Annotated in this window: 113 protein-coding genes, 1 pseudogene, 1 riboswitch and 2 other annotated features (2 of these 117 only partly in view); of the genes and pseudogenes, 101 read left to right on the top strand and 13 right to left on the bottom strand. The window is 38.8% G+C overall.

The features are described from left to right. Together QKW49_RS02780 and QKW49_RS02775 are read right to left on the bottom strand one after the other, a co-directional pair. A protein-coding gene (locus tag QKW49_RS02780) for a hypothetical protein (RefSeq protein WP_282866071.1) crosses the window boundary here: on the bottom strand, positions 1-292 show its 5' portion. The gene continues 107 nt to the left of window position 1, outside the view; the window shows 292 of its 399 coding nt (coding positions 1-292); the start codon lies at positions 290-292; the stop codon falls past the left edge of the window. After that, a complete protein-coding gene (locus QKW49_RS02775) occupies positions 289-1,050 on the bottom strand; it encodes a hypothetical protein (protein ID WP_282863844.1) in 762 nt (253 codons plus the stop codon). Before QKW49_RS02775 ends, QKW49_RS02780 begins: the two co-directional genes overlap by 4 nt. Before the next feature lie 383 nt (positions 1,051-1,433). Between QKW49_RS02775 and radC the strand changes: the two genes are divergently transcribed. From radC to QKW49_RS02730, 9 genes and pseudogenes are all read left to right on the top strand, one after another. Then, entirely contained in the window at positions 1,434-2,117 is a 684-nt protein-coding gene (gene radC / locus QKW49_RS02770; RefSeq protein ID WP_282866070.1) for a DNA repair protein RadC, read from the top strand. A gap of 50 nt (positions 2,118-2,167) precedes the next feature. Then, positions 2,168-2,398, top strand: a complete 231-nt coding sequence (locus tag QKW49_RS02765; protein WP_282866069.1) for a hypothetical protein — start codon at positions 2,168-2,170, stop codon at positions 2,396-2,398. Between the two features lie 2 nt (positions 2,399-2,400). Continuing rightward, a complete protein-coding gene (locus QKW49_RS02760) occupies positions 2,401-2,724 on the top strand; it encodes a nucleoside triphosphate pyrophosphohydrolase (protein ID WP_282866068.1) in 324 nt (107 codons plus the stop codon). Positions 2,725-3,414: 690 nt separating this feature from the next. Then, the gene (locus QKW49_RS02755; protein WP_282866067.1) at positions 3,415-3,708 is read left to right on the top strand and encodes an aspartyl-phosphate phosphatase Spo0E family protein; all 294 of its coding nucleotides are present in this window, start codon (positions 3,415-3,417) and stop codon (positions 3,706-3,708) included. Between the two features lie 52 nt (positions 3,709-3,760). Beyond that, positions 3,761-3,949, top strand: coding sequence for a hypothetical protein (locus tag QKW49_RS02750; protein WP_282866065.1), 189 nt, complete (start codon positions 3,761-3,763; stop codon positions 3,947-3,949). 361 nt (positions 3,950-4,310) lie between these two features. Beyond that, positions 4,311-5,237 (top strand): annotated as a pseudogene (locus tag QKW49_RS02745) (terminase TerL endonuclease subunit); the annotation flags it as partial. A 117-nt stretch (positions 5,238-5,354) separates the two neighbouring features. Next, positions 5,355-5,672, top strand: coding sequence for a hypothetical protein (locus QKW49_RS02740; RefSeq protein WP_282866064.1), 318 nt, complete (start codon positions 5,355-5,357; stop codon positions 5,670-5,672). Between the two features lie 233 nt (positions 5,673-5,905). Beyond that, positions 5,906-6,166 carry a type II toxin-antitoxin system prevent-host-death family antitoxin gene (locus QKW49_RS02735; protein ID WP_282866063.1) on the top strand — a complete coding sequence of 87 codons (261 nt, stop codon included), beginning with the start codon at positions 5,906-5,908 and terminating at the stop codon, positions 6,164-6,166. Further along, positions 6,159-6,449, top strand: coding sequence for a type II toxin-antitoxin system RelE/ParE family toxin (locus QKW49_RS02730; RefSeq protein WP_282866062.1), 291 nt, complete (start codon positions 6,159-6,161; stop codon positions 6,447-6,449). Before QKW49_RS02735 ends, QKW49_RS02730 begins: the two co-directional genes overlap by 8 nt. Here the strand turns inward: QKW49_RS02730 and QKW49_RS02725 are convergent. Genes QKW49_RS02725 through QKW49_RS02715 form a run of 3 tightly spaced genes read right to left on the bottom strand, consistent with a single transcriptional unit; the run spans position 6,433 to position 7,405 of the window. After that, complete coding sequence (locus QKW49_RS02725) at positions 6,433-6,723, bottom strand: hypothetical protein (protein WP_282866061.1); 291 nt, start codon at positions 6,721-6,723, stop codon at positions 6,433-6,435. The two genes, QKW49_RS02730 and QKW49_RS02725, sit on opposite strands and share 17 nt — an antisense overlap. After that, positions 6,708-6,959, bottom strand: coding sequence for a hypothetical protein (locus tag QKW49_RS02720; RefSeq protein ID WP_282866060.1), 252 nt, complete (start codon positions 6,957-6,959; stop codon positions 6,708-6,710). The genes QKW49_RS02725 and QKW49_RS02720 overlap by 16 nt, the downstream gene beginning before the upstream one ends. Positions 6,960-6,964: 5 nt before the next feature. Continuing rightward, a complete protein-coding gene (locus QKW49_RS02715) occupies positions 6,965-7,405 on the bottom strand; it encodes a helix-turn-helix transcriptional regulator (protein WP_282868045.1) in 441 nt (146 codons plus the stop codon). A gap of 295 nt (positions 7,406-7,700) precedes the next feature. On the opposite strand from QKW49_RS02715, the gene QKW49_RS02710 reads away from it, so the two are divergent. From QKW49_RS02710 to QKW49_RS02655, 12 genes are all read left to right on the top strand, one after another. Beyond that, positions 7,701-7,892, top strand: a complete 192-nt coding sequence (locus tag QKW49_RS02710) for a hypothetical protein (protein ID WP_282866059.1) — start codon at positions 7,701-7,703, stop codon at positions 7,890-7,892. A 316-nt stretch (positions 7,893-8,208) separates the two neighbouring features. Further along, positions 8,209-8,586: a Nif11-like leader peptide family RiPP precursor gene (locus tag QKW49_RS02705; protein WP_282866058.1), complete on the top strand. Its 378-nt coding sequence runs from the start codon at positions 8,209-8,211 to the stop codon at positions 8,584-8,586. Positions 8,587-8,820: 234 nt separating this feature from the next. Continuing rightward, positions 8,821-9,078, top strand: coding sequence for a transposase (locus QKW49_RS02700; protein WP_282866057.1), 258 nt, complete (start codon positions 8,821-8,823; stop codon positions 9,076-9,078). A 43-nt stretch (positions 9,079-9,121) separates the two neighbouring features. Continuing rightward, positions 9,122-9,265 (top strand): transposase domain-containing protein, encoded by a 144-nt coding sequence (locus QKW49_RS02695; protein WP_282866056.1) that lies wholly within the window; start codon positions 9,122-9,124, stop codon positions 9,263-9,265. 154 nt (positions 9,266-9,419) lie between these two features. Beyond that, complete coding sequence (locus tag QKW49_RS02690; RefSeq protein ID WP_282866055.1) at positions 9,420-9,584, top strand: hypothetical protein; 165 nt, start codon at positions 9,420-9,422, stop codon at positions 9,582-9,584. Between the two features lie 55 nt (positions 9,585-9,639). Next, complete coding sequence (locus tag QKW49_RS02685; RefSeq protein ID WP_282868044.1) at positions 9,640-10,605, top strand: response regulator transcription factor; 966 nt, start codon at positions 9,640-9,642, stop codon at positions 10,603-10,605. A gap of 480 nt (positions 10,606-11,085) precedes the next feature. After that, positions 11,086-12,123, top strand: coding sequence for a hypothetical protein (locus QKW49_RS02680; RefSeq protein WP_282866054.1), 1,038 nt, complete (start codon positions 11,086-11,088; stop codon positions 12,121-12,123). 142 nt (positions 12,124-12,265) lie between these two features. After that, a complete protein-coding gene (gene glf, locus QKW49_RS02675; protein ID WP_282866053.1) occupies positions 12,266-13,366 on the top strand; it encodes a UDP-galactopyranose mutase in 1,101 nt (366 codons plus the stop codon). 326 nt (positions 13,367-13,692) lie between these two features. After that, complete coding sequence (locus tag QKW49_RS02670; RefSeq protein ID WP_282866052.1) at positions 13,693-14,055, top strand: sulfite exporter TauE/SafE family protein; 363 nt, start codon at positions 13,693-13,695, stop codon at positions 14,053-14,055. A gap of 1 nt (position 14,056) precedes the next feature. After that, the gene (locus QKW49_RS02665; protein ID WP_282866051.1) at positions 14,057-14,428 is read left to right on the top strand and encodes a sulfite exporter TauE/SafE family protein; all 372 of its coding nucleotides are present in this window, start codon (positions 14,057-14,059) and stop codon (positions 14,426-14,428) included. 101 nt (positions 14,429-14,529) lie between these two features. Further along, positions 14,530-15,612 carry a 3-phosphoserine/phosphohydroxythreonine transaminase gene (serC, locus tag QKW49_RS02660; RefSeq protein ID WP_282866050.1) on the top strand — a complete coding sequence of 361 codons (1,083 nt, stop codon included), beginning with the start codon at positions 14,530-14,532 and terminating at the stop codon, positions 15,610-15,612. Between the two features lie 15 nt (positions 15,613-15,627). After that, on the top strand, positions 15,628-16,785 hold the full coding sequence (locus QKW49_RS02655) for a phosphoglycerate dehydrogenase (RefSeq protein ID WP_282866049.1): 1,158 nt from the start codon (positions 15,628-15,630) through the stop codon (positions 16,783-16,785). A gap of 37 nt (positions 16,786-16,822) precedes the next feature. Here QKW49_RS02655 and QKW49_RS02650 read toward each other — a convergent pair whose 3' ends face one another. Then, a complete protein-coding gene (locus QKW49_RS02650; RefSeq protein WP_282866048.1) occupies positions 16,823-18,145 on the bottom strand; it encodes a DUF1015 domain-containing protein in 1,323 nt (440 codons plus the stop codon). Positions 18,146-18,314: 169 nt separating this feature from the next. On the opposite strand from QKW49_RS02650, the gene QKW49_RS02645 reads away from it, so the two are divergent. The 5 genes from QKW49_RS02645 (at position 18,315) to QKW49_RS02625 (ending at position 24,041) form a co-directional block, all read left to right on the top strand. After that, positions 18,315-18,878, top strand: a complete 564-nt coding sequence (locus QKW49_RS02645) for a PRC-barrel domain-containing protein (RefSeq protein ID WP_282866047.1) — start codon at positions 18,315-18,317, stop codon at positions 18,876-18,878. Beyond that, complete coding sequence (locus QKW49_RS02640) at positions 18,862-19,053, top strand: YtxH domain-containing protein (RefSeq protein ID WP_282866046.1); 192 nt, start codon at positions 18,862-18,864, stop codon at positions 19,051-19,053. Before QKW49_RS02645 ends, QKW49_RS02640 begins: the two co-directional genes overlap by 17 nt. A 205-nt stretch (positions 19,054-19,258) precedes the next feature. Beyond that, positions 19,259-20,302, top strand: coding sequence for an AI-2E family transporter (locus QKW49_RS02635; protein WP_282866045.1), 1,044 nt, complete (start codon positions 19,259-19,261; stop codon positions 20,300-20,302). A gap of 94 nt (positions 20,303-20,396) precedes the next feature. Further along, positions 20,397-20,617 (top strand) — a binding site (T-box leader). 74 nt (positions 20,618-20,691) lie between these two features. Continuing rightward, complete coding sequence (gene alaS / locus QKW49_RS02630; protein WP_282866044.1) at positions 20,692-23,334, top strand: alanine--tRNA ligase; 2,643 nt, start codon at positions 20,692-20,694, stop codon at positions 23,332-23,334. 362 nt (positions 23,335-23,696) lie between these two features. Beyond that, a complete protein-coding gene (locus tag QKW49_RS02625) occupies positions 23,697-24,041 on the top strand; it encodes a histidine triad nucleotide-binding protein (RefSeq protein WP_282868043.1) in 345 nt (114 codons plus the stop codon). A gap of 310 nt (positions 24,042-24,351) precedes the next feature. On the opposite strand, the gene QKW49_RS02620 is transcribed toward QKW49_RS02625, so the two are convergent. Further along, a complete protein-coding gene (locus QKW49_RS02620; RefSeq protein ID WP_282866043.1) occupies positions 24,352-24,603 on the bottom strand; it encodes a hypothetical protein in 252 nt (83 codons plus the stop codon). Between the two features lie 232 nt (positions 24,604-24,835). Here QKW49_RS02620 and QKW49_RS02615 point away from each other — a divergent pair, with 232 nt between their 5' ends. The 3 genes from QKW49_RS02615 to QKW49_RS02605 all read left to right on the top strand — a co-directional run bounded on the left by QKW49_RS02615 (position 24,836) and on the right by QKW49_RS02605 (position 35,017). Next, positions 24,836-34,156 (top strand): Calx-beta domain-containing protein, encoded by a 9,321-nt coding sequence (locus tag QKW49_RS02615; protein WP_282866042.1) that lies wholly within the window; start codon positions 24,836-24,838, stop codon positions 34,154-34,156. Between the two features lie 197 nt (positions 34,157-34,353). Beyond that, on the top strand, positions 34,354-34,530 hold the full coding sequence (gene rpsU / locus QKW49_RS02610) for a 30S ribosomal protein S21 (RefSeq protein WP_282866041.1): 177 nt from the start codon (positions 34,354-34,356) through the stop codon (positions 34,528-34,530). Between the two features lie 43 nt (positions 34,531-34,573). Then, entirely contained in the window at positions 34,574-35,017 is a 444-nt protein-coding gene (locus QKW49_RS02605) for a GatB/YqeY domain-containing protein (protein ID WP_282866040.1), read from the top strand. A gap of 37 nt (positions 35,018-35,054) precedes the next feature. On the opposite strand, the gene QKW49_RS02600 is transcribed toward QKW49_RS02605, so the two are convergent. Continuing rightward, complete coding sequence (locus QKW49_RS02600; RefSeq protein ID WP_282866039.1) at positions 35,055-36,341, bottom strand: LysM peptidoglycan-binding domain-containing protein; 1,287 nt, start codon at positions 36,339-36,341, stop codon at positions 35,055-35,057. A gap of 228 nt (positions 36,342-36,569) precedes the next feature. Between QKW49_RS02600 and QKW49_RS02595 the strand changes: the two genes are divergently transcribed. The 15 genes from QKW49_RS02595 to QKW49_RS02525 all read left to right on the top strand — a co-directional run bounded on the left by QKW49_RS02595 (position 36,570) and on the right by QKW49_RS02525 (position 55,743). Continuing rightward, a complete protein-coding gene (locus tag QKW49_RS02595; protein ID WP_282866038.1) occupies positions 36,570-37,076 on the top strand; it encodes a YqeG family HAD IIIA-type phosphatase in 507 nt (168 codons plus the stop codon). A gap of 316 nt (positions 37,077-37,392) precedes the next feature. Beyond that, a riboswitch (cyclic di-GMP riboswitch) is annotated at positions 37,393-37,475 on the top strand. An 84-nt stretch (positions 37,476-37,559) separates the two neighbouring features. After that, a complete protein-coding gene (gene aroE, locus QKW49_RS02590) occupies positions 37,560-38,423 on the top strand; it encodes a shikimate dehydrogenase (protein WP_282866037.1) in 864 nt (287 codons plus the stop codon). Between the two features lie 166 nt (positions 38,424-38,589). Further along, entirely contained in the window at positions 38,590-40,281 is a 1,692-nt protein-coding gene (locus QKW49_RS02585; RefSeq protein WP_282866036.1) for an ATPase, T2SS/T4P/T4SS family, read from the top strand. A 48-nt stretch (positions 40,282-40,329) separates the two neighbouring features. Then, positions 40,330-41,382, top strand: a complete 1,053-nt coding sequence (locus tag QKW49_RS02580) for a type IV pilus twitching motility protein PilT (protein ID WP_282866035.1) — start codon at positions 40,330-40,332, stop codon at positions 41,380-41,382. A 210-nt stretch (positions 41,383-41,592) separates the two neighbouring features. After that, on the top strand, positions 41,593-42,804 hold the full coding sequence (locus QKW49_RS02575; protein WP_282866034.1) for a type II secretion system F family protein: 1,212 nt from the start codon (positions 41,593-41,595) through the stop codon (positions 42,802-42,804). An 86-nt stretch (positions 42,805-42,890) separates the two neighbouring features. Next, the gene (locus tag QKW49_RS02570) at positions 42,891-43,358 is read left to right on the top strand and encodes a type II secretion system protein (RefSeq protein ID WP_282866033.1); all 468 of its coding nucleotides are present in this window, start codon (positions 42,891-42,893) and stop codon (positions 43,356-43,358) included. A 104-nt stretch (positions 43,359-43,462) separates the two neighbouring features. Next, complete coding sequence (locus tag QKW49_RS02565; protein WP_282866032.1) at positions 43,463-44,209, top strand: A24 family peptidase; 747 nt, start codon at positions 43,463-43,465, stop codon at positions 44,207-44,209. Positions 44,210-44,395: 186 nt separating this feature from the next. Continuing rightward, positions 44,396-44,845, top strand: a complete 450-nt coding sequence (locus tag QKW49_RS02560) for a prepilin-type N-terminal cleavage/methylation domain-containing protein (RefSeq protein WP_282866031.1) — start codon at positions 44,396-44,398, stop codon at positions 44,843-44,845. Next, on the top strand, positions 44,845-45,354 hold the full coding sequence (locus QKW49_RS02555; protein WP_282866030.1) for a type II secretion system protein: 510 nt from the start codon (positions 44,845-44,847) through the stop codon (positions 45,352-45,354). Before QKW49_RS02560 ends, QKW49_RS02555 begins: the two co-directional genes overlap by 1 nt. A gap of 14 nt (positions 45,355-45,368) precedes the next feature. Further along, a complete protein-coding gene (gene pilM, locus QKW49_RS02550) occupies positions 45,369-46,445 on the top strand; it encodes a type IV pilus assembly protein PilM (protein ID WP_282866029.1) in 1,077 nt (358 codons plus the stop codon). Positions 46,446-46,459: 14 nt separating this feature from the next. Next, positions 46,460-47,038, top strand: coding sequence for a PilN domain-containing protein (locus tag QKW49_RS02545; RefSeq protein ID WP_282866028.1), 579 nt, complete (start codon positions 46,460-46,462; stop codon positions 47,036-47,038). Positions 47,039-47,041: 3 nt separating this feature from the next. Further along, positions 47,042-48,274 (top strand): hypothetical protein, encoded by a 1,233-nt coding sequence (locus QKW49_RS02540; RefSeq protein WP_282866027.1) that lies wholly within the window; start codon positions 47,042-47,044, stop codon positions 48,272-48,274. Beyond that, positions 48,267-49,076 (top strand): hypothetical protein, encoded by an 810-nt coding sequence (locus tag QKW49_RS02535; RefSeq protein WP_282866026.1) that lies wholly within the window; start codon positions 48,267-48,269, stop codon positions 49,074-49,076. Before QKW49_RS02540 ends, QKW49_RS02535 begins: the two co-directional genes overlap by 8 nt. Before the next feature lie 9 nt (positions 49,077-49,085). After that, a complete protein-coding gene (locus tag QKW49_RS02530; protein WP_282866025.1) occupies positions 49,086-51,440 on the top strand; it encodes a hypothetical protein in 2,355 nt (784 codons plus the stop codon). Positions 51,441-51,516: 76 nt separating this feature from the next. Further along, positions 51,517-55,743 carry a hypothetical protein gene (locus QKW49_RS02525; RefSeq protein ID WP_282866023.1) on the top strand — a complete coding sequence of 1,409 codons (4,227 nt, stop codon included), beginning with the start codon at positions 51,517-51,519 and terminating at the stop codon, positions 55,741-55,743. Between the two features lie 226 nt (positions 55,744-55,969). Here the strand turns inward: QKW49_RS02525 and QKW49_RS02520 are convergent, their stop codons facing one another. Beyond that, positions 55,970-56,512, bottom strand: coding sequence for a hypothetical protein (locus QKW49_RS02520; protein ID WP_282866022.1), 543 nt, complete (start codon positions 56,510-56,512; stop codon positions 55,970-55,972). A 32-nt stretch (positions 56,513-56,544) separates the two neighbouring features. Continuing rightward, on the bottom strand, positions 56,545-57,303 hold the full coding sequence (locus QKW49_RS02515; RefSeq protein ID WP_282866021.1) for a hypothetical protein: 759 nt from the start codon (positions 57,301-57,303) through the stop codon (positions 56,545-56,547). Positions 57,304-57,766: 463 nt separating this feature from the next. Here QKW49_RS02515 and QKW49_RS02510 point away from each other — a divergent pair, with 463 nt between their 5' ends. From QKW49_RS02510 to QKW49_RS02285, 46 genes are all read left to right on the top strand, one after another. Beyond that, positions 57,767-58,030, top strand: a complete 264-nt coding sequence (locus QKW49_RS02510) for a late competence development ComFB family protein (protein ID WP_282866020.1) — start codon at positions 57,767-57,769, stop codon at positions 58,028-58,030. Between the two features lie 117 nt (positions 58,031-58,147). Then, on the top strand, positions 58,148-58,666 hold the full coding sequence (locus tag QKW49_RS02505) for a shikimate kinase (protein WP_282866019.1): 519 nt from the start codon (positions 58,148-58,150) through the stop codon (positions 58,664-58,666). Positions 58,667-58,702: 36 nt separating this feature from the next. Further along, the gene (locus QKW49_RS02500; protein WP_282866018.1) at positions 58,703-59,557 is read left to right on the top strand and encodes a TIM barrel protein; all 855 of its coding nucleotides are present in this window, start codon (positions 58,703-58,705) and stop codon (positions 59,555-59,557) included. 2 nt (positions 59,558-59,559) lie between these two features. After that, entirely contained in the window at positions 59,560-60,012 is a 453-nt protein-coding gene (gene aroQ, locus QKW49_RS02495; protein WP_282866017.1) for a type II 3-dehydroquinate dehydratase, read from the top strand. Between the two features lie 236 nt (positions 60,013-60,248). Next, positions 60,249-61,322 (top strand): Xaa-Pro peptidase family protein, encoded by a 1,074-nt coding sequence (locus QKW49_RS02490; protein ID WP_282866016.1) that lies wholly within the window; start codon positions 60,249-60,251, stop codon positions 61,320-61,322. Positions 61,323-61,490: 168 nt separating this feature from the next. Beyond that, positions 61,491-62,048: an elongation factor P gene (gene efp / locus QKW49_RS02485; RefSeq protein ID WP_282866015.1), complete on the top strand. Its 558-nt coding sequence runs from the start codon at positions 61,491-61,493 to the stop codon at positions 62,046-62,048. Positions 62,049-62,111: 63 nt separating this feature from the next. After that, positions 62,112-62,543: a CD1247 N-terminal domain-containing protein gene (locus tag QKW49_RS02480; protein WP_282866014.1), complete on the top strand. Its 432-nt coding sequence runs from the start codon at positions 62,112-62,114 to the stop codon at positions 62,541-62,543. 192 nt (positions 62,544-62,735) lie between these two features. Beyond that, positions 62,736-63,761: a stage III sporulation protein AA gene (spoIIIAA, locus tag QKW49_RS02475; RefSeq protein ID WP_282866013.1), complete on the top strand. Its 1,026-nt coding sequence runs from the start codon at positions 62,736-62,738 to the stop codon at positions 63,759-63,761. Next, complete coding sequence (gene spoIIIAB / locus QKW49_RS02470; RefSeq protein ID WP_282866012.1) at positions 63,758-64,279, top strand: stage III sporulation protein SpoIIIAB; 522 nt, start codon at positions 63,758-63,760, stop codon at positions 64,277-64,279. Before spoIIIAA ends, spoIIIAB begins: the two co-directional genes overlap by 4 nt. 167 nt (positions 64,280-64,446) lie before the next feature. Continuing rightward, positions 64,447-64,641, top strand: a complete 195-nt coding sequence (gene spoIIIAC, locus QKW49_RS02465) for a stage III sporulation protein AC (protein WP_282868042.1) — start codon at positions 64,447-64,449, stop codon at positions 64,639-64,641. Between the two features lie 16 nt (positions 64,642-64,657). Further along, entirely contained in the window at positions 64,658-65,044 is a 387-nt protein-coding gene (spoIIIAD, locus tag QKW49_RS02460) for a stage III sporulation protein AD (RefSeq protein ID WP_282866011.1), read from the top strand. Positions 65,045-65,054: 10 nt separating this feature from the next. Further along, entirely contained in the window at positions 65,055-66,221 is a 1,167-nt protein-coding gene (gene spoIIIAE, locus QKW49_RS02455; RefSeq protein ID WP_282866009.1) for a stage III sporulation protein AE, read from the top strand. Between the two features lie 9 nt (positions 66,222-66,230). Then, positions 66,231-66,890, top strand: a complete 660-nt coding sequence (gene spoIIIAF, locus QKW49_RS02450; RefSeq protein ID WP_282866007.1) for a stage III sporulation protein AF — start codon at positions 66,231-66,233, stop codon at positions 66,888-66,890. Positions 66,891-66,901: 11 nt separating this feature from the next. Then, positions 66,902-67,501 (top strand): stage III sporulation protein AG, encoded by a 600-nt coding sequence (spoIIIAG, locus tag QKW49_RS02445; RefSeq protein WP_282866006.1) that lies wholly within the window; start codon positions 66,902-66,904, stop codon positions 67,499-67,501. Positions 67,502-67,571: 70 nt separating this feature from the next. Then, a complete protein-coding gene (locus QKW49_RS02440) occupies positions 67,572-68,174 on the top strand; it encodes a SpoIIIAH-like family protein (protein ID WP_282866005.1) in 603 nt (200 codons plus the stop codon). 154 nt (positions 68,175-68,328) lie between these two features. Further along, complete coding sequence (locus QKW49_RS02435) at positions 68,329-68,754, top strand: Asp23/Gls24 family envelope stress response protein (protein WP_282866004.1); 426 nt, start codon at positions 68,329-68,331, stop codon at positions 68,752-68,754. Between the two features lie 295 nt (positions 68,755-69,049). Further along, positions 69,050-69,460 carry a transcription antitermination factor NusB gene (gene nusB, locus QKW49_RS02430; protein ID WP_282866003.1) on the top strand — a complete coding sequence of 137 codons (411 nt, stop codon included), beginning with the start codon at positions 69,050-69,052 and terminating at the stop codon, positions 69,458-69,460. Between the two features lie 28 nt (positions 69,461-69,488). After that, a complete protein-coding gene (gene xseA, locus QKW49_RS02425; RefSeq protein ID WP_282868041.1) occupies positions 69,489-70,697 on the top strand; it encodes an exodeoxyribonuclease VII large subunit in 1,209 nt (402 codons plus the stop codon). A gap of 374 nt (positions 70,698-71,071) precedes the next feature. Further along, the gene (locus QKW49_RS02420) at positions 71,072-71,299 is read left to right on the top strand and encodes an exodeoxyribonuclease VII small subunit (RefSeq protein ID WP_282866002.1); all 228 of its coding nucleotides are present in this window, start codon (positions 71,072-71,074) and stop codon (positions 71,297-71,299) included. A 10-nt stretch (positions 71,300-71,309) separates the two neighbouring features. Further along, positions 71,310-72,200, top strand: coding sequence for a polyprenyl synthetase family protein (locus tag QKW49_RS02415; RefSeq protein ID WP_282866001.1), 891 nt, complete (start codon positions 71,310-71,312; stop codon positions 72,198-72,200). Positions 72,201-72,240: 40 nt separating this feature from the next. Continuing rightward, entirely contained in the window at positions 72,241-72,687 is a 447-nt protein-coding gene (locus tag QKW49_RS02410) for a divergent PAP2 family protein (RefSeq protein WP_282866000.1), read from the top strand. Positions 72,688-73,658: 971 nt separating this feature from the next. Continuing rightward, positions 73,659-74,285, top strand: coding sequence for an Mg2+ and Co2+ transporter CorB (locus tag QKW49_RS02405; protein WP_282865999.1), 627 nt, complete (start codon positions 73,659-73,661; stop codon positions 74,283-74,285). Between the two features lie 15 nt (positions 74,286-74,300). After that, positions 74,301-76,187, top strand: a complete 1,887-nt coding sequence (gene dxs, locus QKW49_RS02400) for a 1-deoxy-D-xylulose-5-phosphate synthase (protein WP_282865998.1) — start codon at positions 74,301-74,303, stop codon at positions 76,185-76,187. A 481-nt stretch (positions 76,188-76,668) separates the two neighbouring features. After that, positions 76,669-77,496 (top strand): TlyA family RNA methyltransferase, encoded by an 828-nt coding sequence (locus QKW49_RS02395; RefSeq protein ID WP_282865997.1) that lies wholly within the window; start codon positions 76,669-76,671, stop codon positions 77,494-77,496. Between the two features lie 404 nt (positions 77,497-77,900). Continuing rightward, the gene (locus QKW49_RS02390; RefSeq protein WP_282865996.1) at positions 77,901-78,767 is read left to right on the top strand and encodes an NAD(+)/NADH kinase; all 867 of its coding nucleotides are present in this window, start codon (positions 77,901-77,903) and stop codon (positions 78,765-78,767) included. Position 78,768: 1 nt separating this feature from the next. Further along, positions 78,769-79,218, top strand: coding sequence for an arginine repressor (locus tag QKW49_RS02385; protein ID WP_282865995.1), 450 nt, complete (start codon positions 78,769-78,771; stop codon positions 79,216-79,218). Positions 79,219-79,229: 11 nt separating this feature from the next. Next, on the top strand, positions 79,230-80,966 hold the full coding sequence (gene recN, locus QKW49_RS02380; RefSeq protein WP_282865994.1) for a DNA repair protein RecN: 1,737 nt from the start codon (positions 79,230-79,232) through the stop codon (positions 80,964-80,966). A gap of 444 nt (positions 80,967-81,410) precedes the next feature. After that, a complete protein-coding gene (locus QKW49_RS02375) occupies positions 81,411-81,815 on the top strand; it encodes a SoxR reducing system RseC family protein (RefSeq protein WP_282865993.1) in 405 nt (134 codons plus the stop codon). Positions 81,816-81,860: 45 nt separating this feature from the next. After that, a complete protein-coding gene (locus QKW49_RS02370) occupies positions 81,861-82,766 on the top strand; it encodes a phosphate butyryltransferase (protein WP_282865992.1) in 906 nt (301 codons plus the stop codon). Positions 82,767-82,789: 23 nt separating this feature from the next. Continuing rightward, positions 82,790-83,863: a butyrate kinase gene (gene buk / locus QKW49_RS02365; protein WP_282865991.1), complete on the top strand. Its 1,074-nt coding sequence runs from the start codon at positions 82,790-82,792 to the stop codon at positions 83,861-83,863. Then, entirely contained in the window at positions 83,856-84,527 is a 672-nt protein-coding gene (locus QKW49_RS02360; protein WP_282865990.1) for an ATP-binding protein, read from the top strand. Before buk ends, QKW49_RS02360 begins: the two co-directional genes overlap by 8 nt. 468 nt (positions 84,528-84,995) lie before the next feature. Next, positions 84,996-85,202 (top strand): 4Fe-4S dicluster domain-containing protein, encoded by a 207-nt coding sequence (locus QKW49_RS02355; RefSeq protein WP_282865989.1) that lies wholly within the window; start codon positions 84,996-84,998, stop codon positions 85,200-85,202. Between the two features lie 12 nt (positions 85,203-85,214). Next, complete coding sequence (locus tag QKW49_RS02350) at positions 85,215-86,279, top strand: 3-methyl-2-oxobutanoate dehydrogenase subunit VorB (RefSeq protein ID WP_282865988.1); 1,065 nt, start codon at positions 85,215-85,217, stop codon at positions 86,277-86,279. Continuing rightward, positions 86,279-87,013, top strand: coding sequence for a thiamine pyrophosphate-dependent enzyme (locus QKW49_RS02345; protein WP_282865987.1), 735 nt, complete (start codon positions 86,279-86,281; stop codon positions 87,011-87,013). The genes QKW49_RS02350 and QKW49_RS02345 overlap by 1 nt, the downstream gene beginning before the upstream one ends. Before the next feature lie 16 nt (positions 87,014-87,029). Then, on the top strand, positions 87,030-87,566 hold the full coding sequence (locus QKW49_RS02340) for a 2-oxoacid:acceptor oxidoreductase family protein (protein WP_282865986.1): 537 nt from the start codon (positions 87,030-87,032) through the stop codon (positions 87,564-87,566). 199 nt (positions 87,567-87,765) lie between these two features. After that, positions 87,766-88,155 carry an ABC-ATPase domain-containing protein gene (locus QKW49_RS02335; protein WP_282865985.1) on the top strand — a complete coding sequence of 130 codons (390 nt, stop codon included), beginning with the start codon at positions 87,766-87,768 and terminating at the stop codon, positions 88,153-88,155. Further along, the gene (locus QKW49_RS02330) at positions 88,101-89,780 is read left to right on the top strand and encodes an ABC-ATPase domain-containing protein (protein ID WP_349239118.1); all 1,680 of its coding nucleotides are present in this window, start codon (positions 88,101-88,103) and stop codon (positions 89,778-89,780) included. Before QKW49_RS02335 ends, QKW49_RS02330 begins: the two co-directional genes overlap by 55 nt. A gap of 96 nt (positions 89,781-89,876) precedes the next feature. After that, a complete protein-coding gene (locus QKW49_RS02325; protein ID WP_282863409.1) occupies positions 89,877-91,232 on the top strand; it encodes an IS4 family transposase in 1,356 nt (451 codons plus the stop codon). Positions 91,233-91,360: 128 nt separating this feature from the next. After that, positions 91,361-91,642 carry a YkuS family protein gene (locus tag QKW49_RS02320; protein ID WP_282865984.1) on the top strand — a complete coding sequence of 94 codons (282 nt, stop codon included), beginning with the start codon at positions 91,361-91,363 and terminating at the stop codon, positions 91,640-91,642. Between the two features lie 110 nt (positions 91,643-91,752). After that, positions 91,753-92,202 carry an Rrf2 family transcriptional regulator gene (locus QKW49_RS02315; protein ID WP_282865983.1) on the top strand — a complete coding sequence of 150 codons (450 nt, stop codon included), beginning with the start codon at positions 91,753-91,755 and terminating at the stop codon, positions 92,200-92,202. A 73-nt stretch (positions 92,203-92,275) separates the two neighbouring features. Beyond that, on the top strand, positions 92,276-93,469 hold the full coding sequence (gene nifS / locus QKW49_RS02310; protein ID WP_282865982.1) for a cysteine desulfurase NifS: 1,194 nt from the start codon (positions 92,276-92,278) through the stop codon (positions 93,467-93,469). Next, positions 93,462-93,902 carry a Fe-S cluster assembly scaffold protein NifU gene (gene nifU, locus QKW49_RS02305; protein WP_282865981.1) on the top strand — a complete coding sequence of 147 codons (441 nt, stop codon included), beginning with the start codon at positions 93,462-93,464 and terminating at the stop codon, positions 93,900-93,902. Before nifS ends, nifU begins: the two co-directional genes overlap by 8 nt. 40 nt (positions 93,903-93,942) lie before the next feature. Further along, complete coding sequence (gene mnmA, locus QKW49_RS02300; RefSeq protein ID WP_282865980.1) at positions 93,943-95,031, top strand: tRNA 2-thiouridine(34) synthase MnmA; 1,089 nt, start codon at positions 93,943-93,945, stop codon at positions 95,029-95,031. Between the two features lie 544 nt (positions 95,032-95,575). After that, entirely contained in the window at positions 95,576-96,451 is an 876-nt protein-coding gene (locus QKW49_RS02295) for a DUF58 domain-containing protein (protein ID WP_282865979.1), read from the top strand. Next, positions 96,448-98,259 (top strand): BatA and WFA domain-containing protein, encoded by a 1,812-nt coding sequence (locus QKW49_RS02290; RefSeq protein WP_282865978.1) that lies wholly within the window; start codon positions 96,448-96,450, stop codon positions 98,257-98,259. The genes QKW49_RS02295 and QKW49_RS02290 overlap by 4 nt, the downstream gene beginning before the upstream one ends. Then, the gene (locus tag QKW49_RS02285; RefSeq protein ID WP_282865977.1) at positions 98,249-101,032 is read left to right on the top strand and encodes a VWA domain-containing protein; all 2,784 of its coding nucleotides are present in this window, start codon (positions 98,249-98,251) and stop codon (positions 101,030-101,032) included. The genes QKW49_RS02290 and QKW49_RS02285 overlap by 11 nt, the downstream gene beginning before the upstream one ends. Positions 101,033-101,211: 179 nt before the next feature. Here QKW49_RS02285 and QKW49_RS02280 read toward each other — a convergent pair whose 3' ends face one another. After that, a complete protein-coding gene (locus tag QKW49_RS02280) occupies positions 101,212-101,451 on the bottom strand; it encodes a hypothetical protein (RefSeq protein ID WP_282865976.1) in 240 nt (79 codons plus the stop codon). Between the two features lie 217 nt (positions 101,452-101,668). Here QKW49_RS02280 and QKW49_RS02275 point away from each other — a divergent pair, with 217 nt between their 5' ends. The 3 genes from QKW49_RS02275 to ald all read left to right on the top strand — a co-directional run bounded on the left by QKW49_RS02275 (position 101,669) and on the right by ald (position 104,501). Further along, a complete protein-coding gene (locus QKW49_RS02275; protein ID WP_282865975.1) occupies positions 101,669-102,406 on the top strand; it encodes a hypothetical protein in 738 nt (245 codons plus the stop codon). A 100-nt stretch (positions 102,407-102,506) separates the two neighbouring features. Then, entirely contained in the window at positions 102,507-102,959 is a 453-nt protein-coding gene (locus QKW49_RS02270) for an Lrp/AsnC family transcriptional regulator (protein ID WP_282865974.1), read from the top strand. A gap of 417 nt (positions 102,960-103,376) precedes the next feature. Next, positions 103,377-104,501, top strand: a complete 1,125-nt coding sequence (ald, locus tag QKW49_RS02265) for an alanine dehydrogenase (RefSeq protein WP_282865973.1) — start codon at positions 103,377-103,379, stop codon at positions 104,499-104,501. Between the two features lie 195 nt (positions 104,502-104,696). On the opposite strand, the gene aroF is transcribed toward ald, so the two are convergent. Beyond that, entirely contained in the window at positions 104,697-105,710 is a 1,014-nt protein-coding gene (gene aroF / locus QKW49_RS02260; protein WP_282865972.1) for a 3-deoxy-7-phosphoheptulonate synthase, read from the bottom strand. 55 nt (positions 105,711-105,765) lie between these two features. Then, positions 105,766-106,044 (bottom strand) — a binding site (T-box leader). 63 nt (positions 106,045-106,107) lie between these two features. Continuing rightward, entirely contained in the window at positions 106,108-107,205 is a 1,098-nt protein-coding gene (gene ychF / locus QKW49_RS02255; protein WP_282865971.1) for a redox-regulated ATPase YchF, read from the bottom strand. Positions 107,206-107,533: 328 nt separating this feature from the next. Between ychF and QKW49_RS02250 the strand changes: the two genes are divergently transcribed. The 8 genes from QKW49_RS02250 to trpB all read left to right on the top strand — a co-directional run. Continuing rightward, positions 107,534-108,421 (top strand): CsxC family protein, encoded by an 888-nt coding sequence (locus tag QKW49_RS02250; protein WP_282865970.1) that lies wholly within the window; start codon positions 107,534-107,536, stop codon positions 108,419-108,421. Between the two features lie 256 nt (positions 108,422-108,677). Beyond that, entirely contained in the window at positions 108,678-109,502 is an 825-nt protein-coding gene (locus tag QKW49_RS02245; RefSeq protein WP_282865969.1) for a CsxC family protein, read from the top strand. Positions 109,503-109,905: 403 nt separating this feature from the next. Further along, entirely contained in the window at positions 109,906-111,375 is a 1,470-nt protein-coding gene (gene trpE, locus QKW49_RS02240) for an anthranilate synthase component I (RefSeq protein ID WP_282865968.1), read from the top strand. Next, entirely contained in the window at positions 111,372-111,935 is a 564-nt protein-coding gene (locus tag QKW49_RS02235) for an aminodeoxychorismate/anthranilate synthase component II (RefSeq protein WP_282865966.1), read from the top strand. Before trpE ends, QKW49_RS02235 begins: the two co-directional genes overlap by 4 nt. 32 nt (positions 111,936-111,967) lie before the next feature. Beyond that, positions 111,968-112,999 carry an anthranilate phosphoribosyltransferase gene (trpD, locus tag QKW49_RS02230; protein ID WP_282865965.1) on the top strand — a complete coding sequence of 344 codons (1,032 nt, stop codon included), beginning with the start codon at positions 111,968-111,970 and terminating at the stop codon, positions 112,997-112,999. A 27-nt stretch (positions 113,000-113,026) separates the two neighbouring features. Further along, on the top strand, positions 113,027-113,818 hold the full coding sequence (trpC, locus tag QKW49_RS02225; protein ID WP_282865964.1) for an indole-3-glycerol phosphate synthase TrpC: 792 nt from the start codon (positions 113,027-113,029) through the stop codon (positions 113,816-113,818). Positions 113,819-113,822: 4 nt separating this feature from the next. After that, positions 113,823-114,443 (top strand): phosphoribosylanthranilate isomerase, encoded by a 621-nt coding sequence (locus QKW49_RS02220; RefSeq protein ID WP_282865963.1) that lies wholly within the window; start codon positions 113,823-113,825, stop codon positions 114,441-114,443. Further along, on the top strand, positions 114,436-115,343 hold the 5' portion of the coding sequence (gene trpB, locus QKW49_RS02215; protein WP_282865962.1) for a tryptophan synthase subunit beta. It continues 289 nt past the right edge of the window; only the first 908 of its 1,197 coding nucleotides appear in the window; it begins with the start codon at positions 114,436-114,438; the stop codon falls past the right edge of the window. Before QKW49_RS02220 ends, trpB begins: the two co-directional genes overlap by 8 nt.

The raw sequence follows: 115,343 nt of genomic DNA, 5'->3' as shown, positions 1-115,343 counted from the left end.
CATCCAAGCGGTTTAGTATTTCAGAATCGGTGGTTTCATCGATGTTGACGTATTTTGATTGACCATTGTCTTTATAGCTGAAGCAGGTTCTTTGACCACATTCATCCTTGAATTGAGCCATCAGGCTATTCGCTTTTCGTCTTAATGCCTGTTCTCTGGCATTGGTAACGTCGAATTGAAAATATGGTTCTATAAGGTCAACAACAGCATCTGTTGTAATTTCATTTAGCCCTGCCATTTGCTTCAGGATTTCGTTCCTTGCTTGTTTCTCCAATGTAATGGTTTTGCTCATATACTCAGTCCTTTCAGAAAATTATTTATTTTCATTATCTTTGCTACCGCTTCATTGGATTTTCTTTGTTCATTTTTGAGATTAAGAGGATCATTAAGATGATCAGCCCAAGCCTTAAGGTGTTTGTCATCCACCTCTAGCTTTCGAATCTCCGATAATATATTACTGAATTTTTTTGCGGCTGCTGTGCAAAATGTGTGATAATCATGGCTAGCCGCGACATTAAGTCTTCTTTCCTGTTCGTTTTTCTTTCTCTCCTGCGCTAAGTCTAATACTTTGGATCTGGTTGGAAGCTTATTGTTTTCTCTGGCTTCTGCTTTTACCTGCTCAACCAAGTCCTTATTATCTGCCAAAATTTCAAAGCGTTTTTGTTGATCTGTAGTAAAGTTAAGGTTTTTCACAATCTGTGATTTGGTTTTCTGAGGTGGGGATAGATTTTCACAGGTATGATTCGAGGCATTTCCAACTTCGGTGCACCGGTGCACTGAAGTTAAATCGTTTCTGGTTCCTTGGGCAGTGGGGATGTTTTTTAATAATTCACCAATCTTAACTTCAGCATCCAATAATGCTTCGGCTAGCATCCTGCATTCTTCTTTTTTTTGATCCCTTACCGCCTGAGCCAATTTCAATTTTTCTATAGCTCTTATTTCTGCCCGGACGGAGGCCAGTTTCTCTCTTCCAACCAAAATGAATTTGCTCAAATCCTCTAATGTTACAGGCAGGTCAGATTTGCATTTTTCTATTTTAGAATTATCCATCTGTTTTTTCTCCCATTTAACAATAGCCTATCTAAATAAGTTTATAATGAGTGAGTGAATTATTACACTACAAAGCAAAATGCAATCAATAACTTCCATATAATACGAATGATATATGAATGTGAAAATGATGTAAGTGTATGCACATATTTACATAATATGAATAAGAGTATTATATTGTTACCGTAAATAGTGGCTCTTTGTCTTTTAGTACGGGATGAAAAAGGAGGATCAAAATTCAGTAACGGTTCAAAATTTCCGAATATCACAAATATGTTCCAAATTATGCAGGATTTTTAATGATTTTGTAGAATAGTTTTTCATAACAATATTAATTAAAAGGTTATTGAAATTACTATATAGACATTGCTAGAGGGATATTTATGGACAAAAAGCTGCATCAGGGTCATCGACAACGAGTGAAAAATAGATATTTAACTGAGGGGTTGGACGCATTTGAAGACCATCAGGTTCTGGAAATGCTCCTCTTCTATTCTATACCTATGAAAGATACAAATGAACTTGCACACAAGATGATAAAAGAATTTGGATCACTAGCAGGCCTCTTTGAGGCTGACCCTAAAGATATCTGCAGACGCTGTGAAGTCAGTGAGAATGTAGCGATATTAGTGTCTTTAATACCGTCATTGGCACGCAGGTATTTTAAAGGAAAATGGGGAGATAAGCCTGTCTTAAGCAGTTCCTCTATTGCAGGAGAATATGCGGTATCTCTTTTTACAGGGCATACCTATGAAGTTTTTTATTTAATTTGCCTGGATGCGCAAAACCGGGTAAATTATGCTGCACCGGTACATGAAGGAACTATTAATGAAGCACCTGTATACCCCAGGCTAATTGTAGAGACTTCCTTACGCCATCAAGCGAATAGCGTAATACTGGCGCACAATCATCCCGGAGGAAGTTTGCGGCCTTCATCCGATGATATAGAAGTTACAAAGAAAATCAGAACAGCGTTAGAGGCAATATCGATTAAAGTATCCGACCATATTATTGTTGCGGGTGACAGGTATCTTAGTTTTGCAGAAGAAGGACTTCTTGCGAGATAGATAGAACAATATCAGTAGTTTTGGAGGGGAATTCATGTCTTGCATGGGGTATGAAGGAATACGTAAGTTTGGCACGTAGAAATCCAATAAAGTTTATTTCAAAGTCATCACCTAAGTTTTTCTATGGAAATGAGGAACTATTTTGCCTTACACCTGAGCTAGGGGAGGATATACACAATCCTGCATTTATTGCACATTTTAAGGATATTATAGACTATAGAACCAGAAAATTTTATCGGGAGAGGCTTGAAAAAAGATTAAAAGAGATAGAGGGTGTATAGCATTGAAAAGAAATACTATAAAATACGAAAAACTTGTGAGGGATAAAATTCCGGAGATTATCGAGTCCAGCGGTAAAAAAGCTATTGTGGAAGTTTTGAATGCACAAAAATATCAAAAATATCTTAATATTAAACTTAAAGAGGAAATGCAGGAATATCAGGAGAGTGACAGCGTTGAGGAATTGGCTGATCTAGTTGAAGTAATTTATGCATTATTGGATTATAAAGGTGTTACCCTTGAGCAATTTGAAAAGATACGTTATGATAAATTTGTTCAAAGAGGCGGCTTTAGAAAAAGACTATTGCTAAAGGAAGTAGAAGAATGAGTAAAGAAGTAACAACTATATTTGGATTATATGAGCAAGAGGAAGTATAGGGAGATCCTATTGCTTCCGAGACAACAGATGAGGAGACGGTTAGTGAGAAAACTTTTTCATGAGAGTGGCTGTGAACGGTGGCCATGATGGTTCTTTCGTCTTGGTTCCATTGTCTTGCAGGACATACAGTACACAAAATCTTTATGCAGTCAAATGGATGAATTATTCCTGCATTTCATTGCGGGATACTGGTAAAGTTGTTAGCAGTATATATAAATCAAAGATGCAAAAGATTCATGTGCTTAAGTTTTTCACCAATAAAATTACTGATAAGGACAGCATATCATTAGATAAAATCTTACATAATAGTACAAAATTAATCTAAATAACTTGCATTATTTCCCTTAAATAGTATATAATTATTGCGAGGAAAATTAAAAAAGTCGCCATGGTTTTTGAGTGTTGGCGCACTCAAAAACTAATGCAGGCACGAGACTGCCTACACCAACAGTAGACGTATCGCCAGATACAAGTGTATCCGATGATACGCGGCTGTCATGCGATCTTATGTTATTATACAGCATTTGACTTTTATTTTCAATAACATAAAAGCACACGTGTAGGAGAGTAGTATATTTTCTGCACGTGCGCTTTTTTAATTTTCCTCTCAGATATTTTTATTTGAGAGGAAAATATATAATGAAGAATAGCGTGAAAAAACCAATGGAATCAGTGGAGGAGCTATCTGATTTTGCTTATCGTTCGGAAAGTAATCATCGATTTAGCAGCTCTTCCACAGGAAGCGGGCAATGCATTGATAGTAATGAATTGGAAATGAAGAAAGAATCCATTAACCGACTGAGGCAGCGGTTGCATTTATTAATGATTGAACCTGAATGTAACCTAGTCAGTGAAGAAGTTTTGAGCATTAGCCGGGCGTTGGATGAACTCATTTGTGATTATCAAAAAGCATTTGGGTATTTTAAAGAATGAGAACAGCAACAGGAGCAGATGCTGAATCAAAATCAGAATAGGAGATGCTGCTATGGGAGAGAGTAGAATGGAGCATCGCAAACTATTGTTAAATGTACAAAAGCTTGATTCTTTTCTGCAGGAGTTTTCAAGATATAGTGAAGAGCAAAAGATTTATTGCGTCCGGTGCGTTGAGGATAAGTGTATGGAGAAATTGGTTCATTTTGTAAGTTTCATGATTGCGTTTGAGCGGAAACAATGATGTTGAGATGGTGTTTTATGAGAAAACGGAACTTAAAATGAATTGTACGATCATAAAGAACTTTCCAAGAAAGGCTTTGAAGAGAAGAGAAAAAGAATCCAATAAGCAACTTAAGGTAAAGGATAAGCGGATTAAGGAGCAGTAAGAGGAGCCGAGGAGGAAATGATTGCTATGAGTGCATACGATAGCATTATGAAAGGGCTAAATGAAGCTGTCCAATATGAAAAAAGAGAATTAAAGGACGTCAAGGTTAACCGCGTTAATATTGCTTCATTGCCGCATTTTTGATGAATAAAGATGTAAATTTATTGGAAAAGTATGCTACTATAAGACAGCAATAAGTTGGTAATTAGGAGAGAGCGCTGAAGTTTATAGCTGTGTTTCTGATAGGCAGTAGGCATCAATCGTATTTGATGTGGCCGTAGATATGATTGACCAGAGTCCTGCACTTAAGAGAAGAATAAAACCGATTATCTCAGTGAAAAGGTTAGTATATAAACCAACTAACAGTTTTTATCAGGTATTATCAGCTGAAGCATACACCAAACATGGCTTGAATGTTCATGCGGTAGTCTTTGATGAGCTTCACGCTCAGCCTAATAGAGACTTATTTGATGTTATGACTAAAGGTAGCGGTGATGCCAGACTTCAACCGCTATTTTTTTCTAATTACAACAGCAGGTACAGATAGAAACTCTATTTGTGGGAAGTGCATCAGAAAGCAATGGATATTATGGATGGCAGGAAAATTGATCCTACCTTTTATCCAATTATTTATGGAATTAATGACGACGATGACTGGGGCGATGAGCAGAACTGGTATAAGGCTAATCCCTCACTTGGACATACCATTGATATTGAAAAAGTTAGAAATGCATATCTTAGTGCAAAGGAAAATCCGGCTGAAGAGAATCACTTCCGGCAGTTAAGGCTTAACCAATGGGTGAAACAATCAACCCGTTGGATGCCGATGGAAAAATGGCTCGAGGGAATGGGTTTTACAGTTGTTCCGTTTGGCCAAGGTTATAAAGATATGTCACCATCTTCAAAGGAGCTAATGAAATTAACGTTGGAGAAGAGAATAGTCCATGGTGGGAATCCGGTGCTGCGTTGGATGATGGATAATATCTACATAAAAACTGACCCCGCCGGTAACATAAAGCCAGATAAAGAGAAATCTACTGAGCGCATTGATGGTGCAGTAGCCCTTATTATGGCTTTAGATAGGGCCATTAGGAATGAAAATAAGGCCAGTATTTATGATGAGAGAGGGATTCTAATAATATAAACCGAGAATTGGATTTGCAATCACTTTTAGTTATGTAAGATTATACATGGTTGTTAGTAATTCACTTTTTATACAAAGCTACTGGAATATTTGGTATAATATTCATGGGTTGATAGAATGGACATTTTAAAAGAATTTGAAAATTGGTTAATTACAACTAAGAAAAAGAAGAACGGTAATACAATGAGTAAAAGTTCAGCATATAAATATGCTCGTGCAGTGCACACGATTTCGGAAGAAATACTAAAAATACGAGCTATTGATGATAGCCTTTTTAACATTTCTTCAATATCTGAATTAGAAAGAGAGATTAAGTGTATAAAAGAAAACAATGACTTTAATATAAAAAATGATACTGGTCGTAACATGTATAGTGTGGCGCTTGAGTATTATCTTGACTTTATGAGAAATAGATTATTACAGTATTTAAACTAAAACTATATTATAAGATGTTTTGTTTTACTATATAGTAAAACAAACTAGATAAAGAAAAGTTCATAGAGAGAATCTATAGTATAGCAATTGATGGGGCAATCAGGAGCAAGAAAAAGACTTGTGTATATGATAAAAGAGGAATATTAGTATTGTAGATTTTATAAAATGAATAGAATGATTGACGATGTGGTATAATTATGGCACGATAAAACCATAGAAAGGAGCTGGTTAATATGCCTCAGATCATTCCTATTCGAGATTTAAAAAACACAAGCCAGATCTCACAAATGTGCCATGCATGTGATGAACCGATTTTTATAACGAAAAACGGTTATGGAGATATGGTTATCATGAGCATGGAAATGTATGAAGAGAAGATGTTTATGCTTGATGTGTATAGCAAGCTTATTGCAGCCGAGGAGCAATTGAAAGAAGGCAAAGTGCTCGATGGAGACGCTTCTTTAAAAAGCATAAGAGAGAAATACAATGTATAAATTGATTATTTCAGAGTTTGCGCACCAAGATTTAGACAAAATCGTTTCATACATTGCCGTGCAGTTAGCCAATCCAATAGCAGCAGGTGATTTCCTTGATGAAGTTGATAAATGTTATGGACATCTAAAAAGTAATCCGATGACATATGCCAAATGTCAAGATAAGCGGTTGGAAAAGGAAGGTTACCGAAAGGCGTTGATTAAGAATTATGTACTTGTATATAAAATCAATGAAAATATTCAAATCAAATGTATCTGCCTCACATTTATTTTATCAGTTTAAGCTTTGCAATATCGTTCATATTTTTGCTGGATATATATTCTACAGCTACAATATCTTCATGCATAGTCTTTATATCACTAATAACGGTGTCAAGTTTTTCATTGGTTTCAGTGCGGAATTCTGTTAAATCAGCAGTTTGGTTAAAAATAGCTTTGGTCATTTGCTTTAAATCTTTGACATCACCTTTTATTTCTTCCTGTCCTCCTTCTAATTTTGTTACCTTTGCTTTAACCTCTCTCAACTCACTTAGAATTTCCTTTAACATTTTCTCCATTTCAATTCTTCCTTTGGTTTTATCTTATATTTTACCTTGTTTTCTAACACTGCAACAGGAGTACTACTATAAAAGTCATTACCTTCAATGTGAATAATTTCGCGCTGCGGCGTTTTAAGTTGCATTTCATAGCTTAAGTCTCTATTGATGTATATATTGTAATTCCCATCACTATCTGGAACAGTTGTTCCTCTAACTGTTAGCGGTAGTTTAATGAGCCTCACAATTTTATCCATGGTGTTTAGTCCCCCTTTAGTGCCTCTATTATTTTTACGGCTTTTTCTATATCTTCTTTAGTAGCGTTTTTTGATACGCTGAATAACATTTTCATTTCTGGGCGTTTGTGGAGTTGTTCCAGGATTTCGGTTATTTCCGGATCTGTTGTAATGCTCAAATTATTATCTTTTTTATCAATAGAGCTCATTAAATCTCTATAACTTTCCACAAACTCTTTACCATATTGTTCTTCCATAACATTTACAACTACATACTTTTTATCTTCTATTTGTTTTTCCAATAACACATCTAGAGGCACGTCTAAAGCTTGTGATAGTAATGCCAATTTTTCTGCTGAAGGTTCTCGTTGCCCATTCTCAATATAATCTATATATGATTTAGATACTCCAGCTATTTCTGAGAACTTTTTAGAAGATAGCTTTAAACCTTTTCTTTTTTTCCTTATATATTCTCCTAGTTTTTTACCCTTTTTTCCACCTCGTTTTTACTACTAACAGTAATAATTATAATTTAATTACTACAAAAAGCAAAGGAATTTCAAGAAATTTATCACTATAAGAACAGAAGCAAAACGTGCTGGTATTTCTCCGCGTGATTATCTTATCGCATCTCAAAAATTTGCTGCACAGTTTGGGATTATTATTTATCCCAAGTCTTTCACCATATCAGTATACTTTGTTTCCTAATGAGAAGTCATAATAGGGTTTCTTTAGATAAGTATTAAAAAGATGGGTGAATAGATGAGGCAATTAAGTCTTGGAGAAATAGCAAGGATTATGAACAAATGGCTTAGATTCGCAAAACGTATGAATATTGAGCCTGGACTTGCCGTGAAAGTATTAGCAATGCATCTAGAATCATTAGGAGAAAAGCTTCCAGATAGTCTTGTGTATTATAACGGAGAGCAAAAAGAAAACAAAACAGAAAGTTAACAGCAAAAGAAAGTGAGGTTATCAGTAATGACTCTTGAACAACTCGAAAAAGAAAAGCCATTAACAGTATCTGTTCCTGTTGCAGCTAAGATTATGGGTGTAACACCATTATTTTTACGACATGCCTTGAAGCACTTACCGATTTACAAACATAATATTTGCTCCTGAAAAAGTCTTTGATTACCAAGCCCTTCCAATGTATCTCTAGTAAATCTACAATGTCCTTTATTAAATCTGCTTTAACATGACTTTGGTGAGCTATTTTTCAAGTTAATACGTATAAATAGTAAAATCATAAAAACTGAGAGGTGAAAATATGTTGAAAGAAGATATTGAAAAATTAAAAAAAGAGCCTCAGTTTGTGGCAAAGATTAAAGAAGCTAAAACAGAATCTGAACTATTTTCTATTATAAAAGAAACTGGTTGTGAGATCAATCAAAAAGAGTGGAAAGAATTTGTATCATCTACTCAAAATACTGGTGAATTATCAGACGAAGAGCTTGGCCAAGTAGTTGGTGGAAGTTTATTTGGTGATTTAAGGGCATACTTCCTTTGTAGCAGAAATCCTACATACATATGTTACGAGTGTTCAAAATATGAAACCTACCGCGACGGAGAGTGGTGGTACTATAAGTGCAATTGCGGACATTACTTTTATAAAAAAAAATCTGAGTATGTATGGCTGGGTGATTGAGTAATCTATCCTTTATACTGGTTATTATCTGAATAGTAAAAACCTTTTTGTCATTTGGAGATAAGTTTTTTTTGCGTGAGCCTTATTCGAGAAGTAAGATAAGGCTCATTTTCGTCGCTATTTCATAGAAAGCATTCCGCTGAACAATAAAGGAAAGGAGATCCCGGGTTCCAAAGGAGCTGAAGGAAGGGAATTTATCAATCTTCTCTTCAAATTAGAAGATGAGATAAAGGAATGTCATATGATGAAAAGAAAGAGAAGCGTCAGGAGGCATCACGTACCATCCTAGATGTCTTTTGGTCGTGGGTTGAAGAAACATCTGCTCTTTCTACTACAAATGAGAACCTGACAAAAGCTCTGAATTATGCCAAGAACCAGAAGAAATATCTTGAGACATTTCTAGAAGACGGAAGACTTCCCATCTCCAACAATTCTATACGAGGCAAATATCAAACCCTATGCCACGGCAAGAAGAGCTTGGCTTTTTGCTGACACTTCCAGGGGAGCAACTGCCAATGCGATCCTCTACACCTTGGTGGAATCTGCCAAAGCAAACGCTTTAGATGTGTATGAGTATCTAAAATATATCCTTGAAGCAATACCTGATACAGATTTTAAAAACCATCCAGAACTTCTGGACAAGTACCTGCCCTGGTCAAAGGAATTGCCAGAAGAATGAAGGCTGAATCAAAAACATAAAAAGTGCTTCCAAAAATGATAGTATTAGCTTACCACAATAAATATAACGCCACTATACGTCATCTTTTGAAGCACTTACGATTTTTGTTCCCCCTGCGGTTTCTTATACTCACAATATTATTGGTGTTTTGACTGTGAATGGAAAATGGATCTTACATATCATAGCATGGAGAATGGCAACGGTGCAGAAAAAAATTTCTTTGATAGAGGTATTAAAAACCTCATATTGTAGGCCAGACGCAAAGATGCAGAACTTAAAAGAGAAAAATGAAATAACAGCAAGTAAAATCAAGCAGTAATCGCTCTATTTCTTTATAATAAATGTAGGGTGGTTGAAACGAGGTGAACGGACGAATGTACGAATGGCAGAAGCAAATTCAAATAATCGTTGATGAAATTGACAAATGTATTAAAAATTATAATGATGAAGCCTTGACACTACGCTTTCTTTCTCGCAGGCTGGGTTATTCTGAATTTTATACAACGAGAAAATTCAAAGAAATATCGGGTATGCAATTTAGGGATTATCTGCGGCATAGAAAATTAGCCTTTGCACTAAAAGAGGTTCGGGATAGTGAAAAAAGCCTTTTAGATATTGCTTTTGATTATGGTTTTTCATCACATGAAGCTTTTACCAGAGCTTTTAAGGGAACATATGGTGTAACTCCAAGTGAATACCGAAAAAAGCCTAAGCCTGTCGTTCTTCGTACAAAAATAAACCCTTTCGACCGCTACTTTTTAGGATTGGGAGAGATTGGGATGATGAAATCTACAGATAATGTTAAAATTTATTTTGTAACAATTCCCGCACACAAATTTTTGCACATTAAAAACTATGAGAGTAATGGGTATTGGGATTTTTGGCAAAAGCAAAGTCTTATTTCGGGACAGGACTGCGAAACAATTTGCGGATTACTCGATAGTATCAAGGGCAAATTGGATGACGATGGTGGGAGCGAATCTAACGGCGGCAGCGGTCAGATTATGGCGTACATTAATGACCCGGACGGCAGACTTTGCGATTGGGGTATGCCACGTACAGAGTGTTATGGTGTACGACTTCCTTTTGATTATAAAGGCGAAGTACCACCACAGATGCTTATGATTGATGTTCCTCAAGCCGAATATATTGTTTTTGAGCATGGGCCCTTCGATTATGAGCAGGAAAACCGTAGTGTGGAGGAAAAGATTGAAAAGGCAATGGCAACTTTTGATTTTTCAGGCACTGGTTACTGCTTTGATACTTCCCCCGGTAGAATAATTTACTTTTATTTTAATCCGGAACGGTATTTTAAGTATATCAGACCAGTGCGGAAGTAAATAAAATCGACTGCCTATCCACTATTGTTTCTAACGAGAAAACCAAACAGGAAATAACAAATTCCAAGTTATAGGACAGATTAACTTCTCACTTATGTTTATTAGTAGAAAAGTTTATAATTCTTCTATAAAACTATCATCTACTTTAATAAAATTTCCTGATAAATCTAAAAAATCTTGATCTATACTTCTTACAATTACTCTCCCTTTTTTACTTTTAGTGCATTTTTCCTTATAGTGTCTTTGCGTATACTTTGCAATGATCGGTCTTATGCAGTTAGCACGGTTCCATACCATTCTGAATACAATATAAGTAAGACGATTTTCAAGTTAGGTATCAGGGTCAAGTTTGCCGCATTTGTCTGTTATACAAAATTTGAATGTGTTGGGAGATGAATTGTAGAAATGCTGTTAACAAATAAAAACGAAGTAATATACACAACGGTCACAACCACTAGCTATTTACCTCGAGCTATGATCATGGCTAAATCAGTCAAAGAGCATATGTCTAATTGTAAAGTTATAGCCTGTATTGTTGAAGATAAAATGCCTGATAAAACAAAGAGTTTAGACACTTACTTCGATGATGTTATTCTCGCAAAAAATCTAGGATTTCCGAATTTTGAACAATTTGTTTTTCAATATAATCAAGCCCAGGCTTCTTGTGCTTGCAAGGCTCAGCTTCTGCTGTATTTATTAGAAAGATATAAAGATCATAACTACTTTGTTTTCCTCGATGCGGACACCAAAGTGTTTGGACCATTCAATGAATTATTGGATTATTTAGAAAGGAAGGATATAATGCTTTCCCCGCACTTTGTTCACTTAAACAAGGATAGACCCTTAAGTCATTTACATGTAATTCATTTATCCGGCATATTTAATACAGGGCTCTTTGCAATAAAAAGGGGCAATGAATCTTATAAGTTTCTTCATTGGTGGGCAGATATTCTCTTGAAATTTTGTTATACAGATAAGGAAAAGGGCCTGTTTAATGAACAAAAATGGTTAGATCTTGCTCCAGGACAGTTTGAGTTTTGTATCCAAAATGACCCTGGATATAATGTTGGTCTATGGAACTTCCATGAAAGGCTTTTCACACTAAACGACAACCAAGAATATATGGTAAATGAGAAGCCGTTGCGTCTGTTTCACTTTTCGGGGATATATAATAGTCTTTTTGATAAAAAAATGAAGAAGACAGATCATAATCAGATGCAGCTAATTGATAACTTAAAAACTGAATATATGCAAGAATTGGTAAAAGTAGATAAGAACTTATTAAGAGAAACACCTTGGAGTTATGATTACTTTGTTACTGGCCATCCAATTCATAAGGAATCCAGGAAAATCTTCAGAGAAAAACCAGAGCTTTTTAATCATATTGGCAACCCATTTTTAAAAGACAACAAATTTTTCTTATCATCGTTAGAGCCTGAACAAAAAGCAAAGAATTCGAAAAAAGCCAATGAACAAAACAAGAAAAAAGACAGTAAAAAGATGAAGCAGAAAAAATAGAAATAAGCAGCAGGTCTCTATCAGACCTGCTATTAATATTACCTAGCAAACATAAGTAAGAAAAAGGATATTTCTTAAGTATATCATCAATGATTAGCTTAATAACGATGACATTAAACTCTTCATAAGGAGGATCTAAGCGATGTATGATTATTTAATAGTGGGTGCAGGACCCGCTGGGTGTGTAATAGCTGAACGTATTGCTGCTATTTTAGATAAAAGTGTATTAATCGTAGAAATCCGTAATCACATTGGTGGTAATGCCTATGACTATTATGATCAACATGGAATCTTGATTCATAAATATGGACCTCATATATTTCATACAAACAGTAAAGTTGTTTTTGATTATTTATCGCAATTTACAGCATGGCATTTATTTGAATTAAGAGTTGCCGCTAATGTGGACGGTCAAAAGGTACCTATTCCAATTAATTTAGATACAATCAACGAGCTCTATGGCTTAAATTTTAGTGAAACAGATTTGATAAAATTCTTTGAGTTGGCAGCTGAACCGGTAGATTCTGTCACCAACTCGGAAGATGTTGTAATTAGTAAGATTGGCAAAGATTTATATAGCAAGTTTTTTAAAAACTATACAAAGAAGCAATGGGATTTGTGGCCGGATGAACTAGATCCTTCTGTTTGTGCGAGAATCCCTACTAGGACGAATAGGGATTCTCGTTATTTTACAGATAAATATCAAGTTATGCCAAAAGAAGGTTATACAGAGTTGTTTAGAAAAATGATTAATCATCCAAACATACATTTAATGCTTCAAACAGATTATAGAGCGATTGAACAAGTAATTCCGTATAAAAGATTAATATATACCGGTTGCATTGATGCTTACTTTAACTACAAATTTGGCAAACTCCCATATCGATCTTTAACCTTTTCGTTTGAAACTTTTGACCTTGAGTACTATCAAAATACAGCCATTGTTAATTATCCTAATGAGTATGATTTTACCCGAATAACTGAGTTTAAGCATATGACTAGACAAATGCATCCAAAAACAACATTGTCATATGAGTACCCTGCGGCTGTTGGTCAACCTTATTATCCTATTCCAAGAGATGAAAATACAAAAATCTATAATAAATATAAGGCTGAAGCAGATAAATTAAAGAATGTTTGGTTTGTTGGAAGGTTAGGAACTTATAAGTATTACAACATGGATCAGGTTGTAACTCAAGCATTAAACCTTTTTGAAAGTCTAAAATCACTTGAAAATATTTGAGCACGCTTATGTCGTTTGATTATATTGTGGCGGATATATTAAAGGGACAGGTGCATTTGCATCATAGAATCCGGTTGCCACATCTCCGACTGTCCATATAGCGTGGCCTACAAAATAAGTAATTGGAGTAACTACAAAATTAACGATGCTTTCGTTTCTATCGACTACAGTTATTAGCTTATAGCAACCAGCCGTTTGTCCGTTTCCTGTCAAAAAATCACTTTTTCATATGCCGCGCGGCTTATTTTTTGTGGAAAAAAGAATATAATAGTTAGTTTACTGAAATTATAAAAGAGAATCTAATTATATATTTGGAGAGTGTTATTTTGAAAAAGTTAAAGAAATATGTAAAATATACGATTATCGGAATGGTTACCGGACTATGCAACGGTTTATTTGGTTCGGGCGGAGGCACCATAGCTGTTCCCGCCATGGAAATCGTTCTGGATGTAGAAGAACATAGAGCGCATGCCACTGCGCTGGCCATCATTCTTCCTTTAACACTGGTGAGTGTGTTTTTTTACATCCGTAATGATTATGTAAATTGGGATTTAACATGGCAAGTGGCAATTGGCGGTGTGATCGGCGGATATGTCGGGGCCAGGATCCTAAAAAATATTCCCTCTAATGTTTTGCGTAAGATTTTTGGTATATTTATGATTGTTGCCGCCATAAGGATGGTGATATAATATGCTTATCGCAGTGCTTGCCGGTTTTGCCTCAGGCATTATCAGCGGAATGGGGATAGGCGGTGGAACCATACTCATTCCTGTGTTGGTGTTTGTCTTACATATTGACCAGCATATCGCGCAAAGTATTAATCTTTTGTATTTTATACCGACAGCGATAATCGCTCTGATTGTGCATATAAAGAATAAGAGAATAGACTTTAAACTTGCGATGACTATCGTAGTGTTCGGAATATTGGGTGCGGTACTTGGTTCGCATTTTGCTGTATCATTGCCTTCAGGATTATTAAAAAAAATGTTTGGTATTTTTTTATTTTCAATGGGTATTTACGAAACATTTAGAAAACCTCCAGCAGTTAAAAAAGCTGAATGAGAGATGTTTTGTGAAAAGATTGACGGAATATTCTATTTGATATATAATCTGTTATAAATGTTTCCAAATCGGAGATGATATTATTATTCAGGAGGGGTAATATGGAGAGAGTATATAATTTTTCGGCAGGTCCATCGATGCTTCCGGAGTCGGTTCTGGTAAAGGCTCAGAAAGAATTGGTGCAATACGGCAATTCAGGAATGTCTGTAATGGAGATGAGTCACCGTTCCAGCCATTTTGAAGAAATAATAGATGCTACAGAAAAACTGCTCCGTGAAGTAATGAAGATTCCGGACAATTACAAAGTGTTATTTTTACAAGGCGGCGCTTCCAGTCAATTTTCAATGATTCCGATGAATTTATTGACAAAAAGCAAGAAAGCAGATTACGTAGTTACAGGAGAGTTTGCGAAGAAAGCATATAAGGAAGCTTTACGTTACGGTACCATTAATAAAGTTGCCTCTTCGGAAGATGCAGGGTTTAATTATATACCTGAATTGGATCCGGCGAAGTTTGACAAGGATGCGGATTACTTTTACATTACAACAAACAATACCATCTATGGTACACGGTTTACTGAACTGCCGGATACGGGCAATGTTCCTCTTGTGGCAGATATGTCGTCCAATATCCTTGCAGAGGCATACGATATATCAAAATTCGGATTGATTTATGCCGGTGCGCAAAAAAATATGGGACCCGCAGGGCTTACGGTCGTTATTATACGTGAGGATCTGATCAGTGATACCTTGGAAATGACACCCACCATGTTCAGTTATAAGACGCATGCAGATGCCGGTTCAATGTATAATACACCGCCAACTTACAGTATCTATATCTGCAAACTTGTGTTAGAGTGGCTGAAAGATTTAGGCGGAATATCTGAGATGGAGAAAATCAATATTGAAAAAGCCCAAATACTATATGACTATTTGGATGCTTCAGCGATGTTTAAAGGAACTACAGTGCAAAAAGACCGCTCTATTATGAATATTCCTTTTGTATGTCCATCAGAAGAATTAAATGCAAAATTTATTAAAGAAGCAGCCGCAAATGGTTTCGTGAATTTGAAAGGACACCGCTCGGTAGGTGGTATGCGCGCCAGTATTTATAACGCGATGCCTACGGAAGGACTTAGTAAGTTGGTTGAGTTTATGAAGAAATTTGAGATTGAGAATAGATAAGAAGAGGTGGGATTGGTGTATAATATCAGAACATTAAATAAGATATCGGAAACAGGGGTATCGCTTCTGGATAAGAATACATACAGTGTTGCGGATGAAGTGAATAATCCTGACGGTATACTGGTAAGAAGCGCTTCCATGCATGATATGGAGCTGGCGAAGGATTTAAAAGCAATAGGAAGAGCAGGGGCCGGTGTGAATAATATTCCTATTCAAAAATGCTCCGAAAACGGAATCGTTGTTTTTAATACTCCCGGTGCTAATGCAAATGCCGTAAAAGAACTTACAATAGCTGCTTTGCTGCTTTCTTCACGTAAGATCGTTGATGGTATTCAGTGGGCAAAATCATTGATCGGAAAAGGGAAGGACATCCCTAAAATCGTTGAAAAGGGGAAGTCCGATTTTGCAGGACCGGAGATTGAAGGAAAAAGGCTTGGGGTGATTGGTTTGGGAGCCATTGGGGTGATGGTTGCCAATGCTGCAAAATCATTAGGGATGGAAGTAGAAGGCTTTGACCCGTATATCTCAGTTGATGCAGCTTGGGGACTTTCCAGAAGTGTGAAAAAAGCTTCGGATTTCAAGTCGCTTCTTGAGAATGCCGATTATATTACACTGCATGTCCCATTAACCGATGAAACAAAAGGATTGCTAAATGCAGACAAATTTGCGCTGATGAAAAAGGGAGCCCGCTTATTGAATTTTTCAAGAGGGGAACTGGTAAATAATAAAGACCTAAAAGAAGCTATTGAAAGTGGAACAGTAAGTACTTATATCGCTGATTTTCCTGATGAGGACTTGCTTCAAATGGAAAATGTTATCGCTATCCCGCACTTAGGCGCATCTACTCCTGAGTCAGAGGAGAATTGCGCGGTCATGGCGGTAAGTCAATTGAAAGAATTCCTGGAAAACGGCAATATAACGAATTCAGTGAATTTTCCAACTTGTGAGATGGTAAGGGCAACAGACTATCGTATTACGGTTGCTCACAAGAACGTACCTAATATGGTAGCACAGATATCCACAGTCCTATCTAAAATAAATATTGCGAATATGTTAAACAAGAGCAAGGGGAATTTTGCCTATACGATGCTGGATGTTGAAAGCGATGTCCCTGAGGAAATGATTGCTCAACTGGAGCAAATAGAAGGTGTGCTTAGGGTAAGAGTAATATAGAAGATAAAAAAATCGGCCGGTAATCCGGCCGATTTTTTTATCTGAATTTATTCATAACAAGCCCTGTGACAAGCTTAGGATAGAAGTAGGTCGATTTTTGCGGCATTTTTTCATTTGCCAGTGAAACATCTTTTATCTCAAATACTTTTGTCGCATTTAGCAGAAAAGAACATTGGAAGCTTCCGTTTTTTATCCACTCAATCGCCTCAAGGGGATTCCTTGTATAAGTCAAATTCTTTTGGTTTGCCATGTTTTCTTTATCAATACCTAGTATCTTTTCCAATATGACGGTATGCAGCACGCTCACGTCAAGATTTCTATAAGCTAATGATTGATCAGGCAGCATTTTTGACATGATATCGGAATTTTTGAGTGTTAATAGATAATAATAATTCTCTCCGGTATATAATGCGAAAACCTTGTCCTTATTTCTCTTAGTCAATTCTTGCTCAATGACTTCACTCAGATGATTCTGAGACGGTTCAGCCATGATTTTTTCAACATGGAAGTCTTCTTGCAGTTTTTCGGCAAGACTGTTTTCGTCAAATCCGGCAATATCCTTTATCAATCTGTGTGTAGGGAAGACAACAAGGCCCGGGTCATCCATATCCACTAACATCATCATCACATAATTGAACAAGTCATCTTGAGAATAATCAGGGTTTTCTTCCCTTAATTTATTTCTGAAATTAAGGGCTGTTTCATACCTGTGATGACCGTCAGCAATAAAAAGCTGCTTATCTTTCAAAATACCGCGAACTTCATTAATCACTGATGATTCGGTTATAATCCACAGATTCTGAATGATATTCTCGGTGGATGTGAATGTAATGTCCGGTGCTGCTTTAGAGATATCATCAATAATCGCACCAATTTTTCTTTCAGGGTCAAGGTATAAAGAGAAAATTTGGCTGAAATTGCTGTAAGTGGTTGACATCAGGTTAAAACGGTCGGTTTTCGCTTTAGATAGAGTTTCTTCATGAGGCAGCACAATGCCCTTTGAGAACTCTTCTAATTCGACTAAACCTATGAATCCTTTGAATGATTTAGTCACTCCGTTTTTAAGCGTAAATATTTGTTCATAAAGATATAAAGCAGGCTCCGATTCAAAAACTAAAGTCTGGTCTTTTAGCCAACTTTCCAATGTAGAAGCGGCTCTTGTATATTTGTTATTTGTTTCGTTATCTCCTTCAAGCTCCTTAGATAACTCAAGACGAATTACGTTATTTGGGTGCGTATTATAATATTCTTCTTGTGCAGAAGGGGATATTATATCATAAGGAGGAGTAGTTACATTACTTAAATCGCTTATTTTTTCGTTATTGTAACGCAGTCCTTTAAAAGGAATGAAGTTTGCCATATTAATCACCTCTCAGAAAATCTCCATGCAATTTTATATCATAATTTCTTTATAGTCAAGTAGATTGCTCTAATCAAAGATTATATGAATCTAAGCATATGAATTTAAATAAACATTCATTCACATAATAATATTATTAATAAAAATCAACTGGAAATGGAGCAGGTATATGCTGAGGTTTAGTACAATGATCGGGCTGCCGGTAATAAGCGTACAATCCGGTGAAAAAATAGCCATTGTAAAAGATATTATTTTTGATACGCAAATAAAAAAAATTCTTGCCCTAGCAGTCCATTGTAAAAAGGTGATATTCAATCATAGAATCATTTTAATGGAGAATATCATCAATATAGGTACAAGTGCGGTACTGATCAAAAACAGTGATGGATTAATATCATATGATGTGTTGTCGCAATCACGATTTAAAAATGCAAAAAAATATATGGAGGAATTTATTGGGACACCTGTCTATAGCAATAATGGAATGAACATCGGCGATATTCAAGACATATCTTTTGACTGGGAGATTGGTTCCTTAGAAGAATTGCAAGTATCCGACGGCATCGTGCAGGATATCATAGAGGGTCTAAAAATTATACCTGTTGCTGAATCAATACAATTGGAACAGGGAATAGTAATGATAGATCAACAAAATATCAATGACTTAAAATATAGCGGCAAAGGAATAAAAAGATTATTAGCGAAAGGAAGTAAAGATGATGAGAGGAAATAATTTTACTAGAGGATTGATTACAGGGACGATCGTGGGAGCGACAGTAGCTATGATGATGAATCCTATGGAAGAGAGAGATAGAAAAAGGTTAAAAAGAAAAAGCGGACACCTTATGAGATCGATGGGAGAGGTAATTGGCGAGGTTCTTGAAGAGGTTATGGATATGAGACGTTAATTTTGCTACTGTTAGAAATAACTGAGAAAGTCCGATTTAGCACATAGAAGGAGTGAAGCGTGGGGACGGACCTACTGCTGCGCTTGTTTTTTAGGGAAGCAGTAGGTCCGTCCCCACGCTTTGCGACTGACAAATCAAGCACTTTATCAGCGGTTTCACGCTGTGCTTATGTCGATAAAACAAATAAATACATAGGGTGTAAAAAATGAAATCTGTTTTACAAAAAAAATATTTACTGTATGCTGTTGTAATCATTGCCGCTGTGTTGCTGGTTTTTTTCATCTATACGATACGTAAGCCATTGATGGAGTTGCTAAGCCCTGTTTTTTTTGCACTGTTAATTACCTATCTATTGAATCCTTTGGTGAATCTCCTTGAAGATAGAAAAATACCCAGAGGGATAGGAATCGCTTTTGTATATTTGTTTGTAGCGGTAGTCATGGGTGCCGTACTGGTATTTATCATCCCTCAATTGGTTAGAAGTATAAAGGATTTAACGCAAACAATACCCATATATTTTGAAAGATATAATATCTTATTCTATGAGTTTGTAATTAGATACCAGCACAGTGATCTGCCTATACGTATTAAAGAAATACTGGATCAGAACATATATCATATGCAGGAATCTCTTGTTGAAACACTACAAACCGTCGTAGAGCTTATTACCGGGGCCTTTTCTTTTTTGTTCGATTTTATTTTAGGGGTTGTTATCGCATTTTATATGACCAAGGATATCGTTAGATTCAAAAAAGTTTTGCAATCATTGGTTCCTAGAAAGGTAAGAGCATGGGTTCTGTTCTTGGTCAAAGACATTGATGTTGTATTATCAGGCTTTATACGCGGGCAGCTGTTGGTTGCAGCAATGCTAAGTATGATTACGGCCGTCGGATTGTGGATATTGGGAATCAAATACTCTTTAATATTAGGGATTATTGCAGGATTGCTGGATATCATCCCTTACTTTGGTCCGATTTTAGGTGTAGTCCCTGCTGTGATTATTGCGTTTATAGATCATCCCGTTAGCGTGATATGGGTTGTGTTGTTGTATGTAATCATACAACAAATAGAAGGTGCCGTGTTATCGCCCAGGATTGTCGGAAGTAGAGTAGGGCTGCATCCTGTAGTTATTATTATAGCGGTACTTGCGGGTGGGAAATTTTTCGGATTCATTGGCCTGTTGCTTGCTGTTCCTGTAACGGGGATCATTAAAGTAATAGGAAGCAGAATCATAAAAAGTATAGTATAATAAAATTGTTCTGATGCACTTGCATAATATTTGTGATTGTGAATTGACAACTAACACATGATTATATATAATATCGCATAGGAATAATGACAGTAAAAATATGATGACGGAGAGTAGTACATTAATGAACGCATTCAGAGAGAGAATCCTGGGCTGAAAGATTCTTTGCCGGGGTTAATGGAAGCAGCTCCCGAGTATCGATATCGAAATGGAGTAGATATTGACGTATGGCTGCGTTAAAGCGTATAGAGTGGTTGAGGACAAGCATGCCTCAATAACTAGGGTGGTACCGCGTGAATAACTCTCGTCCCTATTGTTTTAATAGAGACGGGGGTTTTTATTTTTTTAGAAATATTGTATATAAATGTTATAGTGAGAGGATGGAAAAGATGCAGAAGTTAGGGTTAAATGAAATAAGAGAAAGATATTTAAGTTTTTTTGAAAGCAAGGATCATTTGAGAATGCCTAGTTTTCCATTGGTACCTCAGAATGACCCGAGTATTCTGTTGATCAATGCAGGGATGACACCGTTAAAACCATATTTTACAGGCAAAGAAGTGCCACCCAGAAAGAGGGTTACTACCTGTCAAAAATGCATACGTACGCCGGATATTGAGCGCGTAGGAAAAACGGCTCGTCACGGTACGTTTTTCGAAATGTTAGGAAATTTTTCTTTCGGAGATTACTTTAAAAAAGAAGCAACAGCATGGGCATGGGAATTTATAACCCAAGATTTAAAACTTCCGATAGACAAGCTGTGGGTAAGTATATATCTGGAAGATGATGAAGCCTTTGAAATATGGACAAAAGAAGTAGGCGTACCCGAGGATAGAATTGTGCGGATGGGTAAAGAAGATAATTTCTGGGAACACGGTACCGGTCCGTGCGGCCCATGTTCGGAGATATACTTCGATAGAGGTCCGGAAGCCGGGTGTGATGATCCGAACTGTAAAGTAGGATGCGATTGCGACCGTTTCGTAGAGTTCTGGAATCTTGTATTTACTCAGTTTGACAAAGATGACCAAGGAAACTATCATCCTCTGCCTAGACCAAACATAGACACCGGAATGGGATTGGAAAGACTGGCGGCTATTATGCAGGGAGTAGGGTCTTTATTTGAAGTAGACACGGTAAAGAATATCATGGAGCATGTCAGTAAAGTTGCCGGAGTGAGATATAAGGATAGCGCCAAAACCGATGTGTCTCTTCGTGTTATCACCGATCATATCCGCAGCACTACTTTCATGGTTTCGGATGGAATCCTGCCTTCCAACGAAGGAAGAGGATATGTGTTGAGAAGGCTGCTTAGAAGAGCGGCACGTCACGGTAAGTTGCTTGGTGTTGAGAAACCGTTTTTGCATGACGTAGCTGAGACAGTTATCACAGAATCAAAAGAAGCATATCCTGAGCTGGAAGAGAAACGTGAATATATTAAAAAAGTGATCAAGGTAGAAGAAGAAAGATTTGACGAAACCATCGATCAAGGTTTGAATATTCTGAATCAATATATAGGTGAACTGAAAGAAAATAATCAAAAGGTCCTCAGTGGCGAAAAAGCCTTTAAATTGTATGACACCTATGGATTCCCGGTGGATTTGACAATAGAAATATTAGCCGAGCAGAATATGGAAATTGATGAAGACGGTTTTAATAAAGAGATGAATGAACAAAGAGAAAGAGCCAGAGCGGCTCGTCAAGACTCGGATACGGCTGCTTGGGGAGGAGACGCTTTCTCGACCCTGGATCAAAATGTAAGTACCCAATTTATTGGATACTTTGAATTTGCATCTATATCTGCCGTATTAGCTATTGTAAAAGATGATAAAGAAGTTGATAAGGCATCCGAGGGAGAACAGGTAAAAATCATTCTGGACAAAACACCGTTTTATGGTGAAAGCGGCGGACAGCTTGGTGATATCGGAACCTTAGAAAGTGATACTGTCAAAATCAAAGTGTTGGATTGCAAAAAACAAGGGGAAGGAAAATACATCCACATTTGCGAGATAGAATCGGGTGAAGTAAAAAAAGGTGCAGAATTGAAAGCGGTGATAGATCTAGAGAGAAGACAATCCATTTCTAGAAATCACTCAGCTACCCATTTGCTGCAAAAAGCTTTGCGTAACGTTTTAGGTGAGCATGTAGCTCAGGCCGGTTCCCTTGTTACACCTGAAAGATTGAGATTTGACTTCTCTCATTATTCCGGCATGACCAAAGAAGAACTTGAAAAGGTAGAAAATGAAGTGAATAAAGTAATACTCGATAGTATTCCTGTGGAAGCTAAAGAAATGTCCATTGAAGAAGCAAAAAAAATGGGTGCTACCGCATTGTTTGGCGAAAAATACGGAAATATCGTAAGACTTGTCAAAATGGGCGACTACAGCCTTGAACTATGTGGAGGCTGCCATATAAATGCTACCAGCCAAGTAGGTACATTTAAAATATTAAGTGAAGGCGGAGTAGCCGCCGGCGTAAGAAGAATCGAAGCTGTTACCGGATTGGAAGCACTTAAGGTTTACAAAGAAAATGAGCAGGCATTGAATGAAGTGGCGGCTGTTCTTAAGAGCGGTGCTGCAGATGTAGTGAAAAAAGCGGAAACGGTGGTCAGTGATTTAAAAGCTGCGCAAAAGGAAATAGAAAGTCTAAGAAGCAAGCTGGCTAGCGGAGCGGCAGATGATATTCTTTCTAAAACGGTTGAAGTGAAAGGTGTTAAAGTAATCACCGCCAGAATGGACGATCTGGATATGGATGGCCTGAGAAATATGGGAGATACGCTGAAAGATAAGCTGGGTTCCGGTGTGGTAGTACTTGCGACCGGGAAAGATGGAAAAGTAAACTTCATTACAACAGCTACAAAAGATGTGGTCGGTAAAGGAATACATGCCGGCAATATCATCAGGGAAGTTGCTAAGACCGCAGGCGGCGGTGGTGGCGGACGCCCGGATATGGCACAGGCCGGCGGAAAAGATGTAAGCAAGATTGACCAGGCATTGAGTATTGTTGTAGAACTTGTAGAAAAGCAGGTAAATGATTAGTTCACGGTTCACAGAAATGTTGTACGAGAATATGTGAGATTTCCGAACTGTAGCGGAGTATTGAAGCATAAACGATGGAACCGTCCGAGACTACTGAAAAGTCTGATTTAGCACCCAGAAGGAGTGAAGCATGGGGACGGACCTACTGCTGCGCTTGCTTTTTAGGGAAGCTGTAGGTCCGTCCCCATGCTTTGCGACTGACCAATCAAGCACTTTTTCAACATTCTCGAACCGTCCCCACAATTTGATCTATTTTAGTTAACAATGGGCAGTATAAACAGTGGATTCTGTGAACTGTGAACCGTAAATCGTAAACTATTTAATACCTGTGAACTAGTATACGAAAGGAGACGATTGTAATGATATCAGATTGTATTTTTTGTAAAATTGCAGCGAAAGAGATTCCGGCTTCTGTGGTATATGAGGATGAAAAGGTATTGGCCTTCAAAGATATTAACCCTGCGGCGCCCGTTCATGTCCTTGTGATCCCCAAACAGCATTTTTCATCGGCAATGGATATTGGGGAAAAGGATGCGGATATTATTGCGCATATATTCAAAGTATGCCAAAAGCTTGCTGTTGATTTAGGGATTGCCGACCGAGGTTTTAGAATCGTTAATAACTGTGGTCAGGACGGCGGACAGACAGTAGGTCATATCCATTTTCACCTGCTGGGAGGAAGAAATCTTGGCTGGCCGCCGGGATGAGAAAGGATGTGTAGTGAATAGTAAGGCGTGGATGGTTCGTTTCTTACTATTCACTATTGTTTTTAAATAGATATGGCAATATATATCTTTTGCAAAATCACGTGGAGGAATAATGTTTATATAACTCCTGACCTTGCAGCGTTATTTTTTACAATGAAAGATATCGCTATTATATGTGATTATCAAGGAAATATCATAGAGACCAATCGCAAATAGCACGAAAGCATACTGTTTGATAAAAACTGCACACATGTGTACCAGATCATGCAATCTGTTTTAAGCATTACACCTTTGGCGAAACACGAAACCATCAAAGCAGCCGGTGTACTTGAGATACAGGTATTGTATTGCTTGTGTAGGAAGAAAAAGCAGCCCATTTGAGAATTTTCGAAAACATCCATAAACAGATCATCGCGGCTACGGCTATAAAGCTGTACAGCAGCGGTGTTTTTTTTGCTTTTAAGATGATATATGTAGTAAAGCCGGTTATAAATAAAATGGCCGCAATATGAAATATTACGATTGTATGGATTTCTGATGCAAGCTTTTCGGATACTAGCATACAAGCACCACCCATAAGCTATTTTATCAGATAGCGATGGCTTATTCCATCCTATTTTATAATTTTAATAAGATATAGTCATGATGAGTGACTATTGATAGTCATGATAATACCAATATCAGAACCGGATCAGTGACCATTTTTTGGCCGATCGGTACTGGAAAAATAGAAGGATTATCTTTATGATAAGTATGGGAAATAATGTTAAAATTATAAAAATGGGGGGCTAAAAATGTTTTTAACAAAGAGCAGATACAAGAACATATGCATTATACTGGTTTTTACTTTGCTGGTGCAGTTTGCGGTACCTGGCATTGCATATGCCCAGCAGGAAACAGCTTCTTTCAATGATATAAAGGGGCATTGGGCGGAGCAAAACATTTCAGAGTTTATAAGCCGGGGGTTTATACATGGCTACCCGGATAACGTTTTTAAACCGGATAAGAGCATCACAAGAGCAGAATTTGTAAGTATACTGAATAGAACTTTTGATGTTTCTTCGGATATGGGACAAGGCTCATTTAACGATGTCCATCAGGGCGACTGGTACTACAAAGACGTGGAGACTGCCAAAAGGTTAGCGTATATAGGAGGATTCCCCGATGGAAGTTTCAAACCGGCCGAGGCATTGTCACGGGAACAAGCCGCTGCCATCATATACAGATTTCTAAATATTACACAAGCGATAGATGAATCTTTATCAAACATTTTTGGTGATGGGGATAATATTTCGGAATGGGCAAAAAACGGTGTATATGCGCTAAAAGAATACGGATTGATCAGCGGAATGCCCGATGGCTCGTTCCTTCCGCAAAAGTCCATTTCCAGAGCGGAAGCGGTCACCATTCTTTTGGGTGCGCTGCGGAAGGTGGAAGGAAAAACCGGGATAGAAGGAAGGCTATATGCCGACGATCTGCCGTTAGCAGGGGTGAGTGTCCGGGTATTCGTACCGGGAGAGGACCAGCCGGTTTGTGAGGTAATCACTGATGGGGACGGACTTTTCTATTGTGATGTGCAGCAAGGAGAATACGATATTACTGCTGTTTCAGATCAGAAAGTCGGTTATGATGCCGGTATCAACGTAAGAAAAGGATATTTGAGTCTTTTCAAAATGAATATTGTAAAGGGATGCAGGATCACTGGTTATGCATTGGACGGGAATAGTAAAGCCTTATCGAATACTACGCTGTATTTTAGAACCAATCCCGTATATACGACGGTAACCGATGAGGATGGATACTTTTCGTTAGTGGTTCCCAAAAGCAGAAAGTACGCCCTTTATTATAAAGAAGATGGAGAAAAGAAAGAAATAGCCGACTTTGAAGCCGGTTCGGAAGATGGGGAAATAAATCTCGGCAAAGTTCAAAAAGGAAAACAGGTGACAGCAGGTGCAGGTGGCAGCAGTACTGCTTCATCGGGTAATGATGATTCTAATGACTCATCGCAGCCGTCGGCAGGAGGACCTGTAATTTCATCTATTGAGCCGGGCAGCGGCATTTTTGGTTCAACAGTCAAGATTAAAGGGACTAAATTTGGAGGCAACCGTGAAGATGTTGAGGTCACTTTTAAGGGCAGCAAGCAAGGCGAGATGCAGGCCGGGATCGTATCGGTTTCAGAAAATGAATTGGAAGTGATGGTTCCGGGGATTATTCAAGAATCAGCGAAAGTGACGGTACGTGTGGGGAATCTTCAGAGCAACAGCAAAGATTTTGAACTGATGGGTCTACCGGAAGCAAAAGAGCAGGAGGATATGGCACAGGATACGCTTAATAGTATCAAACGTTTAATCACAGCGACAAAGCATGAGACCGAAATAGGACTGGCGCCATTCCTGGATCAGGATTTGTCAAATAGTATGAAGCAGGAATTGGATACTATGCTGAATGATATCCAATCATCCATGGATCGTTTGACGGCAGGAAAATCGGAAGAAGAACTAAAGATCATCAATGACTTACTGGCAAATCCTGCAGTGAAATCACAATTAGATGAAATCAACCAGGCAGCAGAAGTACTTAGCCATTCTACCATCACAGAAGCATTAGGAAATATCGCAGAAGCTAAGGAAATGCTTCGGGAAGTAAAGAATATGCTGGATAATCTGGCGTATGTGCTGACGGTAGCAAGAAATACCGCGGTAGCATTGGCGGCAGCGTCCATACTTTATGGAGATATGGCCACTGCCGCTACATTGACCAGTATCGCGGGGGAAATCAATAATATCCTGAGTTTGGCAATCAATCCTGCTAGGGAAATCGTGGCAGGGATTCTTTCCATTCTGGATATGGCGCCTACAAAGGCAGTTTCCGATTCTCTGGTGTTATATGCGTACCAGAACGATTTGGGAATCGATCAATACTTTGAAAATCTTGAACAAAACTATAACAGCCGTGAACCGGGTCCGTTCTATGAAGAAAAGGTCAATAAGCTGAGTTCCGTTGTATCGGTCATACAAGGGGATATCAGCAATATCTCGGATCCGGAGAAGGTGGGTACAAAAGCCGCTGACCTAGCGGCAGACATCTTACAGCAGTATGATGTTAAATCGAAATTACAGCAGGCCATGCAGAAAATGAACACATTACAGCAGGCCGGTGCTGCAGCAGGGTATACAAACAAAGAAAATACCCTTAGCGCATTAAAAGATTATGCAGGCTGGATGACGGATGTGGCGGATGCAGTCACAGCTCTTCGAGAGAAGGCAAAAGACAAAGCGGACGATTATGCGAATGCTGCATTAATAGAATCCGGGGAGAATCCTCTGCTGGTTCCGGCATTATCACTCAATAAAAAGCTGTATCTCATCAATCAACAGGAAGAGACGGCCGATTCGGAAAATGGTATCCAGGCGAATGCTTATTACCAGGTTTATTTATCCACTGCGCTGCTGTTAAGCAGGACACTGGCGGAGATGGATTTCAACTATTTTGAAGAAGTACCGATGGAAGATCTCATATCAGGCAGCTGGTACGATATTAACGACAACCAACCCGGAAGCCTGTCGGAGCATATCTTTGTATTTGTAAAGAAAATCGGGAAGATTACACCGGAGCAAGTGGCGCAGATAGAAGAGGATGGGGTCGGACAGGTAGAGGATCTCGGATGTATTTATGTCACGCAGCCCTATTTCTTTAAGGGGCATGTGGATTTTACCAGCCGGGACAATGACTTTCTAAATATTGAAAATGTATTGAATCAGACCGGAAATTCGGTGGATAGCCTCACGGGCGGCGGCAATATGATCACACGCATGATTACTAAGATGATGATGAAGCTGGCCGATGACAAGCTTGATGACCTGCTGAGGGTGAATTTAACCGATGTGGATGTTGCATTGAAAGTATCCTTTTTCGATGATGACGGTACCGAAAGAAAGACCAGTGATATTATAGACTGGCAGTGGGTCAGCGGTAAGCAAACGGTGGAAGGTGTGGAAGTAGAAAATAAATTGATGCTCAAAGCGAAAAAAACCGGAGAAGAAAATATCATGATTACTGCGGTTTTGGTTGAAGGCGAAGATTATCTGGAAGAAGATAAAGAAGCTTTTTCTATCAAACGCCGTATTAAGGCAGTATCGGGATATCAGACGGGCGATCCCTATGAAAAGGGGCCGGAGGTCGAGAACATTACAAATTTGGATATGGTGGCCGAAGGTACGGATGGTTCGTCGAACCAAGGATATATCGGAGATATCCTAGCGGTAGACGGCTTTGGGTTCTCAAAAATGACAAACGAATACCAAAATGTATTTTTTGGAGAAGCACCGGGCTATAATGAAACCGGTGCAGCGAAAAAATGGATGCAGTCGGATAATGATTTCCGGAATTTTAAAGTGGAAATCCCCGATGCGCTGACAGGCAGCTTTATTGTGTCGGTTGGTCCTGATGGCGGCACTAAAGAAAAATGGCCGAGTAATCCCCTCGATTTTACCATTTTAAATCCCCGAGTGGATTATATGAACCCCACTGCCATTAAAGGAGAGGCATGGCCGGTGTGGGGAAGAGGATTCTCTCATACGGCTTCCCATAATAAGGGGATGTGGCCGGGCAGTGCCGTATCCAATGTCATCAAACCTCCGGCGGCCTCACAGCCGATGGACAGTTTCAGCCAATACGATGAACCGGTGAATTTGGAAAATCATTATGTACTGCACCCACTGCATAGGAGGCTCGATTTCGTTGTGCCGTCCTCTGCTGCGACCGGGGCATTTCATATCAATACCATCGGTGCGCTCAATACCGAGGATCATGATGTCATCGTGCGGAGTTTTTCAAATAAAGCGGTTTTATCCGATGAACAAAGAAGAGGACTCCGGCCGTCCATCGCAAGGGACAACACCACCGGCAAACGGATCGCGGTGTGGATTGATCAAACCGAAACCTTTGGCAATAAACTGGCGGCAGCCAGTATTGGGCAGAGCGGCAAAGCAAATAATCCGGTGGTTGTTTCAGATAATATAGGAGGCATTCCATCGGCACCGGAACGTCCGAGCGTATCGGCCGGCCAAGGCATCTATCAGGTGGTGTGGACAGGGGCGGTCAACGGCAATGATGAGATATTGTTCAGTATTTCCGATGATGGTATCCGGTGGAGTGAGCCGATAAATATTTCTAATTCGTCCAATGCCGCTTCTATTCAGCCTGTGGTTCGTGCCGAGGATATCGACAGTGACGGGGATGCCGATGCGGTCATTGCGTGGACGGAAGATAACGGAAGTATTTCTCGTGTATATACGGCAGTGTTAAAAAATAACGGCAATACATTTACGATTGAAAAAAATAAAGTGTTGTCCGGCGGCAGTATTGCCGGTGATCCGGAAATTGCGGTAAAAGGAGCGCATATCGCATTCCTGTGGAGCGAAGGCGCGAATAGGAATGTCTATTTACAGCAATATGATGATGGGAGCAATCAATGGAGCGGCGTGATCAATATCAGCAATAATGCCGACGCATCCCGGTATCCGTCTGCCGTATTCAATACCAACCCGGCTACCGGAGAAGAAGGAATTGCCGTCGTATGGGAGAATATCAATCCGGTGAGCGAAGACGGGCGGTTGACCGATTACAAGGAGGATATATTCTTTGCAAGGGTACAGGATGGTACGGTAAGCACTCCTGTCAATCTGACCAAGTCCAGGGTACATTCCCAAAGGCCGGTTATCGCAAACGATGCGGATCAAAACCTCGCATTGACCTGGATTGAACAGGGATATGAAGACCAGGATCAGGATCGTGCCGATTTCTATGCTTCTGCGGTGATGTTTGCAAGATCCTTTAACGGAGGAGATGAATTCCACCGTCCGTACATGGTGCTTCAATCGCATCACAACAGCACCCGGCTGGGACATCCGGCTGTCACGGCGGATGAACAAGGATATGTCAGTGTCATGTGGCAGGAGGCTTCGGGGGATAACTCGAAAATATTGTTTACCACAACAGAAGGAAGTGCATCCAAGCCCGATGGCAATATTGAAAATGAGATGCAAGGAAAAGCGATGGATTACAATGTCTTTGGCAGTATTTTAGCGCAGTCTGACGGAACACCGCTTCGAACCCTTGGAGGTATCAAAGAAAAGCCGGACTATTCACCATCCGGAAGATATCTGGCCTATGCGGACGAGGGATGGGTCATGGAAGCGGAGGCGGATGGTGCGCATCCGATAGGGATATTCAGCGGTTTTAATGATATGCCTGTGGAAGTATATTGGTCTCCGAATGAGGAGATCCTGTCCGCTAATTTCGTAGAATACGGATTTTTAGTTTTTGACCGGCAGGGAAAAAGAAAGGATGTAGTAGAAGAAGGCGTTTATAATACCGGAAAGGTTGTTTTTGATAATCCGTGGTTTGAAGATACTGCATTGACCAATATTATTATTACTGACATGGTAGAGAGAGAAGATGCAAACGGTCAAAAACAGGATGTGTGGACGGTGGCCGATGCCTATACCAATGTTTTAGATAACTATGGGCAAAGCACCGGCCGCTTCGGCGAAAATGGGGATACCTATGCGGTATATGCGCCGGATGGTACAAAAATTGCTTTGCTAAAGCACAAGGATAATGATGAAATTTATAAGCAAAGTGTACAACCGGACTTTTTATTCAAAGGCAGACTGTATATCGCCGGAACCCATGGGGGGTACCAGCCGCCTTTGACAGAAGGATATACGGTGAGTGCGCCCGCGTGGTCTCCCGATTCTACAAAAATTGTTTTTGTAAATGAGGAGGATTCGGGAAAATACGTATATATTGTTGCACCTTACAAAAAAAATAACAGCCCTATAAAGCTCACCGACACGGTAAATGATGCAGTGCGGGTGAGGTTCAGCATAGACGGGCAGAAGGTATATGTGCTGAGGGAAAATGGATACGCGTCTATTGATGTTGGGTCTGGCACTGTGCAGAATGTATCCGGGTTCCCGTGGGCATACCTAAAGTTGAATGCGCCTGGAGGTAGTCTGGTGCTTTCAACAGAAAGTATCGATTTGAATGAAGGAAGCAGCGGGCAGGTGTCCGTAAAGCTCTTGAGACAGCCTGCCGGCCAAGTCATTGTAAATGTGACGGATGACGAGCAGAGCGGAATCAAGGCATCACCTGAACAGCTGATATTTGATGCGGGAAATTGGGATGCACCGCAGGAAATCACTATTGAAGCGGAGGATGACCAATTATATGAGGGGAACCGGAACAGAGTGGTCGGATTTACGCTGGAGAGCGAGGATGAAAGCTTTAATCATTATATAAATAGAAATATCTATATAACGGTCCTTGAAGATGAACCGGCAGCAGGGGATGTTACGCCGCCGCAGTGGGAAAATGCCTCCATCACCGTGACTAAAAAAGGATCAACTAGGGTAGCAATATCATGGGCCGGGGCATCGGATGAGGATGGCATCAAAGGATTTAAAATCTATTTGGACGGTGCATTGTACGGCGAGGTATCGGATGAAAAGGCCGTGATTAACGGATTGCAAAAAGGTACTACCCATACAGTGAAAATTGAAGCTGTGGATTTAAATGGCAATGAAAGTACGACAGGTCCGCAAACCACTTTTGAAACCGAAAGTCAGGATTACTTTTATCCCGGGGATTACTATAGTGCTGAAGGACTGGAGGTGGGTCAAGGGCAGCCTATTGAAGAAGGATGGACGCGGCAGTCTATTTATTCCGGCCTCCAAGGTCAAGGGATGGACTGGTGCTACCGGCCGTCTGAAAATCTGTGGTCCGTTTCCGCACCGGTCATTGGAAATGACGGTACGCTGTATTATACCGGCAAGTCGTCCCTGGGGGATGAAGGATATCTGTACGCGGTCAATGCCGATGGCAGCTTAAAATGGAAAAAAACATTCTCTAAGGCCCTTGAAGGCAGTCAGGCAGCGCCTACCCTTACCAAGGACGGCCATTTAATCTATATCGGCAAGGAACAGGTGTTCTGCGTAAATCAGAGCGGAAATACGCTATGGACTTTTACGCCTGATGCTGCATATGTGCATTCGTCAGGAACGCCTATTGCCGGAGATCAATTGATTGCAGTGGGAGCAGCGGCAGCGCAGGATGGAACCGTCTATATTGCCGCCACCAATCCGTCATTTAAGAGACTGATGCTTTATGCGGTGAAAGACGGAATAAAGGCCTGGAAGTACGAGTCCAGCATGTATTCAGACAGTGCGGCGGGATGGAACGGGAACATGGTTACTGCGCCCGCTGTCATGCAAGACGGCAATATTCTTTTCGGAAAGGATATCGTGCGCAGTACCGGGACCAAGGACCGCAGCGTGGAGGATGCAAGCAATCTGGGCATTCGAACTTCTTCGGTGATCAGCAATCAGAATAGGATTTATATCGCCGCAGGACAATATATCGGCAGTGCGAAAGGCGACCTATATATTGCCGATGGCAATAGCATGGAAGTGCTCGGGAGTGTGGAAACGGATCATCCGGAAAATGCAGGTATCGCAGTGGCAGCGGACGGTACGGCATATATCGGTTCCAAGAACGGGGTGCTGTATGCGGTATCGCCGGACGGTGCGGTGGAATGGCAGTCCGATGCCGATGGCGCTGTTATAGGAGCCCCTATCGTCGATGGTGAAGGAAATATCTATTTTGCCGCCGATCAACGTAAGATCTATGCATTAGATGGGTCAGGCCGGCAAAAGTGGGTCTTTGACACACTTCCGGCCGGGTCGGGCCCAGGTGTGATTTCATCCCCGTCCCTCGGCTATGGCGGAAGATTGTATTTTACAACCGTAAAAGGTTTGTATTGCATTGGAAGTGCAGCCAGCGACAGCGTTGCATTTGAGAAGGACAGCAGTACGTTTAACGAAGATGCCGGAACGGTGGATATCGTTTTATCAAGAAACGGTGACGCATCGGGACAACGTATCGTGTATGTTGACATTGATAGTGCAAGCACGGCAGACAGCAGTCAATATGGATTGCCGCAAACGGAAATCATTTTTGAAGATGGTGAAACAACAAAGAATATTACGCTGACGCTCCAGGATGACAATCAGATGGATGGTTATAAGACCATTATATTAAAAATCATAAAGGTCATTGGGGGTGCGTCCATAGGAAATACCGACAGAACGGTTGTAACGATAACAGATAATGAGCAGGGAGATGTGCTGTCATTGGAGAAAGATGCATACACGGTTTCCGAAAGCGAAGGCAAGATAGATGTGAAAGTGGTGAGAACTTTTGGAGGAACCAATCCTCCCGATGCAAGTGTAGATTACCGGACCAATAACGGTACGGCTGCTGCGGGTACCCATTATGAAGAAGTTTCCGGGACTCTCACATTTACAGGAAATGAGCGTGAGAAGACCATCAGTATTCCTATCATTGATAATGCCTCCTATGATGGCGATAAGGATTTTACAATTACATTAAAAAATGAAGTGGGAGGAGCTGCGCTGGATAAAGTTTCTGCCAATATCCAAATCACCGATGATGATGCTCAGCCTTCCATTGAATTTGCATTTGACAGTATGGAAATCGGGGAAGATGCGCAAACAGTGACACTGTATGTATATAGAACAGGAGGCTTGAATACGGTAGCGGGGATTTTTGCAGAATGGAATTCGGTACTCAGCACCGCTGAAACAGGCAGTGATTTAGACAAATTCAGCGGCACATACCTGCAATTCGAACAAGGAGAAAGCCAAAAAAGCTTTACATTGAATATAATTGATGATTCCGAGGAAGAGTGGGGCGAGTATATCGTACTGGATTTAATGAATCCTCAAAATGCGTCAGCAGGGTCAAAATGGCGTATGACCATCAGTATTAAGGATAACGATAAATGCGTGCAGGCCCCTTCTGCAACAGCCGGATGGGAAGGCGGTTATGCATATATCATGTTGGGAAATCTCATACCGGGTGCAAAAGTACGGTTGTACAAGAGCGACGGTACACTACAGCGGGACCCTTTTAATGTGGGATCGGATACGTATAGAATTAATTCCGTTCCTGAAGGGATCGGCTATTATGTTACTCAGGAAGTAGGAGGTATTGAGAGTCCGTCATCCAATGTAGTGGATATAAAGCAGTAATTTGACAAATAGCAATTAACTTTTAAACCGATTGGTTAAAATATTTTATGAATGTAAGAAATCACTGTATTGACATATTTCTAGGCTTTAATGTATAATGAATCTGTGTTGTATTTTTATTTGTTTACCATTTATTAGTGAAATGAAATTACAACTCGTACCGCGCACAATTGATAGTAGCGGAGGGAGGGAAATATATGTCAGAAATCAGAGTGAAAGAAAACGAGTCATTGGACAGCGCACTTCGCCGATTCAAACGTCAATGTGCTAAATCAGGTGTTTTATCCGAAGTTAGGAAGAGAGAACACTATGAAAAGCCTAGTGTAAAGCGTAAAAAGAAATCCGAAGCTGCAAGAAAAAGAAAGTTTAAGTAATTTTATTGACGTATGACTCTATGAAAAAGGAGGGGTGAAAACAATGTCCCTCAAAGACAGATTATTGGAAGATATGAAATCAGCTATGAAGGAAAAGGATTTAATCAAAAAAAATACTGTTCAGATGACAAGAGCAGCAATCCTTCAGGTTGAAAAAGATAATAAGGTAACTCTTGATGATGAAGGCGTTATAGAGATACTTGCAAAGGAAGTTAAAAAGAGAAAAGATGTCCTTCCTGAATATGAAAAGAGTGGCCGACAGGATTTAATCGATGATTTAAATAGAGAAGTTGAAGTTTTAATGGGCTATCTGCCTGAACAATTATCTGAAGAGGAACTGGAGCAGATGATTAAAACAGTCATTGAAGAAGTTGGTGCTTCTGCCATGAAAGACATGGGGAAGGTAATGGCAGCAATCATGCCCAAGACAAAAGGACGCGCGGATGGAAAAATGATTAATCTCATTGCAAAGAAATACTTAACATAAAAAATAGACCGGGATTTTAACCGGTCTATTTTTTATGTTATATGATTTTTTTAATTTCAAATAAATCCTCCAGTACCATCCAATTTTGCGGGAATTGCCTTCCCAGAACCCAATAGCTTACCCCACGCAGTCCGAGCTGATGTACAAGCTCATATTTGGCCAATATACTTCCGGCATCTTCAAACCACACAATATGCTCTTTTCCCGATGTATCAAAATAATTAAAATAAGGTGACTGCGAGATAATATCGTAGTGAATAACGGTTCTTACTTGCTGTGCCAGCTCTATAGCAGATTTGGGACTTAGTGTCTTTGCATACGGGCCGCCTTTTGCATAAGGCAAGGTCCAATCATAACCGTATAAGGGCATACCCATCATGATTTTATTTGCCGGAATCGCAGAAAGCGCATAATCAACTACTCTTTTTACCTGATTCAAAGGTGCAACAGGCATAGGAGGACCTCCTGACCATCCCCATTCATAGGTCATTAATACTGCAAAGTCCGCAGTGCTTCCATGGGCCGGATAATCGTGCGCCGTATACCAGGGTCCTGTCAGTTCGGCAGAGGTTTTAGGTGCTAAGGCTGTAGTAAGAACATGGCCTGTATCATTCAGTCGTGTCTCAAGTTTTATTAGGAAGTGATTATATAAATCTTTGTCATCAGGATATATATGCTCGAAGTCTACATTAATGCCATGATAGTTTTTGTTTTTTAAGACCTGAATGATATGATTGATCAGGCTGTCCTGAATACTGTCATTTGCAAGAACAGCATGAGCCAAGTCGGCGCTGAAAGTACCTTCTGCAAAATTTGTAATTACCATGAGTGGGGCAATGTTTTTTTCGCGTGCCAAATTGATCAACTCGACATCATCCGAGGGGGTTAGTGTGCCCGAAGTATTTACACGATAGCTGAAAATGCTTAAATAGGTAAGATATGGAGCGCACTGACGGATGATATCGAGTTCGTTGCCCCTTCCCACAGGTTCTATATACCCGTTGACTTCTAAAGGTCCAAAGCGATGAGCAGCCACCGGAATCGCCAATCGTTGTCCGGGATATATCAAAGAAGGATTTTGCAAATGATTGGCCTGAGAGATAACATTAACTGAAGAATTATATTGTCGGGCTATGAGCCATAAGTTTTCACCGGGTTTTACGATATGGCTCATGGGGACGTCGGGGATCACAATGCTTTGTCCCGGCATCATCAAAGAAGGATTTGTGATTTGATTGCTGTTTATGATTTTTTCAAGCGGGATGTTATAGGCTTTGGAAATACCCCATAACGTCTCACCGGGTCGAATAATATGAATAACCATTGTTTCGCCTCCCAATAATCATTACATATTATATATATATTAGAACAGGACGACACATGAGTGTTTTTTAGAATTCGCAGTTATTTTTTGAAAAGCAGTTCTAAACAATGTAAAAAACCCTTATAAATCGTTGAAAAATATTCAATAATCGCTTAGAATACAAGTATGAAAGTATAAGCTTTTTATAATAAGAGCAACATAAATAAAACGGACATTTAGAGGTGACGTATGTTAGAGATTTTATTTCCCAGTTTAATTGTTGACACAATAGAAGATATCGATTTGAAGACGCTTCAGAAAAACAACATAAAAGGACTCGTAATAGATATTGATAACACTTTGGTAGCTTGGGATATTAAAGAGGCTGACCAAAAAGCGATGCGTTGGATAGAATACTTAAAAAGCCAAGGGATTAAAGTTTGTTTGGTTTCAAACAATACAGAGGATAGAGTGGTCAAGTTTAATGAAAATCTGAATCTATTTGCTGTACATCGTGCCAACAAACCAAGAAAAGAGCCTTTTCTAAAAGCTTTAAAACATCTGGAACTTCGGCCCGAAGAAACAGCAGTGGTGGGCGACCAGGTTTTTACCGATGTTTTAGGAGGTAACCGATTAAAGATGTTTACCATATTAGTCACCCCGATCAGTCAGAAAGAATTTCCCCTTATCAAACTAAAAAGATTTTTTGAGAAAATGGTACTGAGAAGTTATGAGAAAAAGTTAAGCAGAAGATGAGGCGGCGGTATCAATCATTTATCAATGAAAATCCATTGACAAATGAAAAACTGTATTTGGTTTAGCGCTGATGCTGTTGTATAATAAACTTAGGAACAGCAAAATAATAACTTCCGATTTTTCAACGGTTATTTTTGTGTCATGCGTCGTTGTCAACCTTTACCATACGTCAGTATTGCCAAAGGTCTCCGCCTAGCCTGACGCAAAAATCCCACGTTGAAAATTTCGGAATTTATTATTTCACTGTTCCTTGATAAAAAAACAATTGATAAAACAGTAAAAATATTGTAATATAAAGATATTAAACAGTATTAAGTAAATAAGAGAAGCAATGAAATGCATATCTAAAATGGGCGCCTGATATGCATGGAGTGAGTGGTGCAACCGACCTGGTATTCAATAGCTGACATGTTGCTGTGAATATCTTTTTTATTTATAATATAATAAATGCTGCTTAATTATTATCATAAGGGGTTAATCATAATGTACAATACGATCAATGGTCATACGAAAATTCTTGGAATCATAGGTGATCCTGTTGAACACAGTCTGTCGCCTCAGATACATAATACGATTTGCAAAGAACTGGAATTAAATTACGTATATGTTCCTTTTAAAGTCGCTTCCGAAGGTTTGGAAAAAACGGTGGAGGGTTTTAAAGCTATTGGAATAACCGGCTTTAATGTTACTATACCCCATAAGAATCACATCATAAAATATCTTGATGAGGTATCAGACGAGGCCGTGTTAATGGGTGCTGTCAATACAGTAAAAAACGTAAATGGCAGACTGTTTGGATACAATACTGACGGTAACGGTTTTATCAAGTCTTTAAAAAGCCGTGATGTGTCTGTAAAAGATAAGAACATTGTTATTATGGGCGCAGGAGGTTCTGTACGTGGTATTTCCGTAAAAATGGCTATGGAAGATGCAAAAAGTATTACGATTTTAAATAGAACACTTGAAAAAGCACAAGAGATATGCGATATTATCAATGATAATATCGGAAATGTATGCAGAAGTGCATCATTGGATATGTTTACTCTTGAACAACATAGCAAATCATGCGACATTCTTATCAATACAACGCCTGTGGGAATGGCTCCTTATATACATGAGTGTCCCGTGGAACATTTGGATTTTCTCACATCCGATACGGTGGTATGCGATTTGATTTACAACCCTGAAGAAACGGTGTTTTTGTCCAAAGCAAAAGAAAGAGGATGCAAAATCATCAACGGATGGGGAATGCTATTGTTTCAGGCCGTGGCTTCCTTCCAGATTTGGACAGATAAAAAAGTTAATTCCCAATTAATCGAAATTTTACAAAAAGTTAATAAAAAGTAGAAGGATTTTGAAAAGATCTATCGAATATATAATAGCAGTGACGAATAGGGCTACGGACCTATATGTCGTGGGACTATAGCCTGGAATTGAAATGATGAATATGACGTATTAGATATGGAGCAGGTATTTTTGGTCAATATTTGTAGAAAAATTGGTGGGATATTCAATGTTTAAGGAAAAGCGTAAGAGGTTGGGCGACCTTCTGGTGGAAGCCGGAATGATTACCCCGGATCATTTGAATGAAGCACTTATGGTTCAAAAGCAAACCGGAAAAAAGCTTGGAGAAGTTTTAATTGATAGAAAATACGTAACCCAGGAACATATTATTCAAGTATTGGAATTCCAATTGGGCATTCCCCATGTTTCACTTGATAAATATGATATTGACCCTGAGGCGACCAAAAAAATCAGTGAAAACCTTGCGAAACGACATGAGTTGATCCCGATAAAAATCGATAAGAACAAACTTATCGTTGCAATGAGCGATCCGCTGAATATTTTTGCGATTGATGATGTAAGGATTTTTTCCGGTATGGAAGTTCAGCCTGTCATAGCAACTTCCCAGGATGTAACCCATGCCATTGATGTTTATTATGGGAAGCAAGAGGCCATCAAGGCTGCTGAGGAATATAAGAAAGAATATGGCATCGTTTCTCAGGTTGAAAAGATTGACGGAAATATTGAGGATGTTGTTAATAGCGCACCTATCGTTAAATTGGTGAATTCTATTATTGAACAAGCCATCAGGCTAAAGGCAAGCGATATTCATATTGAACCTTTTGACACTTATATACGCATCCGATACAGAATTGACGGGCAGTTAGAAGAAAATATGCGGCATGAAATACAGCTGCTTCCTGCGATTGTTACAAGGATTAAGATCACCGGAGAGATGAATATTGCCGAAAAAAGAAAACCGCAGGATGGCAGGATATCCATGATGGTTGACGGTAATGAGTTTGATCTCAGGGTATCTATTCTGCCTACCGTACATGGTGAAAAAGTGGTGATCAGAATCACCGATAAACGGGGGTTGATGAGAACCAAGGAACAGTTGGGCTTTTTTGCCGATGATATGGACAAGTATAACAATATCTTAAAAAGTCCCCATGGGATGATTTTGGTTACGGGACCAACGGGAAGCGGGAAATCCACTACCTTATATACAACGGTCAGAGAATTGAATAAGGATAGTTTGAATATCATCACTGTTGAAGATCCTGTAGAAGCAACCATTGAGGGGATTAACCAGGTTCAGGTAAATCCTAAAGCAGGGCTGGATTTTGCCGGTGTCTTACGGTCCATACTGCGACAGGACCCTGATATCATCATGATCGGGGAAATCCGTGATAAAGAGACCGCGGAAATTGCGGTAAGAGCTGCCGTAACCGGTCACCTTGTTGTCAGTACCCTGCATACCAATGATGCGTCGAGTACCATCTCACGTCTAATGGATATGAACATAGATCCGTTTTTGATCAGTACTTCATTGGTGGGGATCATATCACAAAGATTGGTAAGAAAGATATGCACTAGATGCAAAGAAGAGTATGTACCGCTGGAAAGCGAGCTGAATGTATTGGGTTTGTCCGCAAAGGAAGAGAACAGCTATTATAGAGGAAAAGGGTGTTATTCTTGCAATAACACAGGGTATCAAGGGAGAATAGGTGTTTATGAAATCATGCCGGTATCCCATATGATCAGGCAAAAGATCAATCATGAAGAGTCATCGGATACTATACGCGAACAGGCAATTGCCGAAGGCATGAGCACATTAAAGACAAGCTGCATCCGATTGGTACGGCAGGGAGTCACTACCATTGACGAATTAATAAGAGTCGCTTATTCTATTGATTAATTTTGACAAGCAACGCAGTACAAGCTTAATAAGTACCGAGGTGAGAGAATGAACATAGATGAGCTTTTAAAATATACGGTATCCCAAGGCGCTTCCGACCTGCATATCACAGTAGGGATTCCTCCTACCATGAGGGTCAACGGTGAACTTGTACATATCGGAGAAAACAGGTTGATGCCCGATGATACCGAAATCATCGTTAAACAAATACTTTCAGATGCCCAGTTTGAATTTTTTAAGCAAAAAGGAGAGATTGACCTTTCTTTTTCATTGGCTGGGATAGGAAGGTTCAGGGTCAATGTATTCAGACAAAGAGGAACCGCAGCCGCGGCGATACGTTTGGTAGCATCAAGAATCCCGGATCCGGAAGAGTTGGGGCTTCCCATCTCAGTGACCGAACTTGCAAAAAAGAACCGCGGACTGATCTTGGTTACCGGTCCTACCGGCAGCGGTAAATCCACCACATTGGCATCCTTAATCAATATGATCAACCAGCAAAGAGGAGACCATATTCTTACGTTGGAAGACCCCATTGAATATTTGCACAGACACAACAAAAGCATCGTCAACCAGCGTGAAATCGGTCATGATTCGCAAAGTTACGCCAATGCGCTGCGGGCAGCTTTAAGACAGGATCCCGATGTTATTCTGGTAGGTGAGATGCGTGACCTAGAGACTATTTCCATCGCTATCACAGCCGCGGAAACAGGACATTTGGTATTATCAACCTTACATACCATCGGCGCCGCAAAAACCATCGACAGGGTCATTGACATCTTTCCGCCTTTTCAGCAGCAGCAAATCAGGGTACAGATGTCAACCGTGCTTCAAGCCGTAATATCGCAGCAACTGATTCCTAAAAAGGACAAGCAGGGACGGGTTGCTGCGATAGAAGTCATGATTGCCAACCCGGCCATCAGGAACCTCATACGCGAAGGAAAATCGCACCAGATCACATCCATCATTCAAACCGGCATGAAGTATGGTATGCAGACCATGGACCATTCGCTGGCGGATTTGTATAAGAAAGGGGTGATTTCGAGGGAAGAAGCGGTGATGTATGCGGTGGATCAGGATGTTTTGAGTAGAATGCTCATGTGATTAGTGAATAGTTAATAAGGAATAGTGAATAATGTCCAATGGACAACGTTATAAATGGACAATGGACAATGGACAATGGACAATGGACAATATAAAAGCTTTTTTACAGCTTATAGTTTCATTGCGTAATGCGGGCCTGTGAACCGTGAACTGTGAACCAAAGCAACTGTGAACTAATACAACCGTGAAATAGAAAGGAAGCTGCAGGGAATGCCTGTTTATAGTTATAAAGCGAAAACAATGGATGGACAAACTGTCAAGGGCACATTGGAAGCTGCGGACAGAACTGTTGTCATTTCCATGTTAAAGGAAAGAAAATATTATCCGGTTCAAATTAACGAACAGGGATTACTGCAAAAGGAAATAACCTTTGAATTCTTGGAAAGCGTTAAGCTGAAGGATATAGCTGTATTTTGCCGGCAGTTTTCCACCATTATCAATGCGGGTGTATCGGTGTTGGGATGCTTGGATATCCTGCGGCAGCAAACAGAGAACAAAAAGCTTAAAGGCATTGTTGACAAAATATACGAATCGGTGCAAAAAGGGAATACACTGTCCAGCGCCATGCGGGAACACAAGGTTTTTCCGCAAATCCTGCTGAACATGGTGGAAGCCGGAGAGGTCAGCGGAAGTCTGGATACATCCCTTGAGAGGATGGCAGTGCACTTTGAAAAGGAGAATAAGCTTAACCAAAAGGTAAAAGGGGCGCTTACTTATCCGACCATTATATCCATCATATCGGTGATTGTAATTACTATTTTGCTGACATTTGTAGTGCCTACCTTTGTAAGTATGTTTGCGGGGATCGGTATAGAACTGCCGGTAACCACTAGAATGCTTCTGGGGATCAGTGACTTTATCAGGAACCGATGGTATATTGCCGTAACAATCATTATCGTGATTTCCTTAGCTTTCAAATACTTTACAAGTACCGATTTCGGGAAGAACGCCATAGATATGTTAAAGCTGAAGATACCCATATTCGGCCCGTTGAACCGAAAAGTGGTATCCTCCCGTTTTACCAGGACACTGAGTACGCTGCTGGTATCGGGATTACCAATATTAACCGCGTTAGAAGTAGCTTCCAGGGTGGTAGATAACTATGTAGTACATAAAGGATTAGAAAGAGCCCGGCAGGAAGTAAGCCGAGGCGTAAGCCTGGCACAGCCCATCGAGCAGATAGGAGTCTTTCCGCCGATGGTGACACATATGTTAAAAATCGGGGAAGATACAGGAGCGATGGAAAGTATATTGGAGAAGACAGCGGATTTTTATGACAATGAAGTAGAAACCGCGGTAACACAGATGACAACGCTGCTGGAGCCATTGATATTATGTGTGATGGCGGTTGTAGTAGGGTTTATAGTAATGGCCATCGTACAGCCGATGTTCGGAATGTATAGTGGTTTAGAGGGAATGTAAGATATATTTTAAAAGGTAATCCTACCACATGAGGTGGTATGTATTATATAAAAACATTATTAATTAATAGTTAAGGGGGAGATCGTATGTCGATCAAAAAGTTTAGAAAAATATTAAAAAATAACAAAGGTTTTTCACTAATTGAGCTTATCGTTGTAATTGCTATTTTAGGTGTTCTAGCAGGAGTAGCAGCGCCAAATGTAATTAGGTATGTAAACAATGCTAGAGTAAACGCTGATATAGCTAATGGAGCACTTATAGCAAATGCACTGCAAGGAGCTATAGCAGAAGGCTTTACCTTAGCTCCAGCCGCAGATGATACAGATGGTACTAAAGCTGTGTCCACCGACTCAGCCGTTCTTACTGGTACTATTTTAACTGCTCCAGATGCTACAGCAACAGAACTTGTACCAACATTCCTTCAGACTATGCCAACTCCACAGGAAGATGGTTTCGATGCTTTTAGATATACTTATACTAGCACTGGAACACTTACTGTTTATAAAGCAAACACAGCAAACGATAATGGAGTGCAATTGTATCCTCGTCCATAGAATCAACAGGAACGGTTCTCGCTGTCACCCATTACACAAGGTGGCAAGAATGATTATCGTACCCTGTTAACATAACAAACCATGAATTGGAATGGTAGAGTATAATGTTTGAGATATTTATATTAATATTTGGCCTTGTAATAGGCAGTTTCCTCAATGTTTGCATATATCGTATTCCATTAAAGCAAACCATTGTAACCGATCCATCTCACTGTGTTGCATGTGGGAAGCGTATCAAATGGTATGATTTGATACCGGTGATCAGTTACATAATTCTTGGTGGGAAATGCCGGGTTTGCAAACAGAAGATTTCAATGAAATATCCGCTGGTAGAGCTGTTCAATGGAGCAGTCTACCTGTGGATTTATTCCTTTTACGGATTATCGGTACAATTCTATGCATTTGGATTTTTGGCTTCGTGCTTGATTGTGATATCCTTTATTGATTTTGAGCATCAGATTATTCCGAATGGTATTATTATATTTATGATGATTTTTGGTATTATATTTCCTTATTTTAATAAAAGCTTAGGTTATTCTGATGCAGTGATAGGTTTTTTTGCAGCAAGCATACCGCTTCTTATTATCGCTATCCTATCAAGGGGTGGTATGGGTGGTGGTGATATCAAGCTAATGGCCGTTGCAGGATTATTTTTAGGCTGGAAACTGATACTGCTTGCACTGATTCTAGGGTGTATAGTAGGCTCAGTAATTGGTTTGGCATTGATACTGCTGAAAAAAATACAGCGTAGAGATAAGATCCCTTTCGGACCGTTTTTGGCAACAGGTATATTTATTGCAATGTTATACGGGAATCAAATACTTCAATGGTATATTGGAATGTATTTCTGATTTAATTTGGAATATGAAATTATTTATCAAAACAAATCAAATGATGAATAAGAGGTAGGGGTAGGCCTTGTGTCTACCCGGAGGTAAGATCATCTTTGCGGGTAACCACAAGGGTTACCCCTACATAATAAACAAACTTTTAATTTTGACATCATAAGGAATTGACAGCGGAAGGAACGACTGCTAATGAGTAGAGTTACCGACAACAGCGGATATACACTAACGGAACTCATTATAGTCATAGCAATAATTGGAATTTTAACTTCAGTTTGTATCGTAAAAATTCAATGTGACCAAGATGTACTGCTGGAAAAATGCGCAAACAGGTTGATGTACGATATTCGCTACATACAGATGAAAACCATCTATGAGAAAAATACGAATTACAGAATTTACGCAGATTACGGTACTAACCGGTTTCAATATCAGATTCAGCAGCCGGGACGGCCGGACGAGATTGTAAAGCTGGATGAGGGTATTAGTTTCGTTAGCACTATTACCGGAAATTATGTTGAGTTTAATACTACTGGTGTGCCAAATCCACCAGGCAGTTTTATTTTAAAGAATAATAAAAGTAAGCAGATAAAAATTACCATTGAGTTTTCTACAGGTAGAGTGAGGAAGAAAAAACCATAATGATGAAAATAAAGAAATACTATCTTTTAAATATAAAAGGCTATACGCTGGTTGAGTTATTGGTGGTTGTTGCAATTATAGGTATTATTTCCATACCTATGTCATCATTTTTTATCGCAAATTATACCAGCTTTTTTAGAGAAAGCAACCGTATAGATGTACAGCAGGTAGCAAGAGCAGGTATGGATGTCATTATTACCAATCTGCGTAAAGCTGATCAGGGTACAATTTCAATTAATCCTGATGAACCAGAGCGTATTCAAATGACTTTTGATAAAGATGATCCGACGAAGGAAAAAACATGTGAATATTACTTGTATGGTACTAATGTACTTCAACAAGAAACAAAAGCTGATGGAGATACAGCATCTAATCAATTAATGTATAATGTAACAGATTTTCAAGTGAAACTGGAAAATGATATGGTCACTGTTTCAGTGACAGTAACAATAGACGGAACCAACGGACACACCTTAACTTTAACCAAAAATCATAAAATAAGAAACTAACGGAGTGGATCAATTTGATTTTTCCTCAATTTTTAGCACTGGATATAGGTGCATTTAATACAAAGATTATACAAGTAGCACCAATGGGCAGTAAAATGAATATAAAAGCATATACCATGGTTCCAACACCTCCCAATGTGATAGAGGATGGAAAGCTTTCGAATATAGATGTTCTTGCACAGTCTATTAATCTGGCGCTGCAGGAAAAAAAGATTAAGGAGAAAAATGTAGTATTCACCATTTCAGGGACGTCTATCATTACCAGAGAAGTGGTACTTCCCAAGGCCGGATCCAAGGAATTGAAAAGTATTATTGAAATGGAATCGGCCCAGTATTTTCCGGTCAATATCGATAGTTATGTATTGGACTATAAAATACTCGAAGAAATAAAGATAGATAAGGGTGCGCAATATAGGATACTGCTGGTTGCGGTTCCTGTTGCAATTATAGAAGGTTATATGGAATTGGCTTCGTTATGCGGGTTAAACATTTTTTCAATCGATTTCGTGGGCAACAGCATTGTGAAATTTGTTACCGCAGAAATGAAGGAAGTAGGCAAAAAGGATAAAGAAATTCTTGATAAAACAGTAGCTATCTTGGATATGGGGTATAAGACAACCACTGTATCTATCATTTCGAAGGGCAGCTTTCAATTTAACAGGATTTTATTCTATGGCAGCCAGGATTTTACCAATATGATTGCCAACAATCTGGGGTTAACATTTGAAGAAGCAGAAAAGCTGAAAATCAACAAGGCTGCCATTATATCTTCCGATGATGAGCCGGACAGCCAAGAGGCAGCCGTTATCAGCGAAAGTATCCGGGCGACACTGCTTACTTTTATTGATGATGTGAGTCGGTTTTTTGATTTTTATAATTCCCGAAGCACGGGCAACCATATCGATCAAATTTATTTGATGGGGGGAGGATGTCAGGTGCAGGGACTTGAATCCTATTTACAGTTCGCTTTTAATACTCCTGTGGAAAGGATACCGGAATTTAAAACGACGCACTATTCGAAAAAAATGGAAGATTTCAAACATTCACAAATATATTTTGCAAATTGTTTAGGCGCTGTACTTACAAAGTAGTGGAGTTGATATGATTGGTTGTAAAAGATTTGAACTTATTGCCGCAAAGAGTTATAAAACAAAGGAAAAGCCGTGAAAGGACAAACCTTATAATATTAATAGCCATTTTTGTGGCTGTTTCGGCCTTTTCTTTACTGCTGATTCCGTTTAATGAAATGCTTCAGCTCAAAAGTAAGAAAGAATTCCTGCAACAAAGTATGCCGGAATTGCAGAAGGTTTTGGAAAGTGAAAAGCAGTTAGCTTTGGAGCAAGAGAAATTGAAACTGCGAATGAATGTGTTGAACACCATTCAGACCCAAGAACTTAATATACTTGAAATCATTGAGAGTACCGAAAAAGTTATCCCCGATGATTTATTTTTGATGTCACTGGCGGTATCCGGAGATAGTGTAAATATCACCGGTGTTGCGAAAAGCGATGTGGTGGTTGCCGATTTTATACGTAGTATGAGACAGATCGGGCTGTTTGACAAGGTATTTGTTTCTAACGTGAAAGGGAATCAAGCTGCCAAACAAGGGAATGCCGACCAGGGTACTGATGAAACCTACCAGTTCAATATGAGTTGTACTTTAAAAACGGTGAAGGGAAACTAGTGTATGAGTTTATCTGATAAAGACAAAAAGCTGCTGGTACTCCTTGGGTTAATAGGTGTACTGGCGATCACATATTTTTATGTTTATACTCCTTTTGTAAAAAAATTGAATACATTAAAAGATGAAGTCCTAAAACTTGAAACAAATTACAATACACTACAAGGAAAATCTGCCCAAAAAAGCAAAGTGGAGGCCCAGATGAAAATCCTTCGTTATGAGATGGATAAGTTGAGCAGCCTGCTGCCGCCGGATATCTATCAGGATAAGGCGATCATCATTATAAAAGAGTTGGGTGATATTACCGGGGTGAAGCTAAAAGATTTGTCTTTTTCAGAGGTTGCGTCGATGACTTCCGAAAGTACTCAAAAGAAAACTGAGCCAACGCTGCAGCAAAAAATACTGGAAGAGGTGCTTCCGAGTGATGATGCTCAGAAGGATGAAAAGAAAACTGAGGAAGAGGGGAAAATTCCTAATAACACTGGGATCACGATGGAAGTAAAGACTAATTATACGGCTAGCTATGACCAAATGAAAGATTTTCTGGCCAAGGTAATGGATTTCGAACAGAAAGTGATTGTTTCGGATATCACTTTTTCTAAAGATCTGCAAGATACATTATCGGGCAGTTTAAAACTGACTTTTTACGGTTTTAAAGACAGTACCCGGAAAGTACCCGGTTGGGAGTCAGATGTTAAGCAAGGGAAGGACAATATATTTGAGCCTTTTGAAGGATATATAGAATTACGCCAAAATACCGGTGTAGTACTTGCCGGTCAAGATGATCAAGAAGAATCTGAGAAAGAAAGTAAAAGTATTGAAACTGTCCATGATTTTTATATTTCATTGGGGCCCAGCAATCATGATGTACCTACCGTAATCATGTATAAAAGCGGAAAAATAAATTCTACCGTTTACGGTGACGGGAACGGCGTGGAAAAGGTTGAGTTTCATATAGATTATAAGGATGGAAAGTATCTGTACAGATATAAGACAACTTATGGCGCTTATCCGAAAGACGAGAGCAAATATCAAGAGTTTGTACCTCAGAATGAAGACTATATGATATTAAAAATATCTTCCAAAGATAGATTGGATGACAAGGACTTGGCGGGGGCGAATATTGATATATATAATAATGCTCCCATTAAGCTTATTGTTCAACAGAAAGATGACAGTCAGAGGCCGAGAGCCAAAATATCGGTAAAAAACGGTGATGTAGGGATTGTCAATGAATAATGAAAAAAGCAAACAGATCAAGAATGTGTTAGTTGAAGACTGGGGAATGTCACTGGTAGAAGTGCTTGTTTCTATCGCAATTTTAGGTGTCATTGTGACACCGTTAGCAAGCATGTTTATATCTTCCATTAGAACAGACCATGAAGCGGAAATAAGGCTTCAGGCGCTTACAATTGCCCAGCGCTATATGGAATTGTATAAAAATATAAATTCATTAACGGCAACAACAGGGGAAAGCCTTGTTGGAACGGTTGACGGCAGGTTCGAAGTGTACGAGGTCGTGAATGAATCGTCAACCGGTATTGAAGTTAGGGATCCCCGTATAGATGGATTAACGGATGAAACGACGTTAACAATACGGATAGGCAACACCGTTGAAGTTATCGATGATGACGGATCAAATGTCGATAGTGAATTCGACTTATTGGGACAGAACGAAAGAGACCTGATTATTTCTGATAGTTTAGGATATGAATATAAGGATGGAACAGGAAGTGTTAATATAGAAAATACTGGAGTTACTGTTTCTGATGTTCAAATTATTCTTGAGCAAGATCTTAATGATGTGTTTAATTTTACAATAAACAATCAAACCAACAATAATATCAATGTTAACATTTATAATGATGACGGCAATATCGATGTATCCAGTTTAAACGGAAATATAACGATATATGGGGCTTTAAGCAGTGACACCAGCGAGTATGACGAACTTTCGGTATATGATATTACAATTATTGTAAGAGATACGTTGACACAGTATGAAGTGCAGCTTGAAACACAAAGGATGCTCTATAAATAGGTTGGTGAAATGATGGGATTTGTCAAAAAATATTCTAACCGTCAAGGTTCTGTTTTTGTACTTGTATTGATGATTATGACTGTCCTCATGATACTTGGTTCTGCTCTGTTGTTTGCAGTTACTGCAAATTATGCGATGAACGCTTCATATATCAGGGGAAACGGCTCATTTTATAAAGCTGACGGATGGATAGAGAGAGTTAATAACTTATTGGAAGAACAAACTGTTCTTGTCCAGAAAAAAGCAAAGGGATATATAGAAAGCCATAAAGATGAGATCGTTGAAGCGGTATATCTTCTTTATACCAACCGGATTACTGGCGAACTTACCATTGACGAACAAGAGCTTGCAAAAAAGATAGAAGAACAACTGCTGAAAGAGTACAAGGATGCGTTCAATAAATATGTGACCGGCGAGACTGGATATGAATTGAAAGATAGTAATAGTTTAAGGAATATATTAGAAGCTGAATTTAACAGTTGGATGGCTGACCCAATGGGAGATCTAGAAGAAATAGTGATACAATCTTTTCCTGTTTATCCGGGAAGTGATCACGTAGATGGATCGCTTAAAATGAAAGTTCAGGTAGTATCGGATCCGCATGACATTGAGAAAAAAATACAGGCAGAGTTTGAGTTTCTAAAAAAACAAGAGCAAATACCAATAAAAAAATCATTAGTTAGAAGAAAGAATCCCATTTGGATGAGGGCTATTACTACTGAATCAAGTTTGGTAGCACTTCAAGGTGAAGTAACAGTTCAAGGTGACGGCGGCGCGGATACAACTGTTTATGCCTATGGAAACCTAGCTGACGATAATAGTTCAGGTTATAAATACGGAGGAGTGGTTGCAGGGATTGAACCTACTATTACAGGAAGTGAAGGAGTATTGTACGGGATCACCGATGAAATACCTGTCCCTGCCGACGGAAAACTTAGTGGAAAACTTACCGTTACAGGAGATGTGAAGACCCGTGCCAATATACATACCGCCTACGGGAGTGATGCAGAAGGCTCCAATATTAATATCACAGGAAACGCTTATTGCCAGTCGGTACAGATAGATACTGCCGGGGATAACAGCACTATTGATATTGATGGTGATGTATACGCATTTAATGATCTATCGGTATATGGCTCTAACAGCGAACTAGATGTTAACGGTAATTTTTATGGGTTTATGCAAGGCGGCTACAATAGTTATGAATATAATAAAAGTTCCGGGATTATTTTAAATGACACATCTTCTATTATACGCGTACTGGGAGATGTATTCATCGGAGGAAAGATCTATGTCGAATATATATTTACTATTTGGAATGATGGCAGCAAAGATATCCGTGTGCCTTATAAGACTGGTGAGAGTGTATCTATAGGTCAAAATTATAACGCTTATAGGTTTATTCTTAATGATAGCCTCATAGATGAGGGTTTTAAAAATATAGTTGGAGATAATCCGGAAGATTTTAATCCTAATAAATGGTCACCGATTAAGATGTACTGGGGAATGGATTCAATCGATCCGGTAAATAGGGAAGCAGAACAGCCTAATAGTGATAATAATACTAGAACAGCACATTTTGCTACCGGATATAGTACCCATAATGATTTTAGAAATATTATTAATAAAAGCGGGGTTATATTAGGCACTAACACACTACTTAATATTTATGCGCCCGGTATTATTTTTACTGATGGATATGTCATCACAAAGGGTGGAAATGGTATAGGTGCTAAAGCGATTGATGCAGCAGGAAATGAGACTTATACTGACCCTGATAATAATTTAACAATAACATCTATGGATGGTACAACAAAAGTAGTACACTTGTATCAAGAAGATGAGTTTTCGGGGGAAAATTGGGAAAAAACATTTAATAAATCAACATGGATTCAACAAGATAAAGATGATAGCCGATATAAAGATATAGGTACCGATTCGGAATTTAGTGAATTGGTTGCATCAACAATTGGAGACAGCGGTGTATATGATAATTTGAGTGACACGGGCGAGGAACTCTATTACGTCGATACAATGAATGCGCCGGTTCACCTTGATGGCAGCGACATTGATGGAAGAAGAGGTATCATTTTTACAATTGGTGATCTATACATTTCTTCTGATAGTAATATAGAGTTTACCGGTGCAATTGTTTCAAAAGGAAATATCGTTTTTTACGGTGACGGTGAAAAGACTATCACTTACGATGAAGAAACAGTAAAAACAGTTACAAACAGAGATAGTACATTAAGAGATTTTTTCCATAAAGGAAATAGCATCTTGGATTTACAAGCTTCGGACATTGAGATTGGTATACAGGCGACAAGAAATATTAAGCTGGTAGACTGGAAAGAAGTTAACTAATGAAAATAAGTGAATAGAAGGAGGTAAAGGTCCGATTAATAGAATTATTTAATAGTAATTAGTCGGATAAGGGCATATGAAAAGATATTTATCAATTCTTTTGGTACTGGGAATGTTTTTAATGACCCTTGGAGGAATTTGGACGATAGCATACGCTGATAATGACGACACTATTAATTTTGAATATACGGTCTATAGCACTGACAGTATCGAATTAACCGGCAGCAGCAGCATTAACGGAAATACGGCGATGAATACCGGTAATTTGAATATAACCGGCAGCAGTAAAATCAATGGAGGGTTATATCTTCCACAAGGAAATTCTGTAGGATACGGCAGTCAAGAGATAACCGGCGGCATTCATTATACCGATGCTGCAAAAACATTTGCGATGCCCGGTTTTTCCGAGGCTCCCGACAATCTTATCAAGTTGGAAGATCTGACAATAGGAAACTGGCCTATACAATCGTATACCATAGAGCAAGATGCTTGGTATGATTCGTTATCTCTTGTTGGAAATAGTGAATTGACAATCAATGTGGGAGATGGCCAAAGAGTATTAAGGATAGGTACTTTTGATTTAAGCCAAGGTCATATAAAATTAGTAGGAAGCGGAAAACTCTTTATATTTGCCGATCAGGTATTTTCTGTTAACGGTTCAAGTACGTTAAATAGCGGAGGTTCTTCCGATAAGGTACATATTTTTGTATCCGGTTCAGGCACAGTCAACATGTCTGGCAGCACTAAGATCAATGGGAATATTTATGCGCCGTATGCAGACCTTAATATAGCGGGCAGCGCACAATTGATTGGTAATGCGGTAATAGGTGGAACCGAAGTGGACTTAAGCGGAAATACCCCATTTATTGGCGCAATGTATTCACCAAATGCAGTGGTGGAGCTAAATGGCAGTTCTGAGATTAGCGGGGCCGTGATATGCAAAAAAATGGAGTTGGTTGGTAATTCCCATGTGAATAATAAACCGATTAACTGTATAATACCGGGGTATCTGACTGAAGCGAGGGAGATTGCAACAGTTCCTACCGTTACATTAAGCAAGGATGTTCAAGTTAGCGGCAATAATCCCTATAATATTTTATTAAAATACACTTCTGATATCGTAGTTGAAAACAGTATCTATAGTTTATATAGAAAAACAGGGAAAACCGGAATCTGGGAGTTGTTAGGGACATCCACAAATGCAAATGGTGCTTTTGAAGATGTAGTGAGCAATTACGGTACATACAGCTATAAGATTGGTGTTGTAATTCCTGATGGTTCCCAGAGTGAATCAAATCAAATCAGTGTCAATTTAGGAGGAACTGCCAACGAAGATGGTGTGATCGATTTTGAATATACGGTATATGCTACAGATCGTATCGAGATGACAGGTAGCAGCAGTATTAACGGTAATACAGCCATGAATACAAGGGATTTGAATATAAACGGAAGCAGTAAAATCAAAGGAAGCTTATATATTCCGAATGGTGTAGATGTCGGATATGGAAATAAGATCATAACCGGCGGTATTCATTATATGGATGATGCAAAAACATTCACGATGCCTAATTTTTCCGAACCACCGGACAACCTTGAAGATTTAAATGATCCGACAGTCGGACAGTGGCCAAGACAGTCTTATACGATAGAACAAGATGGTTATTATGATTCATTGTCTCTGGTTGGAAATGGCAGCCTGACAATCGATGTGGGAGACGATCAAAGGGTATTAAGGATAGGAACGTTAAATTTAAGCCAAGGTCATATTAATTTGATTGGGAACGGAAAACTTTTTATATTTGCCGATCAAGTATTTTCTGTTAACGGTTCAAGTACGTTAAATAGCGGAGGTTCTTCCGATAATGTGCATATTTTTGTATCCGGTACCGGTACGATTAGTTTATCAGGCAGTACGGAAATTTATGGGAATATCTATGCACCGGATGCAAAGCTTAGCATATCTGGCAGTGCCCGACTAACCGGAAACGCAATTATAGGAGGGACGAAAGTAGACTTGAGCGGAAGCACGCCTTTTACCGGTGCGATGTATGCCCCAAATGCACTTGTACATCTGCAAGGCAGTTCAAAAATCAACGGGGCTTTGATATCTAAAAAATTAGAGTTGAACGGAAGTTCTCAAGTGAATTATAAAGAAGTAAACTGTGTAATACCGGGATATTTAACCGGCTCAGGGGAACCTTTGCCCGTTCCGGATGTTACACTGAACCAGTCTGTAGATATCACGGGGCACGGACCATTTAACGTTACTTTATATTATACTTCGGATATTGAAGTTGAGAACAGTGTATATAAATTGTATAGAAAAGATGGGGTAGACGGAAACTGGCAGTATATAGATACATCTACAGATGCAACAGGTGCGTTTTCAGATACCGTTAGTCAGTACGGTTCATATACTTATAAGATTGTTGTTGCCAATCCGGAGGGAGCAGAAAATGAGTCAAATGAAGTAAGTATAGATCTAACAGAGTATTCACTGCTATATTCATTTGAAAACGGTAAAATAGTTTTTAAATGGGCAGATATGGATGCCGATTATTATTTACTTTGGCTCGATGGCCAAGTGATCTCAAACATTGAAACAATGATGCCGATAAATATCCAAGGTGATAGGAAGTATCTTGATAGGGAGTATACAGGTCTGGACAGCAGCTTGAAAGACTATGTATTTTACATGTTAAAGCAAAGAATTGGGAATATAGATCAATCCAACGATTTTCTGAATTTGTCACAAGCGGATAGTTCTCATTATTTGCAGATGCAAGGAAATAACTATATATATAAAGCCTCTGTTTTGGAAGATAAAATCTACTATGTTGTTGTAAAGGGATATAAAGAACGTAGCGTAGGATGTTGGGAAAGCAATCTTATGACAGCTACGATTGATTTAAGGCTGCCGGAATACATTGATATTGCCACACAGGCATCTGAAAATAGTCATGGCGGATATGATGTGACTATAGGATATACACCGTCGGATACGCTTCCGGAGGTTAGTTACAAATTGTATAAAAAGGTTGCCGGAGGTGAGTGGGAAGAGGTTATTCCTTCTTCTCAGACCGGAAACAGTTTTACATATACTGAAAACAGTACAGAAAAGATTTATTATAAAGTAGTTGCACAAAATAATGTCGGTCATACATTTTCTGCCGGTGATGACGAATCTGTTTATATAGATTTCAGAGGTGCTCCGGTACCAAGTATTACGGCAGATTATAATGTGGGTGATAGAAACCTGATTTTAAATGTTGACCTTCACGATACTGAGAATATCACAACAAAATATAAAATATATAAAGACGGTATTTTGGTATTTACTCAAAAAAATCCTAGTATTACTGAGTGGGCAGATGAAAATGTACAGTTGGGGCACACCTATACTTATCAAGTGATTGCGTATAATCAATTTGATAAGCCTACAGAATCGAATACGGAAGACGTGTTAGTTAGTGCCATGGATACGCCTCAAATAACAGGGGTTACTATAAAAGTAGGAGAAGATGGAAGCAAGGTTCTCGTTATTACATACACTTTAGACAGTAACGGCATTGCTGAGAATTATGAGTTGCTTGTGGATGGAAATAGTGTAAAAGAAAGTACAACAGGGGTAGTTGAGTTTGCACCTACTACAAACGTTTTCCAGATTTCCATCAAACCTAGAGATGGGGAAGGTCATTACGGAAATGAATCAGACCGTATTACGATAGACTTAACAAAGTATCAAATGGATTTTGATGCCAATAGAATTGACAGTAATTTTGCCGAATCGGAGGTATATCTTAGTGGTGAAAAAGTCAAATATAATATAAATTTCAATAGTACGATTGATATGGAGGATGTAGCTTTACAGATGGATTTGAATTCCGGTGAGTACAGTAATAAAGTATTCTATGTACCGCAGGAATACAAAGCAAATGGAGAAGCAGTGTATATTCGTGCAGGAATTGATGATACTAACGTTATATATGAGGAAGCTGACGGATATGGAGAGACTGGTGCCGGAAATGATTCTAAAGTGCTTAAAGTAAAATATATGTTGAAGGATGAGAATAATAGCGATATTTTGTTTGCATATGATGATGAAGGCGAAATAAAGAGATACGTATTTATTGTTGAATTAAAGATTGGGATTATCAGTGACGAAAATGGTGATAGGATTCCATTAAAAAATACGGTAAAGCTGAGTTTTAATACCCAATCACCGGAAGGAATTGTTTTTCCTATAACTATTGAGAAGGATATTGTTGTCAATGTTTATTCTTCTATTCCGGAATTACGATAGTAAAAAATTGTTTATATTTAGCAATGATATCATGTATAATGCTATTAATGATAGGTGAAGGCAGTGCCTTCACCTACTGCTTAAGGAACCTGCAATTGGTGGAAAAACATTAAGCGTTTAAGATGAGTCGAACATACATCATAACACATGAAAAAGCTGCTTATTTATTCCTAATAGTAAGCAGCTTTTTCCAATATCTTTATAATGATATTGCATTTCAGATATGTTACCTTTTTAATAACTTACTGATTAAATTCAATTCATAGACAGCACGATGTTCATTCATTTTTCGTCCACCATTTGCTTTTGCAAATTCCCGAGATGTTTTGTACATTATAAAAGGAGCTGTATAAACACCTAGAATGCCATACTCTGCGAAAAATGTCGCAATCGACGAATACAAATGGCGTGCTTTGATAGGCTTGTAAAAATGATATGAAGAACTAAAAAACATTCTCCAATATTCATGCCGTTTAAATTCATATAATACAAAGAAGAGAATCAGCCCGGTGACAATTCCCTGAACCGGGCCTATGATGCCAAATACTAACCCTCCAAATATCGCCGTGGGTAATGCGGCTACGATGCCGCTGCTAACTTTAGAAGATGCAATCGCATTTTTCAATACACCCTGCAATTCCTGCAATTCTTCTTTGGACATTGATTCAAAATCCAAACAGGGGCTGACATTCCGTGATGTGATATCTTTATCACTCATTCCGAATGCTGCTGAAATGATCTCAGAAAAATTATTTACAAACTCTAACATTTTATGACCTCCTTAAAATATTTAAATAATCATTAGAACTTTAGATAGCGTGCATAATTGAGTTTTATATTATAAATGAGGTTATTCACTAACACTAAAACTCCAAAAGCAATAAAATAGGGGAAGCCTATAATAATAACAAAGGCAATTAATCCAAAAACAAAAATTAGCAGTGCATATACTATAAGTAATCCCCAATAAAGAATGGTCTTTCCAATGCAAATGAGTATAGATGCAATATTGATAGTGCTAAGAGAAGATGAAAACGCTGAATAATCAATAGATTTTGCAGCATTAGTCAAACCAAAGAAAACTTTTGACAGCGCGTCTGAAATATTTTGAAGGGAGGATTCAATCCATGTGGATTGTACGGTTGCAGCTTTCAAAAAATCCTCTGTTAATTCAAACCGCTTTCCAATGCTTACCGTAATGTCAGCCATATGAAACTTATATAGTAAAACATACAAAACAGGGATTATAACCATCAGTGCAAATAGAAATCGAACAATAAGAGCCGAAGAAAGACGAACCGTTAAGAACTTAATTAAGATTAAAACAATGGCAGTTCCAATAATAAAATCCCTATTAACAGAAATAAAGCTAATAAGAAATTTATCTAATCCTGCAACCACTATAAATGGCAGAATCACAACAGCAGTGATCAGCATTGCAATGATATTAAAGGCCATATAGTATCCGATACCATCTGCAATGACGGCGGCTTCTTCAGGAGTTAAAGGATCAGAGATATAACCCATACGGGTTTCCGGATTAAAATATATAAACTTCATCTTTTGCCTCCACATTTTGCTCAAGTTATAAATGCATAGCCTTTTTGCCATTTGTTCTAATTAAAAAACAGAATACTATAAAAATATTATGGGTACAATATGTGTTTGCCACTGTGCCTAAAAAAATTATTACTTAGGTGTTTTATATCTTATATATTATAATATGCAAGTTTAAAAATCAATAAATTCAAAGCACAATTTTCAGATGATTCTCAAACCTTCTTTATAACAATGCTTTAGCTGCTTTTTTGCCAAATGAATTATCACTACTGGGTAAGAAATCAGGAGAAACACGTTTGGGTTTTGCCGTCCTTTTTAAATTCTTTCAACATGATGAAGCTAAATGGTCTTCTGTTAATAGCTTAGACACAAATTCAGAAACTTTTGTATACTTTTCTATACAAATAGACATCTTTATGATAGAATATTACAATTATGATACGGATATAATGGGAGGGTCAGCATGCACCTGAAAAACTATATGGAAGAAGTCGTCTTTAATATGATGGAAGGGATTTTAAAAGATATCAATTGCTGTACATGCGACAAATGCTTGATGGATATTGCTGCGCTGGCGTTAAATGATCTTCCGCCCAAGTATGTTGTTACCGATCAGGGAGAGGTATATCTGAAAATAAACGCGTTGCAGCAACAGTTTGAAGTAGACGCAACAACCGCCATTATAAAAGCGGCAGTGCTTGTAAAAAGAAATCCAAGACATGAATAAACAGCGTTAATAATAAAGAGTATTTGATAAAGGAAAGGTATAAACCGTTCTCTGCGGAAATTTTTTCACAGGGAAGGGTTTATAACCGTTCCTTTCATATTATTGTTGGAGGGCAAAATGAATAAAAATATAGTTCTGACAGGATTTATGGGGTCAGGGAAGACTACGGTTGGAAAAATAGCAGCGGAAAAACTAAATATGATATTTATTGATGTTGATGCGTATATTGAAAATGAACAGCAAAAAAAGATATCGGATATTTTCGAACAGTTTGGTGAGGAGTATTTTAGAAATCTGGAAACGGATATGGTGAAGAAGGTCGCGTTAGAGCAAAATGCGGTTATTGCGACCGGCGGCGGTGTGGTATTGAGAAAAGAAAATCTTGATTATCTTAGGCAAAATGGTGTTATTGTATATTTGTATTCAAATGAAGAAGCTATCATGCGGAATACATCCCATAATACCGACAGACCGTTACTAAAGGGGCCGGATGCGAAAGCGAGAATTGCAGAATTATTAAAGAAAAGAGCTGCCTTTTACAGCAATCATGATTTTAAAATCGATGTGTCCATGCTAACTGTTGAGCAGGCTGTTGAAGCTGTATTGAATATATATGGCCAAATACAGGCAAAATAATATAAAAAAACCTAGATTTTTGAAAGGAAGAAATGGATGACAGTTAAATTCGGTCCTTCGGGGAATTCCGATAAATTTTACGAACAAGGATACAAATCATCGCTGCAGATGCCGAAGTGGCTAAAGGATATGGGGCTGGACGCCTATGAATACCAATGCAGCAAGGGTGTTAAGATTTCTGAAGAAACAGCGGTAAAACTGGGAGAGAATGCAAAAGAGCAGGGAATTACAATGAGTATTCATGCTCCTTATTATATAAATCTTGCAAGTGTCGAACCGGAAAAGCGGGAGAACAGCAAGCGGTATATTATTGAGACCATGACTGCGGCGCGCTGGATGGGAGCCGAAAGGATTGTTGTACATCCGGGGTCATGCAGTAAAATGGATAGAAAAAAAGCACTGGTATTAGCTAAAGAAACATTAAAAACAACCCTTGCCCAGGCAGACGAAATGGGACTGGGAGATATACATATCTGCCCTGAAACGTTAGGGAAAATTAATCAGCTTGGGACGCTGGAAGAAATTCTGGAATTGTGTATGCTAGATGAGAGGCTTATACCTACCATTGATTTCGGACATATTCATGCAAGGGGTTTAGGATGTTTGATAGATCAGAGTGATTTCGAAAAAATTTTTGATATCATGGAAAAAGCATTGGGCAATGATAGACTAAAGTCGTTTCACAGCCATTTCAGCCGGATAGAATTTACTGCCGGTGGTGAAAAAAAGCACTGGTGCTTTGGTGATACACAATATGGGCCGGAATTCGAACCTATTGCAGAAATTCTTTATAGAAAGAATCTAAGCCCGACTATCATTTGTGAATCCAGAGGAACAATGGCTGAAGACGCGCTGGAATTAAAAAAGATATATATGAAAGTGGGGAACTAATAGTGAGTAGTGGGGAGAAAAAAAGGATATTGGTCATACACGGGCCTAATATCAATATGATTGGAATAAGAGAAAAAGGTGTATACGGTACCGAGAGTTTTGACAGCATCAATGAAAGAATCAAGCAGGAAGCCCTTCAGCTTGATATAGATATTGAGATATTCCAATCCAATCATGAAGGTGCGATTATTGATAAAATCCAACAGGCATTGGGGAATGTAGACGGTATTGTAATCAATCCGGGTGCGCATACCCATTATAGTATTGCCATCAGAGATGCGGTAAAAGGGGTGAATATACCTACCGTGGAAGTGCATTTGTCCAATGTACACGCGAGAGAAGAATTCCGCGCCAAATCAGTGATCGCTCCGGTATGCGTGGGACAGATCAGTGGGTTTGGCGGAGATAGTTATTTGTTGGGGCTTAGGGCAATCAACAAGAAGATCAGTGAATAGTTAATAGTGAATAATTAATAATGTACGATGAACAATATAAAATTTAAATTATAAAAAGTTCGATTCAGCACGCAGAGGAAATCAAACTTGGGGACTGTCCCTGCTGTTTGCCCGGTTTTGGCATAACAGAGGGACTGTCCACATGTTTGATTTTCGACCAATTAAGTACTTTTTCACATCCTCCCATAGAGGGAAATGATGTCTCAAACAATATAAAATTCATAATGGAGGGCTAGATGTTTTTACAGAAAAGATTGACTTCATTGCAGAATAAGCTAAAAGAAAATAACATGGATGCGATATTGATTACCAGTCCTGTTAGCCGGGTTTATATAACCGGTTTTACCGGTACGGCGGGATATGGTATTGTGATGCAATCCGGTGCGTTTTTGTTTACCGATTTTCGTTATACGCAGCAGGCAAGAGAGCAGGCTAAGCATTTTAATGTTATAGAGTTTCAGGGGAATCCTTTGGATTCAATAAACTCTTTACTGAAAGATCATACGATCAGAAAACTGGGATTTGAAGATAAAGATGTAACATATGCGCAGTTTGAGCAGTTTAAGGATAAAATGAATGCGGTAAGGTTAGAACACGTAGGAAGTATTATAGAAGACTTGCGTGTTATAAAAGATGAACAAGAAATCCAAAAGATGCGGGAAGCGGCCAGGATCGCGGATCTTGGTTTTAAACACATCCTTGGGTATGTCAAGCCGGGAATGACTGAAAATGATGTAGCTTTGGAACTGGAATATTTTATGAAGAGGAACGGCGCAAAAGGCCTTTCGTTTGAGACTATTGCGGCGTCCGGAGTGCGCTCATCTTTGCCTCATGGTGTAGCGTCAATGAAAAAGATTGAAAAAGGCGATCTGTTGACATTGGATTTTGGCTGCATATTTGAAGGGTATTGCTCGGATATGACAAGAACCATAGGGATCGGAGCACTGGATGACAAGCAGAAGCAAATCTATAAAATCGTATTAGAGGCACAGATGAAAGCACTGGATGCGATTACCGCAGGAAAAACAGGAACGGAGATAGATAAAATAGCAAGAGATATTATAACGGATTATGGTTACGGCAGTCAGTTCGGACATGGTTTGGGGCATGGCGTAGGATTGGAAATACATGAAGCACCGCGGCTGTCTGTGGCCGGTGAGAATAAACTGAAGAAAGGTATGGTCGTGACTGTAGAGCCGGGGATATATATTGAAGGCTTTGGCGGTGTAAGAATTGAGGATATGGTGGTTGTTACCGATAGCGGAATTGACAATCTAACTTCTTCTACAAAAGAATTATTAATAATTTAGAAAGATTATCCTTGAAATTTCATTGATTTTAAATTAAACTATTGTAGAAAATACAAAAGGTAAGATAAAATGGGTAAAACTACTTTTATTAAACAGATCGAAGTTTAATGATTAAATATGGAAAGCTGTGAACTACGAACTGTAAAACAATAACGGAGGGATTAACGAATGATATCTGCAGGTGAATTTAGAAACGGTATTACATTTGAGTTGGATGGCAATGTTTTTCAAATTGTTGAGTTTCAGCATGTAAAACCCGGTAAAGGAGCAGCCTTTGTAAGAACAAGATTAAGAAATGTTATTACAGGAGCTGTTATTGAAAAAACTTTCAGACCGACTGAAAAAATGCCGAAAGCGCATATTGAAAGAAAGGATATGCAGTACTTATATAACGATGGCGGTCTTTATTATTTTATGGATCAAGAAACCTATGAGCAGATGCCTGTAAATGAAAGTCAGTTAGGTGATGCGCTTAAGTTTGTTAAAGAAAATATGATTGTTAAAGTTCTTTCCTATAAAGGTTCAGTATTTGGAATTGAGCCTCCGAACTTTGTAGAGCTTGAAGTAACGCAAACAGACCCGGGATTTAAAGGAGATACCGCTACCGGAGCAACAAAACCGGCTACTTTGGAAACGGGAGCGACCATCAATGTGCCGCTTTTCATTAACCAGGGAGATATGATCCGTGTAGATACCAGAACCGGAGAGTATATGGAAAGAGTATAATGGTAATAATATTTTCATAGTAAGATATTAGCATACTAATAATAACAACAAGGAGGACTCTAAATGGAATACTTAGGTGAAAGAGTTGCATATTTAAAAGGGCTTGCAGATGGTTTGGATGTCGATGAAAATACGAAGGAAGGTAAACTTCTTAAAAACATCATTGATGTTCTTGGAGATTTTGCGGAAGCGATCAACGATATGGAAGACTCTCAGATTCAACTTAGCGATCATATAGAAGAGATTGATGAAGATCTAGCTCAATTGGAATATGAAGTATATGATGATGAAGATGAATATATGGATGAGGACGATGAAGAAGAAATAGACTATTTCGAAGTGGAATGTCCTAATTGTCATGAAACTGTTTATCTTGACGGAGATATATTCGATGGTGAAGATGAAGATGAAATTACATGTCCGAATTGCAAAGAACCTATCGAAATTGAGTTTGATTGCGATTGCGGTTGTGATGACCATCATCATGAACATTAAGGTTTAAATCGGTTAACTTAATTGTAGTCAATAACAAAAAAAGGGTAATGAGACAAATTTGTCTCATTACCCTTTTTTTGTTATATCAGAAGGTTATAAGCATACTTTGAATTGATTTACATATTTTTTTCAGATTTGGTTCTAAAAGTGGACAAAGGTTAATATTTATATTTATGAGAGGAGGCAAGTACTATGATAATCACCAATGAAAAAGTGAAAAGCATCGGCTCATTAAAAAGTTATGCACAACGCAGTACGAAAGATATCATTTATAATGATATTCTTTTGTGTGTTTCGACAGAGGTCAGAAATATTATCAGAAAGATTCCGGGATATGTTCTGGAACCGGTAGAGGAAATCCGTTTGAGAGCAAATAAGCCGCTTATGTTATATGACCATACGATAGGGTGGTTTGTAACGCCGGAAGGAAAATTCAGCGAAGATGAGTCCAGTTCGTATTTAGTATCCCAGGATGATATAAATAATTCATTGGAACTTATGAGTAACAATTCAATCTATTCGATTCAAGAAGAATTAAGAAATGGCTTTATAACCGTTTCCGGTGGCCACAGAGTGGGTATTACAGGAAAAGTCATCGCAAATGGACAGAAAGTATCTCATATTAAAGATATATCAGCAATGAATATAAGAATCTCCAAGCAAATCATTGGCGCGGCCGATCATATGATAAAGCATATTATCAAGAGACCTAACATCGTCCATAATACATTGATCATCTCACCGCCGCAATGCGGGAAGACCACCATGTTAAGGGATATCGCGCGTCAATTAAGTTATGGAATCAATGATTGTAACTTCCAAGGAATAAAAGTCGGCATTGTAGATGAACGCTCGGAAATTGCCGGGTGCTATAAAGGCATACCACAGAATGATGTAGGACCAAGAACAGATGTCTTGGATGCATGTCCTAAGGCCTGTGGTTTGATTATGATGATTCGGTCCATGTCGCCGGCAGTGATTATAACCGATGAAATCGGCATGGAGGAAGATATCGCTGCATTAAAGCAGGTGCTTAATGCAGGTGTTAAAATCATTACATCCATTCATGGATACAGTCGCCAGGATGTATTGCGAAGGCCGCTCATTGGGAAGCTTATCGGAGATAATATATTTGAAAAAATCATCATATTAAGTAAATCACGCGGAACAGGAACCATTGAAGAAATAATAGACGGGAAGAGCAGGGATGTCATATGATGCTTAAAGCGGTAGGTTGTTTGATGATCGTAGGAGCTTCTACCACCATGGGATTTTCAGCAGCAAATAAATATGCAAAGCGTCCCGAGGAGTTGCGGGCTTTACAGACAGCATTGCAGATGCTTGAGTCTGAAATAGCGTTTACCCTTAACCCTCTCCCCGAGGCATTTCAAAGAATATCGACCCATGTTCCGGATAATATAAAACAAATATTTGAACATGCATCTTATCTTCTGACACAGAGGACGGGCATGACTGCAAAAGAGGCATGGAAAATATCTATAGATAAGGCAGTCCCCAATATGCATCTTCAAAAGGAAGATAGGGAAGTGCTCATAGCTTTTGGAAACGCATTAGGATGTTCGGACACGCAAAGTCAAATTAAAAATATTCATCTTACATGTTCCAAGCTATTGATGGAAGAAAAGAACGCCCAAGTCCTCAAAGACAAGAATGAGAAATTATGTAAAAACCTAGGGGTACTGGGTGGAATATTAGTTTCTTTATTGTTTCTGTAACTTATAGATAACGAACTTTAGATTTGTAATTTACCAAGTTATATCACGCTAACAGTTAAGATTTCGTAGGGGCGGACGACTCTGTCCGCCCGTAGATAGAGCAATAGTACAGCGGGTGGACAGGGTCGTCCACCCCTACGATGCTTATAAAAACGGAGGTTATCATGATGGGGATTGACCTGATATTTAAAATTGCGGCCATAGGCATATTGGTTTCTGTTTTGAATCAATTATTAGTGAGATCAGGACGTGAGGAACAAGCGATGCTTACTACACTGGCAGGATTGATTGTAGTGCTGCTGATGGTGATACAGGAAATAAGTAATTTGTTTGATACTGTAAAAACAATGTTCAGATTATAATAATGTGGGTGACAATATGGAAATCTTACAAATAGTAGGTTTAGGAATGGTTGCGGCAGTCATATCCATTATTCTAAAAAGCCAGCGGCCTGAGATATCACTGCAAATCGGTATTATAACAGGCGTGATCATTTTTGCTTTGGTGGTGGTTAATCTTTCAACAGTATTAAAGCTGCTTGAGGGAATTGCCAATAAGGTAGATCTGGATTTGATATATGTCACGACCATCATAAAAGTGATCGGTATAGCATATATCGCACAATTTGGGGCTGAAGTATGCAGGGATGCCGGGGAAGGCGCCATTGCTTCAAAAATTGAATTCGCAGGAAAAATACTGATCATCGTAATGGCAGCACCTATAATATTGGCATTGCTAAATCTATTGGTAGAAATTTTACCATAAGGAGAAAAATATGAGAAAAATACTGCTTTTGGTGCTGGTGGTTTTGGTTTTTACAATCACAAGCGCTGCAGCTCAGGATGAGCAAGATAAAATCATTAATGAACAATACGATACGGCGGAAGTAGATCAATTAACGGGTATTGCCGATCACCTGATTGATGCTGAAACCAAGCAGGTGATCCCGGATTTTAATGTTGAAAAACTCACGAAGGATTTGTCCACAGGAAAGATGGAGTTTAATATGGAGTATTTTATGAAGAAGGTCATTAGTTTCTTCATGAAAGAGGTGTATTTAAATGTAAGAATTATGTTGCAGCTGATTGTTTTGGCAATCATTTGCGGGATATTGACAAACCTTCAAAGCTCATTTAACAGAGACGGTGTAGGAGAAGTTGCTTTTTTTGCGTGCTACATTTTTTTAATCGGGGTAATGATTAAAAGTTTTTCCTATGCAGTGGGTATAGGGAGAGACGTGATTGATAACATGGTGATGTTTATGCAGTCCATGGTTCCGACACTGATGACATTGCTGATTTCCACCGGTAATATTACTTCCGCATCTATTTTTCAACCGGCGATTTTGTTTTCAGTACAAATTATTGGAACAGTCATAAAAAACATGTTGATTCCCATTTTATTTTTTGCAACGGCACTTTCAATGGTGAATAATGTTTCGGATAAATTCCATGTCACAAAACTGGTGGATTTCTTAAATCAATTGGCAAAATGGAGTCTGGGGATTTTGCTTACCGGGTTTATCGGCGTCATTACAGTGCAGGGATTCGCTTCTTCAGTCATTGATGGCGTAGGAAGCAAAACAGCAAAGTTTGCCGTAGGAAATTTTATTCCTGTTGTTGGCGGGATATTATCTGATGCTGTTGATACAGTGATAGGATGTTCCCTAATATTAAAAAATGCTATTGGTATTGCCGGACTGGTAGTCATTATCCTAATATGCTTTGTACCAGTAATTAAAATTGCCGCGTTAATGGTGATTTACAGATTGACAGGGGCTGTGATTGAGCCGGTATCGGATAAAAGGATTGTTCAATGTATTAGCGATTTAGGAAATTCACTGACATTGATATTCGCAATGGTGATTTCTGTAGCAGTGATGTTCTTACTGTCCATTACCATCGTTGTTGGCGCAAGTAATATCTCTGCAATGATGAGGTAGGTGATAAGAATGGATATTATAAGAGACTGGATCATAAATATTATTACAGTGATGATGATTTCCTTTTTTGTGGAAATTCTGATGCCGAGTGGAGGTTTTAAAAAATATTCAAAATTGATACTTGGGTTAATCGTGATGATCATGATTATAAAGCCCATTGTTCAGTTGTCGGATAGTGAAGCACTTCTCAATCGGATGACCATTGAAACAGGGAATTATATAGATAAAACAAAAGTTATCCAACAAAGCAAAATGTTGGAAGAAAAACAAACGCAGCAAATTATAAATACCTATCAGGCAAAAATCACCGAACAAGTTGCAACAAGAGTAAAAGCCATCAGCGGCCGATATGATGCGAGAGTAACCGTCAATATAGATACGAATTTGGATAGCAGCAGTTTTGGGTCCATTAGAGATATGGAAATACTACTTGCTTCCGGGTCGGCGGCGGGGTCGGTTCCTGCAATCGCATCTATAAAGCCTGTAAATATATCGACACATGACAATAAAAATGGAGATAGACAAGACACTCAAAATAAAGCTACAAACGATAGTGAAATCAGCAGAGAAGAAGAACAGCTAAGGTTAAAAATATTAGATAATCTGGAAGCTGTTTATAATATACCAAGAGATAACATCAAAATTTATTTACAGAAGAATGTGGAGTGAGGAGGGCTTTTGTGGAGTGGTTTAAAGCAATTTACGAGAGATTTTTTACAGGGGACAAAAGAATGGTCAACTTGGCTATCGTACTCATCATAGGGGTGATTATAGCCATCTCAGGCGGAAGCTTATTTAAGGGAGGAAAAGATAATAATGAAAAAACTGTTCCCATTGTTCAAAACCCAAGTATAACAAAAGGTGAAAAAGATGATGATACATATGGGGAACAGCTGGAGAAGAAATTAGAAAGTATTTTATCGCAAATGCAAGGAGTAGGTAAGGTATCAGTCATGTTAACGTTTCATTCGGGTACAGAGGTTGTTCCGGCAACCGATACGCAGAGCGGAGGAACTGTTACCGAAGAAACGGATAACCAGGGAGGAACCAGGAAAGTTACACAAGAGCAGCTAAACAGTAAACCACTTATGCTTAATTCATCAGGGGGAAAGCAAGAGCCTTTAATATTGAAAGAATTGGAGCCTAAGATCAAAGGGGTGATAATCGTAGCGGAAGGCGCATCGGATATGAAAATAAAGTCTGATATATATCAGGCGGTAAAGACTGTTCTGGGAATACCGGCACACAAAGTACAGGTATTTACAAAATTTAAAAACTAAAAACAATGTGACATAAGGTTTTGCAGTCACTTGTTATAGAATTAAAATTTATTATACTGGGGGTATTGTGATGTTAGTTGTAAAAAGAAGAAGAGTAGTAATTATTGCTTTAGTGGTTATGATTCTAGTAGCGGGTTATTTAAATTGGTCGTATAGAAAGGATACGGAGTTGGTTCCGACTTTTACCGAGGATACGGAAGTATCCCAGAAAAACCTTGGGGAAGCTCAATTGGTAAATGGCAATAATGTTGAAAATGAAAGTGCAAGTGCAAGTTCTTCTATAGAAGAGCAAGAGGATAAAGTGGTAGTAGATACCGGCAGCAGCAACCTATATTTCATTGAAGCAAGAATGAATAAGGAAAGGTCCAGAAGTGAAGCATTGGAAACGTTGCAAAGTGTCGTAGATAATGCTAATTCACCAAAGGAATCTAAAATAAAAGCGCAGGCTGAAGCCGTTGAAATCGCAAAGGCAATTGAGAAAGAAGGAATCATCGAAAGCCTCATCAAGGCCAAAGGGTTTGAAGATAGCGTCGTATTTATTCACAACGGAAATGTTAATGTCGTTGTTCAGTCGGAAGGGTTAATTCCATCCCAGGTCGCGCAAATTCAGGATATTATCCTTACGCATACCGGTGTCGCTACAGAAAAAATTAAAATTGTAGAAGTAAAATAATTTGATTGTACATATTCACTTTTTTTGGTATAATATAACACATCGGATTGAATATAAGGTAAGAGGGGGCAGGTTTTGTATCTGCCCCATGGGTGTGCCCAGGAGTATATATCAGATATTAAAGCTGCAAAGGTTTACTATCTTTAGAGGAGTGATGATTGTGGAAGAGAATCAAGTAGTGACAGCTGACGGTATCGGTAATGTTAAGATTGCTGATGAAGTCGTTGCGATTATTGCGGCAATGGCGGCAACGGATGTAACTGGTGTAGCCGGTATGAGTAGTGGTATTGCGGGTGGTATCGCCGAAATGTTAGGAAAGAAGAACCTGACAAAGGGCATAAAGGTGGATGTCAAAGAAAAAGAAACATTTATAGATTTGTATATCGTAGTAGAATATGGCTCCAGGATCCCTGAAGTTGCGTGGGAGATACAGGAGAAAGTAAAAAATGCTGTAGAAACCATGACGGGATTGAGTGTAGGAAAAGTAAACATACATATACAAGGTGTAAACATTGAAAAGGAACCCAAAAAGGATACACAAACCAAAGATGAAGAAACAGTAAAGAGCAAACAAAAATAACCCTCTCATAGAGGGTTTATTTTTGTTTTAAAATGAATTATAATGGAATGTAATAAATTGAATGGATAATGTTTCCCAAATGGATTAAAATAGCTATATGAAGTTATATATAACGCATTAAAGTGTTTACATTGGCAAACGGTTTTGAGATGGTGTATGTGTCCTTCAGAGACGCGCCCAAACTCACTTCGTTCAAACAGTGGACGGTCTCTTACGGAAACATACACCACCCCAAACCTACCGTTACTGTAATTTCTTTAATGCGTTATATATAGACACTAAGGAGGAAAACATCATGACCAGAAGACAAGCAAGGGAAGAAGCGTTTAAGCTTCTGTACCAGATGGATATACACAAAGATGAGAAAGATGAGGTATTGGAATCATTTTTGGCGGAAAATGAGATTGAGCCTCATCATGCGGAGTATATAAAAGAAGTGGTGAAAGGAACTACCCATCATAAGGAGCAATTGGACAAGCTCATAGAAGAGAATGCTGTAGGGTGGAAGATCAACCGTATTTCAAAAGTGAATATGGCGATTTTAAGGCTTGCTGCTTATGAAATGATTCATAGGAAAGATATTCCTGACAGTGTCTCCATCAATGAAGCAGTGGAATTAACTAAGAATTATGATAGTAATGAATCAGCATCGTTTGTCAACGGTGTGCTGGGTTCAATACAAAAAAAGCTTCAAATTGATAATTGAACCATGAAGGGTGAGGTTTGCATCAATGATAAATAGGCCGGTTCTGGCAGTAAGTGAAATAAACAGCTATATAAAGACACTGATGGACCATGATATGATACTGAGTAATGTATTTGTTAAAGGAGAAATCTCTAATTTTAAACTGCATTATTCAGGACATATGTATCTTACGTTAAAGGATAAAGATGGCGTTATTCGTGCTGTGATGTTTAAAAGTGCCGGGTTTCGTCTTAAATTTAAGCCTGAAAACGGTATGAAGGTTATTGTACAGGGCAGAGTCACGGTATATGAAAGAGACGGGCAATATCAGTTATATATTGAAAATATGCAGCCCGATGGGATCGGGGCGTTACATATCGCATTTGAACAATTGAAAAATAAGCTTAAAGAGGAAGGTCTATTTGATGAAGAAAGAAAAAAAAGACTTCCGCAATATCCTAAGCGTATCGGCGTGGTCACATCGCCAACAGGTGCAGCGGTAAGAGATATTTTAAATATTCTGAAACGCCGTTATCCCAGTGCTGAGGTTTTGATTTATCCTGTGCTGGTGCAAGGTGAGCAAGCGTGTGAGCAAATTGCGCAAGCTGTCGGGTATTTTAATGAAAAGCGCAGTGCCGATGTAATCATCGTCGGGCGGGGCGGAGGTTCCATTGAAGAATTATGGCCTTTTAATGAGGAAGTTGTTGCAAGAAGTATTGCACAGTCTGCCATTCCGGTCGTATCTGCCGTTGGACATGAAACAGACTTTACTATTTCTGATTTTGTCGCAGACTTAAGAGCGCCTACTCCTTCGGCTGCTGCCGAAATAGTAGTGCCGGCACAATTTGAGCTTAGAGATAAAATCGTTCATCTGAAATCGAGGTTGGTGTATTCTTTTAATAAAAAGATTGAAAATAATAGGCTAATATTAAAAGGTTTGCTTCAATCACCGGCATTTAAAAATCCTATGGATAAGATTAATGAAAACAGACTACTTATTGATGAAATGGGTAAAAATCTTACTAAAAATATTGTGCTGCGAATTGATAACAATAAAAAACAGTTGGGATTGCTTAGCGAGAAACTAAATACCCTCAGTCCTTTGGCTGTTCTTGCGAGAGGATATGCGATAGCGAAAAAAGAAGATGGTAATGTAATCAGATCTGTTCAAAATGTGCAGGAAGATGATAAAATAAATGTACGAGTAAATGATGGATACATGCAATGTACAGTAGATAAAGTATATAGGAGGATGTGATAAAGTGCTTGATTGGTCAGTCGCAAAGCATGGGGACGGACCTACAGCTTCCCTGAAAAGCAAGCGCAGCAGTAGGTCCGTCCCCACGCTTCACTCCTTCTATGTGCTGAATCGGACTTTTTCACAGTCTCCCATAAGTCCCAAAAAGTATAATATATCTCTAGTTTTTAATCGTAGGGGCAGGCCTTGTGTCTGCCAAATATGTCCGCCCGTAGATAAGGTAATATTACGGCGGGTGGACAGGGTCGTCCACCCCTGCGATAATAAAACAAATATATTTAAACAAAAATTAGGATATTGCATAATAACTTTAAAATTTTTTATCTATACATATAAGAAGGCCTGCAGAGAAATAAACTGAAAGGAAGTCAGCCATGGATTTTGAAAAGTCATTAAAACAACTGGAAGATATCGTAAGAAAACTGGAAGAGGAAGAATTAACCCTTGAACAGTCAATGGAACTTTTCCAGCAGGGTGTTGGATTATCTAAAGAATGTTCAAAAATGTTGGATGAAGCAGAGCAGAAGGTTAGTTTACTAATAAAAGATAAGAGTGGAGAAATATCGGAACAAACTTTTGAAATGAGTAATATAGATGCGTAGGAGGACAATGATGAATTTTAAAGAAAGGCTGAATGATGATATCCGGCTGATTGACAAATACTTGGATATATATTTACCTCAAAAGGAGAACTATCAAAAAAATATATACGAGGCAATGAGGTATAGCTTGTTTGCGGGAGGTAAAAGATTAAGACCTGTCATAACCCTCGCTTGTTGTGAGCTTATGGGAGGTAACAGGGAAGAAGCGGTGCCTGCTGCTTGTGCAATTGAAATGATACATACTTATTCCTTGATCCATGACGACTTGCCTGCGATGGATAATGACGACTATCGAAGGGGTAATTTGACCAACCACAAAGTCTTTGGTGAAGCAATGGCGATACTGGCTGGGGATGCTCTGTTAAATAAGGCTTTTGAAGTTGCGGTAGATGAATCCGTAAAAAAAGGTGTGGAGGCTGCAAAAGTTATTCGAGTTCTATCAGTGATTGCAAATGCCGGTGGAACAGAGGGAATGATCGGTGGACAAGTTGTAGATATGGAAGCTGAGAATAAAAAGATTGAAGAAGAACATTTGAGCTATATGCATTTACATAAAACAGGTGCTTTGATTATTGCATCGGCGAAAGCAGGTGCCATTATAGGGAATGCAACAAAAGAACAGATGGACGCGATCACAACATATAGCAAGAATATCGGTCTTGCCTTTCAGGTAAAGGATGATATCCTTGATGTCGAAGGTGACCAGGATAAACTAGGTAAGCCTATCGGAAGTGATATCAATAATAATAAGTCAACATTTGTATCGTTATTGGGATTGGAAAGATCAAAGGAAAAAGTAAAAGAAATGACCGATGAAGCAATCAAAAGCCTTAATATTTTTGGAGAGCGAGGTTGGTTTTTGAAAGATCTTGCATTGTATCTTATTAATAGAGAAAAATAGTCATACTGACTATTTTATTGAGTATTATAGGGGGAAAATAATGCAAAATTTGAATGCTTTGTTTTTTGATAATGAAATTATAACCACATCAGTTATTGCTTGGTTCATTGCGCAATTATTAAAAGTATTATTTGTTCTTATAGGTCAAAAGAAAATAGATTTTTCCAGGTTTGTAGGCTCAGGTGGAATGCCGAGTTCACATTCAGCCTTTGTTGTTTCACTTACAACGGCAATCGGTAAAAATGTAGGGCCGAATTCAGTTGAATTTGCAATAGCATTTGCGGTTGCGATGGTAGTCATGTATGATGCGTCAGGGGTAAGGAGAGCTGCAGGGCAGCAAGCACGTATTCTAAACAAACTTGTTGAGCAGTGGGGAAAGAAAGACCCTCATTTTGTTGAAGACCAGCTAAAAGAGTTGTTAGGACATACACCCTTTGAGGTATTGGTGGGAGCGCTGCTAGGGATAGCAATTGGACTTGCGCGGTAAAGGCAGTTATTAGTGAATAATTAATAGTGAATAGTGGACAATGAATATTTAAGAACTTAAATTAGTTAGTATTCGGTACTATTGAAGAGCATAGTCATGCAAACTTATTTAACTTTGAGAAATTTGGGATAATCGTTGATTAGTAGCTTCTTATGTTTATTTACATTATGGGCTTTTTATGTTATGATATTGAATCTGATATGTTTAATAATGTCAGTATAGCTAATAACTATAAACTATTAACTATTAATTAAATACGGTGGTGCAGTATTCTAGTCAGATCTACTGGTTCCCAAGACGGGCCTAAAAATCCGTTGAAGGGCACATCGATGAAGTTCCTTGTGGTAGCTTTCGACGCCCAGTCGGGGGTTAGTGCTGGGAGTTAAGGTTGAGGGGCGATCTGCAATGGCATGCGGGCGTTGACCCCTCTTCCGTGGAGACCTATGTTTGTGGTTTTCTTTGAGTGACTTTATGAAACCGGGAAGAGTACGACTTAGGATTAAACCTGTTATGCGGTTCGAATGAGTGCTGTGAACAGCGTAGCCTGCCTTGAGTGAATATGGTGGATAATGGATCAGACACATTTGTGTTGGCCAATACGAATGCGTTATCGCTATTTGAAACCATATTTGCAAAAGAGGCTAAGAACCAGTGTGACTGTTGAGGAAAACTCCTAGACTGTTTGTATAAGGTGTGTGGGGGATTGCAGTGTGGACTGAGTGGTAATCCAGTCCTGCCTATGGCGACATGGTAGAGAAGGATTTAAAGGGAAACCGCTGATTTGGCGACATTTCAGTATTCTTCTGGGAAAGCCTACTGGACCTAAGCCGCAAAATTTACTCCATGCATCACCACCGTAATTCAATTAATAGTGAATAATGAATAGTGAATAGTAAACCCAAGTTTTTAGATAGAGTGCACTATTAATTATTCACTATTCACTATTAACTAAATTGTTGGGGGTTTATTTTTTGCGACAGCAAGCAACGAACAAAAAGATAAATAAGCAAAATAGAATTAAATTGAGAAATACCAATGTAGGGAATAAAAAAGTAAGCTATACCTGGGCTGTTATCATTGTAATATGGACGTTCATTTTTTCAATTACATTAAGTTATGTGTCGTCCAGTTTAATGAACAATGTTAGCATTGGTGTAGCTTTTTTTATATTATTATTCATTGTACTTTTAGGTATAATATTTGATATAATAGGTATTGCCGTGGCAGCGGCGAATGAAACTCCTTTTCATGCTATGGCCTCCAGGAAGATTGCGGGTGCGAAACAAGCTGTCAGGCTGATCAGAAATGCGGAAAAGGTTTCGAATTTTTGTAATGATGTGGTAGGTGATATTGCAGGTATCATCAGTGGTGCCACCAGTGCCACTATTGTAGCGCAGATCACGACAATATATAATATTTTTGATACGGTGATGATTGGATTGGTTTTAACCGGTTTTGTCGCTTCATTGACAGTGGGGGGCAAAGCCCTGGGTAAATCTGTTGCATTGTCTAGAAGTAATTATATCGTTTATAAGGTAGGCATTATATTGTATTATTTAAATAGCTTTATTAGATTTAAAAAAGTTGATAAACGCTAGAAAAGGGTTGAAAAAATGAAGAAAATTAAAAAGATCGATAGTATTCTGGAAAAAGTGAATCAACCGGCAGACATAAAAAACCTAGATATTGATCAATTAAACCAACTTTCCGGAGAACTGAGAGAGTTTATCATTGATTTAGTATCTAAAACGGGAGGACATCTTGCATCAAACTTAGGTGTGATTGAATTGACGCTGGCTCTTCATATGGTTTTTTCATCGCCGGAAGATAAGTTTGTTTGGGATGTGGGGCATCAGACGTATATTCATAAGATATTGACCGGCCGAAAAGAACTTTTTTCAACACTCAGACAGTTGGGCGGATTAAGTGGATTTCCAAAGTCAAAAGAAAGCGAACATGATATTTTCAATACCGGACATAGCAGTACATCTATATCTGCCGCATTAGGTCTCGCCAAAGCAAGAGATTTGAAAAATGAGCATCACAATGTCGTAGCTGTAATCGGAGATGGAGCGCTAACCGGGGGGATGGCTTTTGAGGCATTAAATGATGCCGGCAGAAGTCCAAATAACTTAATCGTAATATTAAATGATAATGAAATGTCTATTACAAAGAATGTTGGAGGATTATCTACATATCTTAATAGAATCAGAACAGAGCCGGTGTATTTCAAAGTGAAAGAGGATATAGATTTCATATTGAATAAAATCCCTGCAATTGGGAAAAGTATGGCAAAGACCGTACAACGTGCAAAAGGAAGCATCAAGTACATGATAGTGCCAGGCACACTGTTTGAAGAATTAGGTTTTACATATGTAGGCCCTATTGATGGGCACAACATTTCTAATTTGATGGGTGTATTAAATAGAGCAAAAAATATGAAAGGTCCCATACTGATTCATGTTTATACTACAAAAGGGAAGGGATACTCTTTTGCCGAAGAAGAACCGGATATTTTTCACGGTGTTTCTTCATTCAATATAGAAACAGGGAAAGCATTGGGTGCAAAGACTGAAAAGGACTATTCTGCAGTGTTTGGCGATGAAATGGTTCGAATCGGCAAAAAAGACAAGACTGTTACAGCGGTTTCAGCAGCTATGCCGGTAGGAACAGGATTAGGGAACTTTATCAAAGAATTTCCGGATAGATTCTTTGATGTAGGTATTGCCGAGCAGCATGCGGTTACTTTTGCTGCCGGACTTGCCGTGTCAAATTTGAAACCTGTTTTTGCAGTGTATTCATCGTTTTTACAAAGAGCGTATGATCAAATTTTACATGATGTTGCATTGCAAAACCTGCATGTTGTTTTTGCTGTAGACCGAGCCGGGGTTGTAGGGCAAGATGGAGAAACGCATCAAGGGATATATGACTTATCATTTTTAAGTCACATTCCGAATATGGTTGTGATGGCACCATCATGTTATGAAGAATTAAATTTAATGATGGAATATGCTGTTGTAAAACATGATGGTCCGATTGCGGTTAGATATCCCAGAGGAAAAGAAGAATATCCTATAGTCATTCATAATAAAGCTATTTTACCGGGTAAAGGAGAAAAGTTATCAGAAGGCAAAGATATTTCACTGATCGCGATAGGCAAGATGGTAGGCATCGCATTAGAAGCTGCCGAAAAGTTAAAAAAGGCAGGGATTGATGCCGAAGTAATAAATGCAAGGTGTTGCAAGCCTTTGGACGCGGACATGATTATTAATTCCGCACTAAAAACCGGTAAAGTAATTACACTGGAAGATAATTCAGTCATAGGCGGATTCGGTAGTGCGGTACTTTCACTGCTTCAGAAAAACAAGTGCGGGCATGTAAAAGTCAAACTAAAAGGATGGCCGGATGAAATCATCCCCCACGGTTCGGTAAATGAATTGTTCAAGATCTATGAATTGGACGCGGACAGCCTTGTTAAGGAAGCTTTAAAAATGATGTAACCAATAATGTACTATAAAAAATGTACAATGTACAATGGACAATTAATAAAGCCTACAGGTAGAGATGCCTAGTAAAGCTGCAAGTATTAAGTACAATAATAAAATCAATATAGAAACTGATATATAACTAAGAGAATCATACGTTTGTATTTGGTTTGTATTTGGTTTTTATAAGTTTGTATAATAGTGTAAATAATTATAGATAACCAAATGAAGAATTATAATTTTTCGACTTATATATTATGCGAGTTCTTGTAGGGGTGGACGACTCTGTCCACCCGCAGATCATGCAACAATGTACCGGGCGGACAGGGTCGTCACGCCCCTACAAACACTCGTATGATATAACTTAGTAATTAAATTTGGTTATCTATATGAAGATAATTTATTTGGGTATATAGCAATTATTATCAGATAAATGACAAAAATTGTACATTGTCCATTGTACATTGTACATTTATAAGACGGGGAGTTGTGCTTTTTGAGTGATAAGGAAAGAATAGATATTCTTCTGGTAGATATGGGACTTGTAGAAAGCCGGGAAAAAGCCAAGAGTCTCATTATGGCGGGACAAATCTATGTAGATAACCAAAAAGTTGATAAGGCAGGAACAAAAGTCAATACAAATGCTGCATTGGAAGTCCGGGGCAATACACTTCGGTATGTAAGCCGGGGTGGATTGAAACTTGAAAAGGCAGTAGAGCAGTTTGATTTAGATCTTAAAAATAAAGTTTGCATGGATATTGGTGCGTCCACAGGAGGATTTACTGATTGCATGCTGCAAAATGGCGCAGTAAAGGTGTATGCTGTTGACGTGGGATATGGGCAACTGGCGTGGCAGCTTCGACAGGATGAAAGAGTCGTAAATATGGAGCGAACCAATATTCGCTATGTTGAACCGGAACAAATAGGAGAAAAGATTGATTTCATATCTATTGATGTTGCATTTATTTCTTTAAAATTAGTATTGCCGGTGGCTAAGTCTTTGTTGGGGATCAATGGTGAAGTGGTCTGCCTCATTAAGCCGCAGTTTGAAGCAGGAAGAGAAAAGGTTGGAAAAAAAGGTGTGGTAAGAGATAAATCCGTTCATATTGAAGTAGTAGAGATGATCATTCATTTCGCCAGAGAACAGGGGTTTTCCATAAGCGGTCTTAGCTTTTCGCCAATAAAAGGCCCGGAGGGAAATATTGAATACTTGTTATACCTTAAAAATCTCCAACCGGCTGAGCATGACCATTATGATTTGAAAGCGATACAAGAAGCCATAGAACAATCTCACCAGGATTTAACCCAAGTGAATAGTGAATAGTATGCTATTACGTATAGATGGTTAACTTATCACTTCTAATTTGACAAGCTATATATTATATGAGTTTTTCGTAGGGACGAACGACTTTTTCCGCCCGTGGATAACTTTCAAATTTGATATCAACTTGTAAGTAAAAAATTAACTATTCATTATTCATTATTAATTATTCCCTGTTGGCTTGTGTTACATCAGCATTTTATATATAATGGTTTTGGATTAAGTTATTTATTATAATGTAAATATATAAATAACATTAAGTACATTACAGTCAGGCGTAGAAGAAAAAATGTGACATGGGGACGGTTTTCATGTCACAACGATTTTGGGTGACAGGAGAACCGTCCCCATGTTACATTTGTAATATACTTAGTGTGACGTATATAGATAGAACTGGATGTGTATATGTGAAAAGAATATCAGTAGTTCCTAACTTGGAAAAAGATAGAGATTTGCATCATACAAAAAAAGTGATTGATTTATTGGAAAAGTTTAAAAAAGATGTTTTAATCAGTACACATGTTGCAAATACATTAGGCCTTGAAAAATATGCTTGTGAAGAACCGGAGCTTTATAAAGATACCGAGTTGGTTATCGTATTGGGGGGAGATGGCACGCTTTTAAACGGAGCAAGGCATGCATCACCTTTTGGTGTTCCGGTTTTGGGTATTAATCTTGGCCATTTGGGTTTTCTGGTGGAGTTGGAAAAGAATAATCTTGAGCAATTTTTTGATAGGCTTTTTGCCGGTGATTATACGATTGACCGGAGGATGATGATTGAAGGGACCTTATGCCGCGGAAGCATGTCTTTGGATACCTTTGTCGCGTTGAATGATATAGGCATTACAAGAGGCTCTTTTTCCAGAATCATTAATCTTAAAGTTTTTGTAGATACTCAATTTGTTGATTATTTTACAGCTGATGGGATCGTAGTATCTACTCCGACAGGTTCGACCGCTTACTCCCTTTCAGCCGGCGGCCCTATTGTCCATCCCAATATGGACTTGATTATGGTTACGCCGGTTTGTCCGCACACGTTGCACTCTCGGTCATTTATCGTTCCGGAAGACAGAATGATATGTGTGCATATAGAAGATGCATATCAAGATGCGATGATTACGGTTGATGGTCAACAGGGTTATAGAGTACAGCCAAAGGATATCATTACAATAAAAAAGGCGTCGTATGTCACCAAGCTGGTAAGAATCAGCAATATGAATTTTTATGATGTGCTGCGTAAAAAGCTGACCGAAAGGGGAGTAAAAAACCGATAATATGAAATATGATAGACATTCCAGAATACTTCAAATTATTGAAAATGATGTGATTGAAACACAAGAGGAACTAGCGGACAAATTAAAACAAAGCGGCATCGATGTGACGCAAGCAACGGTATCCCGTGATATTAAAGAGTTGAGATTAATTAAAGTTCTTGCTGAAAACGGAAGATACAAGTATGCTTCAATTAATGCTTCCGATACAAATATTACAGGAAAACTAAGAACGATATTTACCGAATCGGTAACCCATATCGATTACTCGATAAATATTATTGTAATCAAGACTTTGGCGGGGATGGCCCAAGCGGCAGCATCATCAATAGATGCGATGAATTGGCCCGAGATTATAGGTTCCATCGCCGGTGATGATACCATTATGGTCATTACTAGAAGCGAAAAGAATTCGAAAGAGTTAACGGATAAATTTAGAAAAATGTTGAAATAGAAGGGAAAAGGGTGGGGGTTAACGTGCTTTCCCAACTGCATATTGAAAATATTGCCATCATAGAAAAATTGGATGTTTATTTTGATGAAGGTCTTAACGTCTTAACAGGAGAAACAGGCGCGGGTAAATCTATTATCATTGATTCTATTAATATGGTTCTCGGCGAAAGAACCTCCCGGGAGTTAATACGTTCGGGACAAGACAAGGCTGTAGTGGAAGCATTGTTTTATATTCATTCCGGAAGCATTAAAGATGCGCTAAATGAATACGGGATCGCACCCGACGATGATGGTGCATTGCTTATCTGCCGTGAGATCGCTTCAGAAGGGAAAAATGTGTGCCGTGTAAATGGCCGTCTGGTGACTACAGCAATATTAAAGGAAATAGGCCGGTACATGGTTAATATACATGGTCAGCATGATAACCAATCCCTTCTGCAGATCGATAAACATATTGATTTTTTGGATATTTTTGCAGGCAGTCAACTGATAAAAACGAGAGAGCAATATGACACGGTTTATCAAAAATCCCGTAGTTTAGAAACGGAAATTAAGAAAATCAGTGGAGATGAGCGAGAAAAAGAGAGAAAAATTGATCTGCTTCAATTTCAATTAAATGAAATTGATAATGCCAAGCTCAAACCCGGTGAAATAGAAGAGCTTACCGAAAGAAGACTCCAGTTGGGTAATGCGGAAAAGATCATGTCTTCGGTATCGGAAGCGTATGTACTATTGTATACCGGTGGAAAGATGGGCGCCTCAGTTCACGACAACATGGCGGAAGTGTTAAAACAGCTTGGAGAGGTAGAACGATTTGACAAAAAGTTGAATGTAATGTTTAAAAGCTTGGAAGAACTAAGTTTTCAGTTTAGTGAGCTGGTATATGAACTCCGTGACTACCGGGAAAATATCGAGTATGACCCGGCGGCGCTTGAATGTCTGGAACAGCGGTTGGACTTGATTTATAAATTAAAAAGAAAATACGGGTCTTCTATTGAAGATATTTTAAACTATAGAGATAAAATAAAACAAGAGTTAGACAAACTGTTTAGCAGTGAAGAAAAGCTGCTGGATTTAAATAATGCGTTGAATGAGACGAGGAAACAGCTTCAACATTTAGCAGGGCAGTTGTCTGCAATGAGACTGGAAGCAGCACGCAGCTTGGAAGAAAGAATTATAAAAGAACTCCGTGAACTTGATATGAACAAGACACGGTTTAAAGTACAAGTAGATCAAATGATTACTAAAGATGGCGGTTATGAATTTAACCGACAAGGATATGATAAAGTGGAATTTTTAATATCTACCAATGCAGGTGAACCGTTAAGACCATTGGCGAAAATTGCGTCGGGTGGTGAAATGTCCAGAATCATGCTGGCTATAAAAACGGTGCTGTCGGATATCGATGAGGTCAATACATTGATCTTTGATGAAGTGGATACCGGCGTCAGCGGCCGTGCAGCCCAAAGGATTGCTGAAAAATTGTCTTTGATAGCTCAAAAGAAGCAGGTGCTATGTATTACGCATTTGCCACAAATCGCTTGCATGGCAGATCAGCATTACCTTATTGAAAAAGTTGTATCTGATGATAAATCGACAACACATATTGAGAAGCTGACACAACAAAATCGTAAAAAAGAACTGGCAAGGATTATTGGTGGTGCATTGGTAACCGATCTAACACTGCAGCATGCTGAAGAAATGATCAGTATTGCAAATAAAATAAAAAAAGATTTAGGAAAAAATTAAATTTACAATATAATTGCTAAAAACTTCTCTAATAAGTTTTCATAAAGCGACAAACAATATTGTTGAGAACTTATATGGAGGTGAAGTAATTAATGCAGTGTAAAGATTGCAAAAACTTCAAACCAGAAATTAACCTGGAAGCAAGCCAGGAATTATCATTTGATAAAAAATGTTTTTCCGGAAAATGCAGTATTACTAACTCGTCCTGCGACACCAGCAGTAAATGCAGTTGTGATAGTTTCAGCGATAAATGTAAATAATTTAAAGCAAAAAAATTGGTCTAATCATCATTAGGCCAATTTTTTTGCTTTAAATAAACTAATATGAAAAAATACATAATGAATATGCAAAATTTAGAATTTAATAATATTTACGAAAAAACTAAAGAAAATATTAATTTTTTCTGCTATAATTTAAAAGGATAAGTTGAAGGGAGTGAAAGTTTTGGAGCAAATTGGCGTAGTGAATAAGGCATACGATAATATGGCAACAGTGCAAATAAAGAGGGTATCAGCCTGCGGAGGAAAATGCGGAGAATGTGGAGGCTGCGAGAACACTTCACATATTGTTGAAGCATTCAATGCGGTTGGTGCTAAAACAGGACAGATTGTAAAAATGGAAATGAAGGACACTAAAATCCTTTTTGCTGCTTTTATGGTATATATCATACCTCTGATTATGTTATTTGTTGGTTACGTTATAGGATACACGATTTCCACCAGTGAACTGATAGCTGGTGGTATAGGGGTTATTTTACTGATTTTATCATTTGTGGTATTAAAAATTTTTGATAGAAGGATTGAAAAAACGGATAAATATAGAATTGTTATTACAAAAATAATAACATGAGGAAATAGTGTATATACAAATCTAACATATGGGAGGATACTGACAGTGGTCAGGTCAATGAAAGATATTATTGAGTATTCTAAAAGCTTGGGTAGAAAAAAAGTAGCGGTTGCAGTTGCACAGGATGAAGATGTACTTCGTTCTATAAATGAAGCATATAATATGGGCTTAATCGATGTTAGCCTCATTGGAGACAAGAAAAAGATATTTAAAATTGCCGATGAATTGCAAATTGATGTATCTCAATATGATCTTATAAAAGAAACAGATGATGCTAAAGCAGCTAGAATTGCAGTAGATATGGTAAGCAGCGGTCGTGCCCATGTATTAATGAAAGGCATGATCAAAACGGCGGACCTCCTTAAAGTGGTATTGGATAAAGACATTGGGTTGAGAACAAATAGGGTACTGAGCCATGTAGGACTGGTTGAAGTGCAGCATTATCATAAGCTCTTATTTATTACTGATGGGGGCATGAATATTTCACCGGATTTAAGACAAAAAGCTGATATTATACAGAATGCGGTGAATATAGCAGTGAGCCTTGGAATTGAAAAACCAAAAGTTGCTGTGCTAGCTTCGGTAGAAGTAGTGAATCCTTCCATGCAATGCACATTGGAAGCTGCAGCACTATCTAAAATGGCAGATAGGGGACAATTGAAGAATTGTATTATTGACGGGCCTCTTGCCATGGACAATGCGATCAATATAGATGCAGCCAAGCATAAGGGAATTGAAAGCGATGTTGCAGGCGATGCGGATATACTGCTTGTTCCAAGTATTGAAGCAGGAAATATACTCTTAAAATCGCTGGTGTTTTTGGGAAAAGGTACGTCCTGTGGTTTGATTGCGGGTTCAAGAGCACCTATTGTTGTTACCTCAAGAGCGGACGATTATTTGGCAAAACTTTATTCTATTGCACTTGCATCTATTGCATGTGAAAGAAAATAAACTTGCTGTGAGGGAGGGAAAGCATGCAAAATCAATACCGGATTCTAACCATTAATCCCGGGTCTACTTCTACGAAAGCAGCATATTTTGAAGGGCGTGAGTGCATTTCATCAAAATCCCTGCATCACTCTGCAGAAGATTTGGTACGCTACAACTCAATCATGGAACAATATGATATGAGAAAGAAGGCGATTATTGCATATCTGGCCGAAAACAATATTCAATTAAAACAGCTTGATGTGGTTGTGGGCAGAGGAGGGCTTCTAAAGCCCTTGCAAGGCGGAACTTATCATGTCAATCAACAAATGCTGGATGACTTAAATGAAATGAGGTATGGTCAGCATGCAAGTAATTTAGGTGCTGTTATAGCCTATGAAATAGCTTCTTTGATAGGAGTACCGTCATTTATTGTGAACCCTGTGGTTGTAGATGAGTTTGAACCTCTGGCAAGATTTTCAGGCTTACCGGAACTGCCCAGGAAAAGTGCTTTTCATGCACTGAATCAAAAAGCTGTAGCGATTCAAGCTGCAAAAGATTTAGGCAAAGGTTATAATGAAGTAAATATGATTATTGCGCACCTTGGCGGAGGAATATCCGTTGCGGCGCATAGTCATGGAAGAGTGATAGATGTGAACAATGGAATAGAGGAAGGCCCCTTCTCGCCTGAAAGGACAGGGAACCTTCCGGTAAACCAATTGGTGGATATGTGTTTTTCAGGGGAGTATACCAAGGAAGAGATAAAGAAGAAGCTTGTGGGCCGAGGGGGACTGGTTGCCTATTTGGGAACATCTGACGGTAAGGAAATAGAAGAAAGAATAAATAATGGCGACCAGCAAGCCGCTCTTGCCCAAGAGGCAATGGCTTACCAAATAGCAAAAGAGATTGGTGCTTGCAGTGCGGTTCTATGTGGTAAGGTAGATAAGATCGTAATCACCGGAGGTCTTGCAAGAGACAATAGGTTAGTTGATTGGATTTGTAAACGTATCAATTTCATTGCTCCTATTTCCGTATATCCCGGTGAAAATGAAATGGCTGCGATGGCCGAAGGAGCTTTAAGAGTTTTGACAGGAGAGGAAGAGGCATTAGCTTATGAATAATTCAAGGATCAAAATATTTACAGGACATTATGGAAGTGGCAAGACAGAAGTTGCAATAAATTTTGCAATTTATAGTAAAAAGTATTATAATAGAGTGGCAATTATTGATTTGGACATTGTAAATCCGTATTTTAGAACCAAAGATGCGGCTGAGATACTGGAGCAGCATGGAATTCAATTGGTAGCGCCTCAATTTGCTAATACCAATGTAGATATTCCGGCTTTACCGGCGGAGATTTTCTCTGTACTTCAGGACAAAGATTGTCAGGTTATTTTTGATGTAGGCGGAGATGATGATGGAGCAACAGCATTAGGAAGATATCATCGCTATTTTTCTGCTGAAAGCTATCAGATGTTCTTTGTAATTAATACAAGAAGGCCGTTAACCGATAATGTCAATGATACCATTGAATTATTAAGGGCGGTTGAAAAAAATTCGCGCCTAAAAGTAACAGATTTAATTAACAATACAAACCTGTCCTATCATTCTACAGTAAAAGATATTATGGATGGGCAAGAGATTGTAGAAAATATTTCCAGGGAAATAATGGTACCCATTACCTACATTACCGGAAAAAAAGAGGTAGTATCTCAGATTTCGGACCATCTGAAGGAAAAAGCGTTTGGAATAGATCTGTTTTTGCAATTACCATGGCACGATTAATCAGTGAATAATGAATAGTGAATAATGCACCGTTATTCATAGTAAAATGCATGTGTCCACATGTTGTACAAGTTTTAGGATTCAGAGCTTTAAACAAAAATAAATGCTTACTATACAAGGGCAGGACGACCCTGTCCTTCTGATATATTATCATGTTATCCATATAGATGGCGAACTTCAAAGATGAAAAACATAATATAGATAGGTTAGTATCTATATGACTTAAATAGCTTTTATTTTAACATTTTATCTCTGTAGTTTTTTATCTATAATTTAATTATAAACTATTATATAAATAACACTAAGTACATTACAGTCAGGCGTAGAAGGAAAAATGTGACATGGGGACGGTTTTCATGTCACAACGGTTTTGGGTGACAGGAGAACCGTCCCCGTGTTACATTACTTAGTGTGACGTATATAGCTATTAACTATTAGCTGTTAACTATTTCGTGGGGGGGTGTTTAAATGGCAAAGGTGACTTTTAAAGAGGATAGATGCAAAGGTTGTGAACTGTGCACTACCGTTTGTCCAAAGAAAATTGTAGTGATGGCAGCAGATAGAATTAATGATAAAGGATTCCATCCTGCAGAAGTAAAAGAACAGGATAAATGTATAGGTTGCGGTTTCTGTGCAACCATGTGTCCAGATGTAGTAATAGAAGTAGAGAAATAAGGGGGCAGTGTAATGTCAGATAAAGTATTGATGAAAGGCAATGAAGCCATTGCAGAAGCAGCTATTAAAGCAGGCTGCAGATATTTTTTCGGATATCCGATTACACCTCAGAATGAAATTCCTGCATATATGTCAAAGAGAATGCCAAAAGTTGACGGTGTCTATTTGCAGGCTGAGAGTGAAGTGGCAGCAATAAACATGGTTTACGGCGCGGCCGGTGCAGGAGCAAGAGTGATGACCTCATCTTCAAGTCCGGGGATCAGCTTAAAGCAAGAAGGGATTTCCTATATTATCGGAAGTGATCTACCATGCGTTATTGTAAATATCGTTAGAGGCGGCCCGGGGTTAGGCGGAATCCAACCGGCGCAGTCAGATTATTTCCAAGCGGTAAAAGGCGGAGCCCATGGTGACTATAATACCGTAGTATTGGCTCCAAGCACTGTTCAGGAAGCTGTCGATTTAATGACTGACGCATTTGATATTGCCGATATGTATAGAATGCCTGTTATGGTGTTGGGAGACGGTATGCTGGGCCAGATGATGGAACCGGTTGAGTTTAAGGCACAAAAAGGCAGAGATCTTAAACCTAAAGACTGGGCAACCACAGGAACTCAAAACCAAAGAAGTAAAAATGTTGTAAACTCTCTTTTTATAGATCCTCAGGTATTGGAAAAGCTGAACTTTGAGAGGTATGAAAGATATAAGCTCATTGAACAAAACGAAGTTAAGTATGAAATGACTGATTGTGATGATGCGGATGTGGTATTGGTAGCTTACGGTACTACCGCGAGAATAGCAAAAACAGCGATGAAGAGTGCAAGAGCTGAAGGGTATAAAGTAGGACTCATCAGGCCCATTACTTTATGGCCGTTTCCGGTGGAAGCTTTCCAAAAGGCAGCTAAAACCGCGAAAGCATTCTTAACGGTTGAAATGAGTATGGGGCAAATGGTTGAAGATGTAAGGCTTGCTGTTAATGGTGAAAAGCCTGTACACTTCTATGGAAGAACAGGTGGTATGGTTCCGACACCGGCAGCAATCGTTGAAGAGATTAAGAAGTTATCCGGGGGTGAAAAATAATGAAGAAAGTATTCGAAAAACCAAAAGCGATGTCAGATGTTACGATGCACTATTGTCCCGGATGTACGCATGGGATCATTCACCGCTTAGTTGCAGAGGCGATAGATGATTTGGATATACAAGGCAGAACCGTTGGGATTGCTTCGGTTGGATGTTCTGTTTTCAGCTATAATTATTTTGATTGTGATATGCAGCAAGCGGCTCATGGCCGTGCACCGGCGGTAGCTACAGGTGTAAAAAGAGTTCATCCCGGCAATATTGTTTTTACCTATCAGGGAGATGGCGATTTAGCCGCTATCGGAACTGCTGAAATGGTACATGCAGCCGCAAGAGGTGAAAAGATTACCATCATTTTTGTGAATAATGCAATCTATGGTATGACCGGCGGGCAGATGGCACCGACAACGCTTATAGGACAAACAACACAAACATCACCATATGGTAGAAGTGCAGAAAACCAAGGTTATCCGATAAAGGTCTGTGAAATGCTGTCAACCCTTGAGGGAACAGCCTATGTGTCAAGGGTATCCGTAGATAGTATAAAAAATATTAATAATGCAAAGAAAGCAATTAAAAAAGCATTTGAAACTCAAATAGAGGGAAAAGGTTTTTCACTGGTTGAAGTATTGTCGACATGTCCTACAAACTGGGGATTGACACCTGTTGAATCTTTGGATTGGCTAAGGGAAAATATGATGCCTTATTATCCTCTTGGAGTATTTAAAGAAAGATAATATGGGGGGCGTGAAAATGAATAATTCTCAAGAGATGATTATGGCCGGTTTTGGCGGACAGGGTATCATGTTTGCCGGCAGGTTGATGGCTTATGCAGGAATGTTGGCAGGGAAAGAAGTTTCATGGCTTCCATCCTATGGACCTGAAATGAGAGGCGGAACAGCAAACTGTCATGTAATTGTATCCGATCAACAGGTGGGTTCACCTATTGTAAATAATCCAACGGCATTAATAGCGATGAACAGACCTTCATTGGATAAATTTGAGAGCACGGTATTACCTGGCGGGCTATTGATTATTGACAGTTCTTTAATTAATAGAAGCATTGAAAGAAAAGATATTAGAGCTATTGAAGTTCCTGCAACTCAGCTTGCGGTTGATATGGGAGAAGGAAAACTTGCGAATATGGTGCTGATTGGTAAGCTTGTAAAAGAAACTGAGGTATTTCCATTGGAAGTACTGGTACAAGCAATGAATAAGGCAGTATCGGCAAGAAACAAAGATTTATTGGATATGAATGTTAAAGCACTGGAATTAGGGTATAATTATTGATGTGGTTCACAGTTAACGGTTCACAGTTCACAGAAGTGACAAGGAATCGGTTGATTGACGAGCGCTTATAAGACAGATAAAATAGTGGGGAGTAGGGAGATTATCTTCTATGCTTCTCACTTTTTATTTTACTTAATTTGCTGAAGAACCTATAGGAGACTGTGGAAAAGTCTAATTTAGCACGCAGAAGGAGTGAAGCATGGGGACGGACCTACTGCTGCGCTTGCTTTTTAGAGAAGCTGTAGGTCCGTCCCCATGCTTTGCGACTGACCGACGAAGCACTTTTTCACATCCTCCTATCGGACATGGGGCCCTGGTCTGCTGTCAGGCCTGGTTTTTGGCCGGACTGCGGCCCTGTCCCCATATCCGATTTTCGAACGATGACGCACTTTTTCAAAACAGGAGGTATGAAAGAATGTTGACTCAGCAGGACTTATTAAAAACACTTAAAAGAATAGATAGAAAGAGCTATGGAGCATATAAGGAACTGAGAGGGGAATATAGATTTGAGGGGAATATAGATTTGATGGGTATATTTTATATATTGATCATGTTCAAAGTGACCCGTTTGCTCCGCCTTCAAGGGTAAGAATCAGAGTAGCTATGAAAGAGGCTGCAATACCTAAGGATTTATATAAAACAAAGACTAGAAAAACCGCTCTTGAAGACTTTTTCACCAGAAATATCTCATCGGTGATACGTAATAATGTAAGAAGTGCCGAAGGTACCGGCAAGAGCGGACGCATTGAAATCATGCATTGCGGGCAGGAAGTAATTGAGAGAACATCTGTTATTATTAATGATGACCGCATTGAAGTGCGATTGAGTATGGGATTGCCGGCGCGTGGCAGAACCATTATGGGGAATGAAGCGGAGCGAATTATTTTTGAGCAATTGCCGAGAATTGCATTGGCTATGTTATATGAGAACATAGATCAAGTAAAGGCGGAAAAGCATGTTAAACTAGCGGAAGACCAGGAATACCTTAGAGAAAAGTTGCAAGAGAAGCATTTAGTTGCCTTTGTGGCTAACGGTTCAATACTCCCAAGGGAAAGCGGTATCAGTGATAAACCTTTAAGACATCAGAAGGCCATATCGTTTAAATCACCCGAACCTCTGGAGGTAGAATTTATACTGCCTAACTATGGGGGAATAAAAGGGATGGGCGTCAAAGAAGGGATTACGCTTATCGTGGGTGGAGGTTTTCATGGAAAATCCACACTGCTTAAAGCCATAGAAAGAGGCGTGTATAATCACATTTGCGGGGATGGCAGAGAATTTGTCATTACAGCGTTCAATGCGGTGAAAGTTCGTGCAGAAGACGGAAGATTTGTTGAAAAAGTTGATATCAGCACATTCATTAATAACCTGCCGGGTAAACAGGATACGAAGCACTTCTCCACAGATAATGCCAGCGGCAGTACTTCGCAAGCTGCTAATATTATGGAGGCGATTGAAGCAGGTTCAAAAGTGATCTTATTAGATGAAGATACATCCGCTACAAACTTTATGATTCGTGATGCTCGGATGCAAAGGCTGGTACACTCTGAAAAAGAACCTATTACACCTTTTATAGACCGTGTAAGACAGTTGTATGATCATTTAGGTATATCTACCATCCTTGTTGTAGGCGGATCGGGAGATTATTTTGATGTAGCTGATACTGTGATTATGATGGATGAATATAGACCTTATGAAGTCACTTCAGATGCGAAAGCAATTGCCGGTCAATTGGCGACGAATAGATCTATAGATAATAAAAACCCATTAAATATTAGTATAAAAAGAATACCGATGGCTAAAAGCTTTGATATCCAAATCCCTAAAGAAAAGGTAAAATCGAAAGGTACATTATCCATTTTATATGGCTGCAATGAAATTGATCTTCAATCGGTTGAACAACTAATTGACAGCAGTCAGACCACCGGGATTGGATTAATCATCAAATATATGAAAAATCATTATGTGAATGGAAATAATACATTAATGGAGATATTGAAAAAGGTATATGATGATATTGAAAAGAAAGGAATTGATGTCATTTCGTCATTTAACGGACAGCATCCCGGTGATTATGCGTTGCCAAGAATTTATGAAACGGCAGCAGCAATCAACAGGTTGAGGACATTAATCATTAAGTGGGGAGTGGGGAGTGAGGAGATTGTATTCTCTCCATACTATGCAAAATCTTTATTGCTATTTCATACGCGTTAAGCTAAGCCATGTTATGGTAAACCAATAATTACATTTGCAAAAAAGAAAAAAACATGAGAACCTCAAAGTAATAGAGAAATGAAAGGTGAGGTTCCCATGTTTCAAGTTCCCATATCACTAATTATAAGCTTTATTTGCTTTTTAGGAAAGACAAAAATACTGGAAATTTCTAAGGACACAGGGTTTACGGTGCGCCGCTCTAAGCTGCTGCCAGATACTATAGTAAAAGTATTTACATTCGGCTTATGGGACACCCCTAATCCATCCTTACGTCAAACTGCTTCTAAATGCGAAAATATTCAACGCGGACTTAGTATAACACGCGAAGGACTTTTTCAACGTTTGGCTACAAGTGCTTTATTGCTAAAACAAGTATTCCAGTCAGCAGTTGAGTATTCTGCCAAGAGAGCAATAACTGTCCAGAATCTCGATGTGCTCCAAGCTTTTACTGATGTAAAAATATGTGATAGCTCTAAAGTTACTCTTCCGGACAAATTAGCAGATGTCTGGAAAGGTCTTGGTGGCAATAATGCAAAAGCTGCTCTAAAAATCCAGACTATATATAGCCTTAAGTCCAGAACTATCACAAATATGGAGTTGACAAAGGCGCCTGGTCCAGATGCCGGCTATAAAGATGAACTTCTAAAACACATTCATCATGGTGAGCTGTTAATTACTGACTTAGGATATTACAGTAAAGATTTGTTTAGGAAAATAATATCCAAAGGTGCATATTTTCTTAGCCGAATTAAATCAAATACTGTTTTTCAAATACAAAATTCTGACACTAAATCTTTTAAAGCCTTAGACCTTTTAAGTGTTTTAAAAAACAGCTCCAGTGTTGATATAGATGTATACTTTGGCACCAAGTATTCTAAATTACTACAATGTCGGCTGATTGGTGTACGTTTACCTGATGAAGTCGCTAATGAACGTAGGCGCAAAGCAAATAAAAAAGCAAAGTCACAAGGCAAAACACTGAGTGACTATGACTTAGAGTTATTAGGATGGAACCTTCTAATTACTAACGCCCCAGCACATATGCTTACTCCAAAGGCAGCCTGTGAATTGTACAGAGCTAGATGGCAGATAGAGCTTTTATTTAAGGCTTGCAAAAGCTATCTAAACCTTGGCAAAGTAGGCAACTGTGGTAAAGAGCAATTAGAGTGTCTTCTATATGGAAGGTTAATTGCCATTATACTAATTTTCACAGTCTACTCAGCACTGTATGCCCTCATGTACCAACAAAAAAACAGATGCATTAGTATGATGTCGTTTATCAAACTAATTGCGACAAAGGTGGAAAAAATATTTTCAAGCCTTTATGCAACCACTGAAGCAATATCGGAACTGCGACTGATTCTTAAAAGAGCGGCCGAACAAAGCTTACATGATAAACGTAATCGCAAAACCACGGTTGAGCGATTGCAGGAACACTATTTGCTCAATTAAATTGGTAAAAAATAGCTTAACTTAACGCGTATGATTGCTATTTAGATAATTAATTCGTCCCAATACTAGGCATTTGAATATCCTTCTTTGTTCCTGCAAATACTAACTTGCAGGAGGTGTTTATTTATATGGTAGTAGCAGTACAGAAAGGTTTGGAGAATATTAAAGAAAAGTTAAGAGAAAAGGGTTATGATGTGGTGACGTTTGGGGAATATAACTATCCCATAGATGCGGTTGTTTATAACGGTGCCGGATTTGAAGGGTCTTTCGTTACAAATAACAATATGCCTTCTTTATCTGCAAGTACAGCAGATAGAAGTTATGGCGTTTTTCTTGTAAATGCGACGAATCGTACAATTGAAGAAATTGATCATATGCTTCAAAGAAAAGTATACAGTCCATTGTTTTAAGGTATCTTACTGAAAAAAAATCTTAAAAAATATCTTGACAAAATCAGTCGGAAATGGTAATCTGTAAATGAAAACCAAGTAATCAAGTAGGAATTAGGAGTGTGAGAACAATGAGGCTGTCTACCAAAGGCAGGTATGGAGTAAAAGCAATGCTTGATTTGGCGATTCATTCTGCTGAAGGGCACATTGCATTAAAAAATATAGCCGAACGTCAAGACATATCTGAGCATTATCTTGAGCAGTTAATTGCTACTTTAAGAAAAACAGGACTAGTAAAAAGTGTGAGAGGCGCTCAGGGTGGATATTCATTAGCCCAAGAACCGTCGCAAATTACCGTGGGGCAGATATTAAGAGCTTTGGAAGGCTCTCTGGCACCGGTAGACTGTGTAGTTGAACATGAGCCGTTTGAATGTGCCGGTTCTGCAACTTGTGTTACCCAAAAAGTATGGACGCAAGTAAGAGACAGCATAAACAAAGTAGTGGATTCTATCACTCTTCAAGATTTAATTGACGATTATAGAGAGCTAAATAGCAATAATGAATATATGTATTATATTTAATGATTTGGTATTGTATTGTACCAATCAGTGGTATATATTATTTGTAGTTAATTTTTGAAACGCAAGGAGCGCGATGACAATGGATAAATATGTATATTTAGATCACTCTGCTACAACATATGTAAAAGGCGAAGTGTTGGAAAAAATGCTCCCTTATTTTACGCAAAAATTTGGGAACGCTTCAAGTATATATTCCATAGGCAGAGAAAGCAAAAAGGCAGTAGAAGAATCAAGAGATCAGGTAGCCAAGGCATTAAATTGTAATGCGAAGGAAGTTTTTTTCACTGCGTCGGGTACCGAAGCGGATAACTGGGCGGTCAAAGGGGTAGCTTTTGCTAACCGTGAGAAAGGAAATCATATTATCACAACAGCGATAGAACATCACGCCGTACTGCATACATGTCAGTATTTGGAGAAGGAAGGCTTTGATGTGACCTATCTCCCGGTTGATGAGTATGGATTAGTGTCGCTGGAACAATTAAAAAAAGCGATTACTGATAAAACAATACTTATCTCTATTATGTTTGCCAATAACGAAATAGGTACCATTCAACCTATTGAAGAAATTGGAAAGATAGCGAAAGAAAAAGGCATATATTTTCACACTGATGCGGTACAAGCTGTAGGTAATGTACCTATCGATCTGCAAAAACTTAATATAGATTTGTTATCATTATCTTCTCATAAGTTTTACGGACCTAAAGGTGTGGGAGCGCTTTTCATTCGAAAGGGTGTAAAATTACATACTTTTGTTCAGGGAGGAGCGCAAGAAAAGGGAAGAAGGGCCGGAACTGAAAATGTTGCGGGGATTGTCGGATTAGGGGCAGCTATTGAGCTGGCTGTGAATGATCTGGAAAAGCACAATAATAAAATTAGCGCGTTAAGAGACCGGCTGATAAAAGAAGTCATGGACAGAATTCCTTATACCCGGTTAAACGGACATCCTACCCAGCGGCTGCCTGGCAATGCCAACTTTTCTTTTGAATTTATAGAAGGGGAATCACTGCTTTTGATGCTGGATATGAAGGGAATCGCCGGTTCCAGTGGATCGGCGTGTACTTCCGGATCGCTTGATCCGTCCCATGTGTTGCTATCCATCGGTTTACCGCATGAAATAGCCCATGGATCACTGAGATTGACTTTTGGTGATGAGAATACGCAAGAAGATGTAGATTATGTGATGGAGGTATTACCTCCTATTGTAGAGAGACTTAGAGAGATGTCTCCACTGTATGAAGAAGTGAAAAGAGGGGTAAAAAATGTATAGTGAAAAGGTCATGGATCATTTTTCGAATCCAAGAAATGTAGGGGAAATAGAAAATGCTGATGCCGTAGGACAAGTTGGAAATCCAAAATGCGGCGACATTATGAAGATGTACTTGAAGATAGAAGACGGTATTATACAAGATGTAAGATTTAAGACTTTCGGCTGTGGCGCTGCAGTAGCCACCAGCAGTATGGCGACCGAACTTGTCAAGGGAAAAACCATTGAAGAAGCTTTGCAGATTACCAACAAAGCGGTTGCCGAAGCGTTAGACGGTCTTCCACCGGCAAAAATGCATTGTTCAAATCTTGCTGAAGAAGCCATCAGATCGGCAATCAGTGATTATTATAAGAGACAAGGAATGGACAGCAAAGCCGAAGAAATATGTACAGGGTGCTGTAACGCATGTCATTCACACCATGGGGAAGAAGAATAGGCAATAGATATATAGAAAAAAGAGCTAAATAGGTGATTCAATGTCAAAAGATAAAGTAATTATTGGTATGAGCGGTGGTGTCGACAGTTCTGTTGCTGCCGCTCTTTTGCTTGAGCAGGGATATGATGTAATCGGCGTGACCATGAAAATATGGCCCGAATCATTGGGGCAGGATAAAATTAAAGAAGGGGGCTGCTGCTCCTTGTCGGCAGTTGATGATGCCCGACGTGTTGCGGATCAGCTGGGGATTCCCTATTATGTGATGAATTTTCAAGAGATTTTTGAACAAAAGGTTATTGACTATTTTGTAGATGAATACCATAAAGGAAGAACCCCTAACCCCTGTATCGCGTGTAATAAGCACGTGAAGTTTGATGCGCTGCTGCAAAAAGCAGTGGCAATGGGTGTGAAGTACGTTTCTACCGGGCATTATGCTCGCATTGTGTATGATGATGTGCGACAAAGATACTTATTAAAAAAATCAGCTACAGTTTCAAAAGATCAGACTTATGCTTTATACAACCTTACACAGCAGCAGCTGAAGCATATTCTAATGCCTCTCGGCGATTATAACAAAGATCAGACCAGAGAGATGGCAAAGAAACTGGGACTAGGAGTCGCTTCCAAACCGGACAGCCAGGAAATCTGCTTCGTTGAGGATAATAACTATGCACGATTTATACATGAAAGAACAGGTAATTCAGGAAAACCTGGATATTTTGTAGATACGGAAGGAAATGTCCTTGGAGAGCATAAAGGGATTATTCATTATACGGTAGGACAGAGGAAAGGGTTAGGGATTGCTTTCGGTAAGCCTATGTATGTCATAGCCATTGATGCGGAAAACAATAAGGTGATACTGGGGGAATCAGGGCAGGAATATAGTGAAGCATTGATTGCGGGAGAACCGAATTTTATTCCTTTTGACGCATTGGATAGAGAACTAAGAGTAACGGCGAAAATCCGTTACAGCGCGAAGGAAGCCGAAGCCATTATTAGTCCCGATGCAAGTGGGAAGACCGTTGTGAAATTTTCTGTTCCTCAGAGAGCTGTTACACCGGGTCAGGCAGTTGTTTTTTATGATGGTGATGTGCTGGTTGGCGGCGGAACGATTGAGAAATCGTTATGAGAGGAGTTCTAACGCAACTATATATAAATTTGTAAAATAATTGCTTCTTATGAAGCTGTTTATTGAAGATGATATATTTTTATGATATTATATGCTCAAGGTAATCGGGAAAGCAGGGTGTGGTTGTCATCTCACTTCCTATGGGAAAGGGGGTGACGCTATGAGTACATACGAAACATTGTCATTAATGATTTTGTTCTCTATGTTGATTATAGCAGTCCTGGGTTTCAGGACAAAAAAATAATCACCCTGCCTCGCACGCAGTGTGATTAATCTAAATTAAATCACTTTGTGGCAACCGCACTTTCGCGGTACCGATTACCTTATTTATATTATAACACAAATAAGGTGATTGTAAACATTTTTATAATAATTGAAAGAAACAGAGGGTCATGCATGTTGATTTGAGAAATAAATCAACATGCATGACCCTCTTAGTTTTTTATTTATTTGTAGGGCAAAATCCACTTATTTTATTCAAATATAGGAACCAAAACACCCGGATATGCGTCTAACTTAATATTGACTTTTAGATGGTGATGATATGGAGAAAATAGATAATATTTTTGATAGTGAGTTTTTAAGAAAGATAGAGCAGCTAAGAATCGATTGCCGTAAGCTGATGAGTTCAAACGGAAATGGTAACAGGAAGTCTCGAAGCAAAGGAAGCTCGGTAGAATTTTCCGATTACAGGGAATATGCGGCAGGTGATGATTTCAGAAGAATAGACTGGAATGCCTACGGAAAATTCGAAAAATTGTTTCTCAAGCTTTTTACCGAAGAACGGGAAGCCAGAATTAATATCTTTTTAGATACCAGCGGCTCCATGGACTGGGGAGAACCGCATAAAGGAATACAAGGAAAAAGGCTCGCTGCTGCCCTTGCTTATATCGGTTTGTCTAATTTTGATAGAGTTTCGGTTTACTCAGTGAATGAGCAGTTGCATTCTTCACGAAAATCTATCCATGGTAAGGATGCATTCTGGCAGGTGCTGCGCTATCTTAATGACTTGCCCTTCGAAGGTGTTACAAATCTCAGTAGGGCAATCAAAACTTTTGATGGCAGTGGAGGAGCGGGAATCTCTATCCTTATATCTGATTTGATGTCCTTTGATGATGTAAAAGATGGGTTAAAGTACTTACAGTATAAAAAGCAGGATATTATTCTCTGCCAACTTCTTTCGCCGGAAGAATTACATCCTTCCATCGGTGGGAGTGTTCGGCTGCTGGATGTAGAGACGGGTGAAGCAAAAGATATCACTGTGTCGCACCGATTGATCAAGGCGTATCAAAACGTATTGGATGGTTTTAAAGATGATATTAAGAAATATTGCTTTAAACGGGGAATTCGTTATATAGAGTTATCTTCTGAAATAAGTATGGAAAGTATGGTAAAAATGACGATAGGAGCAAAGCAATGACTATTTATTCACCATTGGCATTTATATTCGCGGTTTTCTTACCTTTAATCGTTATTTTATATCTATTAAAGCAGCAGCACCAGGATTACCCTGTTTCCAGCATTATGCTGTGGCAGCAGGCATTGAAAGACATAGAGGCGAATGCGCCATGGCAGAAGCTGAGAAACAATTTGCTCATGCTGCTTCAGCTGCTTCTTATGTCGCTGCTGATATTTGCATTGGCAAAGCCGTTTATTCAAACCGAAGGTACGCTATCCAGGCATCTCATTCTTGTACTGGATGTATCTGCCAGCATGCAAGCAGAAGATACATCGCCCAGTCGATTTGAAAGTGCTAAGAAGGAACTGTTAAAAGTGATTGGAAACAGCAGTCCCAATACACAGTTTACAGTAATCAGCATGGGGCCGAAGACCAAGATCGAATTAAATGGCAGCATGGACAAAGGTACTGTAATGGAGATAGTAAAAAAGATAGCATTGACAAATGGTGCGGCCAATATTCAAGAAGCTAAAACAATCATTCAGTCTATTAAGCATGAATCTCAAAATGCGCAAGTGATCTTTTTGGGGGACAATAATTATAAAATTTTTGAGGATGCCCAATTTGTCAATGTGGCTGGAAACAATGAGAACGCTGCAGTACTCCTTCTCTCATACACGCAGCAGGGGGACAAAATCATTGTGTTATCAAAAATTGCAAACTATTCTTCGAAAGAAAAGAACCTTTCCCTATCGCTGTACGGTGACGAAGAAGTATTGGACGCTAAAGATATTTCTTTGGACGCCGGTGAAACAAAAGATATCTATTGGAATACAGTTCCATCAGACGTGACGCTGTTGGCTTGTGAAATTGAAGATAAAGATGATATCAATAATGATAATATTGGAAGAACGGTTATTGCAAAAGAAAAAGAGAGAAAAGTACTGCTGGTTACCGAAAAAAATGTTTTTTTAGAAAAAGCATTGCTGCTTATACCGGGTATTGAATTGTTTAAAACAAACCATGGTAATGCCAATATATCAGACGGCTATGATGTATATATCTATGACGGTTATATTCCGATTGAGCTGCCGACGGACGGAAACATATTGATATTCAATCCTACTCCTGAAAATCCTTGGGTGATAGTGCAGGATGGGGATGTTGAGATTTCTTCTGTAGATCAGTCTGCTCATTTTCTAATGGAGCACATTCAAGATTACAAATTTTCAATTGGAGCAGCTAGGGACATAAAGGTGCCTGAATGGGGAGAAATAGTATTAAGCAGCGGGGAAATGCCTTTGATTGTCGCCGGACAGAAAGGGACACAAAAAATCATTGCTGTGGGATTTGACCTTCATCATTCGGATTTGCCGCTTAAGTCTGCTTTTCCAATCATGATAAATAACTTTATGGAGTGGCTGGCACCTTCTGCAATGCAAAAAATAGGCAGCTTGCATCCGTATGAAGCAGCAGAATTTAATGTGAATCCCGAAGTAGAACAAATCAATGTTATCAGTCCGTCGGGTAAAAGGTCAAAAGCGGCACCGCCCTTTCCGGTGATTCCTTTTGAGCAGACCGATGAGATCGGTTTTTATACAGTTGAGTATACGTCGCAGAATCAAAATAAGTATGATTTTTTTGCCGTGAATTATCCTGTATCTTCTGAATCAATGTTGGTACACCAAAGCGGCAATGACGAAGCATCAATAAATATAGAAGACAGAAACAATAAATTGGAAATAGGTTATAATCTTACGTGGATTTTTATTCTTTTAGCTTTCATGGTGCTCTGTGTAGAATGGTGGGTGTATAATTATGGCAATTAGTTTTATTCAGCCCTATTGGCTTTTGTTGCTGCCTTTGGCTGCAGCAATGGTTTTTTTCATGAATCGGCATATTAAACAGCTAGTGAAGTGGAGAAGGATTTGTATCACTGTTTCAAGAATGGTCATCTTTACGATGTTAATTCTCGCGTTAAGCGGAATAAGTATTAAGAGCTATACGGATGATACTACTACAGTCTTTGTAGTAGACCGTTCAGATAGTACGGCAGAATGGGAAGAAACTGTTGGAAATTTTATTCAGGATGCCATCAACGAGAAGAGAAATAAGGATGGTATTGGAATCGTAAGCTTTGGTGCCAACGCGCTTGTTGAGCAATCCGTATCTCGGCAGCCAAGATTTAACGGTTTTGAAACAAAAATAGAGAGCAGTTACTCAAATATTGAAGAAGGACTAAGACTGGCATATTCACTCATGCCCACCGATACCAGAAAGCATATTGTACTTATTACCGATGGAAAGGAAAATATAGGTCATACATTGCAGCAAGTTAAGCTGCTGCGGGAACAAGGGATTGTGACAGATGTCTTTGAACTGCCTGAAAAGCAGCAGAATGATGTACAAATATCTCAGATTTCTGTTCCGGAGTATATCCATATTAATGAGCAATTTGATATTGTTGTGAACATTGATAGTAATATAAATACTTCCGCAAAAATATACCTATATGCGGACAATCAGCCTGTAACGCACCAGACTGTTGAAATACAAAAGGGTCAAAATAAGTTTGTTTTTAAAGACACGGCAACAAAAGGAGGAAACGTGGTTTATAAGGCAGTGGTAGATGCGGACATAGATGATGTACTGAAAAACAACGAAGATTCGCAGTTTGCCTATGTGAAGGATGTGCCTCATATTTTGCTCATTCAAGGCCAAGATGAAGCAGGACGTGAGCTTGCAAAGATTTTTGAAACCGATAGTGATATGACGGTTATAAAACCTTCCGCTGCTCCTCTGGAGCTTACAGAGATCCAGCATTACGACTGTATTGTGCTTTCTAATGTTTCGGCACAAGATTTGGATGATAGGTTTATGGACTCCTTGGAGTCCTATGTAAAACATCTGGGAAAAGGTCTGGTTGTTACAGGCGGGGAAGACAGTTATGCACTGGGAGGATATTTTAGGACCCCTCTTGAACGGATTCTTCCGGTAGATATGAATTTAAAGAATAAGGCGGATATACCCAACCTTGGGCTGGTGCTGGTCATTGATAAGTCAGGCAGTATGAGTGAGGGTCAGTACGGGTTGTCTAAAATAGAGCTTGCAAAAGAGGCCGCTATCCGCTCTACAGAAGCTTTAAAGGAGCAAGACGAGTTAGGCGTGATTGCTTTTGACGGAGCGGCGCAGTGGGTTGTAAAGACCGGGAAAGTGGATGATATCAGAGCGGTTCAGGAGAAGATCGGCAGTATAAGGGCAGATGGAGGTACCAGTATTCTACCCGCACTGGATCAGGCCATTCAATCTTTATCCGGCCGGGATACAAAACTAAAGCATATTATCCTTCTTACGGATGGCCAAGCAGAAAATTACGGTTATGATGGCTTAATACAAACGATGAAAAGTCAAGGTATTACCCTTTCATCCGTTGCCGTAGGTACCGGTGCCGATATGGATTTACTGCAGTATCTGGCAGAGAACGGCTCGGGAAGATTTTATAAGACCGATGTGTTTTCCGATATTCCTAAAATATTTACCAAGGAAACCTTTCTTGCCGGTAAAACTTATATCAACAATAGGCTCTTTACACCTGCATTAACAGGTTTTTCTGAAATCATGAGCAATATTGAGTCGGTTCCGGATTTACATGGTTATGTCGGAACCACAGCGAAAAGCACTGCAAAGGTAATATTGTCCAGTGATCAGGATGACCCTATCCTTGCTTCATGTCAGTATGGACTTGGTAAAGTAGTTGCTTGGACATCCGATGCAAAAGGGCAGTGGACGGAAGATTGGATGGCATGGGACCAGTCCGCAGCTTTTTGGAAAAACATTCTATCATGGACGTTGCAGCATAACCAAATGGAAGGGTATTCTCTAGAAGGACAGATTGAAGGGGACAAGGTGAATTTAGAACTTGCGCTGGAGGATATGGCAGCAGATAAAGAGATTACGGGGCTGGTCATAGACCCTGATATGCATGAAAATCAAGTGCGTTTTGATGTTACCGCACCTGGTAAGTATAAAGCACAGTTCAAAAGTGATAAACTAGGCGCATATATTACCCGTATTAATATAAAACATGCTGATGGAAGAGAAGAGAGTATACAAAATGGGATGGTACTTTCTTATTCACCGGAATATGATATGAATCATGTGAAGGATAAAGACCATATAGGAAGGTTGGCAGAAGCAGGGGGAGGAAGAGTACTGGAAAACTCCAGGCAAGTGATTGAAAGAGAATTGGAAAAAGTTTGGAGTGAAATGGATATTACCCATATCTTGCTTGTTATCGCTATGTTAGTATTAATGTGCGATATCTGTATTAGAAGGATTAATATTTCTCACCATAAAGTGCAAAAAATAAGCAATCAGGCGGCCTTGTTATGGATTAATATGAATAATACAATATCTAAAAAGGTACAAGAGAGACGTTATAAACAAAAAGAACATCCTCAAGTGCTCAATACAGAAAAGGATAATAACGCGAAACAATCATTTAAAAAGCAAGATGATCAATCGGGAAAAAATAAAAATATTCAAGATCAGTCAGAGCATACAAGCAGGTTGCTTAATATGAAAAAGAACAGAAACCTGTAAATAATGGACAATGGACAATGGACAACGAAGAGTGAAGAAGTAATAGTTAATAATGAATAGTTAATAATGAATAGTTAATAGTGAAGAATTAATGAAGAATAGTGCTGAGTGGGTGATGAATAGAAAGAGATGAGTTGGGAGCAACTCATCTCTTTTTAGAATAGGAGAATTGTTAAAGCTTATTGGTTCATAAATTCAATGGTACCCCCAGCTTGTTTGACGGAATTAACAAGTGTTTCAAGCTTAGAATTTCCACCCAATATAGGCAATCTTAGAACTAGGCATATTCCGCTGGGAGAAGATAATTCAATGATGTTGAGCAAGTTGATTACTGCGCCTGCTGGAATAAATACGCGAAGTACAGTGCCAGGTAGTTGAGGGCAAGGATTTTTAGGACATCTTTCATTTCCTGTAGACATAGATCATACCTCCTAATATTGATGTTTTGAAGGGTAGTAAGAATACCCCTTAGTGTCATAATATGCAGCAGGCATGAAAATGTTAACGTAATAATAATATGATAAACTAGTTGGAAGCTTTATTTACCGACATGAGTCCCAATAAAATATATTATGCATATTATGAATTGTAGTGTTAAAGTGATATATTTATTTTGATAGGTGGAGGTAGCCAATAATGAAAATGAAAAGAATAAAATGCAGTAATTTGGAAAGCTATCGTAAGGTTCCAACTGCTGCCAAAGAGGTATCAAAACATAGTGATAGAAAGATATCAATAAAAAAGGATACTTATAGTACAAAGCATATAGATACTATAGTAGAAGAAGAGGTTCAAAAGAAAGTGCAAGATTTTAGCGGACCACTATTCCATGTGCTAAATCCAAAAACAAGAACAAACTTTTATAAATGTACCGATTTGAAAAAATATACTACAGTTAGTGAAAATAACATCCTGCAAAAGCAAAAGATCGTATCACAGGCTAATGTTATAGATCAAACAGAGAATATAGTTCAAAAAGAAGCAGAAACATCGCAAGAGGACCACCTATATATGGATGAAGGCAAGTTAGAAGATAACATACTCATGGATTTTACAGAAGAGGTAGAAGAGGAAACAAGAGAAGCTGAGGCAGGGAGGGAACAAGAAGAGAAAATACAAGAGTGTAACTTATCAATAAAAGCATCCCCGATGATTTTAGATTTATTGCAATTTGTTACGATTACAAAAGAACCTGAACATGTAACGGAAGAAGATGATGAGGAGAATACTATTAATATTGAGGCGCCAACAACAATTGATCTTACAAAAATAATTAACAGTATGTTTAATGACCAACATCAGAACAGCTCGTCAAACCAGCTTCCTTCAATAGTGGATTTCATCTCTATAGGAAAGAAAGATGAAACAAAATAAATTAAAGTATACTTTTAATTTATCGTTGACAAATATTTAATATAAGACTATTGTAAGAATGTAAACGATTAATGGAATTTTAGATAAAATATTGGAGTTGATGAAGTTGGATGAAACCGATATTAAAATACTTAGGATATTGCAAAAAAACAGCAGAATATCTAATTCAGAAATAAGCAGTACCATAAATTTATCAGTTTCCGCAGTGGGTGAACGTATTAAAAAGCTGGAAAACTCAGGCGCTATTCTCCAATACACTGCGATTATTAATGGTGTACATTTTAAAAAAGAACTAACGGCTTTTATGTTTATCAGTCTTGAATCACCAAAGTATAATGATGGATTTCAGCAATTTGTCCGCAAGGAACATTCAATCTTGGAATGTCATTATATAGTGGGAAATTATGATTATTTAATAAAAATCGTTACCGAGACACCTTCAACACTGGAACGTGTGTTAAATAAAATAAAAAGCCAGCCGGGAATTATTAAAACATATACCAATGTTGTTTTGGATACTGTAAAGAATAGCCATTCTATTTATCCTGAATGAAATAATTACAATAAAGAACCCCTTATTACTGAAGAAAAGCGTGATAAGGGGTTCTTTATGTTTTCATACAGAAAAAATTTTTGTTTGCGTTTAGGAACAGTGGCTAAAAATAAAAAAATTTTGAAAAAAAAATAAATTCAAAAATATTTATTCATAAATATCAAATATATTGAAATTATTATTGCAAATTGTTATAATCACAATAACAATTAATTATGCGCATAAGAAGATGTTGAATGAATTCATTAATATAGAGGGTAATTTCTTTTTAAAATTTACAAAATATCTCCACATGAATTTTGTCTATAATATTAAATTTAAATCATCCGGAAAATCATTTTAAGTATTCGTGTGGAATAAGTTAACAACAATTTACCAAATCAAAATAGATGATTGATATCGAAAGGAGTTATTAAAATGATTATAGGATTGCCAAAAGAAATAAAAAATAATGAAAACCGTGTTGGATTAACGCCAGGAGGGGTTGGTGTTCTTGTAAAAAAAGGGCATAGGGTGCTTGTTGAGAAATCAGCGGGAATTGGGAGCGGATTTACAGATGAAGAGTATATTGCAGCAGGCGCAGAAGTGCTTGAGTCAAAGAAAACATTATTTGATCTTGCTGATACTATTGTAAAGGTCAAAGAACCTTTGGAAGAAGAATATGATTTGTTTAAAGAAGGTCAAAATCTATATACATATCTTCATTTAGCACCGAATAAACCATTAACAGATGCATTAATACGGAAAAAAATTACCGGAATCGCTTATGAAACCGTACAATTGGATTCGGGAGAGCTTCCGTTACTTGCACCTATGAGTGAAGTTGCAGGGCGGATGTCCGTTCAAATAGGCGCGAATCTTTTACAAAAGTATGCTGGAGGAAGAGGTGTTCTTCTTGGTGGAGTAACAGGCGTAAAACCGGCCGATGTTGTGATCGTAGGCGGTGGAGTAGTAGGAACAAATGCAGCAAAGATGGCGGTTGGGTTAGGTGCAAATGTTACAATACTAGATATCAGTACTGCGAGATTGCGCTATCTAGATGATATATTCATGGGAAAACTAACCACGCTGGTGTGTAATGAATACAATTTGGCTGAGACAGTAAAAAATGCAGATTTATTGGTTGGAGCAGTATTAGTGGCAGGCGCAAGTGCCCCTAAACTGGTTACCGAAGGGATGGTAAAAGGGATGAAAAAGGGTGCCGTAATCGTGGACGTAGCCATTGATCAAGGAGGCTCTATTGAAACTATAGACCGTGTAACTACCCATGACAATCCTTGTTATGAAAAATACGGTGTGATACACTATTCTGTTGCCAATATGCCTGGTGCGGTACCCAGAACTTCAACCTTAGCATTGGAAGCTGCAACGCTGCCGTATCTTATCCAGATTGCCGACAAAGGTGTAAAGACTGCATTAATTGAGAATCATTGTTTAAGAAAAGGTTTAAATACTATAAGCGGAAAAGTAACCTGTCAATCAGTTGCCAGTAGTCTGGTCTTGCCACATGCCAATGCTGTAGAGCTCTTGGAAGCCATATAACTTGATTTCATTAAGATCGATTTACTTAGTATGGTAACCAAATTAAAATTTTAAAATTAGCAAGTTATATATCCTATGAGTTCTCGTAGAGGCGGACGACTCTGTCCGCCCGATACATTATTGGGTTATCGGCGGGTGGACAGGGTCATCCACTCCTATAAAAGTTCCTAACCTTTTCGACTGACCGCTTTAGCACTAAATATTTCTATTCACTGCTAAAGCGACAGTTCTCAATTCCTGCATTAATTCTTTAAACTTATCCGGTTTTAATGACTGCGGGCCGTCACACATAGCTTTTGCCGGGTCATTATGCACTTCGATAATCAAACCGTCGGCACCGGCTGCAATCGCTGCTTTTGCTAGAGGATTGACGTATTTCCATGAACCGGTAGCATGACTTGGATCAGCGATGATGGGAAGGTGAGAGAGTTCCTTCACAACCGGTATGGCGCTGATATCCAAGGTGTTTCTGGTAGCCGTTTCAAAGGTGCGGATACCTCTTTCGCAAAGTATGATGTTGGGATTGCCTGTGGATATAACATACTCTGCTGCCATCAGCCATTCTTCAATGGTGGCAGACAGTCCCCTTTTTATAAGCACGGGTTTATTGGATGCACCTGCCTCTTTTAACAGCCTGAAATTCTGCATATTTCTGGCACCAATCTGAAGAATATCCGAATATTTTGCAACCGTTTCAACATCCCGGGTATCCACAACTTCGGTAACGATTTTTAGTCCGGTTTCATTGCGGGCGATATCAAGCATTTTTAATCCTTGTTCTTCTAAGCCTTGGAAAGCATAGGGGGAAGTGCGGGGTTTGAACGCACCGCCTCTTAGTATTTTTGCACCGGCTGCTTTTACTTTGTGGGCAGTAGCATAGAAGACCTGTTCATCTTCAACTGCGCATGGTCCTGCCATGACAATAAGTTCATTGCCGCCAATTTTTAGATCACCGATTTCTATAATAGTTTTATTTTGTTGTAGTTCTTTGCTGGCAAGTTTATAAGGTTTCATAATAGGAACAAGGTTTTCAACACCGGGAAGATTTTTAATCATTTCGGTATCCAGTAATCGTTTGTCCCCAATGGCGCCTATAACAGTTTTAATTTCACCATAGATCGGATGTGTTTTAAAACCTAGATTAACCAGAATGTTTTCAACACTCTGTATTTCTTCTTTAGTAGCTGATGAATTCATAACAATGATCATATTTTTATTACCTCCTAATTAGTTTTTTTGAAAAAATAAAAAACTCTTCATCCACAAAAGGGACGAAGAGTTGAACTCTGCGCGGTACCACCCGAATTGAATCCTAAAAGGAAACCACTTAAAATAAGCATACGAGAAATAATGTATAAATCAAAAATTTCTGATATACCCTCCTAGGTAACGGTTGGAGTTTCCGGCACAGCCTAATAGCACGTAAGCATTCAGCCTGCAGCTCTGGGGAGAACTTCGGATTAAATCAATTTATCAGGCTCACACCATTCCTGACTCGCTGGAAAATCTTTTTAAACTTACTTTTCCCCTTCATAGCATTTGAAGCTATAAATTATTAAAATACTAGCACATATATTGTGAAAAGTCAATAGTTTTTTTGAAAAAATTATACATTGAATCTAAACAGTATGACATCGCCATCTTGGACCACATATTCTTTTCCTTCAGACCGTACCAAACCTTTTTCTTTTGCTGCAGTATAAGTACCGGATGCCATCAAATCATTGTAAGCAACAACTTCCGCACGGATAAAACCTCTTTCAAAATCCGTGTGTATTTTACCGGCAGCTTGCGGTGCTTTTGTACCTTGTGTGATGGTCCAAGCACGTACTTCTTGAGGACCGGCGGTAAGATAACTGATCAAACCTAAAAGCCTGTAGCTGGTTTGGATAAGTCTATCCAAGCCTGAGCGGGTTAAGCCAAGGTCAGCCAAAAACTCTTTCTTTTCATCAGCATCCAACTCAGCAATTTCTTCTTCGATTCGAGCACAAATGGTCAATACTTCAGAATTTTCAGATTCTGCAAATTGTTTCAATTCTTTTACCATCGCATTGTTTTCTATACCGTTAACAAAATCTTCTTCGGATACATTCGCGGCATATACTACGGGTTTGAAGGTAAGAAGAGCGATATCTTTTACAATCTCCTGCTGTTCGGCATCAAACTGAATGCTTCGTGCAGGCTTGCCGTTTTCGAGTACAGTTTTGATTTCTTCCAATAAATCCAGTTCAGTCTGGAACTTTTTATCTCCGGATTTCATTGCTTTCTTAGTCCTGTCGATCCTTCTATCCAACATTTCCATATCGGCGAAGATCAGTTCAAGGTTAATGGTTTCAATATCTCTTAACGGTCCGATAGAGCCTTCTACGTGTACAATATTTTCATCTTCAAAGCATCTAACCACATGAACAATGGCATCAACTTCTCTGATATGGGATAAAAACTTATTGCCTAAGCCTTCCCCTTTACTGGCACCTTTAACCAATCCTGCAATATCAACAAATTCGATGCTAGCCGGAGTAATTTTATCAGGATTATACATTTCAGCCAGTTTATCCAGCCTTTCATCAGGAACAGGCACAATTCCTACGTTTGGCTCAATAGTGCAGAACGGATAATTTGCAGACTCTGCTCCAGCCTGTGTTATGGCGTTAAACAGCGTGCTTTTACCTACATTTGGTAGTCCGACGATTCCAAGTTTCATAAAATCTATCCTTTCATATAAATCTATATCATCGTAATAACTATATAAATAGCGAATAAGAATTTTACACGGTTAAACAGCGGTAAATCTTTAGCGCATTTATTATATATTTAGACATATCACATTACGAAAGAATATTATATAACACTGAAAATGTTTACGCAAGGAATATACGATAAAAAAAATAAAAGCTTTCTGATTTTTCACATAATTGATATACATAAAGGAACAACTCGTTTCATTATTTCATATGATAAACTAGAATGCAAAATGTATATTTTAATTACTTACTACAATGATACTATTACAATTAAAGGAGGTGATAAGTGTGGATGGTATCGATTCTAAAAATAGGGTTAATAACGCTAAAATAATAAAAACATGTGTCGTAAATGAATGCAGCAGTGAGTGTATAACACCGGTTGGAAAAAATGGACCTGTAATCACGAAAATACCGGTTGTTATTGCACAACCGGAAGTTCAGATAAATATAGAATCTATCATAGAACTAGAACAAGCTGCGTTAGAGATAAAAGAGGTTAAAAAGAATGTATTTTTAACTCAGTGTAAACTTATTCATATCGATTCTTCTAAGGTCGGTAAATTGTTTCTGAACGGATTTGTAAGAAAAAATATTGAATATGCTACAGTAGAAAGTGAATGCACAAAGAATAGGGTAATCAACGGAAGTGTTTGTCATACTACAGTGAATATTCCTTTTAAGTGCGTCACAAAAGTTGAATATTCAGTTCCGCCCATCACGTGCAATAAAAACTCTGCATCACAAATAGCGATTTTTACAGATAAACTTGCCGGCTGCGACCCTTGTGGGCAGAATATTATAGGAAACGATCCTTGTGAGCAAAGTTTCCAACATGTAGAATGTCTTAGCGAGGAAGTATTCTGTGAATTAGTGGAAGTAAAAATATTTGAAGAAGATACCCATAGAGAGCCTGTTTCTTTAGGATGCGAGTTTTCTAACGAGCAATTATTTGATAGTTTTGTAGAAAAAATGGTGTTATTCATAAGATTAAAGTTACTTCAAAAGCAGCAGATATATATCCCTGCCCCCTATGAAGCAATGCGTGAAGAATACGGTACTAATGAAAAAAAGAAGGAGAACACTTGCAATAAGGTGGAGAAGAATCGGCATGACGTTAAAAAAGGTTACGTTAAAAGTGCCGGTACACTCTACACCGGATGCAAGAGCCATTAAATGCTTAAAGAAATAAGACCTATTTATCAGTCCATAAAACACATTTGAGTACATATCATGATAGGTGCTTAAATGTGTTTTGGATTGTCTATTTAAATATAAAAAATAAAGAGTATAAATGGTGAGAAATTACTTAAGTTTACATAGTAACATATTATTTAAACCACGCATATTCTAAAGTAGGAAGTAAAATATGTAGAATGAACACAGAATCATTCATTTTATTATCCTAAAAAATAAATATGGAGGTTTTAAAATGACGTGTGAACAATCCTGTATTCGACAAACTTGTAATGCTAACGTATCTGAAGCAGTTACGTTAAATGAATGTTCTAATGAATGCACAAAACCGATTGGAGAGTTTGGCCCTCTGGTAGCTAAAATTCCGGTGGTTATTGCAGAACCGGAAGTCCAGATAGACGTAGAGTCTATCATCGAGTTGGAACAGCCTGCACTAGAGATAAAACGCATTAAAAAGAATGTATTTTTAACTCAGTGTAAACTGATTGATACTGACTCTCATAAATCAGGGAAGCTGTTTTTAAGTGGGTACGTAAGAAAAAATATTGAATATGCGACAGTAGGATGCGAACCAAATGATAATGGTGCCATTAGCGGTGATATCGTGCATACAACCGTCAATGTTCCATTTAGATGTGTGACAAAAATACACTATATTAATCCACCTGTTACGTGTAAAACAGGATTTTCAAAAGAGATTCAATATTTTACCGATCAACTGGTTGGCTGTGATCCGTGCGCGCAAAACATCATGGGCCGTAACCCATGTGAACAAGATTTTCAGCATTACGAATGTTTTACTGAAAGAGTGTTCTGTGAATTAGAAGACGTTAAGATTTTTGAAGAAGATATTCACAGAAATCCGATGTCTCTAGGATGTGACTTCCCTGCTGAGCATGTCTTCGAAAGCTTTACGGAAAAAATGGTACTGTTTGTTAAGTTAAAAGTACTTCAAAAACAGCAGGTATATGTTCCGGAACCATATAAAAATAAAAAATGCAGTGACTATGAAGACAAGTGGAACTGGAAATCCAAACCCTCAAAACGTCATTATAGATAAAAATAGATGATTAGGTATATCATCTGTTGAAGCATCTATCGTGTTTCATTTGTTAATCCCCTCTGCAAAGATAGTTCAAGAGGTGAGTACTCTAAGAGTCTTAGAACTCACCTCTTCTTTCTAATGGTTTAGTTCTAATGATTTAGTTAAAATTTAGTCAAAAAGATATTGATTTACCTCTGAAATCATGTTATAATCATTTAAAGTTTATTAGTAGAGTAGAGTTTAGATAGTTTAGGCGAGATGAGATGAGTTTAGTTGACGAGTGTAGTTACATAAAGGATGAAGCAGCATCCTGTAATTGCATTATTTCTTTATATAATTGTGTCAATAAACCGGGACGTTTCGTTCGGGTTTTTTTATTTTTCATCTCATATGCCTCACAATGAAGGGGAGGTATCATATGTATTATCCATCGCATGAGCAGTACATGATCTACAGCGAAAATTCAAAGGTTATTCCTGTAAGCTGTGAAATTAGTGCGGATATGGAAACACCCATTTCAATCTACAAGAAATTTTCCACCGAACAATACAGCTACCTTTTTGAAAGTGTAGAAGGAGGAGAACGGTGGGCAAGGTATTCATTTGTAGGCAGAAAACCGTTTATTATATTTAAAACAATGGAGGGACTCACCACCATTCAAATTCAAAATGAAAAATTAGAATATAATGAAAATCCGTTTAGTGTGCTTCAAAAATTATTGGACAGTTTTAAGAGCCAGACGTTTCATAACTTGCCAAGGTTCTACGGTGGGGTCGTAGGATATTTCGGCTATGACATGATTAGATGCTATGAAGATATCAAAGACGAGAATCCCGATGAGCTAGGCATTCCGGACTGCCATTTGATGGTACCCGAAGAGGTCATTGTTTTTGACCACTTAAAACAGAAGATTCATATTATCGTAAATACATTCCCAAGTAAACAGCAAAATCCCTATGAGGAAGCGCTTAAAAAAATAGGACATATCATTAATGAGTTAGCGTCGGTTAAGTTTAATAGTAAAACATCGGATACGCATCAGATTGTGAATAATGAGGAGTATTCCTTCAGTGTTACCAAGGAAGAGTTTTGCAATAATGTTTTGAAGGCCAAAGAATATATCAGAAATGGAGATATTTTTCAGGTAGTTTTATCGCAAAGATTAAGAAAAAAGTTTGATGGAGATCCTTTTGATGTCTACCGTACCTTGAGAACATTAAATCCTTCTCCTTATATGTATTTTCTTAAATTTGAAGATTATGCTATTGCGGGGGCTTCTCCCGAAATGCTTGTCCGTGTTGAAAACGGCATCGTGGAAACCTGTCCCATTGCAGGTACAAGACCAAGAGGGAAAACACCTGAAGAAGACAAAAGGTTTGAGGAAGACCTGTTGCGTGATGAGAAAGAAAGGGCGGAGCATACTATGCTGGTGGATTTGGGACGTAATGATATCGGAAGGGTATGCACTTTTGGCAGTGTGAAAGCAAAAAATATTATGCACGTAGAAAGGTATTCCCACGTTATGCATATGGTCACCAATGTAGAAGGTAAAAAGGCTGAGGATAAGTCTCCGCTTGAGGTATTGACCTCGGTACTTCCCGCAGGAACCGTTTCGGGGGCGCCTAAGGTACGTGCCATGGAGATTATCGAAGAAATTGAAAATATACGGCGTAATGTATATGCAGGGGCGATAGGATATATAGGCTTTGATGGAAATCTGGACACATGTATTGCGATAAGAACAGCGGTTTTTAAGAACGGTAAGGTGTATATACAAGCTGGTGGAGGGATTGTAACAGACTCTGTGCCGGAAAATGAATATGAAGAGTCTATTAATAAGGCAAAAGCCCTGGTTAATGCGGTGAAGAAGGCAGGTGAGATAAAATGATTTTAATTATTGATAATTATGATTCTTTTACGTATAACCTCTATCAGTATGTTGGAAGTATAAACAGCGATATCAAAGTAGTGAGAAATGACAAGATGAGTGTGCGGGAAGTAGGGGAAATGTCACCTTCACATATCATTATATCTCCCGGCCCCGGTTTTCCTAATACAGCAGGCATTTCCATCGATGTGATTAAAACTTTTTGTTCTACGATTCCGATTTTAGGTGTTTGTTTAGGACATCAAGCAATAGGAGAAGCCTTCGGCGGAAAGATCGTGCACGCTGTAGAACTATATCATGGCAAATCATCCGAGATACTTTTGGAAGATTGTGAAATTTTCAAAGGGTTGCCCCGGCAGATCCAAGCAGCAAGGTATCATTCTCTGATTGTAGAAAAAGCAAGTCTCCCGCCAGAATTGAAGATTATTGCATCTACTTATGCAGGTGAAATCATGGGAGTACGCCACAAGGAATATCCTGTTTATGGGATACAGTTTCATCCGGAATCTATCATTACAGAATACGGTATGGACATGATTAGTAATTTTTTAAGTATATAGAAGAGATGAGAATAGAATAGGAGAGATGTGCGATGTTAAGAAATGCGATAGATCATTTGGTCAATGGACAAAATCTAAAGGAACAACAAGTCATTCAAGCAATGGAAATGATCATGAATGGAGAAGCTACTTCAGCTCAGATTGCAGCTTTTATCACTGCATTAAGAATTAAAGGGGAAACAGTTGAAGAAATAACGGGTTGTGCGAAAGTCATGAGGAAAAAAGCAGAGAGTATTTATCCTGAATTGGATTATTATATAGATACCTGTGGCACAGGAGGAGATGGTGCACATACATTTAATATTTCAACAGCGGCGGCTTTTGTTGCAGCGGCAGGAGGTGTTCCGGTTGCAAAACACGGAAACCGTTCGATGTCCGGCAAAAGCGGAAGCGCAGATGTGCTGGAAGCTTTAGGGGTGAACATCAATTTAACGCCTCCACAGGTAAAAGAATGTATAGAGCAGGTGGGTTTAGGATTTATGTTTGCCCAAGCATTTCATAGATCGATGAAATATGCGGCAGGACCCAGAAAAGAATTAGGCATTAGAACCATATTCAATGTACTTGGACCATTAACCAATCCGGCTTCAGCCAAAGGACAAATGCTGGGTGTATATGACAAGCAGCTGCTTCGCCCTATCGCTTCGGTTTTATCTAATCTGGGGGTGGAACGTGCAATGGTGGTTCACGGCGAAGACGGATTGGATGAGATCTCATTAACCGGAAGAACCTTGGTATGTGAATTGAAAGATGGAGAAATCAGTGAATATATATTGGATCCGCGGGATTATGGCATGGCATTGTGCCGGCCGGAGCATTTAAAAGGAGGAACAGCTCAAGAGAATGCCCGTATTATTCAGGATGTTTTTGAAGGCTGTGAAGGTGTGCAGAAAGATGTCATCGTATTAAACAGTGCCGCCGCATTATATGTTGGTAAAAAAACATCTACCATCCAGGAAGCAATCGGTATGGCCGACGGTATTATCAAAGACGGAAGCGCAAAACGTAAGCTGGGCGAGTTTATAGCATTTACAAATAAGAACGAATTTAAGGTACAGCATTAAGTATGGAGAGCTGAGGAAGGTGAATTTATGATCTTGGATAGAATAGTAACCCATAAGCTAAAACAGATTGAACAGGAAAAAAGACAGGTTACACTAGATGAGTTAAAAGGTAAATTGAAGAACAACACCCAAAGGCCCGTAAATGATTTTTACACGGCGTTATATAAGCCGGGAGAACTGTCAATCATCGCTGAAGTAAAAAAAGCATCCCCATCTAAAGGGGTGATATGCCAGCAGTTTGAGCCGATAAAAATCGCAAATACCTATTATGAGAACAAAATTGAAGCGATTTCGGTGCTTACCGAAAGAGAATTTTTTATGGGCAGTGATGAATACCTGGTTCAAATCAGACAGAATGTGCCCATACCGCTTCTAAGAAAAGATTTTATTATTGACTGCTGGCAGATTTACCAGTCAAGGATATTAGGGGCAGATGCTATTTTACTCATCGTCTCTATTCTTGATGATGAGCAGTTGAAGAAATTTCAAATTATCGCAAATATCCTTAATCTGCATTGTTTGGTAGAGGTACATGATGAATATGAGCTGGAGCGGGCATTGAAGTCCGGTGCCAACATCATAGGTATTAATAACAGAAACCTAAAAACCTTTGAAACGACTTTAGCAACAACCGAGAGACTGATACGGCATATGCCTCAAGATGTTTTAGTGGTAAGTGAAAGCGGTATAAGGAATAATGACGACATGAAGGTGCTGCAGCAAATGGGTGCAAATGCGGTATTGATAGGAGAAACATTGGTCAAATCTTCCAGCATTCCGCAAAAAATCAATGAGCTGCGTGATGGGATAGGAGCTTAAGTATATGGTAAAAGTAAAAATCTGTGGGCTGACGACCAAAAAGGATATAGATATCATCAACAAGTATCGGCCTGACTATATTGGCTTTGTTTTTGCTGAAAGCAGAAGAAAGGTAACGCCGGGTATTGTCAGAGAAATGACTGGTGCTTTAGCTGCGGAGATAAAAAAGGTGGGCGTATTTGTAAATGCAAGTGCGGAAACAGTCAATGAGATCAGTGATATATGTGAGATAGATATTATACAGCTTCATGGTGATGAGACACCGTATTACTGCTCACTGATTAATAAACCTATCTGGAAGGCAGTGCGTGTGAAAGATGAGAAAAGTCTGGAAAATGTTCAGCAATATCCTGTAGATACTCTGTTATTGGATGCGTATGCTGCGGACCAATATGGCGGTGTTGGACGTACTTTTGATTGGGAGTTGGTATCCAAAATTGGAGCTGACAGGAGAATTATTTTAGCCGGAGGCCTTAATAACGGCAATGTTGAAGCTGCCATTTCATTGGTTCATCCTTATTGTGTAGATGTAAGCAGTGGAGTAGAGACAGACGGGCGGAAAGACGAAGCGAAAATCAAAGAATTTTTGGAAAAGGTAAGATTTGGAGGGTTTGAAGATGAATAATGTTAAAGGAAGATTTGGCGTTTTTGGAGGGCAATATGTTCCGGAAACACTCATGAACGCATTAGTAGAGCTTGAGAAACAATATCAAAGATATAAAGACGATCCGGATTTTAATGAAGAGCTGACCTATTATCTTAAAGAATATTCCGGTAGAGAGACACCGCTGTATTATGCCCGACGGCTAACCGAACATTTAGGCGGAGGGAAAATATACCTAAAAAGAGAGGATTTGAATCATACCGGTGCGCATAAGATTAATAACGTTTTAGGGCAAATCCTGCTGGCACGAAGAATGGGTAAAAACAGAATCATCGCCGAGACCGGTGCAGGTCAGCATGGCGTAGCTACCGCAACGGTTGCCGCGATGTTCGGGCTCCAATGTGAAATCTATATGGGTGCAGAAGATGTGGAAAGACAGGCATTAAATGTGTTCAGAATGAAACTTTTAGGGGCAAAGGTCAATACGGTTCACTCAGGTACCGCTACTTTAAAAGATGCAACGAATGATGCGCTTCGCGATTGGGTTGCTAATGTTGAAAATACGTTTTATGTTATCGGGTCTGTGGTAGGACCGCATCCATACCCTATGATTGTAAGGGATTTTCAAAGGATTATAGGCGATGAAGCAAGAAAACAGATTTTGCAAAAAGAGAACCGTCTTCCCGATTATGTTATCGCATGTGTAGGAGGAGGCAGCAACGCTATGGGTATTTTTTATCCGTTTTTACTGGATGAGAATGTAAAACTGATGGGTGTTGAAGCAGCCGGGTTGGGGGTAGATACCGACCAGCATGCGGCTACGCTGACAAAAGGAAAGATTGGCGTACTTCATGGAATGATGTCCTATTTTCTGCAGGATGAAGACGGACAGATTGATCCGGTATATTCCATATCGGCAGG

Source organism: Petroclostridium sp. X23 (assembly GCF_030013905.1).
Lineage (GTDB): Bacteria > Bacillota > Clostridia > SK-Y3 > SK-Y3 > X23.
This window is presented reverse-complemented; position numbering and strand designations above follow the sequence as displayed.

What these genes read in the sequence shown, in the direction of transcription:
- QKW49_RS02775 (WP_282863844.1), bottom strand. Translation starts at nt 1,050, where the DNA reads ATGGATAATTCTAAAATAGAAAAATGCAAATCTGACCTGCCTGTAACA.
- radC (WP_282866070.1), top strand. Translation starts at nt 1,434, where the DNA reads ATGGACAAAAAGCTGCATCAGGGTCATCGACAACGAGTGAAAAATAGA.
- QKW49_RS02765 (WP_282866069.1), top strand. Translation starts at nt 2,168, where the DNA reads ATGAAGGAATACGTAAGTTTGGCACGTAGAAATCCAATAAAGTTTATT.
- QKW49_RS02755 (WP_282866067.1), top strand. Translation starts at nt 3,415, where the DNA reads ATGAAGAATAGCGTGAAAAAACCAATGGAATCAGTGGAGGAGCTATCT.
- QKW49_RS02750 (WP_282866065.1), top strand. Translation starts at nt 3,761, where the DNA reads ATGGGAGAGAGTAGAATGGAGCATCGCAAACTATTGTTAAATGTACAA.
- QKW49_RS02740 (WP_282866064.1), top strand. Translation starts at nt 5,355, where the DNA reads ATGGACATTTTAAAAGAATTTGAAAATTGGTTAATTACAACTAAGAAA.
- QKW49_RS02735 (WP_282866063.1), top strand. Translation starts at nt 5,906, where the DNA reads ATGCCTCAGATCATTCCTATTCGAGATTTAAAAAACACAAGCCAGATC.
- QKW49_RS02730 (WP_282866062.1), top strand. Translation starts at nt 6,159, where the DNA reads ATGTATAAATTGATTATTTCAGAGTTTGCGCACCAAGATTTAGACAAA.
- QKW49_RS02725 (WP_282866061.1), bottom strand. Translation starts at nt 6,723, where the DNA reads ATGGAGAAAATGTTAAAGGAAATTCTAAGTGAGTTGAGAGAGGTTAAA.
- QKW49_RS02720 (WP_282866060.1), bottom strand. Translation starts at nt 6,959, where the DNA reads ATGGATAAAATTGTGAGGCTCATTAAACTACCGCTAACAGTTAGAGGA.
- QKW49_RS02710 (WP_282866059.1), top strand. Translation starts at nt 7,701, where the DNA reads ATGAGGCAATTAAGTCTTGGAGAAATAGCAAGGATTATGAACAAATGG.
- QKW49_RS02705 (WP_282866058.1), top strand. Translation starts at nt 8,209, where the DNA reads ATGTTGAAAGAAGATATTGAAAAATTAAAAAAAGAGCCTCAGTTTGTG.
- QKW49_RS02700 (WP_282866057.1), top strand. Translation starts at nt 8,821, where the DNA reads ATGTCATATGATGAAAAGAAAGAGAAGCGTCAGGAGGCATCACGTACC.
- QKW49_RS02685 (WP_282868044.1), top strand. Translation starts at nt 9,640, where the DNA reads ATGTACGAATGGCAGAAGCAAATTCAAATAATCGTTGATGAAATTGAC.
- QKW49_RS02680 (WP_282866054.1), top strand. Translation starts at nt 11,086, where the DNA reads ATGGCTAAATCAGTCAAAGAGCATATGTCTAATTGTAAAGTTATAGCC.
- glf (WP_282866053.1), top strand. Translation starts at nt 12,266, where the DNA reads ATGTATGATTATTTAATAGTGGGTGCAGGACCCGCTGGGTGTGTAATA.
- QKW49_RS02665 (WP_282866051.1), top strand. Translation starts at nt 14,057, where the DNA reads ATGCTTATCGCAGTGCTTGCCGGTTTTGCCTCAGGCATTATCAGCGGA.
- serC (WP_282866050.1), top strand. Translation starts at nt 14,530, where the DNA reads ATGGAGAGAGTATATAATTTTTCGGCAGGTCCATCGATGCTTCCGGAG.
- QKW49_RS02650 (WP_282866048.1), bottom strand. Translation starts at nt 18,145, where the DNA reads ATGGCAAACTTCATTCCTTTTAAAGGACTGCGTTACAATAACGAAAAA.
- QKW49_RS02645 (WP_282866047.1), top strand. Translation starts at nt 18,315, where the DNA reads ATGCTGAGGTTTAGTACAATGATCGGGCTGCCGGTAATAAGCGTACAA.
- QKW49_RS02640 (WP_282866046.1), top strand. Translation starts at nt 18,862, where the DNA reads ATGATGAGAGGAAATAATTTTACTAGAGGATTGATTACAGGGACGATC.
- QKW49_RS02635 (WP_282866045.1), top strand. Translation starts at nt 19,259, where the DNA reads ATGAAATCTGTTTTACAAAAAAAATATTTACTGTATGCTGTTGTAATC.
- alaS (WP_282866044.1), top strand. Translation starts at nt 20,692, where the DNA reads ATGCAGAAGTTAGGGTTAAATGAAATAAGAGAAAGATATTTAAGTTTT.
- QKW49_RS02620 (WP_282866043.1), bottom strand. Translation starts at nt 24,603, where the DNA reads ATGCTAGTATCCGAAAAGCTTGCATCAGAAATCCATACAATCGTAATA.
- QKW49_RS02615 (WP_282866042.1), top strand. Translation starts at nt 24,836, where the DNA reads ATGTTTTTAACAAAGAGCAGATACAAGAACATATGCATTATACTGGTT.
- rpsU (WP_282866041.1), top strand. Translation starts at nt 34,354, where the DNA reads ATGTCAGAAATCAGAGTGAAAGAAAACGAGTCATTGGACAGCGCACTT.
- QKW49_RS02605 (WP_282866040.1), top strand. Translation starts at nt 34,574, where the DNA reads ATGTCCCTCAAAGACAGATTATTGGAAGATATGAAATCAGCTATGAAG.
- QKW49_RS02600 (WP_282866039.1), bottom strand. Translation starts at nt 36,341, where the DNA reads ATGGTTATTCATATTATTCGACCCGGTGAGACGTTATGGGGTATTTCC.
- QKW49_RS02595 (WP_282866038.1), top strand. Translation starts at nt 36,570, where the DNA reads ATGTTAGAGATTTTATTTCCCAGTTTAATTGTTGACACAATAGAAGAT.
- aroE (WP_282866037.1), top strand. Translation starts at nt 37,560, where the DNA reads ATGTACAATACGATCAATGGTCATACGAAAATTCTTGGAATCATAGGT.
- QKW49_RS02585 (WP_282866036.1), top strand. Translation starts at nt 38,590, where the DNA reads ATGTTTAAGGAAAAGCGTAAGAGGTTGGGCGACCTTCTGGTGGAAGCC.
- QKW49_RS02580 (WP_282866035.1), top strand. Translation starts at nt 40,330, where the DNA reads ATGAACATAGATGAGCTTTTAAAATATACGGTATCCCAAGGCGCTTCC.
- QKW49_RS02575 (WP_282866034.1), top strand. Translation starts at nt 41,593, where the DNA reads ATGCCTGTTTATAGTTATAAAGCGAAAACAATGGATGGACAAACTGTC.
- QKW49_RS02570 (WP_282866033.1), top strand. Translation starts at nt 42,891, where the DNA reads ATGTCGATCAAAAAGTTTAGAAAAATATTAAAAAATAACAAAGGTTTT.
- QKW49_RS02565 (WP_282866032.1), top strand. Translation starts at nt 43,463, where the DNA reads ATGTTTGAGATATTTATATTAATATTTGGCCTTGTAATAGGCAGTTTC.
- QKW49_RS02560 (WP_282866031.1), top strand. Translation starts at nt 44,396, where the DNA reads ATGAGTAGAGTTACCGACAACAGCGGATATACACTAACGGAACTCATT.
- QKW49_RS02555 (WP_282866030.1), top strand. Translation starts at nt 44,845, where the DNA reads ATGATGAAAATAAAGAAATACTATCTTTTAAATATAAAAGGCTATACG.
- QKW49_RS02540 (WP_282866027.1), top strand. Translation starts at nt 47,042, where the DNA reads ATGAGTTTATCTGATAAAGACAAAAAGCTGCTGGTACTCCTTGGGTTA.
- QKW49_RS02535 (WP_282866026.1), top strand. Translation starts at nt 48,267, where the DNA reads ATGAATAATGAAAAAAGCAAACAGATCAAGAATGTGTTAGTTGAAGAC.
- QKW49_RS02530 (WP_282866025.1), top strand. Translation starts at nt 49,086, where the DNA reads ATGATGGGATTTGTCAAAAAATATTCTAACCGTCAAGGTTCTGTTTTT.
- QKW49_RS02525 (WP_282866023.1), top strand. Translation starts at nt 51,517, where the DNA reads ATGAAAAGATATTTATCAATTCTTTTGGTACTGGGAATGTTTTTAATG.
- QKW49_RS02520 (WP_282866022.1), bottom strand. Translation starts at nt 56,512, where the DNA reads ATGTTAGAGTTTGTAAATAATTTTTCTGAGATCATTTCAGCAGCATTC.
- QKW49_RS02515 (WP_282866021.1), bottom strand. Translation starts at nt 57,303, where the DNA reads ATGAAGTTTATATATTTTAATCCGGAAACCCGTATGGGTTATATCTCT.
- QKW49_RS02510 (WP_282866020.1), top strand. Translation starts at nt 57,767, where the DNA reads ATGCACCTGAAAAACTATATGGAAGAAGTCGTCTTTAATATGATGGAA.
- QKW49_RS02505 (WP_282866019.1), top strand. Translation starts at nt 58,148, where the DNA reads ATGAATAAAAATATAGTTCTGACAGGATTTATGGGGTCAGGGAAGACT.
- QKW49_RS02500 (WP_282866018.1), top strand. Translation starts at nt 58,703, where the DNA reads ATGACAGTTAAATTCGGTCCTTCGGGGAATTCCGATAAATTTTACGAA.
- QKW49_RS02490 (WP_282866016.1), top strand. Translation starts at nt 60,249, where the DNA reads ATGTTTTTACAGAAAAGATTGACTTCATTGCAGAATAAGCTAAAAGAA.
- efp (WP_282866015.1), top strand. Translation starts at nt 61,491, where the DNA reads ATGATATCTGCAGGTGAATTTAGAAACGGTATTACATTTGAGTTGGAT.
- QKW49_RS02480 (WP_282866014.1), top strand. Translation starts at nt 62,112, where the DNA reads ATGGAATACTTAGGTGAAAGAGTTGCATATTTAAAAGGGCTTGCAGAT.
- spoIIIAA (WP_282866013.1), top strand. Translation starts at nt 62,736, where the DNA reads ATGATAATCACCAATGAAAAAGTGAAAAGCATCGGCTCATTAAAAAGT.
- spoIIIAB (WP_282866012.1), top strand. Translation starts at nt 63,758, where the DNA reads ATGATGCTTAAAGCGGTAGGTTGTTTGATGATCGTAGGAGCTTCTACC.
- spoIIIAC (WP_282868042.1), top strand. Translation starts at nt 64,447, where the DNA reads ATGGGGATTGACCTGATATTTAAAATTGCGGCCATAGGCATATTGGTT.
- spoIIIAD (WP_282866011.1), top strand. Translation starts at nt 64,658, where the DNA reads ATGGAAATCTTACAAATAGTAGGTTTAGGAATGGTTGCGGCAGTCATA.
- spoIIIAE (WP_282866009.1), top strand. Translation starts at nt 65,055, where the DNA reads ATGAGAAAAATACTGCTTTTGGTGCTGGTGGTTTTGGTTTTTACAATC.
- spoIIIAF (WP_282866007.1), top strand. Translation starts at nt 66,231, where the DNA reads ATGGATATTATAAGAGACTGGATCATAAATATTATTACAGTGATGATG.
- QKW49_RS02440 (WP_282866005.1), top strand. Translation starts at nt 67,572, where the DNA reads ATGTTAGTTGTAAAAAGAAGAAGAGTAGTAATTATTGCTTTAGTGGTT.
- QKW49_RS02435 (WP_282866004.1), top strand. Translation starts at nt 68,329, where the DNA reads ATGATTGTGGAAGAGAATCAAGTAGTGACAGCTGACGGTATCGGTAAT.
- nusB (WP_282866003.1), top strand. Translation starts at nt 69,050, where the DNA reads ATGACCAGAAGACAAGCAAGGGAAGAAGCGTTTAAGCTTCTGTACCAG.
- QKW49_RS02420 (WP_282866002.1), top strand. Translation starts at nt 71,072, where the DNA reads ATGGATTTTGAAAAGTCATTAAAACAACTGGAAGATATCGTAAGAAAA.
- QKW49_RS02415 (WP_282866001.1), top strand. Translation starts at nt 71,310, where the DNA reads ATGAATTTTAAAGAAAGGCTGAATGATGATATCCGGCTGATTGACAAA.
- QKW49_RS02410 (WP_282866000.1), top strand. Translation starts at nt 72,241, where the DNA reads ATGCAAAATTTGAATGCTTTGTTTTTTGATAATGAAATTATAACCACA.
- dxs (WP_282865998.1), top strand. Translation starts at nt 74,301, where the DNA reads ATGAAGAAAATTAAAAAGATCGATAGTATTCTGGAAAAAGTGAATCAA.
- QKW49_RS02385 (WP_282865995.1), top strand. Translation starts at nt 78,769, where the DNA reads ATGAAATATGATAGACATTCCAGAATACTTCAAATTATTGAAAATGAT.
- buk (WP_282865991.1), top strand. Translation starts at nt 82,790, where the DNA reads ATGCAAAATCAATACCGGATTCTAACCATTAATCCCGGGTCTACTTCT.
- QKW49_RS02360 (WP_282865990.1), top strand. Translation starts at nt 83,856, where the DNA reads ATGAATAATTCAAGGATCAAAATATTTACAGGACATTATGGAAGTGGC.
- QKW49_RS02355 (WP_282865989.1), top strand. Translation starts at nt 84,996, where the DNA reads ATGGCAAAGGTGACTTTTAAAGAGGATAGATGCAAAGGTTGTGAACTG.
- QKW49_RS02350 (WP_282865988.1), top strand. Translation starts at nt 85,215, where the DNA reads ATGTCAGATAAAGTATTGATGAAAGGCAATGAAGCCATTGCAGAAGCA.
- QKW49_RS02345 (WP_282865987.1), top strand. Translation starts at nt 86,279, where the DNA reads ATGAAGAAAGTATTCGAAAAACCAAAAGCGATGTCAGATGTTACGATG.
- QKW49_RS02340 (WP_282865986.1), top strand. Translation starts at nt 87,030, where the DNA reads ATGAATAATTCTCAAGAGATGATTATGGCCGGTTTTGGCGGACAGGGT.
- QKW49_RS02335 (WP_282865985.1), top strand. Translation starts at nt 87,766, where the DNA reads ATGGGGACGGACCTACTGCTGCGCTTGCTTTTTAGAGAAGCTGTAGGT.
- QKW49_RS02325 (WP_282863409.1), top strand. Translation starts at nt 89,877, where the DNA reads ATGTTTCAAGTTCCCATATCACTAATTATAAGCTTTATTTGCTTTTTA.
- QKW49_RS02320 (WP_282865984.1), top strand. Translation starts at nt 91,361, where the DNA reads ATGGTAGTAGCAGTACAGAAAGGTTTGGAGAATATTAAAGAAAAGTTA.
- QKW49_RS02315 (WP_282865983.1), top strand. Translation starts at nt 91,753, where the DNA reads ATGAGGCTGTCTACCAAAGGCAGGTATGGAGTAAAAGCAATGCTTGAT.
- nifS (WP_282865982.1), top strand. Translation starts at nt 92,276, where the DNA reads ATGACAATGGATAAATATGTATATTTAGATCACTCTGCTACAACATAT.
- nifU (WP_282865981.1), top strand. Translation starts at nt 93,462, where the DNA reads ATGTATAGTGAAAAGGTCATGGATCATTTTTCGAATCCAAGAAATGTA.
- mnmA (WP_282865980.1), top strand. Translation starts at nt 93,943, where the DNA reads ATGTCAAAAGATAAAGTAATTATTGGTATGAGCGGTGGTGTCGACAGT.
- QKW49_RS02295 (WP_282865979.1), top strand. Translation starts at nt 95,576, where the DNA reads ATGGAGAAAATAGATAATATTTTTGATAGTGAGTTTTTAAGAAAGATA.
- QKW49_RS02290 (WP_282865978.1), top strand. Translation starts at nt 96,448, where the DNA reads ATGACTATTTATTCACCATTGGCATTTATATTCGCGGTTTTCTTACCT.
- QKW49_RS02285 (WP_282865977.1), top strand. Translation starts at nt 98,249, where the DNA reads ATGGCAATTAGTTTTATTCAGCCCTATTGGCTTTTGTTGCTGCCTTTG.
- QKW49_RS02280 (WP_282865976.1), bottom strand. Translation starts at nt 101,451, where the DNA reads ATGTCTACAGGAAATGAAAGATGTCCTAAAAATCCTTGCCCTCAACTA.
- QKW49_RS02275 (WP_282865975.1), top strand. Translation starts at nt 101,669, where the DNA reads ATGAAAATGAAAAGAATAAAATGCAGTAATTTGGAAAGCTATCGTAAG.
- QKW49_RS02270 (WP_282865974.1), top strand. Translation starts at nt 102,507, where the DNA reads ATGAAGTTGGATGAAACCGATATTAAAATACTTAGGATATTGCAAAAA.
- ald (WP_282865973.1), top strand. Translation starts at nt 103,377, where the DNA reads ATGATTATAGGATTGCCAAAAGAAATAAAAAATAATGAAAACCGTGTT.
- aroF (WP_282865972.1), bottom strand. Translation starts at nt 105,710, where the DNA reads ATGATCATTGTTATGAATTCATCAGCTACTAAAGAAGAAATACAGAGT.
- ychF (WP_282865971.1), bottom strand. Translation starts at nt 107,205, where the DNA reads ATGAAACTTGGAATCGTCGGACTACCAAATGTAGGTAAAAGCACGCTG.
- QKW49_RS02245 (WP_282865969.1), top strand. Translation starts at nt 108,678, where the DNA reads ATGACGTGTGAACAATCCTGTATTCGACAAACTTGTAATGCTAACGTA.
- trpE (WP_282865968.1), top strand. Translation starts at nt 109,906, where the DNA reads ATGTATTATCCATCGCATGAGCAGTACATGATCTACAGCGAAAATTCA.
- QKW49_RS02235 (WP_282865966.1), top strand. Translation starts at nt 111,372, where the DNA reads ATGATTTTAATTATTGATAATTATGATTCTTTTACGTATAACCTCTAT.
- trpD (WP_282865965.1), top strand. Translation starts at nt 111,968, where the DNA reads ATGTTAAGAAATGCGATAGATCATTTGGTCAATGGACAAAATCTAAAG.
- trpC (WP_282865964.1), top strand. Translation starts at nt 113,027, where the DNA reads ATGATCTTGGATAGAATAGTAACCCATAAGCTAAAACAGATTGAACAG.
- QKW49_RS02220 (WP_282865963.1), top strand. Translation starts at nt 113,823, where the DNA reads ATGGTAAAAGTAAAAATCTGTGGGCTGACGACCAAAAAGGATATAGAT.